We start from the raw sequence: 113,076 nt of genomic DNA, 5'->3' as shown, positions 1-113,076 counted from the left end.
TCGCCACCGGGGCGGTAACAGGGGCCGCGGAGGCCGAACTCCCGCATCCCCATTTGCAGGCAGCCAAATCGCGCTCCGATCACCCCTCGGTAAGCTGACGGCATGACAGGACAAGTACGAACCGTCGACGGCAGAGTGGCCGGCCGCCGCGGACAGGCGACGCGGCAAAAGCTTCTCGACTGCCTCAGTGAAATGCTCAGTTCGTCCCCCTACCGGGACGTCAAGGTCATCGATGTGGCCCGAAAAGCGGGGACTTCGCCCGCTACGTTCTATCAGTACTTCCCGGACGTCGAAGGTGCCGTCCTTGAAATCGCCGAGGAGATGGCCAAAGAAGGCGCCACTCTGACCGATCTTGTCGCCGGACGCTCCTGGGTGGGCAAGTCCGGCTGGCAGGCGGCGGAGGAGCTGGTCGACGGCTTCCTCTCCTTCTGGCGCAAGAACGATGCGATTCTGCGCGTCGTCGACCTGGGTGCCGCCGAGGGCGACAAGCGGTTCTACAAGATCCGCATGAAGATCCTCAACGCCGTCACCAACTCGCTCACCGACTCCATCCAGGAGCTCCAGAGCAAGAACAAGGTCGACAAGGACGTCAGCCCGGCAGCCATGGCCGGTTCGATCGTCGCGATGCTCGCGGCGGTCGCCAGTCACCAGAAGGGCTTCCAGAGCTGGGGCGTGAAGCAGGCCGAGCTCAAGCCCAATTTGGCGCTGCTGGTGCATTTCGGCATCACCGGCAAGAAGCCGACCAGGTGAGCCACGCACGCCATACGAACCAGTAAGCCCGGCCGGTAAGCCGCACGAGTAGGCCACTGAGCCGGAAGACCGGGACCCGGCAATCGCCAGCCCTGTGAGGAAGCGGCCCGAGAAGCGCCGCGCCTCCAAGACCCGTTGCATCCGGGCCCGTTCCGCCGTCGGTCCTGTATCCGTCCTGCCATAGCTGTACCGCACACACAGCGGGTGCCGGCCACCCCCTCCCCGGGGCACCGAGGCACCCGCTGTGTGCATGTGGACGCGGAACGCGCACCCTCCGGCCGGGCACACGCCCCCGCACCGGTCAGCGCCGCTCCAGCCGGAACAGCCGGATCTCCCGCTCCACCCGCGCCTGATAGGCGGCGTACGGCGGCCAGAAGGCCAGCGCCGCCCGCCACGCCTGCGCCCGCTCCGCACCACTCAGCAGCCGGGCCCGCACGGCGATCTCCTCGCCGCGCCAACTGACCGTTGCCTCGGGGCACTTGAGGAGGTTGCCGGTCCAGGCCGGGTGACCCGGACGTCCGAAGTTGCTGCCGATCAGCAGCCAGCCGCCGTCCTCCTCGGGCAGGCAGGCCAGCGGCGTCCGTCGCGGCTGCCCGCTCCGGGCACCGGTCGCCGTCAGGACCAGCCCGGGCAGCATCCGGGTGCTGAGCAGCACCTTGCCCCCGGTCAGCCGGTGCACCGCACGGTCCAGGGCCGGGACGACGTGCGGGGCGACCCGGGCGAACGTCCGGGTCGCGGAGACCCGCTGCACCAGCCGCCGCATCGGCCGCCCCTCCCCCGCCGGCGAGGGGGCGACGCCGCTCCCCGGCATCAGGCGTCGACCGCCGTCAGCAGACCCGCCGCACGGCCCGCACCGGGCCCCGCCGCGAACAGCCCCGCCTCCTCGGCCGCCCGGGCCCGCAGCCGGTGCGCCGGGCCCAGCAGCAGCTCGTCGCCGGCCGCCCGCTTGACGTACAGATGCGCCGCGCGCTCCCAGGTGAAGCCGGTCCCGCCGTGCAGCTGGACCGCCTCGGCCGCCACCGCGCGCAGCGCCTCCAGCGCCTGCGCGAGCGCCAGCGCCGCCACCCCGGGCCCACCGGCCCCGCCGGTGACTCCGGGTTCGCTCCCGTGCGCGACGGAGGACCCGTCCGGGCCGGGGTTCCCACGGCCCGTCGTACAGGCCGCGCAGTACGCCGCCGAGCGGGCCGCCTGCAGCGTCACGTAGAGGTCGGCGAGCCGGTGCCGCACCGCCTGGAAGGACCCGAGGGGCCGGCCGAACCGCTCGCGCTCCCTCACGTACGCGACGGTGCGGGCCAGCGCCGCATCGGCCGCCCCGACCGCCTCGGCGGCCAGCACCGCGGCTGCCGCCACACCGGTCGCGGCCAGCGCCGCGCCGACCGCGGACGCCGCCTCTCCGCCGTCCTCGCCCAGCAACTCGGCCGGTACGTCCCGCAGTTCGAGCCGGGCCTGCGGCCGGGTCTCGTCCACCACGGCCTGCCGGGTCCGCCGCAGCCCGGCCGCACCGTCCGCCCGGACCAGGAAGAGCCGGGTGCTGCTGCGCGCGAACCCGCCGGTGTGCGCGGCCACCACCAGCACCTCGGCGGTGTGCCCGTGCAGCACCTGCCCGGCCTCCCCGTACAGCCGCCAGCCCGTGCCGCCCTCCTCCTTGTGCGCCTGGATCCCGCCGGCCCGGCCGCCACCCGCCCAGTCGCCGTCGTTCGGTCCGGTCAGGGCCAGCGCGACGGGGAGCCGGCCGCCCGGCACGGCCAGCGTGCCGGTCAGCTCGCCGGCTGCGAGGGCCGGCAGCAGTCCGGCGCGCTGCCGCTCACTGCCCAGCGCGAGGATCAACGGGGCGGCCAGCGCGGCGGTCGCGATCAGCGGCGAGGGCAGGACCGTGCGGCCGGTCTCCGCGCAGGCCAGGGCGAGTTCGGTGGGCCCGCGACCGGCCCCGCCGTACGCGGTGGGCAGCGCCAGACCGGGCAGTCCGAGCCGGCCGGCGAGCTCCCCCCACAGCTCCTCGTCGTAGCCGGGCGGGGTGCGCACCGCCGCCTTGACCTCGTCCGGGCCGCAGCGTTTGTCCAGCAGTGCGCGCAGCGTGCGGCGGATTGCGTGCTGCTCCTCGGTGAACGCGGCATCCATCGGCGGGCTCCTCCCGGCCGTGCGACCACGCCCGCCGGGTCCGGCAGGCGCGCGCCAACGCGATCTGACGGCCCGTCATAGTAGGGAGCGACGACGCAGTTTCCCAGAGCCGGGCGGCGCGATTCCCGGGGCGGGCGGCACACCCCCGAGAGACGGACGGGTCCAGCCGGACCTGCCGGAAGCCTGGTGGGACGCCCCCTGCCCCAGCCCTCATATCTGATGTACCGTCAGATTCATGCCTTCACCAGCTTCCGGCCCCCGGTCCAGGAACCGCAAGGTGGCCGTCGCCGGGGTCGCCCTGTCCGACTGCGGCCGGGTGGACGAGGCCACCCCGTACGCACTGCACGCCCAGGCCGCCCGCCGGGCGCTCGCCGACAGCGGCCTGGACCGGTCGGTGATCGACGGCTTCGCCTCGGCCGGCCTCGGCACCCTCGCGCCCGTCGAGGTCGCCGAGTACCTGGGACTGCGCCCCACCTGGGTGGACTCGACCTCGGTCGGCGGCGCCACCTGGGAGGTGATGGCCGCGCACGCCGCCGACGCGATCGCCGCGGGCCACGCCGACGCGGTCCTCCTCGTCTACGGCTCCACCGCCCGCGCCGACATCAAGGCCCGGCGCCGCACCGCCAACCTCTCGTTCGGCGCCCGGGGCCCGCTGCAGTTCGAGGTCCCCTACGGGCACACCCTGATCGCCAAGTACGCCATGGCCGCCCGCCGCCACATGCACCAGTACGGCACGACGCCGGAACAACTGGCCCAGATAGCCGTGCAGGCGCGGGCCAACGCGGCGGCCAACCCGGACGCGCTGTACCGCGACCCGATCACCGTCGACGACGTGCTGGCCGGCCCGATGATCGCCGACCCGTTCACCAAACTGCACTGCTGCATCCGCTCCGACGGCGGCTGCGCGGTCCTGCTGGTCGCCGAGGACCGCGTCCCCGACCTGGCCAAACCGCCGGTGTGGGTGCTCGGTTCCGGCACCGCGGTCTCGCACACCACCATGTCCGAATGGGACGACTTCACGGTCTCGCCGGCGGCGGTCTCGGGGCGGCTGGCCTTCGAACGGGCGGGCGTGCGGCCGTCCGAGATCGACCTCGCGCAGATCTATGACGCCTTCACGTACATGACCCTGGTGACGCTGGAGGACCTGGGCTTCTGCGCCAAGGGGGAGGGCGGCGCGTTCGTCGAGAAGGGGCGGCTGCTGCGGGACGGGGCGCTGCCGGTGAACACCGACGGCGGCGGCCTGGCCGCCTGCCACCCCGGGATGCGCGGGCTGTTCCTGCTGGTCGAGGCGGTGCGCCAGCTCCGTGGCGAGGCCGGCCCGGACCGCCAGGTCCACCGCGCCGACGGCACCCTCCCGCACCTCGCGGTCGCCTCCGGCACCGGCGGCTGGTTCTGCTCGTCGGGGACGGTGGTGCTGGGGCGGGAGTAGCGGGCGCGGCGGCGGTGCCGGGACAGGAGTGGCGGAGGGGGGCGGTGGTGCTGGGGCGGGGGTGGCCGCCGGGGCCACCCCCGCCCCGCCGCGTCAGAGCGCCAGCCGCTCCTCGATCAGGTCGGCGGCCCGGCGGGTGCCGCCCTCCGCACGGGACTCCGCCCGCAGCGCGGCCGAGCGGGCCGCCACCCGCGGATCGGCGGTCAGGGCCAGCAGGGCCGTACGCAGCGCCTCCGGGGTGGCGTCCGCGGTGTCGATCCGGCGGGCCACGCCCAGCTCGACCAGCCGGTCGGCGTTGCCGAACTGCTCGGCACCCTGCGGCACCGCGATCATCGGCACACCCGCATACAGCCCCTCGCCGCTGCCGCCCATCCCGGCGTGCGTGACGAACGCGTCCGCCTGCTCCAGGATCGCCAACTGCGGTACCCAGGAACGTACTTCGATGTTCCCCGGCACGTCCGGGCCCAGCTCCGCCGGATCGACGTACTTGCCGATCTGCAGCACCACGTGCCAGCCGGGCAGATCCCCGAAGGCCGCCACGCAGCGCCGGTAGAACTCCGGCTGCCGGGTGAACGCCGAGCCCAGCGACACCAGCAGCACCTTCTCCGCGCCGGCCGGCCGGACCCAGCCGCCCTGCTCGGCACGGGAGCCGAGGCACGGCCCCACGAAGGTCACCGCGGCGTCGTCCACCCGGTCCGCGTGCGGCTGCATCGCCCGCGGGATCGTCGCCAGCGCCCGGCGCGGCCGGCCGGAGAACTCCGCCACGTCCGTGGTGACCGCCCCGCACCGCGCCAGCCAGGCGGCGAACCGGTCCTGGTACGCCCTGGCCCCCGGCAGGCTCATGAACGCCGCCCCGATCTCCTCCTGGGCGCCCTCCCAGCCGACGTACGTCGGTGACAGCTGGACAACGTCACGCCGCTGGGCCTCGGCCAGCGCACGCGCGGCGTACGCCCCGACGTCGTAGAGGTAGAGGTCGGCGGGATCGTCGTCGTAGACGGCGCGCAGCTGCGGCAGCACCGCGATCGCGTCGTCGAGGAAGAGCGAGGCCGCGGCGACCGGATCGTCGGGCCAGACGTTGTCGGCGACCGGCAGGGTGGAGGCGTAGCGGACGAGCGTGGCGCCCGTGGGGGCGATCAGCTCGGCGGCGTGGTCGGTGTTGGCGTACGTGACGCGATGACCGCGGGACACCAGCTCACGGATGATCTCCAGGCTGGGCAGGACATGACTGACCATGGGCGTGCCGACCATGGCGATATGGGCAGTGCGCGACATACCGGACTTCCTTCTTCACAGAGCTACGGCAGCAGGGCCGAAAGGCCGCAGGGCCGCAAGAGGGCAGGGAGAAGCCGTGGGACGGGGAAACCGTCCGACGTCGCGTCAGCCGTAGATCTGGTGGAAGTGCATGCGAGGAGCGTAACGGCCGCCCGTCGCACCGGTCGAAGCATTTTCCGGGCCGCCGATGCATCGACACCGCACGTCGACACCGCACGTCGATACCTCGCATCGACACCTCCGCGTATCGACACCTCCACCCCCATGCCTCCCGCCTCCACATCTCCACATCTCCGAATCTATACATCCGTCATAGACAAGCGTTTAAGACGCTCGTATAGTCGAGGCGTCGGGTCGTCACCGATCCGCCCGTCCACCCCCAACGCACCGCTCCTGAAGGGAATCCCGTCATGCCCGGAACCGTCCTGATCTCCGGCGCGAGCGTCGCCGGCCCGGCGCTCGCCCACTGGCTGCACCGCTACGGCTTCTCCGTGACCGTCGTCGAGCGCGCGCCCGCGCTGCGGACCGGCGGCTACAAGGTCGACATCCGCGGCGCGGCGGTCGAGGTCGCCGACCGGATGGGGATCCTGGAGGACATCCAGCGCGCCAGTACGGACATGCGGAACGGCGCCTACGTGAAGGACGACGGCACCCGCGTCGCCACCCTGCCCGCCGCGATCTTCGGCGCCCGGACCGGCCGGGACGACGAGATCATGCGCGGTGACCTGGCCCGCATCCTGTACGAACGCACCCGCACGGACGTCGAGTACGTCTTCGGCGACTCGATCGCCTCGCTCACCCCGACCGCCGACGGCAGCGGGGTCGAGGTGACCTTCGAGCGGGGCGCGCCCCGCCGCTTCGATCTCGTCGTCGGCGCCGACGGGCTGCACTCGACCGTCCGGCGGCTGGCCTTCGGCCCGGAGGAGCAGTTCCTGCGGCACCTCGGCACGTATCTCTCGGCGTTCTCGATGCCGAACGAACTCGGCCTGGACCGCGAGGAGTTGTACTACGCGGAGCCCGGCCGGCTGGTCTGCGCGTACAGCTCGGCCGGAGACCCGGCGGCCAAGGGCCTGCTCGCCTTCCGCTCGCCCCGGCTGAGCTACGACCACCGGGACCGGGCACAGCAACTGGCCCTGCTGGAAACCGCCTTCGCCGGCGCGGGCTGGCGGACCGCGCGGATGCTGGAAGCGGCCCGCTCGGCCCCGGACCTCTACTTCGACGGGCTGCACCTGGTCGAGATGGACCGCTGGTCCCGCGGACGGGTGGTGCTCCTCGGCGACGCCGCACACTGCGCCTCACCGGCGTCGGGGCAGGGCACCGGGATGGCACTGGTCGGCGCGTACGTCCTGGCCGGCGAGCTCGCGGCGGCGGGCGGCGCGCCGGAGGTGGCGTTCGCCCGCTACGAGGAGGAGATGCGCGGCTATGTCGCGGTCAACCATGAGCTGGCGCGCAAGTTCGCGCGGGAGATGACCGTGGACAGCCGGTGGGGGATCCGGCTCCGGCACCTGATGCTGCGGATGCTGCCGCACATGCCCTGGAAGAACGCCGTCGCGAAGAAGATCGCGGAGGACGTCCAGCGGGGCGCCCGGGCGATCACGCTCAAGGACTACGGCCGTCCGGTGGCGGCAACGGCAGTGCGGACCCCGCACGCCGCCTGAGTACGCTGCCCGGCATGAGCGATCAACCGGCCGGTTCCCCGCAGCAGGACAACGCCACCTCCGGCGCCGACGGGGGCGCGCACGGCGCCGGCACCGTGGACGCCGTCGGCACCGGGGACGCCGCGGGCACCACGGACGCCGCGGGCACCGCCGACGCCGCGGGCCACGCGTTCCGGCAGCTGCTGCGCGGACTGCGGGTCTGGGACGTCGAGCTGCCGTCGTTCGATCCGGAGGCGGCGCCGGCCGAACCGCTGCCGCTGTTCCGGCAGTGGCTGCGGGAGGCCGCCGAGGCCGGCCAGCCGGAGCCGCACACCATGGCGCTGGCCACGGCGGACGCGTCCGGCAACCCCTCCGTACGGACCGTGATGCTGCACGACGCCGACGAGCGGGGCTGGCACTTCGGCTCGCACCGCGGCAGCCGGAAGGGCCGCGAACTGGCCGCGCGGCCGCGGGCGGCCCTCGATTTCTACTGGCCGGTGGTGGGCCGCCAGGTACGGGTCGGCGGGGCGGTGACCGAGGCGGGCCCGGAGGAGAGCGCGGCCGATCTGCACCGCCGCTCGACGGGGGCGCTGGCCGCGGCGCTGGTCGGCCGGCAGAGCGAGGTGCTGGGGTCGGTCGAGGAGCTGGCGCGCGCCTCCGAGGCCGCGTGGGAGCGCGCCCGGCGCGAGCCGGAGGCCTCGGTGCCCAGCTGGACGCTGTACGTGCTGGAGCCCGACGAGGTCGAGTTCTTCCAGGGAGACGCACGGCGCCGCCACGTACGCCTCAACTACCGGCGCCGCGGGGGGCTCGGGAAAAGCGCGAGTGGCGCGGGCAGCGCGGGTAGCGGCGACAGCGGGTGGGAGCGGGAGCTGCTCTGGCCGTAGCCGTGGCGCCGCGCCGCAGGACGTCACGCAGCGGGGGCGTTGGCCGGCTAGAACTGCTGGTACATGATGTGCAGCCCCACGTACCCCTTGGTGGGGTGGTGGAAGCCCTCCGGCAGCGTCGTCATGACCGTGAAGCCCAGGGACCGCCAGAGGGCGACGGCACGGGTGTTGGTCTCCACCACGGCGTTGAACTGCATGGCGCGGTAGCCCTCGGCACGGGCCCAGGCCAGGACGTGTTCGCCCAGGGCCCGCCCGACGCCGCGGCCCGCGCACTGCGGGTCGACCATGAAGCTGGCACTGGCGATGTGCGCGGCGGCGCCCATGTGGTTGGGGTTCATCTTCGCGGTGCCGAGCACCGTCCCGGCGTCGTCCACGGCGACGACCGTACGGCCGGGTGGCGCCAGCAGCCACATCTCGCGCCCGGTCGCCTCGTCGAGGTCGCGCGGATAGGTGTACGTCTCGCCGGCGGCGACGATGGTGTGGAAGAACGGCCAGATGGCGGGCCAGTCGGCCGCGGTCGCCTCACGGATCAGCACCGCGCCAGCATGGCAACCGGCCGCCTCACCCCGCCACCGAATTCCCGGCGGGCCGGAACACGGGAACGACGCATCCGGCACGACCCGGCACGGTATCGCCCGGCCCGGCATCCCTCGACCTCGGGCCGCCCGGCCCCGCACCGCCCGGCCCGGCATCCCCCGGCCCGGTATCGGCCAGCCCGGCATCCCCCGGCCCGGCGTCGCCCGGCCCGGCATCGCCGTCCCCGCGGAAGTCGACGACCAGCGGCATGCCGATCCGCAGGTCAGCCTCCGGGCAGCCGACGATCTCGGTCATCATCCGGGGCCCCTCGGCGAGATCGACCACCGCCGCGACGTACGGGACCCGGTCCCCGAACGGCGGGAGGTCGTTGCGGTGCACGACGGACCAGGTGTAGAGCGTGCCGCGGCCGGCGGCCGGCTCCCAGTCGACGTCCTCGCTCCAGCAGTACGGGCAGAACTCGCGCGGGTAGTGGTGCGCCCGCCCGCACCCCTCGGCCCGGCAACGGCGCAGCAGCAACCGCCCCTGGGCCGCCGCCTCCCAGTACGGCCGGGTGAAGGCATCCACCTCCGGCACGTCCGACCGCGCCGTACTCCTTGCGGCGCCCCGCACCGCCCCCTTCCCTCCTCCTGCCGCCCCCCGGTCCGCACCTACCGCCGCTTGCCCCGCCGCTCTGTCGTCGGTCACCGGACCACCCCCACCAGCTCCGTCAGCTCCACCAGCTCCACCCGGCGGGCCTTCGGCCGACCCGCCGCATCAACCCGCCCACTTCTGACGCTACGTCAGTTCAACTCAAGCGCGACGACCGGCGCAAGAGGGCGCGGCGCCACTCCGGGGACCCCGCCCCGCCGCACCCCGCACCGAACACCCTCCACCCACTTCTCACGCCTGCCCCATTCCTGACATGACGTCAGTTCAAGTAATCTGACTATGCGTCAGCTAACGCAGCCAATGAGAGCCGTCACACAGGAGCGGGCGACTGCGATGCTTGGATCGACTCACGGCACCCTCACCACGCACTCCCGGCCGGCCCGCGTCGTGGCCTGTGGGGAGCACCCACCACACACCGTCCACGGCACGACCGCACCGCACCACGGCGGCGACGGACCCAACGGCCAGGACAGCCACGACGGCCAGGGCCCCGACGAGGCGGTCGCGCGAGACGTCAGCGGCCGCCCGCTGTACGCCCCGGTGCCCGACCTCGACCGGTTCTTCCGGCCGGAGTCGGTGGCCGTGATCGGCGCCTCGGACAGCGAGGGCCGTCCCAACACCGGCATCACCCGCCAGCTGATCGCCTGGGCCGAGCGCGTCGGCGCCCGGCTGCACCCCGTGAACCCCGGCCGCACCCGGGTCTTCGGACTGCCCTGCCACGCCACCGTCGCCGACCTCCCCGAGACCGTCGACCTCGCCGTACTGCTCGTCAGCGACCCCCTTCCGGTCATCGAGCAACTGGCCGCGGTGAAGGTGAAGTTCGCGGTGGCGTTCGCCTCCGGCTTCGCCGAGACGGGGGAGGAGGGCGCGGCCGCCCAGGCCCGGCTGGCCGAGGCCGTGGCGCGCTCCGGGCTGCGGCTGCTCGGCCCCAACACCAACCTCAACGCCTTCGAGAAGTTCCGTGACGACCTCGACGGCCCGGCCATCGCCCTGATCACGCAGTCAGGCCACCAGGGCCGGCCCGTCTTCACCCTCCAGGAACTCGGCATCCGCCTTTCCCACTGGGCCCCGACCGGCAACGAGGCCGATCTGGAGACCGCCGATTTCCTCTCCTACTTCGCCACCCGCCCGAGGTCGGGGCCATCGCGGCGTATGTGGAAGGGCTCAAGGACGGCCGCAGCTTCCTGCTCGCGGCCGACCGCGCGGCCCGCCACCAGGTCCCCGTCGTCGCCGTCAAGGTGGGCCGCACCGAGACCGGCGCCCGGACGGCCGCCTCGCACACCGGCAAGCTCACCGGCGCGGACGAGGTCGTGGACGCCGCGATGCGCCAGTTCGGGGTGATCCGGGTGAACGGGCTCGACGAGCTGCAGGACACCGCGACGCTGCTGGCCCGCGCCAGGAAGCCCACCGCCGAGGGCGTCGCGGTCTATTCGATCTCCGGTGGCACCGGCGCCCACTTCGCCGATCTGGCGACCGCGGCCGGGCTGCGGCTGCCCACCCTGGACACCGCCAAGCAGGCCGAACTGCACCAGTGGATACCGGACTACCTCTCCGTCGCCAACCCGATCGACAACGGCGGGCACCCGGTCGGCGACTGGCGCGGCCGCAAGATCATCGACGCGATCCTCGCCGACCCCGCCGTCGGCGTGCTGATCTGCCCGATCACCGGCCCCTTCCCGCCGATGAGCGACAAGCTCGCCCAGGACCTGGTGGACGCGGCGGAGCAGACCGACAAGCTGGTGTGCGTGGTGTGGGGCTCGCCGGTCGGCACGGAGGACGCCTATCGCAGCACGCTGCTCGGCTCCTCGCGCGTGGCGACCTTCCGCACCTTCGGCAACTGCATCACGGCCGTACGCGCCTACCTCGACCACCACCGCTTCACGGCCGGCTACCGCTCGCCCTTCGAGGACGCCCCCCGCGTGCCGTCCCCGTCCGCCCGCAAGGCGCAGGCGCTGCTGCGCCCGGGCCAGCAGCTCAGCGAGCACGCGGCGAAGCAACTGCTGCGCGCCTACGGCATCCGGGTACCGCGCGAGCAGCTGGTGACCAGCGCGGCGGCGGCCGTACGGGCGGCGAGCCTGGTCGGCTATCCCGTGGTCATGAAGGCGTCCGGGGCCCAGCTGGCGCACAAGACCGAGCTCGGGCTGGTCAAGGTCGGGCTGACCTCGGCCAGCCAGGTCAGGGACGCCTACCGCGAGCTCACCGACATCGCCCGCTACGAGGACGTCCCGCTGGACGGCGTGCTCGTCTGCCAGATGATCGAGCGGGGCGTCGAGATGGTCGTCGGGGTCACCCCCGACGGCCTCTTCGGGCCGACCGTGACCGTGGGGCTGGGCGGGGTGCTCGTCGAGGTCCTGCGGGACGTCGCGGTGGGCGTGCCCCCATTCGGCGAGGACCAGGCGCGCGCGATGCTCGCCCAACTCCGCGGCCGCGCCCTCCTGGAGGGCGTACGCGGCGGGCCGCCCGCGGACGTCGATGCGCTGGTCGAGGTCGTCCTCCGGGTCCAGCGGATGGCCCTGGAACTGGACGGCGCACTCGCCGAGCTGGACATCAATCCGCTGGTGGTCCTGGAGCGCGGGCAGGGCGCGGTGGCCCTCGACGCGCTCGCCGTCTGCCACTGATCCCGACCGCCGCCTCCGCCGCCGGATCCACAGCCGTAACCGCCGGCACAGTCGCGACCGCACCCTCTGGAGCCGTTCCCCCATGACACCCTCCGAGCCTTCCCCGTTCTCCCCGCCGTCCTCGCCCGGCCGTTCCGCCGGTGCCGTCGACTCCGCCGCCGGTGCACCCCCCGTCGACGCGCTTGATTCATTGGTACTGCACGCCACTGACAACGGCGTCTCGTGGATCACCCTCAACCGCCCCGACGCACTGAACGCCGTCACCTGGGACCAGCGCGAACGCCTCATCGGCCTGCTCGCGGACGCATCGGCCGACCCCGGCGTACGGGCCGTGGTCATCACCGCGACCGGCAAGGGCTTCTGCGCCGGCGCCGACCTGCGCGGCGGCCCGAGCTCCGGCGAACGGACCGGTGAACGGGTGGCCGGCGATGTGGCGCGGATGATCCGGCGCGGCGCCCAGCGGTTCATCGCCGCCGTGCTGGACTGCGAGAAGCCGGTGATCGCCGCGGTCAACGGCACCGCCGCCGGGATCGGCGCCCATCTCGCGTTCGCCTGCGATCTCGTACTGGCCGCCGAATCGGCCCGCTTCATCGAGGTGTTCGCCCGCCGCGGCCTCGTACCGGACGGCGGCGGCGCCTACCTCCTGCCCCGGCTGATCGGCCCGCAGCGGGCGAAGGAGCTGATGTTCTTCGGCGACGCGGTCCCGGCCGCGGAGGCCGAGCGGCTCGGGCTGGTCAACCGGGTCGTCCCCGACGGCGAACTGGCGAAGACCGCCCGGGAGTGGGCGGAACGGCTGGCCGCCGGCCCGACCCGCGCACTGGCGCTGACCAAGCAGCTGGTGAACGCGTCGTTCGAGAGCGACCGGGCCGCGGCCTTCGCCGCCGAGGCCACCGCCCAGGAGATCACCATGTCGACGGCCGACGCCCAGGAAGGCGTCGCCGCCTTCGTGGAGCGCCGCAGCCCGACCTACCGGGGCCGCTGACGAGGCCCCGCCGGCCGGCCCGCCACCCCTTTGCGTCCGTCCGCTACTTCACGCCCTCCGGGCACACCGGCACCTCATGGGTGTTGCGCGTCCGCACCCCGGGCAGCCATCCGCGCGCCCCCTGCCCGGTCGTCACCAGGTACCAGCGGGTGGAGGTGATGCCCGCCTCGTCGCGGACCATCTGCCCGTCGGTGACGACGCAGCGCGCGGCCAGCCCGTCGCCGTGCCAGACCCGGCCCGCGGAGTTGTCGCGCGCGGCGTACGCGGCGTAGGGGTCCTTGGCGAGCCGCAGCGCGCACTCCAGTGAGCGGCCCGTCCGGCAGGCGCGCTCGCTGTTGTAGACCGTGATCTTCACCGTCGCCGGAGGCCCGGCCGGCTGCGGCGTGACGTCCCCGGGCCGCACCAGCCACCACACCCCCAGCGCCACGGCGGCCACCGCCGCGGCCATCGCGCAGGCGATCGCGTACGGCCGCCTCCGGGGCAGCACGGCGGCGGACGGCCACCTGCGTGGTGAACGCGCCTCGGGCCCCTGCTCGTTGCCCGCCGGGCGGATCCGGTCCCACAGCCCGGGCGGTGTCTCGATCCGCTCGTCGGCGAGCCGCAGCCGGGCGCGCAGCAGCGCCTCGACGTCGTCGCCGGAGGCGTCGCCCCGGCCCCCGCCGCCGAACGGCCGGCCGCCGCCCGCACCACCGGTGCCGCCGCCGCCGACCTCGCCGTCGTGGCGTCGCCCCGCGTCCACCGTGCCGCTCACCTCCCGGCCTGCCCGTGCTCCGATTCAACGAGGTACGCGCGCAGCCTGTCCAGCGCGCGGGCCCGGTGGCGGGCGGCCGTACCGCGATGCACCTTCATGATCTTGGCGGCCTGATCGAGGGTGTAGCCGTCGAGGTCGACGAGGATGACGATGCCGGCCTGCCGGTGCGACAGCCTCCCCAGCAGGCGCACCGCTTCGATCTCGGCGTGCCGCCGCTCCACCCCGCCGTCCCAGCCGCCCGGTCCGCCGCCGGGGCCCGCCCCCGCGCCGCCGCCCGCACCGGCCTCCTCGACGCCCTCCAGACCGTCCACCAGGACCTGGCGGCGGTCCTTGCGGTAGGTGTCGCGGGCGACGTTGAGGACGGTGGTGAAGGCGTAGGCGTACGGCTCCGGGTGGGTCAGGAAGCGCTGCGGACGGGCCGCGAGCTTGAGGTACGCCTCGTGCACCACATCCTCCGCGGACTGTCTCGAACCGGCCAGCATCACCGCCCTGCGGTACAGGCGGGGCAGCAGGCCGCAGAAGACCTCGTCGAAGGTGGGCGACGCGGCGGACGACGCCGATGACGGTGGTGACGGTGTTGCCTCGGCCATGTACCGGAACTCTCCCCCGTGTTCGGCTACGGACGCGGCCGACGTGGACGCTACCCGCGCGGGCGGCACACAATCAGGAATCCCTCCGCCAATCTCCCCCCAATCCGAGGGAGATCGCCGCGTACACCGCCAAACCACACGTGCGGGTGGCCGCCGGCCCGCATGGCTTCACATCTGACGGGGCATCAGATTCAATGAAGCCGGCCGGACGGAAGACAGGACAGAGACAGGACGGGACGGACGCCATGACGGGACGGACGGGGCCCATGGGACCGACGGGGCCGAAGCGATGATGGGGCACGCGGGGATGGCGGCCACGGCCGTGCGGTACCTCCGCTCGGTCGGCGCACCGACCACGGCCGCCGCACCCGCCACTCCTGCCGCACCGCTCCCGCGGCCCGCCCTGCGCGCCGTACGCGAGGGCGAGCGCGCCCCCCTGGACCCCGCCGCCTTCCGTTCCGTCCTGGGCCACTTCGCCAGCGGCGTCACCGTCATCACGGCACCGGGCGAACCGGGCCCGGCCGGCTTCGCCTGCCAGTCCTTCGCGTCCCTCTCCCTCGACCCGCCGCTGGTGACGTTCATGGTGGCGCGTACGTCGACGACCTGGCCGCGGATCGCCCGTGCCGGGGTGTTCTGCGTGAACGTCCTCGGGGCGGAACAGGGCGGGTTGTGCCGGGGATTCGCGGTCAGTGGTGGCGACAAGTTCGCCGGCGTCACCTACGGGCCGGCGCCGGCCACCGGCTCACCGCGGCTGGCCGACGTCCCCGCCTGGATCGACTGCACCATCCAGGCCGTGCACACCGGAGGCGACCACCTCATCGTCGTCGGCCGCGTCGAGGCCCTCGGCACGGACCCGGCGGCCGCCGAAGCCGGCCCCCTCCTGTTCCACCGGGGCGGCTTCGGCCACTTCAGCCCCTGAGCCGGTGCGGCCGGGCGGCATACCGCCGGACGGTGCCGCCGCTCAGGACCGGCCGCCCTGCCGGGTCAGTACGTGGCGGTGCCACTCGTCCGGGTCGCCCAGGAAGTAGTAGAGGGTGGGGCGCTTCTCCGTACCGCCCATGAACCACTGCCCCCGGCAGTCGCCGTCCACCTCCACCTCCAACCGCTCGTCCGCGGTGAAGCGGTCCAGCGCCCAGCTGCCGACGCCGCCGCAGTGGTCGCCCGGCCTGCTCAGCCCCCGGGCCGCCGCCGTGCCGTCGGCGCGCAGCTCCAGAGTGCCGCCGCTGCCGTCCCGCCAGACCCCCACGAGCCGGGCCCGGTCCAGCTTCGGGGGCTCGTACGCCGGCAACAGCCCGGTGGCGAGCGCGCCCACGCCCAGGACACCCATCGCGAGGGCGGCCAGCAAGCCGCCGCTCGCGACCGTGACGGTCATCCGCACGGTGCGCCGGGTCCCGGTGCCCCGGGCGGCGACCGCGGCCAGCAGGGCGGCCGGTACGACGGCCACGGTGAGCGCCGGCCAGCACACCAGGTAGACCAGGGACGGACCCACGGAGCCGGTGAGGAGCGCGCTGCACGCCCCGTAGACGAGCATCGCACCCGCTGCCGCGAAGGGGGCGGCAGCCGCCGTGCACCACCCCGTCGCCCGTCCCTGCCACCCGCCCCAACGGGCGGCCAGGCGCCCCAGCACCAACGTGGGCAGCACCAGGGTGACCGTCAGCACCAGGCCGGGCAGCGCGCCGAGCACCAGCGCGACCGGGAGCACGAAGGCGGCCAGGAACACATTGCCGACCGGCCCCTCCTGGGTGAAGCCGTACAGCACCACCCCGACCGTCACGCACATCGCCTCGGCCAGCAGCGCCGCCATCGACACCAGAACGGCCCGCCCGGTCCAGACGTCGCGGACCTGCCCGACGGCCGACCCGGTCCCGGCTTCCGCTGTCATCCCCGTCCCCCGTCGCTCGTCTCACGGGGATCATGCACCGGCCGGCCGGGCGCCCCGCCACCGGGGGCGGCTCACGCGGGCGCCGGCTGACCCTGGGCCGCCCCCGTGCGCCGCTCGCGGATGACCAGGGCCATCAGGGCCGCCAGTGCGCACAGCGCGCCCGAGGCGTACCAGACCGGGTTGTACGTGCCGAGGGCGTCGCGGGCCAGGCCGCCCAGGAAGGCGATCAGGGCGGCGCCCACCTGGTGGGCGGCGAGCACCCAGCCGAAGACGATCGCGCCGTCCTCGCCGTAGTGCTCACGGCACAGCGCGATGGTCGGCGGGACCGTCGCCACCCAGTCCAGGCCGTAGAAGACGATGAAGAAGACCATCGGCGGGTGGACGGTGTCGGAGAGCAGCAGCGGCAGGAACATCAGCGACAGACCGCGCAGACCGTAGTAGACGGCCAGCAGCCGGCGGGTGTTGAAGCGGTCGGTGAACCAGCCGGAGGCGATCGTTCCGGCGATGTCGAAGACGCCGATCACCGCGAGCAGTGAGGCGGCCGCCGTCATCGGCATGCCGTGGTCGTGCGCCGCGGGCACGAAGTGCGTCTTGACCAGGCCGTTGGTCGTGGCGCCGCAGATCGCGAAGGTACCCGCCAGCAGCCAGAACGGCCCGGTCCGGGCCGCCGAGACCAGCGCCCGTACCGCGCGCCGGGCCGCACCCCGCTGCGGCGGTGGCTTGGGCACGAACGCGTCCGCGCCGTAGGGCGCCAGGCCCACGTCCGCCGGGTGGTCGCGCAGCAGCAGCCACACCAGCGGGACCACGGCGAGCGCCGCCAGGGCGACGGTCACCGCGGCCGGCCGCCAGTCGTGCCGGTCGACGATCCAGGACAGCACGGGAAGGAAGACCAGCTGGCCGGAGGCGCCGGCCGCGGTGAGGATGCCGGTGACCAGCCCGCGCCGGGCGGTGAACCAGCGGCCGGTGACCGTGGCCGCGAAGGCCAGCGCCATCGAGCCGCTGCCCAGCCCCACCAACACGCCCCAGAAGAGCACCAGTTGCCAGGCGGTCGTCATGAAGACGGTCAGTCCGGCGCCGACCGCGATGACCGTCAGGGCGACCGCGACCACCCGCCGGATGCCGAACCGGTCCATCAGGGCGGCGGCGAACGGCGCGGTGAGCCCGTAGAGCGCGAGGTTCACCGACACCGCGAACCCGATGGTGCCGCGGGACCAGTGGAACTCGGCGTGCAGCGGATCGATGAGCAGGCCGGGGAGGGACGCGAAACCGGCCGCGCCGATGATCGTGAGGAAGGTGACGGCGGCGACCGACCAGGCCCGGTGCGGGCGCCGCCTCGGCACGGCCTCGGCGGCGACGGGCGCGGATGAACGGTCCTCCGCCGCGGGCGGGCGGAGCTCGGGTGTCTGGGGCGTCTGGGGCACCCCAGAAGCTTCGTCCACGCCCCGTTACGGAACGAGTGGCCGGGAGGCCATGGTTCATCAGGATCGGGCCACCGACCCGGCTACCCGAAGGTCAGCACCGCCCGTGCCACCCGCCCGTGGTGCGCGTCGTCCGCCGCCTTCGCGAAGTCCTCCACCGGGTACGTCCGGGTCACCAACTCGTCCAGCAGCAGCCGCCCTTCGCGGTACAGCCGGGCGTACAGCGCGATGTCCCGCTGCGGGCGGGACGATCCGTAGCGGCAGCCGAGGATCGACTTGTCCAGGTACATCGACGACACCGGGAACGCCGCCTCCGCGCCGGCCGGCGGCACCCCGAGCAGCACCGCCTGACCGTGCCGGTCCAGCAGGTCGATCGCCTGCCGGATCAGCCGCGTACTGCCCACGCACTCGAAGGCGTGGTCGGCACCGGTCGGCAGGATCCCCTTCACCGCCTTGACGGCGTCCGGCACGGCCGAGGCGTCGACGAAGTGGGTGGCCCCGAACTGCCGCGCCACGGTCTCCTTCGCCGGATTGGCGTCCACCGCCACGATCACCGACGCGCCCGCGAGCCGCGCCCCCTGGAGCACGTTGAGCCCGATCCCGCCCGTCCCGATCACCACGACCGAGTCCCCGCGGTCGACCTTCGCGCGGTTGAGCACCGCGCCCACCCCGGTCAGCACCCCGCACCCGATCAACGCGGCCGACGACAGCGGAAGGTCCGCGTCGATCTTCACCGCCTGCACCGCCTTGACGACGGTGCGCTCCGCGAACGCCGAGTTCGACGCGAACTGGAACAACTCCGCCCCGCCCCGCCGGAACGGCCTCCCGGGCATCCCGATCGCCTTGCGGCACATCGTCGGCCGCCCCCGGTCGCACTCCGCGCACACCCCGCAGTTGGCCAGTGTCGACAGCGCGACGTGGTCACCGGGCACCACATGGCCGACGCCCGTGCCCACCGCCTCCACCACGCCCGCGCCCTCGTGGCCCAGCACCACCGGCACCGGAAACGGAATCGTGCCGTCGATCACCGACAGATCGCTGTGGCACAGCCCCGCCGCCCGGATCCCGACCAGCACCTCCCCCGGCCCCGGCTCCCGCACCACCAAATCGTCCACGACCCGGGGCTGCTCCCCGTCGTATATGACCCCTCGCATAGTCATTCCCTCCCACGTTCCGCTGCGCTTTGCGGTGCCTCCCACGTACCTGGCTGTCCCGCCGTCGTTGTTGCTCGCCGTTGCGCTTTGCGGCGCCCCGTGCGTACCTCGCCGTCCCGCCGCGGGTGTTGTTCGCCGTTGCTCCCCCAGCTAACGCTGGGAGGTGCCCCCAGCGGCGGGCGTTTGTGTTTTGGGTGCGGTGCCGGCCCTCCAGACTTCGTCCTCCGGTCCAGCCCCTCCCGTAGGTGGGAGTTCTTAGCTGGTTGGGGGCGAGCCTGGTCTGTTGCCTGCGCGCACGTGGACGTCACGTGCACCCCCACCGTCCTTCCCTTCCCCTCTCACGGGAGGGGACGGGCCGGAGGGGCCGGTTGTGTGGACGTAAAGCGTCAGCAGTCCACACAACCGGCCCCGGAGGCCCGTCACCGCACCCACCACAACCCAGCCCGCCGCAGGCGCAACGGCGAACAACAACCGCGGCGGGACAGACAGGTACGTGGGAGGCGCCGCAAAGCGCGCAACGGCGAACAACAACCGCGGCGGGACAGACAGGTACGTGGGAATCAGCCCCGCGCCCGCGCCGCGGCCGCGGCCATCGCGGACACCTGCGCCAGCAACGGCATCGGGTCGACGCCGACCGCATCCGGCACCACCTCCGCCACCCGTTCCGGCGTCCAGCCGCCCTCGTCGGCGTGTACGGAGCGCAGCTCCACCGGTTGGGCCCAGACCGCGATCTTGGGGCCGGCCACCGTGTAGACCTGGCCGGTCACCTCGCGGGCGCGCTCGCTCAGGAGGTAGACGACGAAGGCGGCCACGTCCTCCGGTTCGCCGATCTCCGTGAGTTCCATGGGGACGTTCGCCGACATCCGGGTGCGGGCGACGGGGGCGACCGCGTTGGCGGTCACGCCGTATTTGTGCAGGCCCAGGGCCGCGCTGCGGACGAGCGAGATGATTCCGCCCTTCGCGGCGGAGTAGTTGGCCTGGGAGACCGAGCCCTGGTGGTTGCCGCTGGTGAAGCCCACCAGCGTGCCGGAGCCCTGGCGGCGCATCACCGCGGCCGCGGCCCGGAAGACCGTGAAAGTGCCCTTGAGGTGGGTGGCGACCACCGGGTCCCACTCCTCCTCGGACATGTTGAAGAGCATCCGCTCCCGCAGGATGCCGGCCACACAGACGACGCCGTCGATCCGCCCGTACTGCGCCAGCGCGGTGTCGACGATCCGCTGGCCGCCGGCCATCGTGGACACGTCGTCGGCGACCGCGGTCGCGGTGCCGCCGGCCGCCTCGATCTCCTTCACCACCGCCTCGGCGACCTCGCTGCTCGGCTCGGCGCCGTCGATGGCGACCCCGTAGTCGTTGACCACGACCTTGGCGCCCTCCTGTGCGCAGGCCAGCGCCACCGCCCGCCCGATGCCGCGCCCGGCCCCGGTGACGGCGACCACCTTGCCGGCCAAGAAGTTCCCCATGCCGCGCCCCTTCCCGCAGTTTCTGACGGACCGTTAGATTTTTGGGCAGGCGCGAGCCGAACACAAGACCCCGGAGGGCCCCATGCCGCTGCCGCAGGAGTTCCACGAGATCGCCCGACGCGTCAACAACTGGGGGCGCTGGGGCCCGGACGACGAGATCGGCACGCTCAACCTGATCACCGAGCAGGTGGTGCGGGAGGCCGCCGGCTGCGTCCGCAGCGGGCGCCGCGTGCCGCTCGCGCTGCCGCTGCGGCAGGACGGGGTGCAGACCGGGATGATCCCGGGCCGGGTCAATCCGCTGCACACGATGGTCGCGATCAACCAGGAGATCTTCGGGCCGGGCACGGTCGCCACCTCCGACGACGCGGTCACCATGGGCCTCCAGGCGGCGACCCACTGGGACGGCCTCACCCACGTCTCGCACTCAGGGCGGCTCTACAACGACCGCCCCGCCGCCTCCGTCACCGCCCACGGCGGCGCCACCGTCCTCGGCATCGAGAAGGCCACCCCGATCACCTCCCGGGGCGTGCTGCTGGACGTGGCCCGGGCGCACGGCACCGACCGGCTGCCCGGCGGGCACGCGGTCACGCCGGAGGACCTGGACGCCGCCGAGGAACTGGCCGGGACGAGGGTCCGGGCCGGGGACGTCGTCCTCGTACGGACCGGGCAGCTGCAGCACTACCTCGCCGGCGACCGGCAGGGCTACGCCTTCCCGTCACCGGGGCTGTCGGTGCGCACCCCGGAGTGGTTCCGGGCCCGCGATGTCGCGGCGGTCGCCAACGACACCCTGACGTTCGAGATCTTCCCCCCGGAGATCGAGGGGCTGTGGCTGCCGGTGCACGCGCTCCACCTGGTGGAGATGGGCATGCTGCAGGGGCAGAACTGGAATCTGGAGGAGCTGTCGGCGGCCTGCGCGGAGGCGGGCCGCTATGCGTTCTTCCTGTCCGCGATGGCCGAACCGTTCGTCGGCGGCGCGGGCACCCCGGTCGCGCCGGTGGCGGTCCTCTGACCCGCTCCGTGTCCGCGACGGGCCGGCCGGGTGGCGGTGCGCTCCTGCGCGCCCCGAGCACGGCACCGCGGACCGCCACCCCGGCCCCCACCGGGCCGCGATCCGCACTCGTCGAGGCCGGGACCGGGTGCGCAGACCCGGCCACTTCCCGCCCTCGGCGTCCCCTCACGGCGCATCGCTCATCCCAGCGTGATCAAACGGGCACGTTACGTCAACACCTGGCCCGGACTTGATGGTGCGCTGCGCACCGTCCGGCTCACATCCGGCGCGATACGGCGCACTGGGCTTCGTAGGCCCCCAGGTCGGACCCGGTCGACACCAGCAGCGGCCGGCCGCGGTCGACCTCGCACCAGATCCGCTTGCCGGCGCCTTCCGGCTGCCAGCCCCAGCGGTCGGCGAGGCCGTCGACCAGTTCCAGGCCGCGGCCGTTGGTGTCGTCACCGTCGGCGTGCCGCTGGCGCGGCGGACGGGCGCTGGCGTCCGTCACCTCGACCCGGACGGTGCCCACGACGGCGCCGGACCCGGAGAAGCACATCCGCAGCGAGGCCGCGGTGCCGGTGTGCACCACGGCGTTGGTCACGAGCTCGGAGATCAGCAGGATCAGCGTCTCCGCGAGCGGCTCGTCCGCCCCTATACCGGACCCCAGGAGCCGCGACCTGGCCCATCGCCGGGCCCGCCCCACCTCCGCGGGGTCGGGCCGTACGTCCAACTGCACCTGAAGCACCTGCACCGCTCACACCATCCGAACCGGCGGAAACATCGCCTCGCGCCTCCATGGAGTCACAGTGCGTGACCCCAGCGAGGCACAGCATGGTTGACGTTCAGTCACCCCAACAAGCGCTTCGGGCATATTCCAGCGCAAGGGAGTATGCGTACCGCATACTGTGCGACGCACTTTGCGGGGAGTCGAACAAGGGGGTTGGCCGGCCCTCGGCCAAGGCGGGCGGCGCGCAGTCCGTACGCCGGAGCCGTCATTCCGACGGCACCGGGCTCGTTGCGCCACAGAACCACTCGCACCCAACGGAGCGTACCCGAGCGGGGCGCCGACTCCCCCCTGTGACGAGTCACGCCTAGGACACAACCCGATATCGACCCTCCGTGACCACTTCTGTGTGGTGAGTCCGACATTTCGCACACGAGTTGCCAGAGTCTGACATCACCCCGCACCGCTCACCGCCTCCGCATTCCGGGCCCGCCCGCCCTCAGCCGACCAGCCGCGCCGCCAGCAGCTCCTCCGCCTCGCCCGCCGTACCCCAGGAGCCGGACCGCAACCAGGCCCGCTTGAGGTGCAGATGGACGTCGGCTTCCCAGGTGAAGCCGGTGCCGCCATGGATCTGCAGGCAGTCCCGGGCGTTGCGCACCGCGGCCTCGTCGGCGAGCAGTTTCGCGCCCGCCACCTCGGCGGCCTCGCCCGTCACTGATGCGGCATATACGGCACTTCTGGCGATTTCCGCCCGTACGAGCATCTGTGCGCACAGATGCTTGACCACCTGGAAGGAGCCGATGGGCGCGCCGAACTGGGTGCGCACGCGGGCGTGACCGACCGCCATCTCGACGGTACGGAGCGCACTGCCCAGTTGCTGGGCGGCGGTCAGCAGGGCCGCCTCGCGGCGCAGCCGGACCACGTCCGGGCCGTTGAGCGGAGCCGTCCGCGGGTGGTCGGTGACGCGGGCGAGCGGGGTGAGGGGGTCGACGGAGGCGAAGGGGGCGCGGGACACCCTGCCGGCAACGCTCCGGTATGCGCCGGCCGTGCACTCCTGCGCGCCCCCGGGCCCGTACGCGAGGGCCGGAGCGCCACCCTCCAGCAAGATCAACTCGTCGCAGGCGCCGGGGTGTTCCCACAGCACGGGCTCCCGGTCCCCGTCGCACAGCCCGGCGATCCGCTCGCCGTCCGCGACGCCGTCCACCGCCCCGGCGAGCAGCTGGCAGGCCACCAGCGGCCCCGGCAGCAGCGCCCGGCCGGCCTCCTCGAAGACCAGGACCGCCTCCGGCAGCCCCAGCCCGACGCCGCCGGCCTCCTCCGGCAGCCGCAGCGCGAAGAACCCGGCCGCGCCCAGCTCCCGCCACAGCGCCCGGTCCGGGGCCGGGTCATCGACCGCCGCCCGCAGCCGGTCCCGGTCGAACCGGGCCGCCAGCAGCTCCCGCGTCGCGCTCTTCAACGCCCTTTGCTCGTCGGTGAGTTGGAAGCGCACCGGGCCGGTCACCGCCCCTTCGGCAGGCCGAGGATCCGCTCGGCGATGATGTTCTGCTGCACCTGCGACGTACCGGCCGCGATGGTGTACGAGAGGGACGAGAGCCGGTCGGCGGTCCACTCCTCGTCCGCGTCCCAGGCGCCGGCCCCCAGCACTTCGGCCGCCGCGTCGTACAGCTCCTGACGGGCGTGCGAGTAGCGGAGCTTGAAGACCGAGCCGCCGGCCCCGGGCCCGCCGCCCCGTAGTTGCGCCTCGCTGACGTTCCACTGGGTCAGCCGCCACAGTGCGGCGAACTCCGCGTTCAGCCGGCCCAGCCTGCGGCGCAGCACGGCGTCGTCCCAGCGGCCGTTCGCCCGGGCCCGGCGGGCCACCTCCGCCAGCACCCGCCGGCAGGCCACCACCTCGCCGACGAAGGCGGTGCCGCGCTCGAACGACAGCGTCACCATCGTCACCCGCCAGCCGTCGTTCTCCGCGCCGACCCGGCAGTCCACCGGCACCCGCACCTCGTCGAGGAACATCTCGGCGAACTCCGCGGACCCGGCGAGGGTGCGCAGTGGCCGGACGGTGATGCCGGGGGCGTCCATGGGCATCGCGAGCCAGGTGATGCCCCGGTGCCGGGGGGCGGCGGGGTCGGTGCGGACGAGCAGTTCGCACCAGTCGGCGACCTCGGCGTGCGAGGTCCAGATCTTGGTCCCGGTCACCACGTACGCGTCCCCGTCGCGCACCGCGCGGGTCCGCAGCGACGCCAGGTCCGAGCCGGCCTCCGGTTCACTGAAGCCCTGGCACCAGATCTCCTCACCGCGCAGCACCGGCGGCAGCCAGCGCCGCTGCTGCGCCTCGGTGCCCTCGGCCGCGATGGTCGGCCCGGCGTGCAGCAGCCCGACGAAGTTCGCGCCCACGTAGGGCGCCCCGGCGCGTTCGGTCTCCTCCAGGAAGATCAGCCGCAGGGTGGGGGCGGCCGCCCAGTGGACGTCGGCGTATCCCGCGTCGTACAGCCTCCGCTGCCAGGCGGTGTCGTAGGCGCGGCGCCCCGGCCAGTCGAGCGGGTCGGGGCGCGCGGGCAGGGTGGGGAGGACGCCCGCGAGCCAGCCGCGCAGCCGGGCGCGGAAGTCCTCTTCCTCCTCGGTGTACGCGAGGTCCATCGTGTCCCCTCACCTCGGGCCCGCCGCACTTGTCTGACGGTTCGTCAGATTCCGTTGCCAGGCTAGACCCGGACCCCTGGACCGGCAAGGCATCCGTCCCTAACCTCGGTGCATTGACTGACGGAGCGTCAGGTTTGTGCGACGGGAGGGAACATGTCCGGTGGCACCCTCTGGGACCTGGTCGGATGGCGGGCCGCCCGCAGTCCGGATGCCGCCGCCCTCATCCAGGGGGCGGAGTCGGCCCGGGACGAGCGGCGGATCAGCTTCGGCGGGCTGCGGCGGCGGGCCGAGCGGGTCGCGGCCGGACTGTACGCGCGCGGCGTACGGCCCGGCTGCACGGTCGTCTGGCAGCTGCCGACCCGCATCGAAACGGTCCTGGTCAGCCTGGCGCTGGCCCGGCTCGGCGCGGTGCAGAGCCCGGTCGTCCCGGGCTACGGCGACCACGAGGTGGGGCAGGTGCTGCGCCGCACCGGCGCCGCCTTCTTCCTCGTGCCCGGGCCGGCCCGGCACGACCACGCGGACTGCGCGGCCACCGTCATCGAGGCGTACGACCGGGCCGGCGGCGGACTGCCGGACGGCGACCCGGCACTCCTGCCGCCGCCGCCCGCCGACGCCCACGAGGTCCGCTGGATCTACTGGACCTCCGGCACCAGCGCCGGCCCCAAGGGCGTCCGGCACACCGACCACTCCCTGCGCACGGCCGGCCGCTGCCTGGCCGGGGCGCTCCGGCCCCGCCCGTCCGACGTCGGCTCGATGGCCTTCCCGTACGCCCATGTCGCGGGCCCCGACTACACCGTCATGCTCCTGCTGTGCGGTATCCCGGCGCTCCTGCTGGAGCGCTTCGCGCTGCCCGGGTCGCTCGCCGCCTACCGCCGGCACGGCGTGACCCTCGCCGGCGGCTCCACCGCCTTCTACACCCTCTTCCTCGCCGAACAGCGCCGGCTGCCACCGGGCCGGAAACTGCTGCCCGCGCTGCGGCTGCTGGCCGGCGGCGGCGCGCCCAAACCACCCGCGCTGTACCACGAGGTCGTCGCCGAACTGGGCTGCCAGCTCACCCACGGCTACGCGCTGACCGAGGCCCCCATGGTCACCATGGGCGACCCGTACGACAGCCCGGAGAACCTCGCGACCACCGACGGCCGGCCGCCCGCCGGCATGGAGATCCGGATCGCGCCCGGCACCGGGGAGATACGGCTGCACGGCCCGGCGGTGTGCCGGGGCTATCTCGGCGAGCCCGATCCGTTCGACGCGGACGGGTTCCTGCCCACCGGTGACCTCGGGCGCCTCACGCCCACCGGGCACCTCGTCGTCACCGGCCGCCTCAAGGACATCATCATCCGCAAGGGCGAGAACATCTCCGCCCAGGAGATCGAGGAGCTGCTGTACCGGCACCCGGACGTGGCGGACGTCGCCGTCATCGGACTGCCGGACGACCGGCGCGGCGAACGGGTCTGCGCGGTCGTCGAACAGCCGCCTGGTGCACGGGAGTTGACGCTCGACGCGGTCCGCGCGCACCTCCTCGGCCTGGGACTGGCCCGGTACAAGCTCCCGGAACAGCTGGCGGTGGTGGCCGCACTGCCGCGCGGGGCGACGCTGCGCAAGGTGCGCAAGCAGGAGCTGCGGGAGCGGTTCGGGGGTGCGGCGGCGGCACGTTCCGGCCCGTGAGGGCCTGCGAGCGCCCACGAGGTGCGCGGGCCCGAGAGTGAGTGAGTCCGCGAGTCAGTCAGTCAGTCCGTGAGTCCGTGAGTTCGTGAGTCCGTGAGTTCGTGAGTCCGTGAGTTCGTGAAGGAGGACGCGGCTTGTCCGCGACCTCCCGTACGGTCGCCCCATGAGTCACTCCCGACCCCGTATCGACACCGCCGGTCGCCGGGCCCGCCTCGGACGGCGGCAGCTGCTCGCCCCCGCGTGCCGCGCCGCCCGTCCCGAGGAGGTCGCCGACGCGCTCGTCGCGCTGCACGCCACCGACGCGGCGACCGTGCACCTGGCGGCCTGCGCCCGGCTCGCCGTGCCGGACCCCGCCGAGGTCGAGCGTGCGCTCTACGACGACCACACCCTGGTCCGGCTGCTGGCCATGCGGCGCACCCTGTTCGCGGTCGGCGCCGACCTCGCGCCGGTCGTGTCCTCCTCCACCGGCCGGGCGATCGCCGCCAAGGAGCGCGCCGGCCTGGTCGGGTGGCTCGCCACGGGCGTCGGCTGGGACGAGCGGCGGCTGGCCGAGGTGGAGGCGAAGACGCTGGCCGCGCTGGCCGCCCGGGGCACCGCGACCGCGGCCGAACTCACCGAGGACGTACCCGCACTGCGCGAGAGCGTCGTGGTCTCGCCGGGCAAACCGTACGAGGCCACCGTCGCGGTCTCCAGCCGGCTGCTGCGGGCGCTGGCCGCCGAGGGCCGGATCCGGCGCGGCCGTCCGCGCGGCGGCTGGACCAGCAGTTCCTTCCGCTGGACGCCCGGCACCGCGTTCGCCGAGCTGGCCGCGCCACCGGCCGTCGAGGCCCGCGCCGCGCTCGCCCGCCGCTGGCTCGCCGCCTACGGGCCGGCGACCGTCGAAGACCTCAAGTGGTGGACCGGCTGGACGCTCACCGACACCCGCCGGGCGGTGGCCGCCACCGACGCCGTCGAGGTGACGCTCGACGACGGCACGACCGGACTGGCCCTCCCCGACGACCTCGGCCCGGCCCCCGAACCCGAGCCCTGGGCCGCCCTGCTGCCCGCCCTCGACCCCACCGCCATGGGCTGGAAGGCCCGGGACTGGTACCTCGACCCGGACCACGTACCGCACCTCTTCGACCGCAGCGGCAACATCGGTCCGACGGTGTGGTGGAACGGGAGGATCATCGGCGGCTGGGCCCAGCGCCCGGACGGCGAGGTCGTCTGGCGGCTGCTGAGCGGGGACGGCGGCGGCGAGGCGGTCGCCGCCGTGACGGCCGAGGCGGAGCGGCTCGCGGCCTGGGTCGGCCCGGTCCGGATCACGCCCCGCTTCCGGACCCCGCTGGAACGGGAGCTGTCCGGGCGGCGCTGAACCGGACCGGCCTCACCGGGGCCGGTACGAGCTGGTCGCCTGTTCGTAGAGCCGGTCGACCTCGCGGCGCCCGGAGCCGTCCGGGCCGATGACCAGGACCAGGTGGTAGCGGCCGTTGTGGATCATGGCGAGGTTGCGGACGTAGACCTCCCGGCCGCTGCCGTCGCGCCAGGTGAACGTGCCCTCGGCCATCGCCGTCTTGCCCACGTCGATCCGCCGCAGCCCGGCCGCGGTCGCCCAGCTGGAGCCGCGGTACGGAGCCAGCTCGGGCTCCTTGTTCTGCAGGTAGGCCATCGGGTCCGCGCCGTACCGGGCCGTGGTGTCCCGGCCGGGCACGACGAGCAGTTCGTAGTCGCCGCCGAGATAGCGCACCTGGCCCTGGGCGTTGGCGCCGCGCCGCTGCCAGCCGTCGCGGACCGCGATCCGGAAGCCCCGCGGGTCGGTGCGCAGCGCGAAGCCGGGGGCGACGTCGGCGGGCGCGGTGGGCTGCGACCCACCCGGGTCCGGCGAACCGCCGTCCTCGCCACCGGAGGGGGTGGGGGCGGGGCTGCCGGCCGGCGGCGCACCGGAGGTGGCGGTCCGCTCCGCGCCGCGCCGCCCGCCCTTGGCGTCCTCGCCCGCCTTCGGCAGGAACGCCATGGCGTAGGCGACCGCGCCGACGAGGAGCAACAGGATCGCACCGAGCAGCAGCCGGCCGAGATGGCGCGGCGCACCGCGGCGGGGCCGGTCCGGCCGCGGCCCGGAGGCCAGCAGGTCCGGCTCGTACGCGTCCCGGTGCGGGGCGGCGGGCTGCCGCGGCGGCTTGGCGGGCCGGGCCGCGCGGGACGGCTTCGGCTGCCGGAGCGGCTTGGGCTGCTTCGGCGGGCGGGGCAGCCGGGCCGGCGGCGATGGGGGTCCCCCCTGCTCCCTTGAGCTCGGGAGGGGGACGCCGTGCTCCTCGGCCGGCGGCATCCGGCGCGGGTGCGGAGGGCGCGCGGCGGGCGGTGCCGGGGCCGGCTGCCCGGGGTGTCCGGCCGGCCGGCCCTTCTTGTGCCGCCCCTTGCGGACGAGTTCGCCGCGCCGCCGCACGATCGGCAGCCACCGCGGGGCACCGCCCTGCTCCAGCGCCGGCATCGTCACCAGCCGGCGCTCGGCCTCCGGCTCCGGGGCCGTACGGATCAGCGCGCGGAGCGCGTGGCGCACCTCGTCGAGGTCCGGGCGCTCGGCGGGGTCCCGGTGCAGCAGGGCCTCGACGAGCGGGCGCAGCGGCCCGCACCCGGCCGCGTCCACGGGCGGCCCGGACCGTACCAGCCGGGCGAGTTCGGCGGTGCTGTCCTCGGGGAACGGCGAATGGCCCTGCACACTCCGGAACAACAGCGCGCCGACCGCCCACAGGTCGGTGGCCGGGCCCGGACGGGAGAACGGCGCGTCCTCGCCCACCGGCGCGGCCTGCTCGGGCGCCCAGCGCTCGGTGACCGGGCCGACGACGGTCAGCCGGGCCTGCCGCGCCCGTTCGGCGGCGAGCCCGGTGAGGGGCCGGGCCCCGTCGGTCTCGTCAGCGGCGGGCGCATCGTCTCCGCACAGCGCTTCCTGGGCCGCGCCCGCCGCCAGCCCGGTGAGGATGGCCCGGCCGTCGTCGCAGACCAGGACCGTGCGGGCGGTGATGTTGCGGTGCGGTCGGCCGTCCGTGTGCAGCATCCGCAGCGCGGTGAGCAGGTCGGCGCCGATCTCCGCGGCGCGGTGCGGGGTCAGCGGCCGCTCGGCGAGCAGCGCGGACAGCGGGCGGGCGGTGAGGAGTTCGCCGACGATCCACAGGCTGCCGTCCTGCGCGAAGACGTCGAAGACCTGCTCCAGCCGGGGGTGGTCGGGCAATTGCGCCACGGTCGTGGCGGCCTGCAGCGCGCGGCGTACGGCGGGATCGCGGGGGCTGCGGTCGGCCACCCCCGTGGCCCGGAAGCCGCCGAAGCGGCCGCCGCCGCTCCACTCGCCGGAACCGGCCGGGCCCGCGCCCACCGCCTCCGCTTCGAGGACCTCGGCCTCCACGACCTCGGGCAGCGGCACCTGACGGACCAGCACCTCCTGCCCGCTGAACGTGTCGAACGCCCGGGACTCGGTGAAGTCGTCGTCGCCGAAGGGGCGCACGGGCAGGCGGTAGCGCTCGGCGAGCACTCGCCCTGCGTACTCGTCCACGACGCCTCCCCGCAGCGCGTGCTGTGTTACCGCTCCGCCTCCGCCGTCCTCCGGCACGGGTGCCGTCGGTCACTTCCGGTCGCGTTCCCACCGAATGCGGATGCGTACGGTCTTCGATGTCTCACGATACGTGCCCGGGCCGGACGGTGCGCCCGCCCGGCCCGTTGATGCGTCCGTCCGCGCCCCGCAACGGCCCGGGTCCGCTCAGTCCTTCACCGCGAAGGTCTTGAACGCGGTGGCGATGACCTGCTGGCACTCCTTGCCCGACCAGCTGTCCGCCTTGCAGGTGATCATGATGGCGTAGCCGTGGTCGTCGTCGGCCCGGAAGCCGCGGTTGAGGACCCGCACCTTCTCGCCGTTCTGGGTGCGGGTGAACGACCAGTCGGCGACGGTCGGATAGCCCCGCCACTTCACCGTCTTGATGCCGATGAGGTGGTAGTCGTCGCTGGAACCGCGCACGCTCGGCTCCAGGCTGCGCCAGGCGGCCGCGGCGTCCTCGCCGGGCTTGGCGTTGTAGTCGACCTGGACGCGCGGGAATCCGTCGTCGGAGGCGCTGTATATGGCGCCGGAGCCCTGCCCGGCGGTACCGGTCTGCCGGAAGCCCTTGGGCATGGCCATCCGGAAGTGGAACGTGCCGTTGGTCTTCTGGGCGTAGCCGTCCGGCAGCTTCGCGCCGCCCTTTCCGGCGCCGCCGTCACCGCCGTTGCCGTCCGCGCCGCCCTTGTCGCCGGCCTGGTCGGCGCTCGGCGCCGGGCCCGGCTGGCCGGAGCCGCCGCTGCTCGCGTCGTCGCCGTTCGCATCGTCACCGTTCGCGTCCGCCGCGTCGGTCGAGGGCTTGGTGCGGCCCGCGGAGGACCCCTTGCCGCCCTTGCCCGACGAACCGCCGCTCTTCGCGCCGGTGTCGTCGCCGCCGAGGGAGAGCGCCAGGACCGTGCCCAGCACCGCGAGGACGACGACCACGGCAACGGTGATCAGGGTGCGGCGCGGGACGACATCGGTCAGCGACGCACGCGCATTGGACGGGCGGTCCCCGTCACCGGGTCTGGACTCCGCCCGGGCCGCGGCCGCCGCGGCGGCGTTGCGCACGGACTTCAGGGCGGCGCGCACCCGCTCCTTGGCGGCCTCGCCGTCGAAGCCGGGGCGGGCACCGGACGGACGGTCCGCCGTGGGGCTACCGGCGGCCGGCCGCTCGGCCGCGGGCGCGGCGGGCTTCCGCTCCGGCCGGGCCGGGGCCTCCGCGGAAGCACCGGCAGACGCACCGGCGGACCCAGCGGCCCCGGACGCCGCGGCGGACGCGGTGTCCGGCTTCTTCTCCTTCGGCTTGCGCGCCGGCCGCGCCGGGGCGCCGCTCTTGGCCGCCTTCGGCTTCGGGGCCGCCTTCGGCTTGGGCGTGTCCTTCGGCTTGGCGGGCGTGCGCTCGCCGGGCACGGTCGGCAGCGCCATCGCCCGGGTCGCGTCCATCGGCGGCTCGGTCTTCTCCGGCGCGTGGATGACGTCCAGCAGCATCGACCGCGCACCGGCGTCGTCCAGCCGGGCCTCCGGGTCCTTCACCAGCAGCCCGAAGATGACCTCTTCCAGCGCGCCGGCGCTCTTCGGCGGCTCGACCGGCTCGGTCATCACCGCGGTGAGCGTGGCGATCGCCGAACCCTTGTCGTACGGCGGCACGCCCTCGACGCAGGCGTACAGCAGGCCGCCCAGCGACCACAGGTCGGCCGGCGGGCCCGGCTTCTGGCCGCGGGCGCGCTCCGGGGAGATGTACGAGGGGGCGCCGACGAGCATGCCGGTCGAGGTCACCGAGGGGTCGCCCTCGACCTGGGCGATACCGAAGTCGGTCAGCACCACCCGGCCGTCGTCGGACATCAGGACGTTGGACGGCTTCACATCGCGGTGCAGGATGCCGGCGTCGTGCGCGGCACGCAGCACGTCGAGCACGGCGAGGCCGACCTCGGCGGCGCGGCGCGGGGTCAGCGGGCCGTCGTCCCGTACGACCTCGGCGAGCGAGCGGCCCTCGACCAGCTCCATCACGATCCACGGCCGGTCGTCCTCGTCGACCACGTCGTAGACCGTCACCGCGCCGTTGTTCCGGATCCGGGCGATCGCCTTGGCCTCGCGCAGCGTGCGGGTGATCAGCCGGCGCTTCTCGTCCTCCTCGACCCCGCCCGGAAGCGCAGTTCCTTGACTGCGACCGTACGGCCCAGGACCTCGTCGCGTGCCCGCCAGACGGTGCCCATGCCACCCCGGCCGAGAACATCGGCGAGCCGGTACCGGCCGGCGAGCAGCCTGCCCTCCTTGCCGTCCATCTCGACCTCGTCGCCCACTGAATCCCCTCGGCAATCCAGCCGAGTTGGCAGCCTTGACATCGCATCGATCGCCAAACTGACCCAACTCGGACAACCCACCCTGGCACAGCCTTCATTCTCTCTCATCCGCGGCCGTGCGGAAGGCCCGGGTCGGTGCCGGACGGCACCGCGTACCCGTCATGATGGCCCCGACGAACGGGAGTCCCGATGACGATGCGTCCGCCCCGGCCGGCCGTGGCGGCCGCGCTGGCCGCAGCGGCCGCACTGGCCCTGCCGGCCTGCGCGGGCCGGCCGGCCGCCACCCGAGTGCCGCCGGCGGGAGCCCTCGCGCGGCCTCCGGCCACCACGGTGCCCGCCCTGCGCCGACTGGTCGCGGACGGCGCGCCGGGTGCGGCTTCGCTCATCACCCGCGCCGGCCGGTTCCGCGCCCCGCGCTTCTCCACGGCCGGCTACGCCGATCTGCGCAGCCGGCACCGGATGACCGCGGCGGACCACTTCCGGGCCGGCAGCCTCACCAAGCCCCTGGTGGCGACGGTGATCCTGCAGCTCGTCGCCGAGCGGCGGCTGCGCCTGAGCGATCCGGCGGCCGCCCATCTCCCGCCGGGCACACCGGTCACGGGCCGGCACGGCGGCACCGATCTGCGGAAGGTGACGGTCCACCAACTGCTCGACCACACGAGCGGGCTGTTCAACTACACCCAGGACCCGCGGCTCGCCCGCCAGCTCCACGGCCCCGGCTTCCGCCCCCACCGCTACGACAGCCACACCCCGGACACCCTCCTGAGGATCGCCCTCCGCCACCCGCCGGTGGCCGCACCCGGCGCCCGCCCCCATGGCCCTGAAGGCACAGGAGGTGCCCCCTTCGCCTACTCCAACACCAACTACCTGGTGCTCGGCCTGATCATCCGGGCGGTCACCGGCCACCCGTACGCCACCGAGATCCGCCGTCGCATCCTCCGTCCGGCCGGGCTCGACCAGACCTCGTTCCCCGGTACCGACCCGGTGCTGCCGGCACCGCACGGCCGCGCGTACTCCCGGATCGGCGACCGGCGGGTGGACGCCACCTCGCTGGACCCCAGCCGGGCCGGCGCGGCCGGCGAGATGGTCACCACCCTGGGCGACCTCAACCGGTTCTTCGCCGCGCTGCTCGGCGGGAAGTTCCTGCCACCGCGCCAGATGGCCGCCATACGCAGCGAGAAGAACACCGGCGGCAGCTACGGCCTCGGCCTCTACGCGACCCGGCTGCCCTGCGGGGTCACGGTCTGGGGCCACAACGGCGACATCAACGGGTCCTTCGCCCAGGCCGCGGGCACCGTCGGCGGGCGACATGTCGTCAGCTTCCGCGTGAACACGGACGACCGGCCGGATCCGGCCGGCACCACCGCGGTGCTGAGCGCCGAGTTCTGCGCCCGGAGATGAACAACGGGCACGTGCGGGCCCGCGCTGCCTACAGCGGCACGATGTCCGGTGCCCCCAGCCGCGCCGCATCCGCCGTCAGATCGTCCGGCTGGCGCTGCGATTCGCGTTCCGCCTCGACCCGCTTCCGGTAGTGCGTGATCTCCTTCTCGACCTGGTCGCCGTCCCAGCCGAGCGCCGGCGCCATCAGCTCGGCGACCTCGCGGGCGCAGCGGGTCCCGCGGTCGAAGGTCTCGATCGAGATCCGGGTCCGGCGGGTCAGCACGTCGTCGAGGTGGCGCGCCCCCTCGTGCGTGCAGGCGTAGACCGCCTCGGCGCGCAGATAGTCGTCCGCGCCGGTCAGCGGTTCGCCCAGGGAAGGATCGCCCACCACGAGCTCCAGCAGTTCCTCGGTGAGCGCGCCGTAGCGGTTCAGCAGGTGCTCGATCCGCGCCACGTGCAGCCCGGTGCGGGCCGCGATCCGGGCCCGGGCGTTCCACAGGGCCTTGTAGCCCTCGGCCCCGACCAGCGGCACCTCCTCGGTCACGCACTCCGCGACCCGCTGGTCCAGCCCGTGCACCGCCTCGTCGACGGCGTCCTTCGCCATCACCCGGTACGTCGTGTACTTGCCGCCGGCGACCACCACCAGACCCGGCACCGGATGCGCGACCGTGTGCTCCCGCGACAGCTTGCTGGTGGCGTCCGACTCCCCCGCCAGCAGCGGCCGCAGCCCGGCATAGACGCCCTCGACGTCGTCCCTGGTCAGCGGGGTGGCGAGGACCTCGTTCACATGCTCCAGCAGATAGTCGATGTCCGCGCTGGACGCCGCCGGATGCGCCTTGTCCAGGTCCCAGTCGGTGTCCGTGGTCCCCACGATCCAGTGCCGCCCCCAGGGGATGACGAACAGCACGCTCTTCTCGGTCCGCAGGATCAGCCCGGTCGTCGAGTGGATGCGGTCCTTGGGAACGACCAGGTGGATCCCCTTCGAGGCCCGCACGTGGAACTGCCCGCGCTCCCCGATCAGCGCCTGGGTGTCGTCCGTCCACACGCCCGTGGCGTTCACGATCTGCCGCGCCCGGACCTCGTACTCCCGGCCGCCCTCGACGTCCTGCACCCGCGCACCGACCACCCGCTCGCCCTCACGCAGGAAGCCCACCACCCGCGCCCGGTTGGCGGCGTGCGCGCCGTACGCCGCGGCGGTCCGCACCAGGGTCGCCACGTAACGGGCGTCGTCCATCTGCGCGTCGTAGTACTGGAGCGCACCGACCAGCGCGTCCTTCTTCAGGCACGGCGCGACCCGCAGCGCCTTCTTGTGCGACAGGTGCCGGTGCACCGGCAGCCCGCGGCCGTGCCCCGACGACACCGACATCCCGTCGTAGAGCGCCACACCGGAGCCCGCGTACCAGCGCTCCCAGAACTTGTGCTGCAGCGGATAGAGGAACGGCACCGGCTTGACCAGATGCGGCGCCAACCGCTCCAGCAGCAGCCCGCGCTCCTTCAGCGCCTCCCGGACCAGCGCGAAGTCCAGCATCTCCAGATACCGCAGACCGCCGTGGATCAGCTTGCTCGACCGGCTGGACGTACCGGAGGCCCAGTCGCGGGACTCGACCAGCCCGGTGTCCAGTCCGCGGGTCGCCGCGTCGAGCGCGGTGCCCGCGCCGACGACCCCGCCCCCGACCACGAGAACGTCGAGCTCCCGCTCCGCCATTCGGGCGAGCGCCTCGGCCCGCTGTGCCGGTCCCAGTATCGCTGTCCTCACCGCTGCCTCCCGCTGTGGTCGGGGCCACCGTGACCGGGGCCCTGCCCCGTCCGTCGATTCTGACCGCGCTCCTTGCCGCTATCCCCCCTCACCCGCACGGCAACACCCCGGCCACCTTGATCCATCAATCCCCATTCTGGGCCAAATATCCGCTTAGTCTACTTATGCACTCTTCGCATACGTCATGCACTTCCCGCCCCGCACACCACCCGCCACCCCTCCGCCCGGGAAGGACGGTCGCAGCATGCCCGCAGATCTCGCCGTCATCGGACTCGGTCACCTCGGCCTCCCCCTCGCCCAGGCCGCCACCACCGCCGGCATCGGCACCCTCGGCTACGACCCCGACCCGCACGCCGCCACCGACGGGCCGCTGACCGCCACCGAACTCCGCCGGCTGCTCGCCGCCGGCTTCCGCACCACCGCCGACCCCACCGCCCTCGGCCGGGTCCGCACCGCGGTCATCTGCGCCCCCACGCCGCTCGGCGAGGACCGCACCCTGGACCTCTCCGCGGTCGCCGGTGCCGCCCGGACCCTGGCCGCACAACTACGGCCGCACACCACGGTGATCCTGGAATCCAGCGCGTACCCGGGCACCACCGAGGAATTCCTCCGCCCCCTGCTCGAAGCGGGCTCCGGCCTCACCGCCGGCCGCGACTTCCACCTCGCGTACTCACCCGGCCGCCACGACCCCGGCAACCGCACCCACCGCTACGCCAACACGCCCAAGGTCATCGGCGGCCTCACCCCCGCCTGCACGGAGGCCGCCGCCGCCTTCTACGGCCGCCTCACCGACAAGGTCGTCCGCGCCCGCGGCCCCGCGAGGCGGAGACCGCCAAGCTCCTCGAAACGAACTACCGCCACGTCAACATCGCCCTGATGAACGAGATGGCGGTCTTCTGCCACGACATCGGCGTCGACCTGTGGGACGTCATCCGCTGCGCCGAGACCAAACCGTTCGGCTTCCAGTCCTTCCGCCCCGGCCCGGGCGTGGGCGGCCACGCCCCCGCGGTGGACCCCAACTCCCTTGGCGGGGGCGCCCATTCCTCCCCCTCCGGATGGTCGAACTCGCCCAGGAGGTCAACGGCCGGATGCCGCACTACGTCATCCAGCGCTGCGCCACCCTCCTCAACGAACACGGCAAGTCCGCGCGCGGCGCCCGCATCCTCCTGCTCGGTGTCACCTACAAACCGGACGTCGCCGACCAGACCGGCTCCCCCGCCTGGGAAATCGCCGCCCGCCTCCGCGAACTCGGTGCCCACGTCACCTACCACGACCCGCACGTCCCGCACTGGACCGTCCACGGCCGCCCCGTCCCCCGCGCCGACTCCCTCTACGACGCCGCCTCCGCCGCCGACCTGACCCTCCTCCTCCAGCACCACCGCACCTACGACCTCCAGGGCCTGTCGGTAAAGGCCCAGCTGCTGCTGGACACGAGGGGCGCCACACCCACGGGGGCGGCGCATCGGCTGTGAAAGGGGCGCGCGGGACGGCCCGGACTCCGGAGCCGGTGGCACCGGGCGCGCAGCACGGGTACCTTACGGAATCAGGTGGAGCCCACCGCAGCGGGTACTGCGGCAGGCTCCTGGAAGTGATCGGAGTGTCCACCCCTAGTTCTCGTAGGGGTGGCCGCTCACCGTCACCGCAATGAGGTGGAGCCCACCGCAGTGGGTGCTGCAGCGGGCTCCTAGCCGGTTTACGGGTGTCCGCCCCTAGTCTTTGTGGGGGCGGCCGCTCACCGGCCGTACATCCGCAAGAGCCACCTCCTCCGGAACTTCACCAGCCGAAGCCGAATCTGATCCCAGCGGGTGGGCTTGCGGTGACGGCCCACGGGCACGCCCCCTTCCATGACGCCGCCCATCAACCCGGTTTGGACGGTCCACTGGAGCTGCGGGCCGGGCCCCGCGGCCGCGGGTCCGGTACGTGCTCCTTGGAAGGGGGCGCCCCAGAGACAGCGGGTCGCCGAACACAGACACTAACGCCCTGCTACACCCGTTCAGCCCACACTCGCCCTGAACGCAACCACGCGCCCCTCCCCTCTCAAAACACGCCCCCATCAGCGCAGTTGGGCATGCGAAAGGGCCGGTCACCCACCAGGATGACCGGCCCCTACGTATGCGTACGTGCCCTACGGACTACCGCCGCGGCGCGACCGTGACCTCGACGCGCTGGAATTCCTTCAGCTCCGAGTAGCCGGTGGTCGCCATCGCCCGGCGCAGCGCGCCGAAGAAGTTCATCGAACCGTCCGGGGTGTGGGAGGGGCCGAGGAGGATCTCCTCGGTCGTGCCGACCGCACCCAGGTCCATCCGCTTGCCGCGCGGCACGTCCTCGTGGACCGCCTCCATGCCCCAGTGGTGGCCGCGGCCCGGCGCGTCGGTCGCGCGGGCGAGCGGCGAGCCCATCATCACCGCGTCCGCGCCGCAGGCGATCGCCTTGGGCAGGTCGCCGGACCAGCCCACGCCGCCGTCGGCGATGACGTGGACGTAGCGGCCGCCGGACTCGTCCATGTAGTCCCGGCGGGCGGCCGCGACATCGGCGACCGCGGTCGCCATCGGGACCTGGATGCCCAGGACGTTACGGGTGGTGTGCGCGGCGCCGCCGCCGAAGCCGACCAGCACACCCGCCGCGCCGGTGCGCATCAGGTGCAGGGCCGCGGTGTACGTGGCGCAGCCGCCGACGATCACCGGGACGTCCAGCTCGTAGATGAACTGCTTGAGGTTCAGCGGCTCGGCGGCGCTGGACACGTGCTCGGCCGACACCGTCGTGCCGCGGATGACGAAGATGTCCACGCCGGCGTCCACGACGGCCTTGGAGAACTGCGCGGTGCGCTGCGGCGACAGCGCCGCGGCGGTGACCACGCCGGCGTCGCGCACCTCCTTGATCCGCTGGCCGATCAGCTCTTCCTTGATCGGGGCCGCGTAGATCTCCTGGAGCCGGCGGGTCGCGTCGGCCTCGTCCAGCTCGGCGATCTCGGCGAGCAGCGGCTCCGGGTCCTCGTAGCGGGTCCACAGCCCTTCGAGGTTGAGGACGCCCAGGCCGCCCAGCTCACCGATGCGGATCGCGGTCTGCGGGGAGACCACCGAGTCCATGGGGGCCGCCAGGAACGGCAGCTCGAAGCGGTAGGCGTCGATCTGCCAGGCGATCGAGACCTCCTTCGGGTCGCGGGTGCGGCGACTGGGTACGACGGCGATGTCGTCGAATGCGTATGCCCGGCGGCCGCGCTTGCCGCGCCCGATCTCGATCTCAGTCACGTGTGTGGCCTTTCCTTCTACGTCTGCGTCTCCAGTATCCCCGACGCACCGGAGCCCGCGGCCGGGGTGCGGCAGCGGGCTCACGGTAGGGGCCTACGGGGCCCGGGGCTACCTGGGGGGGCGTCAGCGCCGGGCGTAGTTCGGCGCCTCGGTGATCATCTGGACGTCGTGCGGGTGGCTCTCCTTCAGGCCCGCGGCGGTGATCCGGACGAACCGGCCCTTCTCCTTGAGCTCGGGGATGTCGGCGGAGCCGACGTAGCCCATGGAGGCGCGCAGACCGCCGACGAGCTGGTGGGCGACCGAGGCGAGCGGGCCGCGGTAGGGGACCTGGCCCTCGATGCCCTCGGGCACCAGCTTGTCCTCGGAGAGGACGTTGTCCTGGAAGTAGCGGTCCTTGGAGAAGGAGCGGGCCTGGCCGCGGGACTGCATCGCGCCCAGCGAGCCCATGCCGCGGTACGACTTGAACTGCTTGCCGTTGATGAAGACCATCTCGCCCGGCGACTCCTCGCAGCCGGCCAGCAGCGAGCCCAGCATGACGGTGTCCGCACCGGCCGCGATGGCCTTGGCGATGTCGCCGGAGAACTGCAGGCCGCCGTCGCCGATCAGCGGGACGCCCGCGGCGTTCGCGGCCTGCGCCGCCTCGTAGATCGCGGTGACCTGCGGCACGCCGACACCGGCGACGACCCGGGTCGTGCAGATGGAGCCGGGGCCGACGCCGACCTTGATGCCGTCCGCGCCGGCGTCGATGAGGGCCTGGGCGCCGTCACGGGTGGCGACGTTGCCGCCGACCACGTCGACGCTGATGTTGGACTTGATCTTGGCGATCATGTCGAGGATGCCGCGGCTGTGGCCGTGCGCGCTGTCCACGACGAGGAAGTCGGCACCGGCCTCGACCAGCGCCTGCGCCCGCTCGTAGGCCGCGTCGCCGACGCCGACCGCGGCACCGACGACCAGCCGGCCCTCGGCGTCCTTGGCGGCGTTCGGGTACTTCTCCGCCTTGACGAAGTCCTTGACCGTGATCAGGCCCTTGAGCACGCCCTCGTCGTCGACCAGCGGCAGCTTCTCGATCTTGTGGCGGCGCAGCAGCTCGATGGCGTCGTCACCGGAGATCCCGACCTTGCCGGTGACCAGCGGCATCGGGGTCATGACCTCGCGGACCTGCCGGCGGCGGTCCATCTCGAAGGCCATGTCGCGGTTGGTCACGATGCCCAGCAGCTTGCCCGCGGCGTCGGTGACCGGCACACCGCTGATCCGGAACTTGGCGCACAGCGCGTCGGCCTCGGCGAGGTCGGCGTCCGGCCGGACCGTGATCGGGTCGGTGACCATGCCGGACTCGGAGCGCTTGACCAGGTCGACCTGGTTCGCCTGGTCCTCGATGGAGAGATTGCGGTGGAGCACGCCCGCGCCGCCCTGCCGCGCCATGGCGATGGCCATCCGCGCCTCGGTGACCTTGTCCATCGCGGCGGAGAGCAGCGGGATGTTCACCGTGACGTTGCGCGAGACCCGGGACGCGGTGCTCACCGCGTTGGGCAGGACCTCCGACGCGCCGGGCAACAGCAGCACGTCGTCGTATGTCAGCCCGAGCATGGCGAATTTGGCGGGCATACCGTCGACGTTGTCACTCATGACACCTTCCCCAATGCTCTTGCCTCAGCGCGGACTCCCATGCTAACGGCCTACGGGGGTGGCCCATTCCACGAGCGATGAGGGCCTCGTCACTTGTACTTTCCTACGGCGACTTCGCGTCACCCGAGGGCTACTGCTCGGCGAGCGCCCGCAGCCGGCTCAGCGCGCGGTGCTGGGCGACCCGTACGGCACCGGGCGACATCCCCAGCATCTGCCCGGTCTCCTCGGCCGTCAGCCCGACCGCGACCCGCAGCAGCACCAGCTCGCGCTGGTTCTCCGGAAGGTTCGCCAGCAGCTTCTTGGCCCACTCGGCATCACTGCTCAGCAGCGCCCGCTCCTCGGGACCGAGGGAGTCGTCGGGCTGCTCGGGCATCTCGTCGGACGGCACGGCCGTGCTGCCCGGGTGGCGCATCGCGGCCCGCTGCAGATCGGCGACCTTGTGGCCGGCGATGGCGAAGACGAACGCCTCGAAGGGCTTGCCGGTGTCGCGGTAGCGCGGCAGCGCGCAGAGCACCGCGACACACACCTCCTGCGCGAGGTCCTCGACGAAGTGCCGGGCGTCACCGGGCAGCCGGGACAGCCGGGTGCGGCAGTAGCGCAGGGCGAGGGGGTGCACATGGGCCAGGAGGTCATGAGTGGCCCGCTGATCCCCCTCGACGGCGCGTGCGACGAGATCGCCGATCTCCTGCTTCCCGTCGTCGCGCATCGGTCCATGGTGCCTTGGCGCCGCACGGTCCGCGGCACCAGGTCCGTAGTTGTGCACTGAAGCGTTATGAGCGGCAGGTGCGCCGGCTGTCATCTCCCGCGCCCTCCCCTCGTGCCCGAGCGGCCCGTCCCCGAGGAACTCCATACCTCAAGGATGCGGCACCGCGCGGCGAATCGGACCGCCGTCGCCGATCGGGACATGCGGGGCACCATGCCACCCCGCCCGCCACAGGGCGGGCGGGGATCTTCACTCCCCCGCATCGCTGCACGTCACGACGCCTTAGCGGACCAGTCCCCAGCGGAAGCCGAGCGCCACCGCATGGGCCCGGTCGGAGGCGCCCAGTTTCTTGAACAGCCGCCGGGCGTGGGTCTTGACCGTGTCTTCCGACAGGAAGAGCTCGCGGCCGATCTCGGCGTTCGAACGGCCGTGACTCATGCCCTCCAGCACCTGGATCTCACGCGCGGTGAGCGTCGGTGCGGCACCCATCTCGGCGGACCGCAGCCGGCGCGGGGCGAGCCGCCACGTCGGGTCGGCGAGCGCCTGGGTCACCGTCGCCCGCAGCTCGGCGCGCGAGGCGTCCTTGTGCAGATAGCCGCGGGCACCGGCGGCGACCGCGAGCGCGACGCCGTCGAGGTCCTCGGCCACCGTGAGCATGATGATCCGGGCGCCCGGGTCCGCGGACAGCAGCCGGCGCACGGTCTCGACACCGCCGAGCCCGGGCATCCGTACGTCCATCAGAATCAGGTCCGAGCGATCGGCACCCCAGCGGCGGAGGACTTCCTCGCCGTTGGCCGCGGTCGTCACACGCTCGACGCCGGGCACGGTCGCAACCGCCCGACGGAGCGCCTCTCGGGCAAGCGGGGAGTCGTCGCAGACGAGGACGGATGTCATGACCGCCCTCCGCAGCTGATGCGCGTCACCTTGAGCCTCCAGGCTGGTACGTATCGTCACCTGTGCGATTGACGGCCGCCTCGGACACCTGCCCGAGGGCTACCTCTGCCAATCGCCTCCGCACACTCAACGACGGTCACCCGAAAGAGTTACGGCTTCGGCGACCGAGTTCAGCACGCTCCGTGAGGAGCCGGATACGCAGACGACTCATCGGGCGACCGGCATCCGCGCGTGCACCCTATGCCCTATTTGGCTCCCTTTCTTCCATTTTCGCGTTGACTATGACTAGATTCGCAATGAGTCATATTTACATCTACTTCGACAGTAGATGTACGGTCGTGAGCACCGAGCCCGAATCCGCATCGCTTCGAGGGGACAAGCAATGGCAGATTTCTCCCGCCTCCCGGGCCCGAACGCAGATCTTTGGGACTGGCAGTTGCTGGCCGCCTGCCGCGGCGTGGACAGCTCACTCTTCTTCCACCCCGAGGGCGAGCGTGGAGCGGCCCGCAGCGCGCGTGAGACATCGGCGAAAGAGGTGTGTATGCGCTGCCCCGTGCGGGCCGAGTGCGCGGCGCATGCGCTGGCCGTCCGTGAGCCCTACGGGGTGTGGGCGGCCTGACCGAGGACGAGCGCGAGGAACTGATGGGCCGGGCCCGTCACCGCCTCGTCCCGCGAGTTCGATGACGGGCCGGCCGGGGGCGCCCGGCCACTGAGGAAGAAGGACGCGGAGCTCGGGAAGAAACGTTCCTGCAAGGGCTGCAAGGGACGGCAAGGGTCGTTCGTGCGGCGATGGGACCGTGCCCGCGATGCGGCGGGCGGTCGGGAACGGGGTCGGGGTGGCGGTGCGGGGAGGGGGCGGGAGGGGTTTTTGTGCGCGGGGACGCGGAAGGCGGCCCGCGCTTTTGGCGTGCGTGGAGCGTTCCGCACGTAGAGCGTGCCGTGCGTAGAGCGCGGCGTGCGTAGAGCGCGGCGTGCGTAGAGCGCGGCGTGCGTAGAGCGCGGCGTGCGTAGAGCGCGGCGTGCGTAGAACGTGCCGGGCGTAAACGTGCGCGCGTAGAGGCGTACGTAGAGCGTTCGGTGGAGCGTTTGGGATGCCGACGGTTTGGCGTGCTCGCCCGGGGATTCGGCGGGGGTGGCCGCCTGCCGGTGTCCGTCCGCTTTCGTGCTGCCGTGGTCAGCGGGCCGCGGCGTCCACCAGCTGGTCGAGCGTGGCCCCGACGGCCGGGACCTGCGCCAGGTCCGGCAGCGTGAGCGCGACGATCTCCCGGTGCACGGCGGGATCCATCCTGATCGCGGTGGCTCCCTTGGGGCGTACCGACGCCAGTGTCAGCTCGGGCAGCGCGGCGACCCCCAGCCCCGCCCCGACCAGACCGATCACGGCCGGGTAGTCGTCCGTCGCGAAATCGATGCGCGGCGTGAAGCCCGCGCTCTCGCAGACCTCCACCAGATGACGGCGGCAGCGCGGGCAGCCCGCGATCCACGGCTCGTCGGCCAGATCCGTGAAGCGCGCACGGCCGGCCCTCGCCAGCCGGTGGCCGTCCGGGACCAGGCCGATCAGCCGGTCCGCCAGGATCGGCCGCACCACGAGGTCGTCCCACTCCGCACCGGCCGCCGGGTCCGCCCCGCGCACCTCCGGATAACGGAACGCCAGCGCGATCTCGCAGTCGCCGTTGCGCAGCATCTCGATCGAGCGCGGCGGCTCGGCCTCCACCAGCGAGACCCGGGTGCCGGGGTGGGCGGCGCGCATCTTCGCCAGGGCGGTCGGCACCAGCGTCGAACTGCCCGAGGGGAACGACACCAGCCGCACCCGCCCGGCCCGGAGGCCGGCGATGGCCGCGACCTCCTCCTCGGCGGCGGTCAGCCCGGCCAGGATGCCGACCGCATGCCGTACGAGCGCCTCGCCGGCCTGCGTCAGCCGCATCTCGCGGCCCGCCCGGACCAGCAGTGGGGTCCCGGCGGACTGTTCCAGCGCCTTCATCTGCTGGCTGATGGCCGGCTGGGTGCAGCCCAGCTCCCGCGCCGCACCGGAGAACGAGCCGGTCCTGGCGACGGCGCGCAGCACGCGGAGATGACGGGCCTCGATCATGTTTCGAGCATAAGCGCGTCTTGGGTCGATCAGAAAAAACCGGTTGGCTGCTTTGAGGCACCGGGCGCACGCGCGGAGGCACGGGGCGGGCTCGTCCCGCACTCCGCGCGCCCCGAGCTTCCGGCGCCCTCCTCCGTACGCCGTCCTGAGGGGCGTGCCGGGGCGTAGAGCGGTCACCCTGATGTGTGGGGGGCCGCATCTGCCGCCGCGACCGGGCATCGGAGCTCCGCATGAAGCTACTGACCGTGAACTTGGGACACCGCACCCCGTCCGCGCACGCCGCCGTCGAGGCCGGCACGGGCATCTTCAAACGGCCCGTGGACGGCCCGGTGACGGTCCGCTCCCCCGGGCCCAGGGGCGTCGGGGGCAGTGGGCTGACCGGTGACGCGGTGGTCGACCGGCGCCACCACGGCGGTGACGACAAGGCCGTCTACGCGTACGCCCGCGAGGACCTGGACGCCTGGCAGCACGAGCTGGGCCGCGCGCTTCCCAACGGAACCTTCGGTGAGAACCTCACCACCTGGGGCGTCGAGGTCACCCACGCGCGCATCGGCGAACGCTGGCGGATCGGCCGGCACGTCCTGCTGGAGGTGTCCGCGCCGCGAGTGCCCTGCCGTACGTTCCAGGGGCGGATGGGGGAGCCCGGCTGGATGAAGCGGTTCATCGGGGCCGCGGTGCCCGGCGCGTACCTGCGGGTGATCGAGCCGGGCCGGATCCGCGCCGGGGACCCCGTCCGGCGGGAGCACCGCCCGGACCACGAGGTGACCGTCCGGATGGTGTTCCAGGCGCTGACCGGCCGGCGGGAACTGATGCCGCGACTGCTGGACGCGGGCGAGACGCTCCCGGAGGAGACCCGGCGGCAGGTGGCGAAGTATCTGGAGCACGCATGAGCCCCGCGGGCCGGCCCGGGGCGACGGGACCTGTCGCGGGCGGGGGTTGGGGCTCCGGTGGTGCGCTCCGGGCGGATAGCGTGCCGGTATGACGACTGCATTGATCACGGGAGCGACGGCGGGCATCGGCGCGGCCTTCGCCCGGCGGCTGGCGAGCGACGGCCACAGCGTGGTGCTGGTGGCCCGCGACGAGAAGCGACTGCGCGAGCAGGCCACCGAGTTGCACGACCGGCACGGCATCGAGGCGGAGGTGCTCAGCGCCGACCTGTCGACGGACGACGGCATCGCGGCGGTCGAGGCGCGGCTCTCGGACGCCAAACACCCGGTGGATCTGCTGGTGAACAACGCCGGGTTCGGCAACAAGGGCGAGTACCTCGAAGTCCCGATGGCCGACGAGCTGACGATGCTGAAGGTGCACTGTGAGGCGGTGCTGCGGCTCACCACCGCCGGGGTGCGCGGGATGCGGGACCGGCGGCGCGGCGCGGTGGTCAATGTGGCGTCGGTGGCCGCGTTCGTGCCGCGCGGCACGTACGGCGCGAGCAAGGCGTGGGTGGTCCAGTTCACGCAGGGCGCGGCGCGCGACCTGGCGGGCAGCGGGGTGCGCCTGATGGCGCTGTGCCCCGGCTTCGTACGGACCGAGTTCCACCAGCGGGCCGGCATGGGCACGGACAACATCCCCGGCTGGATGTGGCTGGACGCCGACAAGCTGGTCGACGCCGCGATGAAGGACCTCATGCGCGGCAAGTCCCTGTCCATCCCCGACCCGCGCTACAAGGCCCTGATGGGCGCGGTGAAGCTGGCGCCGCGGGGGGTGCTGGGCGGACTCACTTCACGGACGGGCCGCAAGTACGGGCCTCGCTGACGCTTGGTTTTTTCCCCCACGTACCCGTCTCTCCCGCCGCGGGGCGCTGCGCTTTGCGGTGCCTCCCACGTACTTGGCCGTCCCGCCGCGGGTGTTGTTCGCCGTTGCGCCTGCGGCGGGCTGGGTGGTTGTCGGGTGCGGTGACGGGCCTCCGGGGCCGGTTGTGTGGACTGCTGACGCTTTACGTCCACACAACCGGCCCCTCCGGCCCGTCCCTCCCGTGAGGGGGAAGGGAAGGACGGTGGGGGTGCACGTGACGTCCACGGGCCCGCAGGCAACAGACCAGGCCCGCCCCCAACCAGCTTGGAAACTCCCCCCAACGGGAGGGGCTGGACCGGAGGACGAAGTCTGGAGGGCCGGCACCGCACCCGACACACAAACGCCCGCCGCCAGGCGCAACGGCGAGACGCCCCGCGGCGGGAGAGACGGGTACGTACGGGGCACCGCAAAGCGCAGCGCCCCGCGGCGGGACAGCCAGGTACGTGGGGAGTTAAAGCGAGAGCGCCGACTCCGTGCCGTCGTGCCACGTGACGTGAAGGGTGTCGCCGACGAGGCGGGTCGTGGCCAAAGTGCTCGGTGGGGCGGGGGTCGGGTCGCTGGTCAGGGAGGCGAGGGCGGCGAAGAGGGTGCCCTCGGGGCGTGCGGTGATGGTGCCCTCCAGGGCGGAGGTGTGGGTGTGGGGGCCCATCAGGGTGCTGCCCGTAGGGGTGCGGTGCGCGGGGTCGTCGTAACCGTGCAGCGGGTGGAGTTGGGCGGTGGGGCCGTCGGGGGTGGTGGCCCAGCCGGTCTGGCGGACGCGGGTGCCGGGGGCGGCGCCGGTGACGAGGTGGGCGCGGAGTTCGGCGCGGCCGTGCACGAGGGTCGTGGAGAGGACCCTGATGCCGGTGAGGGGTGTGCCGTCGGCGTGCCGCGGGGTGTGGGTGGAGGACGCCCAGTCCGGGCCGGTGGCGTGGGGATGCGCGGGGCCCCGGGTGGTGGGGCGGCCGTCGAGGAGCAGCGCGAAGTGGTTGTCGCCGTCGGCGGTCGGGCCGGTACGGGTGGAGTAGGCGAAGCGGGCGTAGTAGGGGTCGTCGGGGGTGGCGTTGCTGCCGTGGTTGTGGATGCGGACCAAGCCGTCGGAGGCGGTGGAGTGCAGGAGTAGACCCGTGCGGCCGAGGGGGCGGATGGTGTCCGTGGTTTCGGCGGGCAGGGGTTCCTCGCGGGCGGTCCAGGCGGGGTGGGTGGCGGGGAGCAGCAGGCCGAGGAAACCCTTGGCCGCCCAGTAGGGGGAGCCCGGGCCGGAGTAGCTCTGGAGCATCGGCTCGTACGGCCCGTACCAGCCGAGCGGCAGCAGGCCGTCCGTGGTGACCGCGCCGCGGTCGAGGAAGTGCCGGAGGGTTCCGGAGGCGAGGCGGCGGGTGGCGCCCGGGGTGAGCGGGGTGTGGCCGGTGAGGGCGCCGAGCCAGGGGGCGGCGGTGGCGGCGAAGCGGTAGGTGAGTGAGCGGCCGAACGGGAGCGGGGCGCCGTTGGTGTCGAAGAGGCGGGTGTAGTCGTCCAGTTGGGCGTGCAGACGCGCGCCGTAGTGGGCGAGCAGGGGGTGGTCGCCACTGAGGTGGGCGTGCAGGACCGGGTAGAAGTGCAGCGCCCAGGCGTTGTAGTGGTCAAAGGCGCGGTTGTCGCCGTCGGAGTACCAGCCGTCGCCGCGGTACCAGTCCTCGATGCGGGTGAGCGCGCGGTCGATGGCCGTCTGTGCGCGTGCCGTCTCGATGCCGGCGTCGCGGAGGAAGCCGCCGACGGTGAGGCCGAAGAGCCACCAGTTGTTGTCGACGGGGGACGGGCCGAGGGCGGGCAGCAGCCAGTCGGCGAGGCGGGTGCGTACCGCGTCGTCGAGGGTGTCCCAGAGCCAGGGACGGGTCAGACGCAGGCCGAGGGCGAGTGAGGCGGCTTCGACGCGGGCCTGGCGGGTGGTGTCGATGGGGGGCCAGGAGTCGGGGTCCGTTGCGGTCAATTCGGGTGTGGTGGTGGTGTGTTGGGGACCTGCGGTCAGGCCTTCGGCGTAGCGGGTGAGGGGGCGTGGGGGGCGTGGCCGTTGTTGCCGGCGACACGGAGGGCGGCGAGCAGGAAGGTGCGGGCGAAGCCTTCGAGGCCGTCCGAGCGGGGGCCGGAGGAGCTGGGGCGGGGGCCCGGGAGGGAGATCAGGGCGTGGTGCGGCGAGGCGTGGCGGGCGGCGGCGTGCAGCAGGCCGTCGGCCGCCGCCTCCCAGTGGGCGCGGGTCCAGCCGGTGTACGGGCTGCGGGCGCGGTCCTCGGGCGGGAGGGGGAAGGGGCACGGGCGGCGGTCGGCGGGCGCGCGGGCGGGCTCGGGCATGGCGTCCCCTGGGGCGAGGTGGCGGGCGGCGGCCGGGCGAGCGGAATCCTTCTGCGCTGACTGATCGCTCGTCAAGGGAACACGAAAGGGAAGGGATCGAACGATCGGTTTATCTTGCGATCGATCACTTGAGGCTGGCTGGCCGTCGACCCGCTCATTTAGGCTCGGCCGCCTTCGGGTCGCCGGGCCGTCCTACGCGAGGGGAATGCCGCCGTGCGCGTAAGTGCGAGGCAACGCCATGAACGCCTGCTGCCCTTGGTGCGGGAGCACGGCACGGCCCGGGTCACCGACCTCGCCGAACGGCTCGGGGTGTCCCCGGTGACCGTACGGCCGGACGTCGAGACGCTGACCCGCAAGGGACTGGTCGACCGGGCGCACGGCTCGGTGTCCTGGCCCCGGCGGCGCACCGGTGAGGCGGGGGCCACCGGTGCGGACAGCGCTCCCGTGCTCGGCCTGCTGGCGCCGTCCGCCACGTACTACTTCGCCGAGGTCATCCACGGTGCGCACGAGGCGGCGGCGCGGGCCGGAGCCCGGCTGATCCTGCGGATCTCCGACTACCGGCCCGAGGAGGACCGGGCCCGGGCCGAGGGACTGCTGGCGGCCGGCGCCGAGGAGCTGCTGATCGCCCCCGGCTGGCGCGGCCGCCGCGACCCGGCCGAGCACGGCGGCTGGATGGGTGAACTCCCGGTGCCCGCCGTGCTGTTGGAGCGCGAGGCGGAGCTCGTCAGCCCGCTGGCCGCCCTGGACCGGGAGGCCGCCCGTATGGACGGTGCGGGCGAACTCCGGATCTTCTGGTCCATCGGCCTGCGCATGGTCATGCCGGGCCTGGTGGCCATCTTCCTCTTCCAGTTCACCGCCATCTGGAACAACTTCTTCCTCCCCCTGGTGATGCCGTCCGACCAGCGCCTCTTCCCGCTGAGCCTCGGCCTGTACGCGTGGAACGGCAACACCCACGCCGAGCCGTCCTACTACCCCTCGTCGTCACCGGTTCGCTCCTCGCCGTCCTCCCGCTGATCGTCGCCTTCAGCGCCCGCCAGCGACACTGGAAGGCCGGTCTCACCGCCGGCGGCGGCAAGTGACGGGCCACGACGGGCGACCGCGAAGGAGCACCGTTCATCACTATGCACCCCACCACTGACAATCCAGCCGGACCTGCGGAAATGCCGTCCGCCCGGCCCGCGTTGCTGCTGTCGATGGGCCCCGGCATCGCCGACCGGCTGCTCGACGCCCGCCACCGCACCCGCCTCGCGGCACTCGCCCGTACCGACCCCCGCCTCATCGCCCACGAACTGGCCGACCCGTCCCCGCGGTCGCCGCCGCCCTCGCCGACGCCGAGGTCCTGCTCACCTGCTGGGGCGCGCCGCCGCTCACCGCGCGCGTGCTGGACACCGCGCCCCGCCTGCGCGCGGTCATCCACGCCGCCGGCTCGGTCAAACACCACCTCACCGACGCCTGCTGGGAACGCGGCCTCGCGGTCACCTCGGCCGCCGCCGCCAACGCACTGCCGGTCGCCGAGTACACGCTCGCCGCGATCCTGCTCGCCAACAAGCGCGTCCTGCACTCCGCGCACCGTTACCGCGCCCTGCGCGCCCCGCACGACTGGCAGCAGGAACTCGCCGGCGCCGGCAACTACCACCGCACCGTCGGCGTCATCGGCGCCTCCCGCATCGGGCGCCGCGTCATCGAACTGCTGCGCCCCTTCGACCTACGGGTGCTGCTGCACGACCCGTACGTCGACGCCGCCGAGGCCGCCCGTATGGGCGCCCGGTCCGTACCGCTGGGCACGTTGTGCGCGGACAGCGACATCGTCACCGTGCACGCCCCGCAGCTGCCCGCGACCCGCCATATGCTCGGCGCCCGGGAACTGGCCCTGATGCCCGACGGGGCGACCCTGATCAACACCGCCGCGGCTCCCTCGTCGACGAGACGGCCCTGCTGCCCGAGCTGCTCACCGGCCGCCTCAACGCGGTCCTGGACGTCACCGAGCCCGAACTCCCGGCCCCGGCTCGCCCTTGTACGACCTGCCGAACGTGCTGCTCACCCCGCATGTCGCCGGCTCCCTCGGCACCGAGCTCCACCGGCTGGCCGACCACGCCCTCGACGCCCTCGAACGCTACGCCCGCGGCCTCCCGTTCACCGACCCGGTCCACCCGGAGCACCTGCACCACTCGGCGTGAGCCGGCCCGACCACTCGCCCTGTTCCGCCCTGACCACTCGGCCTGTCCCCTCGACCTGCCCCGGCCCGCCCCCCTGACCTGCCCCTCGGCCCGAGCCGGGCGGTCGCCGGCCCGGCCCCTGCTCTCCCCGGGCGGGTGCCCCGCTCCCCCGCCCGCGGGTCCCCACCTGACCCGCCCACCCCCGAAGGGGGGTGGGCGGCGGGGAAACAAGAACACAGGTAGGCGACGGGAAAACCACAGCGCGAAAACCCAGAACCCGGCCCCGCCGAAGCGGGACCGGGTTCGTCGGGTCAGCGAGGGGCGGCCTCAGAGCACCGCCCCCGGCCCGTAGGACGCGTCAGTGCGCGTGGCCGTGGCCGTGGCCGGCCTCGGCGGCCTCCTCCTCGGCGGGCTTCTCGACGACCAGGGTCTCGGTCGTCAGGAGCAGCGAGGCGATGGAGGCGGCGTTCTCCAGGGCGGAGCGGGTGACCTTCACCGGGTCGATGACGCCGGCCTTGACCAGGTCGCCGTACTCGCCGGTGGCGGCGTTGAAGCCCTGGCCCTTGTCCTGCTCGGCGACCTTGGCGGTGATGACGTAGCCCTCGAGGCCGGCGTTCTCCGCGATCCAGCGCAGCGGCTCGACGACGGCGCGGCGGACGACGGCGACACCGGTGGCCTCGTCGCCCTCCTTGCCGAGGGAGCCGTCCAGCACCTTGGCGGCGTGGACCAGGGCGGAGCCACCACCGGAGACGATGCCCTCCTCGACCGCGGCGCGGGTCGCGGAGATGGCGTCCTCCAGACGGTGCTTCTTCTCCTTGAGCTCGACCTCGGTGGCCGCGCCCACACGGATGACGCACACGCCGCCGGCGAGCTTGGCGAGGCGCTCCTGGAGCTTCTCGCGGTCCCAGTCGGAGTCGGTGGTCTCGATCTCGGCCTTGATCTGGGCGACCCGGCCGGCGACGTCCTCGGCCTTGCCACCACCGTCGACGATGGTGGTGTCGTCCTTGGTGACGGTCACGCGGCGGGCGGTGCCCAGCACGTCCAGACCGGCCTGGTCGAGCTTGAGGCCGACCTCCTCGGCGATGACGGTGGCACCGGTGAGGGTGGCCATGTCGCCGAGCATCGCCTTGCGGCGGTCGCCGAAGCCGGGGGCCTTGACGGCCACCGCGTTGAAGGTGCCGCGGATCTTGTTGACGACCAGGGTCGACAGGGCCTCGCCCTCGACGTCCTCGGCGATGATCAGCAGCGGCTTGGAGCCACCCGCCTGGATGACCTTCTCCAGCAGCGGCAGCAGATCCTGGATCGAGGCGATCTTGCCCTGGTGGATCAGGATGTACGGGTCCTCGAGGACGGCCTCCATACGCTCCTGGTCGGTGACCATGTACGGCGAGAGGTAGCCCTTGTCGAAGGCCATGCCCTCGGTGAAGTCGAGCTCCAGGCCGAAGGTGTTGGACTCCTCGACGGTGATCACACCGTCCTTGCCGACCTTGTCCATCGCCTCGGCGATGAGCTCGCCGACCTGCTTGTCCTGGGCGGACAGGCCGGCCACGGCGGCGATGTCGGTCTTGTCGTCGATCGGCCGGGCGGTCGCGAGGAGCTCCTCGGACACGGCCTTGACGGCGGCGTCGATGCCCTTCTTCAGGGCGGCCGGGGAAGCACCCGCGGCGACGTTGCGGAGGCCCTCACGGACCAGCGCCTGGGCCAGCACGGTGGCGGTGGTGGTGCCGTCACCCGCGATGTCGTTGGTCTTGGTCGCCACCTCCTTGACGAGCTGGGCGCCCAGGTTCTCGTACGGGTCGTCGACCTCGACCTCACGGGCGATGGTGACACCGTCGTTGGTGATGGTCGGGGCGCCGAACTTCTTGTCGATGACGACGTTGCGGCCCTTGGGGCCGATCGTCACCTTGACCGTGTCGGCAAGCTTGTTGACGCCGCGCTCAAGGGCGCGACGAGCGTCCTCGTCGAACTTCAGGATCTTCGCCATGGGTTGCTTCAAGTCCTCTCATTGCGATCCTCGGCACGCAGTGGGGACCGCTGTCTCAAACGGAACTGCGCCCCTGCCCCGGGTTGTTTAGACGCGGGAACCAGGGGCGCAGAACACGGCAAATCTGGGTGACTTACTTCTCGACGATCGCGAGAACGTCGCGAGCCGAGAGAACGAGGTAGTCCTCGTTGTTGTACTTCACCTCGGTGCCGCCGTACTTGCTGTAAAGCACGACGTCGCCAACGGTGACGTCGAGCTCGACGCGCTTGCCGTCCTCGAAGCGGCCCGGGCCCACGGCCAGGACGACGCCCTCCTGGGGCTTCTCCTTGGCGGTGTCCGGAATGACCAGGCCCGAAGCCGTGGTCTGCTCGGCGTCGAGCGGCTGGACCACAATGCGGTCCTCGAGCGGCTTGATGGCAACCTTGGAGCTGGCGGTCGTCACGATCCGACCTCCCCCTTCGGAGATCTCACGGGGTTAACTGTCTGAGGTGGCGACCAGGTGGATCCGTCGTCGCGGGTGCCGGACCTGCCCGTCGCTGTGTGTCTGGCACTCCCCCTCGGAGAGTGCCAACGCCGAGACTATGACGCGGTTAGCACTCGGTCAAGCGGAGTGCCAGCGCGCCGGGGGTGCATCGTGCGGCGCGGGTTGACCACCAGCCCCGCACCAGGAGGACGGGCGGCGTGGATCCCTGCCAAATCGGACACACCTTCCCTTCCCTCGCAACCACGCCACCGGCTGCTTCGTCTACCTCCCCGACTGCCGAGCCGGTGAACCGTGCGCGACGCGGGCGACGTATGCGACATGTACGACGCGCGCGATGCGTACGACGACCGAGCGCACAGCGGGTGCGACGTGTGCGACCCGGTTCCGGCCGGCGGCACTGACCATCGATGGCGGAGGAACCCGTGCGTGGACTGACCAGCGCTTCCCGGGCGGCCGGGGAGCCGGAGAGCGACGCCGAACGCACCATGACGTTCGCGGCGCTCGCCCAGGCACCGAACCGCCGGAGGACCGAGGCCCGGCTGCTCGCCTTCGTCGTCGCGATCGCCGTCTTCGGCTACGCGTACACCGGCCTGTCGATGACCGGCCGGCTGCCCGGCGGACTGCCCGGCTTCTCGGTCAGCATGGTCTTCGTGGCGCTGGTCCCGCACCTGGTTCTGCGCCGCTTCGCCCCGCGCGCCGATCCGCTGATCCTGCCGCTGGCCACGCTGCTGACCGGGATCGGCCTGGTCCTGCTGCACCGCCTGGACCTCACGTACGCCCAGACCCGCCATCCGAAGATCGCCGAGGCGGCCAGCGGGCAGCTGGTGTGGACGGTGATCGGGGTGGCGGTCTGCATCGTCATCCTGCTGGTGCTGCGCGACCACCGCATCCTGCAGCGCTACATCTACCTGATGATGGCGGTGGCGCTGGTGCTCCTGATGGCACCGGCCTTCTTCGGCGCGGACATGTACGGCGCGAAGCGGTGGATCCTGCTCGGGCCGCTGTCGCTCCAGCCCGGCGAGTTCGTGAAGATCATGATCTCGGTGTTCTTCGCCGGCTACCTCACGGTCAACCGCGACGCGCTGGCGCTGGCCGGCCGCCGCGTCATGGGCGTCCAGCTGCCCCCGGGGCGGCAGCTCGGCCCGATCTTCACGATCTGGGTGATCAGCCTGCTGGTCCTCATCTTCGAACGGGACCTGGGCACCTCGCTGATCTTCTTCGGCGTCTTCGTGATCATGCTCTACATGGCCACCGGCCGCACCAGTTGGGTGGTGTGCGGTCTGCTGATGGCCGTCGTCGGCGCGGCCGTCGTCGGCTCCCTGGAACCGCATGTGCACGGCCGGGTCACCGCCTGGCTGGACCCGATGCGCGCGTTCACCAAACAGGGCAGGGCGGAGCTCATGTCCGACCAGCTCGCCCAGGCACTGTTCAGCTTCGGCAGCGGCGGCATCAGCGGCACCGGGCTGGGCCAGGGCCACCCCGAACTGATCGGCTTCGCCGGCAACAGCGACTTCATCCTCACCACCGTCGGCGAGGAACTGGGCCTCGCCGGCGTGATGGCCGTCCTGATGCTCTACGTCCTGCTCGCCCAGCGCGGCCTGCGGGTGGGGCTGACCGCCCGCGACCCGTTCAGCAAACTCCTCGCGGTCGGCCTCGCCGGCGCGCTGCTGCTCCAGGTCTTCGTCGTCTCCGGCGGCGTCACCGGCCTCATCCCCCTCACGGGCAAGGCCCTCCCCTTCCTCGCCAAGGGAGGCTCGTCGCTGGTCGCCAACTGGGTGATGGTGGCGGTCCTCCTGCGCATCAGCGACCACGCACAACGGCGGCGCGAGCCGGTTCGCTAGCGCTTGGCTGACATCCCACGTACCTGGCCGTCCCGCCGCGGGGCTCGCTCGCCGTTGCGCTTTGCGGCGCCCCGCACGTACCTCGCCGTCCCGCCGCGGGGCGTGTTCGCCGTTGCGCCTGGCGGCGGGCGTTGTGTGTCGGGTGCGGTGCCGGCCCTCCAGACTTCGTCCTCCGGTCCAGCCCCTCCCGTGGTGGGGAGTTTCTCAGCTGGTCGGGGGCGGGCCTGATCTGTTGCCTGCGGGCACGTGGGCATTACGTGCACCCCCACCGTCCTTCACTTTCCCCTCACGGGAGGGGACGGGCCGGAGGGGCCGGTTGTGTGGACGTAAAGCGTCAGCAGTCCACACAACCGGCCCCGGAGGCCCGTCACCGCACCCACCACAACCCAGCCCGCCGCAGGCGCAACGGCAAACAACAACCGCGGCGGGACAGACGGGTACGTGCGGGGCGCCGCAAAGCGCGCAACGGCGAGCAAGACCCGCGGCGGGACGGCCAAGTACGTGGGAGCGACAATGACTCCGTGAATGATCTCGACACCTTCGTCGCCCTCCTCGGCCCGGAGGGCCAAGCGCTGCTTCGGGAGTTGCGGGACCACGACCCCGCCGACGAGCTGGCGGCAGCCACCCGGCTGCGGCGGGACCACGCCGCACCGCTCGTATCCGCCGCGCTCACCCAGGCGCGGCTCCGGCAGCGGGCGGCCGCGAAGTTCGGGGCCGACGCGCAGCGGATGTACTTCACGCCGAACGGGGTCGAGCAGTCCACCCGCGCCTCGGTCGCCGCGCACCGCGCGGCACGGCTGGCCGGGCTCGGCGTGCGGACGCTGGCGGATCTGTGCTGCGGGATCGGCGGTGACGCGCTGGCCCTGGGGCGGGCCGGGATCCGGGTGCTGGCCGTCGACCGGGACCCGCTGGCCTGCGCGGCGGCGCGGGCGAACGCCGAGGCGCTGGGGCTCGCGGAGCTGATCGAGGTGCGCTGCGCGGACGTGACGGAGGTGGACACCGCCGGGTACGACGCGGTGTTCGTGGACCCGGCGCGCCGCACCAAGGCGCGCGGGGGCCGGATCTTCGATCCGGAGGCGTACTCACCGCCGTTGTCGTGGGCCGTCGAGGCGGCCCGTACCGCCCCGTTCGCGGCGCTGAAGATCGCGCCGGGGGTGCCGCACGAGGCGCTGCCCGAGGACGCCGAGACGGAGTGGATCTCCTACGGGGGCGAGGTGAAGGAGGCGGTGGTGTGGTTCGGCGGGGGCGACGGGCCGGTGGCCGGCGGGCGCCGGGCCACGCTGCTGCCCGGTGGGGACTCGCTGCTCGGCGCCGGTCTGCCGGATCCGGAGCCCGGTCCGGTGGGCCCCTACCTGTACGAGCCGGACGGCGCGGTCATCCGCGCCCACCTCGTCGCGGAGGTCGCCCAGCAGGTCGGCGGGCGGCTGATCGACCCGACGATCGCGTACGTCACTGCCGACGCACTGCGCCCGACCCCCTTCGCCACCGCCTACGCGATCACCGATGTGCTGCCGTTCCACGTCAAGCGGCTCAAGGCGCTGCTGCGGGAGCGCGGGGTCGGCGTCGCGGTGATCAAGAAGCGCGGGTCCGCGGTGGAGCCGGAGGAGCTGCGCAAGAAGCTGAAGCTGGCCGGCGGCGGCAATTCCTGCACGATCTTCCTCACCCGGGTCGCGGGGGCGCCGACGATGCTGCTGGGGCACCCGGCGGACGAGGTCTGACCGGCGGTCAGGCGAGGTCGGTGAGGTCCTCGGCGTAGATCTGGGAGAGCGGCTGCGGGCCGACGTACTGCTGGCAGGTGCACTGGCCGGCCTCGTACTGGACGGGCTTGTGGTCGGCGTCCCAGGCGACCGGGATCTCCACTCGCTCATGACATTTGCCCTTTTTGTCATGCTTGGCGAGGTGGTGGGTGCAGCCGCACACCGGCTCCGGCGGCTTCTGGGCGGCCTCCAGCGCCTGCCGTTCGTGACGGGCGGACTCCAGCCGCTCCATCTTGCGCTCGTGGCGGGTGCGCAGTGCCGTACGGGCGGTGTCCGCGACCTTCGCGAAGCCGCCCGCCATGAAGAAGATGAACACCCACCAGAACCAGTCCACAGCCTGCCGCCTCCCCACACGCCCGGTGCTGCACCAGGGTAAGACCTCGCGGCAGCCGCGGAGTCCGGGGAGGCGGCGGTTGTCACCGATCCTCAGATGTCGCCGGTCCGGAGGCCGACATTCCGGACCGGCGCCCCTTACGGGGAGGCCCCTTACGAGGAGGGGTGGCGGGCGGGGATCACTGGTAGAGGTTCTGCTTGCTCAGCTCGTGGACGTGGTCGTGACTGTGACCGTGACCGTGGTGGCCGTCGTCCTCGGCCAGTTCCGCCGGGACGTGCGGTTCGGTGACCGGGAGCGAGGAGTCCGCGGACAGGTCCCAGGCGGAGGCCGCGCGGCCGCGCGCCACCATCTCGGCGCCGAGGGCCGCGACCATCGCGCCGTTGTCGGTGCACAGCTTGGGCCGCGGCACCCGCAGCGTGATCCCGGCGTCCTCGCAGCGGCGCTGGGCCATCGCCCGCAGCCGGGAGTTGGCCGCGACGCCGCCGCCGATCATCAGGTGGTCGACGCCGTTGTCCTTGCAGGCGCGTACGGCCTTGCGGGTCAGCACGTCCACCACGGCCTCCTGGAAGGACGCCGAGACGTCCGCCACCGGCACCTCCTCGCCGGCCGCCCGCTTGGCCTCGATCCAGCGGGCCACCGCCGTCTTCAGACCGGAGAAGGAGAAGTCGTAGGCGGGGTCGCGGGGACCGGTCAGGCCGCGCGGGAAGCGGATCGCGTCCGGGTCGCCCTCGCGCGCGTAGCGGTCGATGACCGGGCCGCCGGGGAAGCCGAGGTTCAGCACCCGGGCGATCTTGTCGAAGGCCTCGCCGGCCGCGTCGTCGATGGTCGAGCCCAGCGGGCGCACGTCGGAGGTGATGTCCGGGGCCAGCAGCAGCGAGGAGTGGCCGCCGGAGACCAGCAGGGCCATCGTCGGCTCCGGCAGCGGGCCGTGTTCGAGCTGGTCGACGCAGATGTGCGAGGCGAGGTGGTTGACGCCGTAGAGCGGCTTGCCGAGCGCGTAGGCGTACGCCTTGGCGGCCGAGACGCCGACCAGGAGGGCGCCGGCCAGGCCCGGGCCCGCGGTGACCGCGATGCCGTCCAGGTCGCTCGCCGCGACGCCGGCGTCCTTCAGGGCGCGCTGGATGGTGGGGACCATCGCCTCCAGATGGGCGCGGGAGGCCACCTCCGGCACCACGCCGCCGAAACGGGCGTGTTCGTCGACGCTGGAGGCGACCGCGTCGGCGAGGAGGGTGTGGCCGCGGACGATGCCGACACCGGTCTCGTCGCAGGAGGTCTCGATACCGAGGACGAGCGGTCCGCCGCGTGAGTCAGCCATGGTTGTCAGGTTCCTTGTACGGAGGGTGCTTCGGAGGAGGTCTGGGTGGTGCGGCGCATCACCAGGGCGTCGACGTTGCCGGGCTGGTAGTAGCCGCGCCGGAAGCCGATCGGCTCGAAGCCGAAGCGTTCGTAGAGGCGCTGCGCGCGGAGGTTGTCGACCCGCACCTCCAGCAGCACCTCGTGGCATTCGAAGTCCGTTGCGGCGCCGAGGAGTTCGGTCAGCAGTCGGGCGCCGAGTCCGGTGCCCCACTGGTCGCGGGCGGCGGCGATGGTCTGGACGTCGCCGGTGCCGTCGACGGCGGCCAGTCCGGCGTAGCCGACCAGCCGGCCGGCGAGTTCGGCGACCAGGTAGCGGCGGGTGGCGCGCGGGCCGCGGGCGTGCGCCAGCTCGGACCAGAACATGCCGTGCGACCAGGCGTCCTCGGGGAACAGCCGGTGCTCCAGCTCCAGCACCGGGGCTATGTCCCACCAGCGCATCTCGCGCAGCTCGGCGGAATGGGGGGTGCCGCCGCGCAGCGGTGCCGTCGAGGGGCGGTGGTCGGGCGACGGGCGGGACGTCACTTGGGGGTGACCACCTTGTAGTTGGCGGGCACCTGGGCGTCCGGGCGGCGCAGGTACAACGGCTGCGGCGGCAGCAGCTCCTCGCCCGCGGCCAGCTTGGCGGCGGCCAGTTCGGCGAGCGCGCCGGCGGACTGGTGCTCCGGGGCGTCCCGCCGCACGCCGGTGAAGACGGAGTCGTAGAGCAGCGCGCCCGCGCCCACGGCCGGGACGCCGGCCACCTGCTCGGCGATGTCGGCGGGACGGTCCACGGCGGGCTCGGTCAGCCGCGTACGGGAGTCCGCGAAGCGGGCCCAGTAGACCTCTTTGCGGCGGGCGTCGGTGGCGACCACGAACGGCTCGGTCAGGCCGGAGGCGTGGGCCAGACCGTCGAGCGTGCACAGGCCGTGGACGGGGACGTCGAGCGCCGCGCCGAACGTGGCGGCGGTCACCAGACCGACCCGCAGTCCGGTGTACGGGCCCGGGCCCACGCCGGCCACGATGGCGCTGACCTCGTCGAGCTTGCGTCCGGCCTCGGCCAGCACCCGGTCGACGGCGGGCAGCAGCAGCTCGCCGTGCCGGCGCGCGTCCACCTGGCGGGACTCGGCGAGGACCCGCTCGCCGTCGTGGAGCGCGACGGTGACGGCGGGGGTGGCGGTGTCAAGAGCTAGCAGCAGCACGTCTCAAGACTACGGCGCGGCCGGTGGTGCCCGTCGCGGTGCTACCGTCGGCCCGTGGTCAAGGCCCGTACGGAAAGGTGGCACAGCGGTGCCCGCTAAGAGCAGCACGATCGTCACCGCGCTGACCACGGCCGCCGTGGTCGTGGTCGGGGTGCTCGGCTACCAGGCCGCGGCCTCCGCCCCGGACTCCCTCGCCCCGGCCCGCAAGGGTCATCACGGCACCGCCAAGGGCCATGAGGACGGCTCCGGCAAGAAGCACCGCGCGCCCGCTCCGGCGCCGGTCCCGGCGGCGTCCGGCAGCGGCAAGCGGGTGGTGTACTCGCTCGCCGCCAAGCGGGTCTGGCTGGTCGGCGCGAACGGCAAGGCGCTGCGGACGTTCCAGGTCACGCCCAGCACGGTGAGCCCGCCGCCCGGCGCGTACGCGGTGACCTCGCGGTCGGTGAGCATCACCGGCTCGGACGGGGTCGCGATCGAGCACGTGGTGCTGTTCGGCGGCGTCGGTGGCGTCCCGATCGGCTTCAGCGCGGCCGTCGACGGCTCGCGGCCCGACCCCGCCGCCAAGAAGAAGACCGGCGGCATCCGGGAGTCCCGCGCCGACGGCAAGGCGATGTGGGATTTCGCACTCCAGGGCACCAAGGTCGTGGTGGTGTCCTAGGGGGCGCGCCCTGGCCCGGCACGGAGAGTTCTTAGCCCGTACGGACTACGCCGCGGTGCGGCCCGGAGTGGACGCCGGTGTGTCCCCGCCGTCCGCCGGCGACTCCTCCGCGGCGGCCGCTGGCCGGTCCTTGCGGGGTTCCGGGCGGTCCTTGCGGGATTCCTCGGGGGCGTCGGGGGGCGTGGAAACGGCGCTGGCCGCGGCGCACGCCGCCAGCAGTTCGTTCATCGTCGGCGTCTCGCGCGCGTCGTGCTGGTGGGCCGGCATGGACGCCTCCCGGGGCTCCTGGGGCAAGCGACAGAAGCTAGGCCGCCTCCGAGCTCGGCGAGCTCGTTACTTAGGCTGACCTAACTGGGGTCACATCCCATGTGACCACGCGCGGCACCGGGTACGCAACATCTTGCCGACGGCTTGTCGGAAACTACGGGACCCGCGGCCGGATATCCGCCCGCCTACGGGGCACACCGGCCCGACCGGGTCGGCCGGTTCGTCGGCCGAGTCGTGTCCCGGTCAGATCCCCAGGTCGGCCAGGCCGGCGTCCGCCCAGCGCGCGCCGAACCCGCTGACCGTCACCTCACGGACGTCGTCCACGTCGTCCTCCGGGTGCCCGTCCAGGCCCCCCGGAGCGTCGGCACCCACGGCCCGCCCGATGACGACGTGCAGCCGGTCCTCGGAGAGCTCCTCGACCTTGCCCTCGCCCCACTCGACGACCACCACCGACTCGGGCAGCGAGACGTCGAGGTCGAGGTCCTCCATCTCGTCCAGCCCGCCGCCGAGCCGGTAGGCGTCGACGTGCACCAGCGCGGGGCCGCCGGTCAGGGACGGGTGCACCCGGGCGATGACGAACGTGGGCGAGGTCACGGCACCGCGCACGCCCAGGCCCTCGCCCAGCCCGCGGGTCAGCGTGGTCTTGCCGGCGCCCAGCTCACCGGTGAGCAGCACCAGGTCGCCGGGGCGCAGCAGCGGAGCCAGTCTGCGGCCCAACTCCTGCATCTGGTCGGGGGACTTGACAGTGACATGCGCAACAGGGGCGGTGGTGCTCATGCCGCAAATGGTACGGCCTGCCCCTCATCCGACCACCACCCCCGAGCGATGCCCTCACGCCCGTGCGTGCCCCGAGCTGCGGGCCGCCGCGGCCGCGCGTTCCACCAGGGCCACCAGATGCTCATTGACCAGCTCGGGCCGCTCCAGCATCACCAGATGGCCGGCGCCGGGCACGCACACCAGCTCCGCGTCCGGCAGCACCTCCGCGATCGTCCGGCTGTGGTCGGCGGGGGTGATCAGATCGTTCTCACCGGCGAGCACCAGCGCGGGCACCGCGTCGTACGCCACCAGCGCCTCGGTCTTGTCGTGCACCGCGAACGCCGGGAAGAACTCGGCGACCACATCGATCGGGGTGCCCTCGATCAGCCGCTCGCCGAACCGCGCGATGCCCGGATCCACGTCCTCCGGCGTGCCGAACGAGTACCGCTTGACCAGGCCGGCGAACAGATCCGCGGTCGCCCGCCGGCCGCGTTCGACCAGATCGGGCTGCCAGCCCAGCGCCTTGAGCACGTTCGGCGCGAGCCAGTGGAACGCCTTCATGCCCATCGACGGCAGCCCGTAGGTGACCTCGCTGAGCCGGCCCGCGGACGTGCCGATCAGGGCGACGCCGATCACCCGCTCCGCGACGTACTCGGGGAACTGGTCGGCCAGCGCCATCACCGTCATCCCGCCCATGGAGTGGCCGACCAGCACGATCGGCCCCTCGGGCACCGCGGCGTCCAGCACCGCCTTCAGGTCCCGGCCGAGCAGGTCGATGGTGACGTTCTCGGTGCCGTCGATCTGGCCGTGGCCGCGGGCCGAGCGGCCGTGGCTGCGCTGGTCCCAGTGGACGGTGCGCACGGTGCCGCGCAGCGCGGCCCGCTGGAAGTGCCAGGAGTCCTGGTGCAGGCAGTAACCGTGGCTGAAGACGACCGTCGGGGCGGCCGCCGGGCGGCGGCCCAGCGCCGCCGTCAGCCGCTTGCGCAGCCCGCCCTGCGCCTCCTGGGCGGCACGGGCCTGCTTGCCGCGGACCGGCCTCGCCGACGGGTCGTTGCGGCCGTGTTTGCCGCCGCGGCGGTCGCCCTTCTCCAGGCGGGCGGGCTCCGCGCCCACCTCGTCGATCTCGAAGTACAGCTCCGTGCCGTCCTCGGAGATCGCCGCGCCGGGCGTGCCGCGCAGCGTGCCGTACGGGCCGGCCGCGTCCAGGGCGAGCCGGGCCCGGCGGCGCATCCCGCGGCCGACCGTCAGCCGCTCTATGGCCACGCCGGCCGCCGCCCCGGCCGCGACCACGCCGATCGCGGCACCGGCGATGCCGGCGTGGCGGCCCGCCTTGGCCCAGTTGTTCGCGGCCTCGGCCGCCACCTCGGCGGCCGTCTCGACCGCCTGCGCGGCGGCTTCAGTGCCGTCGGTCATGCCGTACCCCCCGTGAGCGCGGTGTCTCCCTCGGCCGTTCCGGCTGTCGCGGTGCCGGTTGCGTGGGGCGTCGCGCTGGTCGTTGCGGTGGTCGTTGCGTTGATCGTGGCGGTGCTGGTTGCGCTGTTCGCTGCGGTGTCCGGTGCGCTGTTCGCTGCGATGTCCGTTCCGGCTTCCGTTCCGGTCGCTTCGTGTGCCTCGTGTTCCTCTTCTGTCCCGTCTGCCCCGGCTACCCCGCTGTCCATGCCGCTGTCCACATAGACGCGCGGAACGCGGGTTCCGATCCGGGTGACGATTTCGTACCCGATGGTTCCGGCCGCCCGGGCCCAGTCCTCCGCGATCGGCTCGCCGCGGTCGCCGGGGCCGAACAGCACCGCGAGATCGCCCTCCTCGGCGCTGTCGCCGCCCAGGTCGACGACGAACTGGTCCATCGCGATCCGCCCGGCGACCGTCCGCCACTTCCCGGCGATCAGCACCGGGCCGGTGCCGGAGGCGTGCCGCGGGATGCCGTCGGCGTAACCGAGCGGGACCAGCGCGAGCGTCGTCTCACCGGGGGTGGTGTACCGGTGCCCGTACGACACGCCGTGGCCGCCCGGCACCCGCTTCACCGAGGCGAGCGCGGCCTCCAGGGTCATCGCGGCCCGCAGCCCGAAGTCCTGGGGGGTGCCGAGTTCGGCGCTGGGCGAGACGCCGTAGATGCCGATACCCGCACGGACCAGGTCGAAATGGGATTCGGGGAGGGTGAGCGCCGCCGCGGTGTTGGCGATGTGCCGCACCTCGGGGCGCAGCCCGGCCGACTCCGCCGTCCGCAGCGCCTGGTGGAAGACGTCGAGCTGGGCGGCGATGGAGGGGTGGCCGGGCTCGTCGGCACAGGCGAAGTGCGACCAGACGCCGGTGACCCGCAGCGCGCCCGCGGCCTCGGCGGCACGGGCCGCGGCGGTCAGCTCCGGCCAGTCGGCGGGCTGGCAGCCGTTGCGGCCGAGCCCGGTGTCGACCTTGAGCTGGACGCGGGCGGTACGGCCGGCGGCCTGCGCCGCCGCCGTCACCTCGCGCAGCGCCCAGAGGCCGCTCACCGAGACATCGATGTCCTGCTCCACCGCTCGCCGCCAGGGCCCGCCCGGCGTCCACAGCCAGCACATCAGCCGCCCGGTGTCGCCGGCCGCGCGCAGGGCCAACGCCTCCTCGGGGAGCGCGGTGCCCAGCCAGCTCGCGCCGGCCGCCCGGGCCGCCCGGGCACACGGCACCGCGCCGTGTCCGTAGCCGTCGGACTTGACCACGGCCATCAGCTCTGCCCCGGGGGCGCGGTCCCGCAGGACACGGACGTTCGCCCGCACGGCGGCGAGGTCGACCACGGCACGGGCGCGCTTCGCTGTCTCGTTCATCCCCCTCAGTGTCGCAGGCGATCCCGCGGCGCCCCGGGGGACCGGCACGAAAACCGTGCTCACCCGCTGGGTTTCCGCCCCCAGACGTACACGAGGTCGTGCTTCTTGAGCAGGTACCAGAGGTTGCGCGCGTCCGACCAGGTCAGATTGATGCACCCGTGCGAGCCGAGGCCCTCGTAGATGTCGTCGTCGACGCCGTGGAACGCCTCCCCGCGGTCGAAGAACTGCGCGAACGGCATCGGCGTGTGGTACAGGTTCGAAATGTGGTACCTGCGCCGCAGATAGATCCGGTACGTCCCGGTCCGGGTCTCCATCGTCGGCTGGCCGGAACGGATCGGCACCGGATCGAAGATCACCCGTCCGGCCTGCTGCACCCACATCACCTGTCGGTCCAGGTCGACGCACGCGGTCCGCTCCTGGCGGACCGGGCAGTGACCGGCCCGGTTGGGGTCCTTCCTGGCCCGCAGCAGCCGCACCACGGCGCCGGTGACCGGCCCCGCGTAACCGGTCGCCGGGGCGATCCGGTGCCTCTGCTGGAACCGCCGGATCGCCCGGCAGTCCCCCGCGCTCTGCCGCCCGTCCGCCCTCCGCCGCAGATAGCGCTCGGCCTGCCGCTGGAACGGCCCGGCGGAGCGGATGCAGCGCCCGGCCCGGGAGCCCGCCTCGGACCGGGGGACGTACTCGATGTGCAGCTGCCGGCCACCGGGCGCCGGGCGCCGGGCGCTGCGCGGGATTCCGGGGACGAGGTCGAGGGCCGCGTTGCGGGCGGCGGGCGCGTACCCGGCGGAGGCCGCGGGCCGGGCGGCTGACGGGGCGACGGCCACCGCGGGCGGTCCGGCGAGCGGGAACAGCGAGGCGCCGGCCAGCAGCGCCACAAGCGTGCGTTTCATGCCCTCACGCATGCCGTGGCCGGACCGCCCTGCCGCCCGACCGAGCACGAGGTTCGCCCTGCTGCCCGCGGCATTCCCCCGCGGGGCGTAACCACGGCCCCGGCCGCACCAGAAGCTGTTACCCCGTCACATCCCGCCAAGCCGCTCCCAGATGGTCCGCCACCTCCGTGGCGAGGATGGGCGCGCCCTCGGGGCCGGCGGCCCGGCGGGCCGCCAGGCCGTGGAGGTACGCGCCGACGGATGCCGCGTCGCGGGCGGGCAGGCCGGCGGCGAGCAGCGAGCCGGTGACGCCCGACAGGACGTCACCGCTGCCGGCCGTGGCCAGCCAGCCGGTGCCCGTGGGGTTCACCCGCACCGGGCCGCGCTCCTGCGCGACCAGCGTCGTCGAGCCCTTCAGCAGCACCGTCGCGGCATAGCGCGCCGCCAGCTCCCGTACGGACGCGAGCCGTTCCGCCTCGACCTCGTCGCGGGCCCGGCCCAGCAGCGCCGCCGCCTCCCCGGCGTGCGGCGTCAGCAGGGTCTCGGCGGTGCGCGCCCGGACCCGTTCCGGCGTCAGGAAGCGCAGCCCGTCGGCGTCCACCAGGACCGGTACGTCGGAGGCCAGCACGTCCTCCAGGGCGCCCGATTCGTCGCCGAGGCCGGGACCGATCACCCAGGACTGCACCCGGCCGGCCTTGTGCGGCGGCCCGGCGTGCACCAGCGTCTCGGGGAAGGCGGCCAGCACCGCGTCCGCGGCCGGCCCGACGTACCGGACCGCCCCCGCGCCGCCGCGCAGCGCACCGGCCACCGCCAGCACCGCCGCCCCCGGATAGCGCGCCGAACCGGCGACCACGCCGACCACGCCCCGCCGGTACTTGTCGCTCTCCGCCGCCGGGCACGGCAGCAGTTCCGCCACGTCCACGTGCTGCAGCGCCTCGCACTCGGCCTCTCCGGGCAGCGTCAGGCCGATGTCCACCAGGCGCAGCGCGCCCGCCCGCTCCCGGGCCGGGTCGATCAGCAGGCCCGGCTTGTACGCCCCGAACGTCACCGTCACATCGGCCCGGACCGCCTCGCCGCTTACCTCGCCGCTGTCCGCGTCCACCCCGCTGGGCAGGTCGACCGCCACGACGGGCGCCGACTCCCAGGCCGCGCGGGCGAGTTCGGCGGCCTCCGGCCGCAGTCCGCCGCGGCCGCCGATGCCCACGATCCCGTCCACGACCAGATCGCACCGGGCGAGGTCCCGCAGCGCGTCGTCCGACACCCGGCCGCCGGCCGCCCGCAGCGCGCCGAGGCCGCCCTGGTGGGCCCGCTCCGGCGAGAGCAGGACGGCCACCACGCCGGCCCCGCGCCGGGCCAGCCGGGCCCCGGCGTACAGCGCGTCCCCGCCGTTGTCCCCGCTGCCCACCAGCAGCACGACCCGGCTGCCGTAGACCCGGCCCAGCAACTCCCGGCAGGCGGCGGCCAGTCCTGCCGCCGCCCGCTGCATCAGGGCCCCTTCCGGCAGACGGGCCATCAGGTCCCGTTCGGCGGCCCGCACGGTCGACACGCTGTAGGCAGTCCTCATGGCCCCAGTGTCACCCCTCGGCGATCACCACGGCCGAAGCGACCCCCGCGTCATGGCTCAGCGAGAGGTGCCACGACCGCACGCCCAGCCGGGCCGCGCACGCCTCGACCGTGCCGCGCACCCGCAGCCGCGGCTGGCCGCTGTCCTCGACGTACACCTCCGCGTCCGTCCAGTGCAGCCCGCCCGGCGCGCCCAGTGCCTTGGCCACCGCCTCCTTGGCGGCGAACCGGGCCGCGAGCGACGCCGTGCCCCGCCGCTCCCCGCTCGGCAGCAGCAGTTCCGACGCGACGAACAGCCGGCCGGCCAGCTCGGGCGTGCGGTCCAGCGCCGCGGCGAACCGGTCGATCTCGGCGACGTCGATCCCCACCCCGATGATCACTCCACCGTCACCGACTTGGCGAGGTTGCGCGGCTGGTCGACCTCGTTGCCGCGGGCGGTGGCGAGCTCGCAGGCGAAGACCTGCAGCGGGACGGTGGACACCAGCGGCTGCAGCAGCACCGGTGTGTGCGGGATGCGCACGAGGTGGTCGGCGTACGGCACCACGTCCTCGTCGCCCTCCTCGGCGATCACGATCGTGCGGGCGCCGCGGGCCCGGATCTCCTGGATGTTGGAGACGATCTTGTCGTGCAGCACGGACCGGCCGCGCGGCGACGGGACCACGACGACGACCGGCAGATCGTCCTCGATCAGCGCGATCGGGCCGTGCTTGAGCTCACCGGCCGCGAACCCCTCGGCGTGCATGTACGCCAGCTCCTTGAGCTTGAGCGCGCCCTCCAGTGCCACCGGGTAGCCCACGTGCCGGCCGAGGAACAGCACGGTGTTCTTGTCGGCGAGGCTGCGGGCCAGCTCCCGGACCGGCTCCATCGTGCCGAGCACCTGCTCGACCTGGGTGCCGATGGCGGCCAGTTCGCGCACCACCGCCCGGATCTCGTCGCCCCACTTCGTGCCCCGCACCTGCGCGACGTACAACGCGACCAGGTAGCAGGCGACCAGCTGGGTCAGGAACGCCTTCGTGGACGCCACCGCGACCTCGGGGCCGGCGTGCGTGTAGAGCACCGCGTCCGACTCGCGGGGGATCGTCGAGCCGTTGGTGTTGCAGATGGCCAGCACCTTCGCGCCCTGTTCACGGGCGTGCCGGAGGGCCATCAGGGTGTCCATGGTCTCGCCGGACTGGCTGATCGCGATCACCAGCGTGCGCCGGTCCAGGATCGGGTCGCGGTAGCGGAACTCGCTGGCCAGCTCGGTCTCGCAGGGGATGCGGGTCCAGTGCTCGATCGCGTACTTGGCGATCATGCCGGCGTGGTACGCCGTCCCGCACGCGACGATGACGACCTTGTCGACCTCGCGCAGCACCTCCGGCGGGATCCGCACCTCGTCCAGGGACAGCACCCCCGAGGCGTCGATCCGGCCCAGCAGGGTGTCCGCGACGGCCTTGGGCTGCTCGGCGATCTCCTTGAGCATGAAGTAGTCGTAGCCGCCCTTCTCGGCGGCCGAGGCGTCCCAGTCGACGTGGTACTCGCGGACGTCCGCCGGCGCACCGTCGAAGTCGGTGACCGTCACCCCGTCCCGGCGGGCCTCGACGACCTGGTCCTGGCCCAGCTCGATCGCCTCGCGGGTGTGCGCGATGAACGCCGCGACGTCCGAGGCGAGGAAGGCCTCGCCGTCGCCGACGCCCACCACCAGCGGGGAGTTGCGGCGCGCCCCGACGACCACGTCGGGCTCGTCGGCGTGCACCGCGACCAGCGTGAACGCGCCCTCCAGCCGCCGGCACACCTGCCGCATCGCCTCGGCCAGCTCACCGCACGAGGAGTAGGACTCGGCGAGCAGATGCGCCACGACCTCGGTGTCCGTCTCGGACGCCAAGGTGTGGCCGCGCTCGGCGAGTTCGGTGCGCAGCGCGGCGAAGTTCTCGATGATGCCGTTGTGCACCACCGAGACCCGCCCGGCGTTGTCCAGGTGCGGGTGGGCGTTCTCGTCGGTGGGCCCGCCGTGGGTGGCCCACCGGGTGTGCCCGATGGCGGTGGCGCCGGCCGGCAGCGGACGGTCCGCCAGCTCCTTCTCCAGGTTGGCGAGTTTGCCGGCCTTCTTGGCCGCGGCCAGCCCGCCGTCGGCCAGCACGGCGACGCCCGCCGAGTCGTAGCCGCGGTACTCCAGCCGCTTCAGCCCGGCCAGGACGACGTCCAGGGCGCTCTGCCCGCCCACATAACCCACGATTCCGCACATGGAGGCAGCCTACGACGCGGCCTGCTCAATACCCGCGCGCTATCCGGTGGTGCGCCTCCCGCACCGTCTCCAGGAACTCCTCGTCGGCCTCCGCGTCGGCGCCGGGCCCGCCGGCCGGCTCGTACCGCTCCAGGAAGTCGGCGAGGTCCTCGCCCAGATCCTCGTCCGGCAACTCCTCGGCGAGTTCGGCGTGCACCCGGGCGACGAAGAGGTCCGTCGCCGTGCCGTCCGTTCCGTTCTTCCTGCGCCGGTACCGCAGTCCCGGCAGTGCTGGCTTGCGCGTGCGCACAGCCACCCCCCTGTGTCTTCTTCGCGGCCCGGATCGCGGGCCGCCCCCGTGCCGACCGTACCGGGCCACATGCGTCCGGTACAGGCCTGCAGGTGGCGAAGGCCACACCCCGGGCCGGGTGGCGTAGGACACCCCGGCATGAACGGCGTGTGACGGCTGCGCACAATGGGCGCGTGGCCCTGACGACCGATCCGCCCGCGCGCCGCCGCGCCGACAGCTCCCCCTACGTCGATCTGACGCGCGCCCAGTGGAGCGCCCTCAGGGAGAAGACCCCGCTGCCCCTGACCGCCGAAGAGGTGGAACGGCTGCGCGGCCTGGGCGACGTCATCGACCTGGACGAGGTCCGCGACGTCTACCTCCCGCTGTCCCGGCTGCTGAACCTCTACGTCGGCGCGACCAGCAACCTGCGCGGCGCGCTGAACACCTTCCTGGGCGACGCCGGCGACGGCCACGGCTCCCAGCCCGGCACCCCGTTCGTCATAGGGGTCGCCGGCAGCGTCGCGGTCGGCAAGTCGACCACCGCGCGGCTGTTGCAGGCGCTGCTCGCCCGCTGGCCGGAGCATCCGCGGGTCGAACTGGTCACCACCGACGGGTTCCTGTTCCCCAACGCCGAGCTGCACCGGCGCGGCCTGATGTCCCGCAAGGGATTCCCGGAGTCCTACGACCGCCGCGCGCTGACCCGATTCGTCGCCGACGTGAAGTCCGGCAAGGCGGAGGTCACCGCACCGGTCTACTCGCACCTGATCTACGACATCGTGCCCGGCGAGCGGCTCACCGTGCACCGCCCGGACATCCTCATCGTCGAGGGCCTCAACGTCCTGCAGCCGGCGCTGCCCGGCAAGGACGGGCGCACCCGCCTCGGTCTGGCCGACTTCTTCGACTTCTCCGTGTACGTCGACGCCCGTACCGAGGACATCGAGCAGTGGTACCTCGGCCGGTTCCGCAAACTGCGCGAGACCGCCTTCCAGAACCCGTTCTCGTACTTCCGCAAGTACACCCAGGTCTCGGAGGCGGAGGCCCTCGACTACGCCCGCATGATGTGGCGCACCATCAACAAGCCCAACCTGCAGCAGAACGTGGCCCCCACCCGCGGCCGCGCCAGCCTGGTCCTGCGCAAGGGCCCGGACCACAAGGTGCAGCGGCTGTCGCTGCGCAAGCTGTAGGAAGGTGCGCGGACCGTGCTGCATCTGCGAATGATCGTCCCGGCGGACCGTACGGACGCGGCCCTGGAGCTGCTGGAGGCGACGGTCGGAACGGCCCATGTGGCGGTGCTGGCCGGGGCCGCCCGGGACCCGCGGGGCGATGTGGTGCTGTGCGACGTCGCCCGGGAGGCCGCCGACGGACTGCTGGCCGAACTGCGGGCGCTGGGCCTGCACAAGGACGGCTCGATCGCGATCGAGAACATCGACCTGTCGCTGTCCGTACGGGCCGAACGGGCCGAGGAGGAGGCGCCCGGCGAGGGTGCCGACGCGGTGCTGTGGGAGTCGCTGACCGATGCCACCCACGAGGAGTCCACGCTCTCCGCCACCTACCTGGCGTTCCTGACGGTCGCCACGATGATCGCGGCCTGCGGTGTGGTCCTCGACAACGCGATCCTGATCGTCGGCGCGATGGCGGTGGGCCCGGAGTTCGGCCCGCTGGCCGGTATCTGCACCGCGCTGGTGCAGCGGGCGCCGCGGCTGGCCTGGCGCTCGGTGACGGCGCTGGTCGTCGGCTTCGCCGCGGCCATGGTCCTGACGGTGGGCTTCAGCCTCTTCATGGACGCGATGGGCCTGTTCCACGCCGGGGCGCTGGCGGCGGAGCGGCCCAACACGAACTTCATCTACCGGCCGGACTGGTTCTCGTTCGTCGTCGCCGTGCTGGCCGGGATAGCCGGGGTGCTCTCCCTGACGTCCGCGAAATCGGGCGCCCTGGTAGGAGTGGCGATCTCCGTGACGACCGTCCCGGCCGCCGCCAACGCCGCGGTCGCACTCGCCTACGGGGCGTACGGCCAGGCCTGGCACTCCATGGAGCAGCTGCTGCTGAACCTGGCGGGCATCATCGTGGCCGGCACCCTGACCCTGGTCGCCCAGAAACTGCTGTGGGCCCGGCACGGCACGGGCCCCGCCCGCCGGCCGCGCCACTGACGGCGCGCCCGGCGGGCGGGGCCCAAAAGGCTTATCCCAGCGCGGACTTGACCGCGTCCGCGAGCCGGCCGGCCACCGCCCGCGCCTGCTCCTCGTCCGCGGCCTCCACCATCACCCGGACCAGCGGCTCGGTGCCGGACGGCCGCAGCAGCACCCGCCCGGTGGCGCCCAGCTCCCGCTCGGCCTCGGCGACCGCCTGGGTCAGCTCGGGCGAGGAGGCCACCCGCGACCTGTCCACGTCGGGAACGTTGACCAGGACCTGCGGCAGCCGCTCCATGACGCCCGCCAGCTCCCCGAGCGTACGGCCGGTCGCCGCGACCCGGGCCGCCAGCATCAGCCCGGTCAGCGTGCCGTCGCCGGTGGTGGCGTGGTCCAGCACGATGACGTGCCCGGACTGCTCGCCGCCCAGCGCGAAGCCGTGGGCCTTCATCTCCTCCAGGACGTACCGGTCGCCGACCGCGGTCTGCACGAGGTCGATGCCCTCGCGCTCCATGGCCAGCTTGAAGCCCAGGTTGGACATGACGGTGGCGACCACGGTGTTCTTCCGCAGCGCCCCGGCCTCCCGCATGCCGAGCGCCAGCACGGACAGGATCTGGTCCCCGTCGACCTCGTTGCCCTCGCGGTCCACGGCCAGGCAGCGGTCCGCGTCCCCGTCGTGGGCGACACCGAGATCGGCGCCGTGCTCGACGACGGCCGCGCGCAGCTGCGCGAGGTGGGTGGAGCCGCAGCCGTCGTTGATGTTCAGGCCGTCGGGGTCGGTGCCGAGGGTGACGACCTCGGCGCCGGCCCGGGCGAACGCCTCGGGCGAGACCCGCGCCGCCGCGCCGTGCGCACCGTCGATGACGACCTTCAGCCCGTCCAGCCGGTTCGGCAGGACGCCGACCAGGTGCGCAACGTAGTTGTCGAAGCCCGCGTCGTAGACGGTGACCCGGCCCACGCCGCCGCCGGTCGGCCGCTCCCACGGCTCACCGGAGCTGTGCGCGCGGTAGGTCTCCTCGATCCGGTCCTCCAGCTCGTCGGCGAGCTTGTGGCCGCCACGGGCGAAGAACTTGATGCCGTTGTCGGGCATCGGGTTGTGGCTGGCGGAGAGCATCACGCCCAGGTCCGCGCCCAGCGAGCCGGTCAGGTACGCCACCGCCGGGGTCGGCAGCACGCCCACCCGCAGCACGTCCACCCCGGCGCTGGCCAGCCCGGCCACCACCGCCGCCTCCAGGAACTCCCCCGACGCCCGCGGATCCCGCCCGACCACGGCCACCGGCCGGTGACCCTCGAATGTGCCCGCTTCCGCAAGCACATGCGCCGCAGCGACCGACAGACCGAGCGCCAGCTCCGCCGTCAGGTCCGCATTGGCGACGCCGCGCACACCGTCCGTGCCGAAGAGTCGTCCCACTGGTGTCCTCCGAGTTTCTGAGCTTGGACCAGAGCGTCACGTCCAGGTATACGCCCCTGGACGGGGATCTACGCCGCCCGGTCCCGGATAGCCGAACGCCCCGGCAGCACGGGAAGTGCCACCGGGGCGTACGCCACGAGCTGCATGATGCAGCGCGTGATTAGCGCTTGCTGTACTGCGGCGCCTTGCGGGCCTTCTTCAGACCGGCCTTCTTGCGCTCGACCGCACGGTCGTCACGCTTGAGGAACCCGGCCTTCTTCAGCGCGGGGCGGTTGTTCTCGATGTCCGCCTCGTTCAGCGCACGGGCCACGCCCAGGCGCAGCGCACCGGCCTGGCCGGAGATGCCGCCGCCGGAGATGCGGGCGATGACGTCGTAGCGGTTGTCGAGCTCGAGCACCTTGAAGGGCTCGTTGACTTCCTGCTGGTGCACCTTGTTCGGGAAGTAGCCCTCAAGGGTGCGGCCGTTGATCTTCCACTGGCCGGAGCCCGGAACGATCCGGACGCGGGCGATGGCGTTCTTGCGACGGCCCAGGCCGGCGGCCGGCTGCGGGTCGCCGAAGCGGGACGCGAGGGACTCGGAGGTGTACTCCGACTCCACGACCTCGGTCTCGGTGGTGTACTCCTCGACCTCGTCCAGCGGGGTCTCGGGGGTGGTCTCAGCCACGATGCTCCTTAAGAATTCTCTGTCGTCTTAGGGGGTGGCCGGACTTACTGCGCGACCTGGGTGATCTCGAACGGCACCGGCTGCTGCGCAGCGTGCGGGTGCTCGGCGCCCGCGTAGACCTTCAGCTTCGAGAGCATCTGACGGCCGAGGGTGTTCTTGGGGAGCATGCCCTTGATGGCCTTCTCGACGGCCTTCTCGGGGTTCTTGGCGAGCAGCTCGTCGTAACGGACGGAGCGCAGACCACCCGGGAAGCCGGAGTGACGGTAGGCCATCTTCTGGGTCTTCTTGTTGCCGGACAGGTGCACCTTGTCGGCGTTGATGATGATGACGAAGTCACCGGTGTCAACGTGCGGTGCATACACCGGCTTGTGCTTACCCCGCAGGAGGGACGCGGCCTGGCTGGCCAGACGGCCCAGGACAACGTCCTGCGCGTCAATGATGTGCCACTGGCGCTGGACATCGCCGGGCTTGGGGCTGAACGTACGCACGGTCGTAGCCTTCGCTTCTTCAGTGATGGGACCCCCGGGCCGTGAGGACTCGGGGGTGGGTCCTGTACTGGTCACCACGATCGATCACGCAGCAGGGCGGCACTACGGGTGACGCAACCCGTTCGTCCGCCGCTGGTGATCGGTCCGGTGGACCGGCGTAAGGGCCCCTCACGTGAGATAGAGCAAGCCAATACGCATAACGAACCAGCAGAATACCGGGCCGTCCCCAGCGCGGTCAAAACGCCCCCCGCACCGGCCCGCGGGCCCGCTCTCCCGCGGCCGGTGCGGCCCCTCCTACCGCTTCCGCTCGACCCTCCGCTCGTCCCACACCGGCTCCGCCGTCTCCCGCACCACTCCGTCCGACCCGAACACCAGGAACCGGTCGAAGGAACGCGCGAACCAGCGATCATGGGTGACCGCCAGAACCGTCCCCTCGTACGACTCCAGGCCCTCCTGCAGCGCCTCCGCCGATTCCAGGTCCAGGTTGTCGGTCGGCTCGTCCAGGAGCAGGGCCGTGGTGCCCGACAGCTCCAGGAGCAGGATCTGGAAGCGGGCCTGCTGGCCGCCGGAGAGGCGGTCGAAGGGCTGCTCGGCCTGCTTCTCCAGCTCGTAGCGACGCAGGGCGGACATCGCCTGGCCCTTGTCCCTGGCGTGCTCGGTCCAGAGGATGTCGAGCAGGGTGCGGCCCCGCAGCTCGGGGTGGGCGTGGGTCTGGGCGAAGTGGCCGGGGACGACCCGGGCGCCCAGCTTCCAGACGCCCGTGTGGGCCACCGGATCATCGGCATCTCCGGCCAGCAGGCGCAGGAAGTGCGACTTGCCGGAGCCGTTGGAGCCCAGCACCGCGACCCGCTCGCCGTAGAAGACCTCCAGCGAGAACGGCTTCATCAGACCGGTCAGCTCCAGATCCGCGCAGGTCACCGCCCGGACGCCGGTGCGGCCGCCGCGCAGCCGCATCGTGATGTCCTGCTCCCGCGGCGGCTCCGGCGGCGGGCCGGCCTCCTCGAACTTCCGCAGCCGGGTCTGCGCCGCCGCGTAGCGCGAGGCCATCTCATGGCTCACCGCGGCCGCCTGCCGCAGATTGACCACCAGCTTCTTCAGCTGGGCGTGCTTCTCGTCCCAGCGCCGCCGCAGCTCCTCGAAGCGCGCGAAACGCTCCCGGCGCGCCTCGTGGTACGTACCGAAGCCGCCGCCGTGCACCCACACGTCCGAGCCCGCCGGGCCCGGCTCGACGCTGACGATCTTCTCCGCGGAGCGGGCCAGCAGCTCCCGGTCGTGCGAGACGAACAGCACCGTCTTGCGGGTCTGCCGCAGCTGCTCCTCCAGCCAGCGCTTGCCCGGCACGTCCAGATAGTTGTCCGGCTCGTCCAGCAGCAGCACCTCGTCCGTGCCGCGCAGCAGCGACTCCAGCACCAGCCGCTTCTGCTCCCCCGCTCAGCGTGCGCACCTGGCGCCACTGCGCCTTCTCGTACGGGACGCCGAGCGCGGCCGTCGTGCACATGTCCCAGACCGTCTCGGCCTCGTAACCCCGCGCCTCGGCCCAGTCACTCAGTGCCTGCGCGTACGCCATCTGCGCGGCCTCGTCGTCCTCGGTCATGAGCGCCAGCTCCGCGGCGTCCACCGCCGCGGCCGCCTCCCGGATCCGCGGCTGGGCAACCGACACCAGCAGGTCCCGCACCGTCCGGTCGTCCCGCACCGAGCCGACGAACTGCGGCATCACGCCCAGTCCGCCGCTGACCGTCACCGATCCGCCGTGCGGCGCCAGCTCCCCCGCGAGCAGCCGCAGCAGCGTCGTCTTGCCCGCGCCGTTGGCCCCGACCAGCGCGACCGTCGCGCCCTCCGCCACCCGGAAGGACACGTCCCCCAGCAGGACCCTCCCGTCCGGCAGGTAGTACTCCAGGTGCCCTGCTTCCAGATGTCCCATGGTCCGGATTGTGACCGGCCTATAAGCGTTCCACCAACCCCATTAGGATGCGCGCCATGAGTTTTGGGCAAGGCGGGCCCTTCGACGGCCCCGGGGGATCTTTCTCGTCCACGCCGGACTGGGACGCGCTCGCCGAGGAGAGCGAGGCGCAGTCCCGCCGCAAACGGTGGATGTGGATCGGCGGCGGAGCACTGGCGACCGTCGCGGTGGCCGGCATCGTCGCCGCCGCGGTGATGGCCGGCGGCGACTCGCCCGGCGGCAAGGCGACCGCCGCGCCCACCTCCTCCGGCCAGGCCGCGGTCCCGGACGACAAGCCGTCCTTCCCGGACGTCTCCGTCCCGCCGCCGCCCAACCCGCAGGACTACATCTCCGACCCCAAGAAGGACACCGCGCCGCTCACCCCGGCCACGCTCTTCCCGCAGAAGACCATGGTCATCGGCGAGCACAGCTACCCGCGCACCAGCACCGCCTCGACCAAGGACTGCACCGCCGGCGCCCAGGGCGCGCTGGTCTCCTCGCTGTCCCACAACGGCTGCAAGCAGCTGCTGCGCGCCACCTACGCCAAGGGCGGGGTGGCGGTCACCATCGGCATCGCGGTCTTCGACTCGCCCGCCAAGGCGACCAAGGTCATGAACGAGAACCGGACCAACCTCATGCCGCTGCCCGGCGGAGGCGTCCCCTCGGACTTCTGCCAGGGCCACAAGTGCCGGATGGCCACCAACGCCACCGGCCGCTACGCCTACTTCACCATCGCCGGCTACCTCAACGGCAAGGACGTCACCGCCTCGGAGACCAAGGCCCGGCAGATCGCCCGGGACGGCGGCTCCTACGCGTTCACCCAGATCACCCAGCGCGGCAAGGACCAGGCCGCCAAGGCCGCCGAACGCCAGCTGAAGGAAGCCCAGAAGAAGGCCGGCCAGTCCTCCTGACCGGCCGGCTCCCCGGCGGGCGGCTCAGCAGCAGCCGCCCGCCGGCAGCGCCCGCTTGTTCCGGGCCTCCTTGTTGCGGGCCGCGAGCAGCTCGTCCGCCGGATACCCGACCTCTTCGAGCGTCAGCCCGTGCGGCCGGACCACGTGCACGGCCGAGTCGCGTATGCCGGCCGCGAGTACCTTCCCCGGCCAGTCCGCCGGCCGGTGCCCGTCCCCACGAACAGCAGCGCCCCGATCAGCGAGCGCACCATGTTGTGGCAGAAGGCGTCGGCCCGCACCGTGGCGGTGATGATCCCGTCGTCGCCCCGCACCAGGCTCAGGTCCTGCAGCGTACGGATGGTCGTCGCGCCCTCGCGCTTCTTGCAGTACGCCGCGAAGTCGTGCTCCCCGAGCAGCCGCCGGGCCGCCTCGTTCATGGCGTCCACGTCGAGCGGCCAGTCGTGCCACAGGACGTGCCCGCGCAGCAGCGGGTCGACGCCGCCGGGGTTGTCGGTGACGCGGTAGGCGTAGCGCCGCCAGACCGCCGAGAAGCGCGCGTTGAAGCCCTCGGGGGCCTCGGTGACGCGCCAGATCCGTACGTCCTTGGGAAGTCGCCCGGCGAGCCGCTTCAGCAGCTTCTCCCGGTGCTCCGCCCACAGCTCCCCGGGCAGGTCGACGTGCGCCACCTGGCCCGCGCGTGCACCCCGGCGTCCGTCCGGCCGGCCACCGTCAGCTCGTACGTCGTGTCCCCGGACCGCGTCACGGTGCGCAGGGCGTCCTCGATCTCGGCCTGCACGGTGCGCCGGCCGCCGGCCTGCTTGGCCCAGCCGTGGAAGGCGGACCCGTCGTAGGACAGGTCGAGGCGGATGCGGACGTGTCCGGGCCGTACTTCGTCACTCACGGGGAGATCCTCTCAGGGCAGATCCCTTGGGAAAGACGCGAAAGCGGGCCCGCCCTCTCGGACGGACCCGCTTCACGCGAGGTCAACCTCAGGCGTCCTTGGACTCCTCGGCGGGCGCCTCGGCCGGAGCCTCGGTCGCCGCGGCCTCATCGGCTTCCTTCACCGCGCGCTTGGTCGCGGCCTCGGCCTCGGCGACGGTCGCCTTCTTGGCGATCTCGCCCTCGACCAGCTCGATGACGGCCATCGGGGCGTTGTCGCCACGACGGTTGCCGATCTTGGTGATACGGGTGTAGCCACCCGGACGCTCCGCGAACCGCGGCGCGATCTCCGTGAAGAGCGTGTGCACGACGCTCTTGTCCGAGATCAGCTGCATGACCTGACGGCGGTTGTGAAGGTCGCCCTTCTTCGCCTTGGTCACCAGACGCTCCGCGTACGGACGCAGACGGCGGGCCTTGGCCTCGGTCGTCGTGATGCGGCCGTGCTCGAAGAGGTTGGTGGCCAGGTTGCGCAGCATGGCACGCTCGTGCGCAGCGCTGCCGCCCAGACGGGCACCCTTGGCGGGCTTCGGCATGGTGTATCTCCTTCATTGCTGCACCGGCCGTATCAGGTACCGGTGTCAGTTCCCACGAGGCGGCCGCCCCGTGGAAGATGCACACGGCAAGGGCCCGGGAAAGGCTCCCGGACCCCTGCCGGTCGAACTCAGTACTGCTCGGTCTCCACGAACCCGGCGTCCGCGTCGTCGTCGGCGCCGAAGGCGTCGGCAGCGGCGGTCGGGTCGAATCCGGGCGGGCTGTCCTTGAGGGCCAGGCCCATGCCGGCCAGCTTCGCCTTGACCTCGTCGATGGACTTCGCACCGAAGTTGCGGATGTCCAGCAGGTCCGCCTCGGAGCGGGCGACGAGCTCACCCACGGAGTGGATGCCCTCGCGCTTGAGGCAGTTGTAGGAGCGGACGGTGAGCTCCAGCTCCTCGATCGGCAGCGCCAGGTCGGCGGCCAGGGCGGCGTCCGTGGGGGACGGGCCCATGTCGATGCCCTCGGCGTCGATGTTCAGCTCGCGGGCGAGACCGAACAGCTCGACCAGGGTCTTACCGGCGGAGGCCATGGCGTCACGGGGACGCATCGCCTGCTTGGTCTCGACGTCGACGATCAGCTTGTCGAAGTCGGTGCGCTGCTCGACACGGGTCGCCTCGACCTTGTACGTGACCTTGAGCACCGGGCTGTAGATGGAGTCGACCGGGATGCGGCCGATCTCCTGGCCCACCTGCTTGTTCTGCACGGCGGAGACGTAGCCGCGACCGCGCTCGACGGTCAGCTCCATCTCCAGCTTGCCCTTGCCGTTGAGCGTGGCGAGGACCAGGTCGGGGTTGTGCACCTCGACACCGGCCGGCGGCGCGATGTCCGCGGCGGTCACGAGGCCCGGGCCCTGCTTGCGCAGGTACATCACGACCGGCTCGTCGTGCTCGGAGGAGACGACCAGCTGCTTGATGTTGAGGATGAGGTCGGTGACGTCCTCCTTGACGCCCGGCACGGTGGTGAACTCGTGCAGAACGCCGTCGATGCGGATGGACGTGACCGCCGCACCCGGGATCGAGGAGAGGAGCGTACGACGCAGGGAGTTGCCGAGGGTGTAGCCGAAGCCCGGCTCCAGCGGCTCGATCACGAACCGGGAGCGGTATTCGTCGACGACCTCTTCGGTCAGGGAGGGACGCTGAGCGATCAGCATGTTTTTGGTCCTTCAGTCGTGGGCGCCCGCTATTTGACGCCCGCTGTACTGACAAGGGTACGGGCGGTACGACGCACAAGGCCCCGTACCGCCCACACCCACCGGCCCCCGACGTGACGGGGGCCGACGAGCCTTACTTCGAGTAGAGCTCGACGATCAGCTGCTCCTGCACCTGGGTGTCGATCACCTGGCGCTCGGGCAGGCTGTGCACGAGGATCCGCAGCTGCGAGGGGATCGCCTCCAGCCACGCCGGAACGGTCTTCTCGCCGGCCTCGGCCTTGGCCACCTCGAAGGGGGTCAGGTTCCGAGAGCCCTCGCGGACCTCGATGATGTCGTTCACGGCGACGCGGGCCGACGGGATGTCGGTCTTGCGGCCGTTGACGACGATGTGTCCGTGACGGACCAGCTGACGGGCGTGGTCGCGGGACTTGGCGAAGCCGGCCCGGTAGACCACGTTGTCGAGGCGGGTCTCAAGGATGCGCAGAAGGTTCTCACCGGTCTTGCCGGTCTTCTGGTTCGCTTCCTTGTAGTAGTTCACGAACTGCTTCTCAAGGACACCGTAGATGCGGCTGCACTTCTGCTTCTCACGAAGCTGGAGCAGGTACTCGCTGTCCTTGGTGCGCCCGCGACCGTGCTCACCCGGGGGGTAAGGACGGATCTCGATCGGGCACTTCGCGCTCTCGCACTTGCTCCCCTTGAGGAAGAGCTTCTGCTTCTCCCGACGGCAACGCTTGCAGTCGGCCCCGGTGTAACGCGCCATTGTCTAGTTGTCTCCTACTTCAGTGGGTCAGACGCGGCGACGCTTGGGCGGGCGGCATCCGTTGTGCGGGGTGGGGGTGACGTCCTGGATCGAGCCGACCTCCAGGCCGGTGGCCTGGAGCGAGCGGATCGCGGTCTCACGGCCGGAGCCGGGACCCTTGACGAAGACGTCAACCTTGCGCATGCCGTGCTCCTGCGCGCGGCGGGCGGCCGACTCGGCGGCCATCTGCGCGGCGAAGGGGGTGGACTTGCGCGAGCCCTTGAAGCCGACGTGGCCGGCAGAGGCCCAAGAGATCACGTTCCCGGTCGGGTCGGTGATCGAAACGATCGTGTTGTTGAACGTGCTCTTGATGTGAGCGTGCCCGTGGGCGACGTTCTTCTTCTCCTTGCGGCGCACCTTCTTGGCGCCGGCCGTACGGCCCTTCGGAGGCATTCAAATCTCCCGTGGAGGTGGTCGGTCCTACAGCGAAGACCGCTGGTAAGCGTCCTGCTGAGGACTACTTCTTGCCCGGCTTCTTCTTGCCGGCGATCGCGCGACGCGGACCCTTGCGGGTACGGGCGTTCGTGCTGGTGCGCTGGCCGTGCACCGGCAGACCGCGACGGTGACGCAGACCCTGGTAGCAGCCGATCTCGACCTTGCGGCGGATGTCGGCCTGGATCTCGCGACGGAGGTCACCCTCGGTCTTGAGGTTGTTGTCGACGTACTCGCGGATCTTGACGAGGTCTTCCTCGGCCAGGTCGCGGACCCGGGTGTTCGGGTTCACGCCGGTGGCGGCGAGGGTCTGCTGCGAGAGCGTCCGCCCGATACCGAAGACGTAGGTGAGGGCGACCTCCACACGCTTTTCGCGCGGGAGATCAACGCCTGCGAGGCGTGCCATTGATGTGGCTCCTGATGGCTATTCGGAGGTCTTCCGCAGCACCGTTCCCGTAAGACTCTGCAGAATTACGAGCCGGGTCCCCGGCCTCCGAGCCGGGGGTGTCGTCCCCACGCCGCTGGTGCGGGGGGTCGGGTGACTGCGTATGAACGTGTGGTGCTTGCGTCGCGCGAACTGCGAAATTGCAGGTGGTCGGCGTGCGTCAGCCCTGGCGCTGCTTGTGGCGCAGGTTGTCGCAGATGACCATGACCCGGCCGTGGCGGCGGATCACCTTGCACTTGTCGCAGATCTTCTTGACGCTCGGCTTGACCTTCATGGGATGTGAGGTTCTCCGGGTCAGTGCCGTCACCCCACGGGAGCGGGGTGCCGACAAGATCTACTTGTAGCGGTAGACGATCCGGCCACGCGTCAGGTCGTAGGGAGAGAGCTCCACGACGACCCGGTCATCCGGAAGGATACGGATGTAGTGCATCCGCATCTTGCCGCTGATGTGCGCGAGGACCTTGTGACCGTTCTGAAGCTCCACCTTGAACATCGCGTTCGGGAGGGACTCGATCACGGTGCCCTCGATTTCGATGGCACCTTGCTTCTTGGCCACGCTTCGCCCTTCGAATCGGCTACCTTTTGGCGGCTGTCATTCGCAGGTGAAACACCTGCGATGCGTCCACACCCCGTTACGGGCATACGGATGCACGAGAGCCGACGCGTCAGTCTACGTCAGGGCCCGGGAAAAGACGAATCCAGGATTATTGCCCATGCCGGGTGATCCTTACGCCAGCGGGTCCGGCGCGGCGGTGATCCCGAGCTCCGCGAGCCTGGCCTTGCCGCCGTCGGGCGCGGTCAGCACGAGCGGGCCCTGCTCGGTCAGCGCGACCGAGTGCTCCCAGTGCGAGGACCAGCTGCCGTCGTTCGACTTCACGGTCCAGTCGTCTTCAAGGACGTGGGTCTTCGGGGTGCCGAGGTTCACCATCGGCTCGATCGCGATGCAGAAACCGGGCACCAGCTTGGGGCCGCGGCCGCGCTTGCGGTCGACGTAGTTCAGCAGGTGCGGGTCCATGTGCATCTGCGAGCCGATGCCGTGGCCGCCGTAGTCCTCGACGATGCCGTACTTGCCGCCGGCCGGGCGGGGCTGGCGGCGGATGTAGCCCTCGATCGCCTTGGAGATGTCGACCAGCCGGTTGCCCTTGGCGACCGCGGCGATGCCCGCCCACATCGAGCCCTCGGTGACCCGGCTGAGCTCGATCAGCTCCGCGGAGTGACCGGAGCCGACGAACGCGGTGTACGCGGCGTCACCGTGCCAGCCGTCGACGATCGCGCCGCAGTCGATGGAGATGATGTCGCCGTTCGCGAGGACGGTGTCGGTGTCCGGGATGCCGTGGACCACGACGTCGTTCACCGAGGTGCAGATCGTCGCCGGGAAGCCGCCGTAGCCGAGGAAGTTCGACTTCGCGCCGTGCTCCGCGAGCACCTTGCGCGCCGCGTCGTCCAGGTCCTTGGTCGTGGCGCCCGGCACCGCGACCTCCCGGGTCGCGGCGTGGATGGCGGCGACCACCAGCCCCGCCTCGCGCATCTTCGCGATCTGCTCGGGGGTCTTGATCTCCACCATCGCGGCTTACGCCCTTCCGTCCGTGCTGTGTCCGTCGTACCCGACCAACAGTACGGCCGCGGTGCCCGTGCTGGACACCGCGGCCGTACGAAGCTGTCGGCTACTTGCCGCCCTGGAGCGCGGCCATCGCGCGCTCCGTGACCTCTTCGACCTTCCCGAGTGCCGGGATGGTCACGACCAGGTCCTGGGCCTTGTAGTAGTCGATGATCGGCTCGGTCTGCGTGTGGTAGACCTCCAGCCGCTTGCGGACGGTCGCCTCGCTGTCGTCGTCGCGCTGGTACAGCTCGCCGCCGCAGACGTCGCAGACGCCTTCCTGCTTCGGCGCGCTGTAGGACACGTGGAAGACGTGGCTGGAGTCGTTGCGGCAGATGCGGCGGCCGGCGATGCGCTTGACCACCTCTTCCTCCGGGACCTCCAGGTCCAGGACCGCGTCGAGCGTGACGCCGTCCTCCTTGAGGGCCTCGTCGAGCGCCTCGGCCTGCGAGACGTTGCGGGGGAAGCCGTCCAGCAGGAAGCCGCCGGTGGCGTCCGGCTGGTTCATCCGGTCGCGGGCCATGCCGATGGTGACCTCGTCGGGGACGAGTTCACCGGCGTCCATGAACGCCTTGGCCTTCTTGCCGAGGTCGGTGCCCTGGCTGATGTTGGCCCGGAACAGGTCCCCCGTGGAGATGTGCGGGATCGCGAGGTTCTTGGCAAGGTACGCAGCCTGCGTACCCTTGCCGGCCCCCGGGGGCCCGACGAGGACGATTCGCATCAGCGGAGGAACCCTTCGTAGTTGCGCTGCTGAAGCTGGCTCTCAATCTGCTTCACGGTCTCCAGGCCCACACCCACGATGATGAGGATGCTCGTCCCGCCGAACGGGAAGTTCTGGTTCGCGTTGAACAGCACCAACGCCACTGTTGGTACGAGCGCGATCAGCCCCAGGTACAGCGAGCCCGGCCACGTGATCCGATTGAGCACGTAGCTGAGGTACTCGGCCGTCGGGCGACCAGCCCGGATACCCGGGATGAAGCCACCATACTTCTTCATGTTGTCGGCAACTTCTTCGGGGTTGAAGCTGATGGCGACGTAGAAGAACGCGAAGAAGACGATCAGCAGGAAGTACGTAACGATGTAAACTGGGTGATTTCCCTTGGTGAAGTTGGTGGCGATCCAGGTCGCCCATCCCGCCTTCGACCCGCTGAACTGTGCAACCAGGGCTGGAATGTAGAGCAGCGACGACGCGAAGATGACGGGAATCACACCCGCCTGATTCACCTTGAGCGGGATGTACGTGGACGTACCGCCATAGGACCGGCGGCCGATCATCCGCTTCGCGTACTGCACCGGGATGCGCCGCTGGGCCTGCTCGACGAAGACCACCAGCGCGACCATCGCCAGGCCCACCGCGATCACCGAGAAGAACTCGATCCAGCCGTCCGCGAGCTTGCCGGTGAGCTTGATCTGCCACAGGGCGCCCGGGAAGCCGGCGGCGATCGAGATGAACATCAGGATGGACATGCCGTTGCCGATGCCGCGGTCGGTGACGAGCTCACCGAGCCACATGATCAGGCAGGTGCCGGCGGTCATGCAGATGACCATCGTGATGGTGGTGAAGATCGAGTCGCTGGGCACGATCTCGCTGGCGACCGGGCAGCTCTGGAAGAGCGCGCCGCTGCGGGCGGTGGCCACCAGGCCGGTGCCCTGCAGGACCGCGAGCGCCACGGTCAGGTAGCGGGTGTACTGGGTGATCTTCCCCTGGCCCGACTGCCCCTCTTTCTTGAGGGCCTCCAGCCTGGGGATGACCACGGTCAGCAGCTGGAGGATGATGCTCGCCGTGATGTACGGCATGATCCCCAGCGCGAAGATCGTGATCTGCAGCAGCGCACCACCGCTGAACATGTTCACCAGGGCGAACAACCCGCTGTTGCCGCCGGCCTGCTTCATGCAGGTCTCGACGTTCGCGTAGTTCACCCCAGGGACCGGGACGTGCGCTCCGATCCGGTAGAGCACGATGATGCCCAACGTGAACAGCAGCTTCTTGCGCAGGTCGGGCGTCTTGAACGCTCGGGCGAACGCGGTGAGCACGGTGCCTCCTGCGCCCCCCGCCCCGCGGGCGGGAGGTAACGGTCTTGAGGATCGATGAATTCGTAACGGCCGGAAACCGCGCGGGCGCGGCCCACGCGGCGGGGGCCCGGGGCATTGGCCCCGGAAAACAACAGTGCATGCCACCTTACCGGCGACCGTACCCCCGTGGAACGACCAACCGGGGATGCCCCAATCGATGGGCATCCCCGGTCAGTTGAACCAACGAACTCAGATGAGCTCGGTGACGGTGCCGCCGGCGGCGGCGATCTTCTCCTTGGCGGAGCCGGAGACGGCGTCAACCGAAACCTGCAGCGCCACGGAGACCTCGCCCTGGCCCAGGACCTTGACGAGCTCGTTCTTGCGCACCGCGCCCTTGGCGACCAGGTCGGCCACCGTGACCTCGCCACCCTGCGGGTACAGCGCGGCCAGCTTGTCCAGGTTCACGACCTGGAACTGCTTGTGGGCGGGGTTCTTGAAGCCCTTCAGCTTCGGGAGGCGCATGTGGAGGGGCATCTGCCCACCCTCGAAGCGCTCCGGAACCTGGTAACGGGCCTTGGTGCCCTTGGTACCACGACCGGCGGTCTTACCCTTGGACGCCTCACCACGACCGACACGGGTCTTGGCGGTCTTGGCGCCCGGGCGGGCCGGAGGTTGTGGACCTTCAGCGGGTTCTGCTCCGCCATGTCAGTCGACCTCCTTGACCGACACGAGGTGGCGGACGGTGTGCACCATGCCGCGGAACTCGGGACGGTCCTCCTTGACAACCACGTCACCCAGCCGCTTCAGGCCGAGCGAACGCAGCGTGTCGCGGTGGTTCTGCTTGCTGCCGATGTAGGACTTGGTCTGCGTGATCTCCAGGCGAGCCATTACGCGCTCACCCCTGCACGCGCCCGCAGCAGAGCGGCGGGAGCCACGTCCTCCAGCGGCAGGCCACGACGGGCCGCGATCTCCTCGGGGCGCTGCAGGCCCTGAAGCGCGGTCACCGTGGCGTGCACGATGTTGATCGGGTTCGACGAACCGAGCGACTTGCTCAGCACGTCGTGGATGCCCGCGCACTCCAGGACGGCGCGCACGGGGCCACCGGCGATCACACCGGTACCGGGGGAAGCCGGCTTGAGCAGGACGACGCCCGCGGCCTTCTCGCCCTGGATGGGGTGCGGGATGGTGCCCTGGATACGGGGAACCTTGAAGAAGTTCTTCTTGGCCTCTTCCACGCCCTTGGCGATGGCAGCCGGAACTTCCTTGGCCTTGCCGTAACCGACACCCACGGTGCCGTCACCGTCGCCCACCACGACCAGCGCAGTGAAGCTGAAGCGACGACCACCCTTGACAACCTTGGCGACGCGGTTGATCGCGACTACGCGCTCAACGTACGCGGTCTTCTCGGCGGCAGCGCCACCGTCGCGACCCTTCCGGTCCCGCCGCTCGCCGCCACCGGCACCGCTGCCGCGGCGCTGGGGTCCAGCCATTGGATTTACCTCTCTCTGTTACGTCCGCTAGCTCCGGAACCGGGGCTTTAGAACTTCAGCCCGGCTTCGCGGGCGGCGTCGGCCAGAGCGGCAATCCGCCCGGCGTACTGCTTGCCACCACGGTCGAACACGACGGCCTCGACACCGGCGGCCTTGGCACGCTCGGCAACCAGGGCGCCGACCTTCTGGGCCTGGGCGCTCTTGTCGCCCTCGCCACCACGGATGGACGCGTCCAGGCTCGACGCCGACGCCAGGGTGTGACCCTGGATGTCGTCGATGACCTGAGCGGTGATGCCGCGGTTGGACCGCGTCACGACCAGACGCGGACGCTCCGGGGTACCCGAAATCCGCTTACGGATGCGGATGTGGCGACGCTTGGCGGCGGCGCGCTTGTACGCGTTGCCCTTAGCGATCTTCACACCGTATGCCATGGCTTACTTACCAGCCTTTCCGACCTTGCGGCGGATGACCTCGCCGGCGTACTTGACGCCCTTGGCCTTGTACGGGTCAGGCTTGCGCAGCTTGCGGATGTTCGCCGCCACCTCGCCGACCTTCTGCTTGTCGATGCCCTCGACGCTGAGCTTGGTCGGGGACTCGACCTTGAACGAGATGCCCTCGGGGGCCTCGATCAGGATCGGGTGGCTGTAGCCCAGGGAGAACTCCAGGTTGGAGCCCTTCGCCTGGACGCGGTAACCGACACCGCTGATCTCGAGCGCCTTGCTGTACCCCTGGGTCACGCCGGTGATCATGTTCGCCACCAGCGTGCGGGACAGGCCGTGCAGGGCCTTGTTCTGACGCTCGTCGTTCGGGCGGGTGACGTTGATGACGCCGTCCTCACCCTTGGCGACCTCGATGGGAGCCGCGACGGTGTGCGAAAGGGAACCCTTGGGACCCTTCACGTTGACCGTGCGGCCCTCGATGGTGACGTCCACGCCAGCGGGAACCTGGATGGGCAGCTTGCCAATGCGCGACATTAGCTCTTCCTCCGTTCCCGGGTTACCAGACGTAGGCGAGGACTTCCCCACCCACGCCCTTCTTGCTGGCCTGCTGACCGGTCAGGAGACCGTGGGACGTGGAGATGATCGCCACGCCCAGGCCGCCGAGGACCTTCGGCAGGTTGGTGGACTTTGCGTAGACCCGGAGGCCCGGCTTCGAGATCCGCTTGATGCCGGCGATCGAGCGCTCGCGGTTCGGGCCGAACTTCAGCTCGAGGACGAGGTTCTTGCCAACCTCGGCGTCCTCGACGCGCCAGCCGGTGATGTAACCCTCCTGCTGGAGGATCTCCGCGATGTGCGACTTGATCTTGCTGTGCGGCATCACGACGGTGTCGTGGTACGCCGAGTTCGCGTTCCGCAGACGGGTCAGCATGTCTGCGATGGGGTCAGTCATGGTCATGAATTGGCCTTCGGCCTCTCTCGCCGGGGTTTCCTATGTGCGCCATCCCTCTCCCCGATCAAGGTCGGGACGGGTGCGGCGCGGGGACCTACGGCGTAGTAAGCGACGTTATGCGGGCTCGGCCCGCGGTCGGTCTCGGGCGGCGGGACACCCAAACCCCTCTACCCTACGGGAAAAGGGGGCAGGTGCCCGCCGACCGACTGCTTACCGAGAGTCTCCGGGGAATCCCAACTGGGGGATTACCAGGAGCTCTTGGTCACGCCCGGCAGCTCGCCACGGTGAGCCATCTCACGAAGGCACACGCGGCACAGGCCGAACTTGCGGTACACGGAGTGCGGACGGCCGCAGCGCTGGCAGCGGGTGTACGCGCGCACACCGAACTTCGGCTTGCGAGCAGCCTTGGCAATCAGAGCCTTCTTCGCCATCTCGCTCACGCCTCCTTGAACGGGAAGCCGAGGTGACGAAGGAGAGCGCGGCCCTCATCGTCGTTGGTCGCCGTGGTGACCACGGTGATGTCCATACCCCGGGTACGGTCGATCTTGTCCTGGTCGATCTCGTGGAACATGACCTGCTCCGTGAGACCGAAGGTGTAGTTGCCCCGACCGTCGAACTGCTTCGGGGACAGACCACGGAAGTCGCGGATGCGCGGGAGCGCGAGCGACAGCAGACGGTCCAGGAACTCCCACATGCGGTCACCGCGGAGGGTGACGTGGGCACCGATCGGCTGGCCCTCACGCAGCTTGAACTGCGCGATGGACTTACGGGCCTTGGTGACGGCCGGCTTCTGGCCGGTGATCGTGGTGAGGTCGCGGATGGCGCCCTCGATCAGCTTGGAGTCGCGGGCGGCGTCGCCCACACCCATGTTGACCACGATCTTGGTCAGACCGGGGATCTGCATGACGTTCTCGAAGGAGAACTCGTCCTTCAGCTTCCCGGCGATCTCTTCGCGGTAGCGCGTCTTGAGACGCGGCGCGTTGGTGGTGGCAGTCATCAGATGTCCTCACCGGTCCGCTTGGCAACGCGGATCTTGTTGCCCTCGTCGTCGAAGCGGTACCCGACGCGGGTGACGACCTTGTTGCCGTCCTTCTCCACCACGAGCTGAACGTTGCTCACGTGGATCGGGGCCTCGGTGGTCACGATGCCGCCGGTCTTCGAACCACGAGCGGTCTGTCCGGCCTTGGTGTGCTTCTTGACCCGGTTGACACCCTCGACCAGAACACGGTCCTCGCGGGGGAAGGCCTGGATGACCTTGCCCTGCTTGCCCTTGTCCTTACCGGTGATGACCTGGACCAGGTCGCCCTTCTTGATCTTCATCGGTTACAGCACCTCCGGCGCGAGCGAGATGATCTTCATGAACTTCTTCTCGCGCAGTTCCCGGCCCACGGGGCCGAAGATGCGGGTGCCGCGGGGGTCGCCATCGTTCTTGAGGATGACGGCCGCGTTCTCGTCGAAGCGGATGTACGAGCCGTCCGGACGGCGGCGCTCCTTGACGGTGCGAACGATGACCGCCTTGACGACGTCACCCTTCTTCACGTTGCCACCGGGGATCGCATCCTTGACGGTGGCGACGATGACGTCACCGATGCCCGCGTAGCGGCGACCGGAACCACCGAGAACACGGATGCAAAGGATCTCCTTCGCACCAGTGTTGTCGGCGACACGCAGTCGCGACTCCTGCTGGATCACGTCTATCTCCTGAATGTCTGCCGGTTCCCGGCGAGAAGCGCGAGTACTTCGCGCCTCTCGCCGAGCCTGGCGGAACTGTTCCTAGGGGGTCCCCCTAGGAGGGATTACTTGGCCTTCTCGAGGATCTCGACGATGCGCCAGCGCTTGGTGGCGGACAGCGGCCGGGTCTCCATCAGGAGGACGCGGTCGCCGACACCGGCAGCGTTCTGCTCGTCGTGCGCCTTGAGCTTGTTGGTACGGCGGATGACCTTGCCGTACAGCGCGTGCTTGACACGGTCCTCGACGGCGACGACGACGGTCTTGTCCATCTTGTCGCTGACGACGAGACCCTCACGGGTCTTGCGGAAACCGCGCTCGTTCGTCTCAGTCACATTCTTCTCGCTCATCAGGCGCTCTCCACCGTCTCGATGCCCAGCTCGCGCTCACGCATCAGGGTGTAGATCCGGGCGATGTCCTTGCGGACGGCCTTCAGCCGGCCGTGGTTCTCGAGCTGTCCGGTCGCCGCCTGGAAGCGGAGGTTGAACAGCTCTTCCTTGGCCTCACGGAGCTTCGCAACGAGGTCCTCGTTGTTCAGCTCGCGCAGCTCGGACGCCTTGGTAACGGCCGACATCACGATTCACCTGCCTCGCGCCGAACGATGCGGCACTTCATCGGAAGCTTGTGGGCGGCGCGGGTCAGCGCCTCCTTAGCAACCTTCTCGTTCGGGAAGGACAGCTCGAACATCACCCGACCGGGCTTGACGTTCGCGACCCACCACTCCGGGGAACCCTTACCGGAACCCATGCGGGTCTCGGCAGGCTTCTTCGTGAGCGGGCGGTCCGGGTAGATGTTGATCCAGACCTTGCCGCCACGCTTGATGTGACGGGTCATCGCGATACGAGCGGACTCGATCTGACGGTTCGTCACGTAGGCCGGGGTGACGGCCTGGATTCCGTACTCACCGAAGGCCAGCTCGGTGCCACCCTTGGCCATGCCGTTGCGCTTCGGGTGGTGCTGCTTGCGGTGCTTGACCCTGCGAGGGATCAGCATGTCGGTCAGGCCTCCGTTCCGGGGGTCTCCGCCGGAGCAGCGGCAGCGGCCTCGGCCTTGGGGGCCTCGGCAGCGGCGCTCTGCTGCTGCGGCTTGCGGCCGCCGCGGCCGCCACGCTCGCCACCGCGACGCGGGCGGTCGTTGCCGCCACCGCGAGCCGGGCGGTTGCCCGCACGGGCGGCGGCGTTCTCGGCGCGCACCTCGGCGATGTTCTTGACGTCGCCCTTGTAGATCCAGACCTTCACGCCGATGCGGCCGAAGGTGGTCTTGGCCTCGAAGAAGCCGTAGTCGACGTTCGCACGGAGGGTGTGCAGGGGCACACGGCCCTCGCGGTAGAACTCCGAGCGGGACATCTCGGCGCCGCCGAGACGGCCACCGCACTGGATCTTGATGCCCTTGGCGCCGGCCTTCATCGTCGACTGCATGCTCTTGCGCATGGCGCGACGGAAGGAGACGCGGGAGGACAGCTGCTCGGCGACGGCCTGGGCCACCAGCTGAGCATCGGTCTCGGGGTTCTTGACCTCGAGGATGTTCAGCTGGACCTGCTTGCCGGTCAGCTTCTCGAGCTCACCGCGGATGCGGTCGGCCTCGGCGCCGCGGCGGCCGATGACGATGCCCGGGCGAGCGGTGTGGATGTCAACGCGGACGCGCTCACGGGTGCGCTCGATCTCCACCTTGGAGATACCGGCGCGCTCCATGCCCTTCGTCATCATGCGACGAATGGCGACGTCTTCCTTGACGTAGTCCTTGTACAGCTTGTCGGCGTACCAGCGGGACTTGAAGTCCGTCGTGACGCCGAGCCGGAACCCGTGCGGGTTTACCTTCTGGCCCATTACCGGGTTCCTTCCTTGCTGCTGACGACCACGGTGATGTGGCTGGTCCGCTTGCGGATCCGGTAGGCACGGCCCTGAGCACGCGGACGGAACCGCTTCAGGGTCGGGCCCTCGTCGACGTACGCCTCGCTGATAACCAGCGTGGAGGCGTCCGTGTGGTCGTAGTTGTGCGCGGCGTTGGCAATGGCGCTGTCCAGCACCTTGCCCACCGGCACGCTCGCGGCCTGCGGGGCGAAACGCAGGACCGCCTGAGCCTCCGTGGCATCCATGCCACGGATAAGGTCCACCACGCGGCGGGCCTTCATGGGCGTGACGCGGATGTACCGCGCCTGGGCCCTGGCTTCCATGGTTGTCCCTTCGGTGTCAGTCATAGTCTTCGCACTCCGGTCGATCAGCGACGACGCGACTTGCGGTCGTCCTTCTCGTGGCCGCGGAAGGTGCGGGTCGGCGCAAACTCGCCGAGCTTGTGGCCGACCATCGACTCGGTGACGAACACCGGGACGTGCTTGCGGCCGTCGTGCACCGCGATCGTGTGGCCGAGCATGGCCGGGACGATCATGGAGCGGCGGGACCAGGTCTTGATGACGTTCTTGGTGCCAGCATCGTTCTGACCATCCACCTTCTTGGCGAGGTGGTCGTCGACGAAGGGCCCCTTCTTGAGACTGCGCGGCATCTAAACCCGCTCCTAGCGCTTCTTGTTCGTCTTGCGGCGGCGGACGATGTACTTGTTGCTGGCCTTCTTCGGCGAGCGAGTACGACCCTCCTTCTGGCCCCAGGGCGAGACCGGGTGGCGACCACCGGAGGTCTTGCCCTCACCACCACCGTGCGGGTGGTCGACCGGGTTCATCACGACACCACGCACGGTCGGGCGGACGCCCTTCCAGCGCATACGGCCGGCCTTGCCCCAGTTGATGTTCGACTGCTCGGCGTTGCCGACCTCGCCGACGGTGGCGCGGCAGCGCACGTCGACCAGGCGGATCTCACCGGACGGCATACGAAGGTGGGCCATCGCGCCCTCCTTCGCCAGCAGCTGCACGGAGGCACCGGCCGAGCGGGCGAACTTCGCACCGCCGCCCGGACGCAGCTCGATCGCGTGGATCGTCGTACCCACGGGGATGTGGCGCAGCGGCAGGTTGTTGCCCGGCTTGATGTCGGCGCCAGGGCCGTTCTCAATCCGAGCACCCTGGGCCAGGCCACGGGGCGCGATGATGTAGCGCTTCTCGCCGTCTGCGTAGTGCAGCAGCGCGATGCGCGCGGTGCGGTTCGGGTCGTACTCGATGTGCGCGACCTTGGCCGGCACGCCGTCCTTGTCGTGACGACGGAAGTCGATCACGCGGTAGGCGCGCTTGTGGCCACCGCCCTGGTGGCGAACGGTCACACGACCGGCGTTGTTACGGCCGCCCTTGCTGTGCAGCGGGCGGACCAGCGACTTCTCCGGCGTGGACCGCGTGATCTCGACAAAGTCGGCGACGCTGGAGCCACGACGGCCCGGGGTCGTCGGCTTGTACTTGCGGATACCCATTTCTCAGTCCTCGTCCGATTCCGGACGACTCGGACTCCGTTAGGAGACCGGGCCGCCGAAGATGTCGATACGGTCGCCCTCGGCGAGGGTCACGATGGCGCGCTTGGTGTTGGCGCGCTTGCCGTAACCGGTGCGGGTGCGCTTGCGCTTGCCCTGCCGGTTGATCGTGTTGACCCCGGTGACCTTGACCGAGAAGACCGCCTCGACGGCCTGCTTGATCTGGGTCTTGTTCGCACGCGGGTCGACGACGAACGTGTACTTGTTCTCGTCCAGCAGCGCGTAGCTCTTCTCGGAAACCACCGGCTTGACGAGAATGTCACGCGGGTCCGTGAAGGTCTTGCTGGTGACGACGGCCTCAGTCATCAGGCGTCGCTCCCTTCGGTCTCAACGTTGGCCTTGGGGCCGGACACGAAGGACTCGAAGGCGGCCTTGGTGAAGACCACGTCGTCGGAGACGAGCACGTCGTACGTGTTCAGCTGGCCCGGCTCCAGGATGTGAACCTGGGGCAGGTTGCGGGCGGACAGCCACGCGGCCTCGTCGCTGCGCTCGGCGACCAGGAGCACGTTCTTGCGCTCGCTGACCTTGCCGAGAAGAGCCTTGGCGGCCTTGGTGGAAACCGCGCCCTCGACCACGCCGGAAACGACGTGGATGCGGCTGTTGCGGGCCCGGTCGGTGAGGGCACCGCGCAGGGCGGCGGCCTTCATCTTCTTCGGGGTCCGCTGGCTGTAGTCACGCGGCACGGGGCCGTGGACGACGCCACCGCCGGCGAACTGCGGCGCACGGGTCGAACCCTGGCGCGCGCGGCCGGTGCCCTTCTGGCGGTACGGCTTCTTGCCACCGCCGCGGACCTCGCCGCGAGTCTTGGTCTTGTGCGTGCCCTGACGGGCCGCGGCCAGCTGCGCAACAACGACCTGGTGGATCAGCGGAACGCTGACCTTGGCGTCGAAGATCTCCGCGGGGAGCTCGACGGACCCGGCCTTGTCGCCAGCAGGCGAAAGGATGTCAATGGTGCTCATCGGTTACCTCAGGCCCCCTTGGCCGCGGTACGGACCAGGACGAGGCCGCCGTTCGGACCAGGAACTGCGCCCTTGATGAGCAGCAGACCCTTCTCCGCGTCAACGGCGTGGACGGTCAGGTTCTGGGTGGTGACCCGCTCATTGCCCATACGGCCGGCCATCCGCATGCCCTTGAACACGCGGCCCGGGGTGGCGCAGCCACCGATGGAGCCCGGCTTGCGGTGCACGCGGTGGGCACCGTGCGAGGCCTTGCCGCCGCCGAAGCCGTGACGCTTCATGACACCGGCGAAGCCCTTGCCCTTGCTCTTGCCGGTCACGTCCACCTTGACGCCGGACTCGAAGGTCTCAGCGGTCAGCTCCTGGCCGAGGGTGTACTCACCGGCGTCGGGAGTACGGACCTCGACGAGGTGACGGCGGGGGGTGACGTCGGCCTTCGCGAAGTGGCCCTTGAGGGGCTTGTTCACCTTGCGCGGGTCGATCTCGCCGAAGGCGATCTGGACGGAGTCGTAACCGTCCTGGTCATTGGTGCGCACCTGGGTAACGACACAGGGCCCGGCCTTGACGACGGTGACCGGAACAACACGGTTGTTCTCGTCCCACACCTGCGTCATACCGAGCTTCTCGCCCAGGATGCCCTTGATCTGCTTAGCCATCTCTCAGATCACCGACCCTCAGAGCTTGATCTCGATGTCGACACCGGCCGGGAGGTCGAGTCGCATCAGGGAGTCAACGGTCTTCGGCGTCGGGTCGAGGATGTCGATCAGGCGCTTGTGCGTGCGCATCTCGAAGTGCTCGCGCGAGTCCTTGTACTTGTGCGGCGACTTGATGACGCAGTACACGTTCTTTTCAGTGGGCAGCGGCACCGGGCCCGCGACCGACGCACCAGTGCGGGTCACCGTCTCGACGATCTTCTTCGCCGAGGAGTCGATGACCTCGTGGTCGTAGGCCTTGAGCCGGATGCGGATCTTCTGTCCCGCCATGGCTACTTCGTAGTCCTGTCTCTCGTAACGCTCTGGGACCCGGCAGGTTCGCGTCCTTCTCCGACCCACGCGGTCGGGCGTGTCGCACCCCTTCTCGTAAATCTCCGCACGGAAGATCCCTCAAGAAGGAGGAGGCGGGGGAAGGACACCCACCGGGCGCCTGGCCGAGGCACCCCGCTGGCGCTTCCCGGAAGATTCCCGTACTTCCGCCCCTGAAAAGGGACGACGAATACCTGGGACTCGCTTCCGGTCCTCCCGGCGGGAGGCGCGCAGCATCGGCACTCAACCGAGCAACCTGGACAGTGTGCCATACGCCCGGCACCCAAGGCCAATCGACCCCCAACTGTCAAGGAGCCCCGCCCACCTTGCGGTGAGCGGGGCTCCTTGGAGTGCTCCGGAGAGCTACCAGGTCGTGCGGACCGTCTTACTTGACGATCTTGGTGACCTGGCCGGCGCCGACGGTCCGGCCACCCTCACGGATGGCGAACTTCAGGCCCTCCTCCATGGCGACCGGCTGGATCAGGCTGACCGACATCTCGGTGTTGTCGCCCGGCATGACCATCTCGGTGCCCTCGGGGAGGGTCACAACGCCCGTCACGTCCGTGGTACGGAAGTAGAACTGCGGACGGTAGTTGTTGAAGAACGGCGTGTGGCGGCCACCCTCGTCCTTGGACAGGATGTAGGCCTGCGCCTCGAACTCGGTGTGCGGGGTGACCGAGCCCGGCTTGATGATGACCTGGCCGCGCTCGACGTCCTCGCGCTTGATGCCACGGAGCAGCAGACCGACGTTCTCACCGGCCTGGCCCTCGTCGAGCAGCTTGCGGAACATCTCGATGCCGGTGACCGTGGTGGTGGTCTTCTCGGTCTTGATGCCGATGATGTCGACGGTCTCGTTGACCTTGAGGACACCACGCTCGATACGACCGGTGACAACGGTGCCACGGCCGGTGATCGTGAAGACGTCCTCGATCGGCATCAGGAACGGCTTGTCGACGTCGCGCTCGGGCTGCGGGATCGACTCGTCGACGGCCTTCATCAGCTCGAGGACGGAGTTGCCCCACTCCTTGTCGCCCTCGAGCGCCTTGAGCGCCGAGACCTTGACGACGGGAACGTCGTCGCCGGGGAACTCGTACTCGGAGAGGAGCTCACGGACCTCGAGCTCGACGAGCTCCAGGATCTCCTCGTCGTCGACCATGTCGGCCTTGTTCAGGGCGACAACGATGTACGGAACGCCGACCTGGCGGGCCAGGAGCACGTGCTCCTTGGTCTGCGGCATCGGGCCGTCGGTCGCGGCGACCACGAGGATGGCGCCGTCCATCTGCGCCGCACCGGTGATCATGTTCTTGATGTAGTCCGCGTGACCGGGGCAGTCGACGTGCGCGTAGTGACGCGACTCGGTCTGGTACTCGACGTGCGCGATGGAGATGGTGATACCGCGCTGGCGCTCCTCAGGAGCCTTGTCGATCTGGTCGAAGGCCGAGGCCTCGTTCAGGTCCGGGTACGCGTCGTGCAGCACCTTGGTAATGGCGGCCGTGAGGGTCGTCTTACCGTGGTCAATGTGACCGATGGTGCCGATGTTGACGTGCGGCTTAGTCCGCTCGAACTTCGCCTTCGCCACTGGGGTCCTCCTGTGGAGTGGTTCTGTACGCCTTACTCATCGGCGCCAGGTGATCTTTGCTGGGGTGCCGGCTGACGGGGGCAATCCTCACGGTTTGCGGGGATTACCCCCCTCAGACGGTGTCAAGCCTAAAGCGTGTTGCGCTCCGGTTCTTACGGGACCGGAGTTACTCGCCCTTGGCCTTCGCGATGATCTCCTCGGCGACGTTCCGGGGAACCTCGGCGTAGGAGTCGAACTGCATCGAGTAGCTCGCGCGACCCGACGTCTTGCTGCGGAGGTCTCCGACGTAGCCGAACATCTCCGAGAGCGGAACCAGGCCCGTGACGAGCTTGGCGCCGCTGCGGTCCTCCATGGACTGGATCTGACCACGGCGGGAGTTGATGTCGCCGATCACGTCGCCCATGTAGTCCTCGGGCGTGGTGACCTCGACCTTCATCATCGGCTCGAGCAGGGCCGGGGAGGCCTTGCGGGCGGCCTCCTTGAAGGCCATCGAACCGGCGATCTTGAAGGCCATCTCGGACGAGTCGACCTCGTGGAACGCGCCGTCGAGCAGCGTGACCTTGACGCCGGTCAGCGGGTAGCCGGCGAGAACACCGAACTCCATGGCCTCCTGGCAGCCCGCGTCCACGGACGGGATGTACTCCCGCGGGATACGGCCACCGGTGACCTTGTTCTCGAACTCGTACCCGTCGCCCTCGAGGGGCTCCAGAGCGATCTGGACCTTCGCGAACTGACCGGAACCACCGGTCTGCTTCTTGTGCGTGTAGTCCAGGCGCTCGACCGCCTTGCGCAGGGTCTCGCGGTAGGCGACCTGCGGCTTGCCGACGTTGGCCTCGACCCGGAACTCACGCTTCATACGGTCGACCAGCACGTCGAGGTGCAGCTCGCCCATACCCGCGATGATGGTCTGGCCGGTCTCCTCGTCGGTGTGCACCTGGAACGAGGGGTCCTCTTCGGCGAGGCGCTGGATGGCGACACCCAGCTTCTCCTGGTCGCCCTTGGACTTGGGCTCGATGGCGACCTGGATGACCGGGGCCGGGAACTCCATCGACTCCAGGATGACCTGGTTGGCGGAGTCACAGAGGGTCTCACCGGTGGTGGTCTGCTTCAGACCCATGACGGCGACGATGTCACCGGCACCCACCGAGTCGATCTCCTCACGCTTGTTCGCGTGCATCCGGTAGATCTTGCCGATGCGCTCCTTCTTGCCCTTCACCGAGTTCTGCACCTGCGAGCCGGCCTCAAGGCGACCCGAGTACACGCGGATGAAGGTGAGCTTGCCCAGGTGGGGGTCGCTCGCAATCTTGAACGCGAGGGCGGACAGCGGCTCGTCCTCGGACGGCTTGCGCTTGACGATCTCCTCCGGGTCGTTGACGGCGTGGCCCTCGATGGCCTCGACGTCAAGCGGGGAGGGGAGGTAGCGCACGACCGCGTCGAGCAGGGGCTGGACGCCCTTGTTCTTGAACGCGGTACCGCAGAACACCGGGGTGACCGTGGTGTTCTCGGCCTTGCCGGAGGCGATGGTGATCCGGCGGATCGCCGCGTAGAGCTGCTCCTCGGTGGGCTCCTGGCCCTCCAGGTACAGCTCCATGACCTCTTCGTCGTTCTCGGCGACGACCTCGAGGAGCTTGCCGCGCCATTCGTCGGCGGCCTCGATGTGCGTGTCCGGGATGTCGACGGTGTCGTACATCTCGCCCTTGGCGGCCTCGGCCGACCAGACGAGAGCCTTCATCTTGACGAGGTCGACGACGCCCTTGAAGTCCATCTCGGTACCGATGGGCAGCTGCATCACGATCGGGGTCGCGCCGAGGCGGTCCGTGATCATGTCGACGCAGCGGTGGAACTCGGCACCCGTACGGTCGAGCTTGTTGACGAAGCAGATGCGCGGCACGCCGTAGCGGTCCGCCTGACGCCAAACGGTCTCGGACTGGGGCTCCACACCGGCAACACCGTCGAACACCGTCACCGCACCGTCGAGCACGCGCAGCGAGCGCTCCACCTCGACGGTGAAGTCGACGTGGCCCGGGGTGTCGATGATGTTGATGGTGTTGTCGACGTTGTCCAGCGGCCAGTGGCAGGTCGTCGCGGCAGACGTGATCGTGATGCCGCGCTCCTGCTCCTGCTCCATCCAGTCCATCGTGGCAGCGCCGTCGTGGACCTCACCGATCTTGTACGAGACACCGGTGTAGAACAGGATCCGCTCGGTGGTGGTCGTCTTGCCCGCGTCGATGTGGGCCATGATCCCGATGTTGCGGACCTTGGCCAGGTCAAGCGAAGTGGTAGCCATAGTGGCTCAATCTTCTCTCGGTCTCGATGTGGGTTGCGACTACCAGCGGTAGTGCGCGAAGGCCTTGTTGGACTCGGCCATCTTGTGCGTGTCCTCACGCTTCTTGACCGAAGCGCCGAGGCCGTTGGAGGCGTCCAGCAGTTCGTTCATGAGGCGCTCGGTCATGGTCTTCTCGCGACGGGCGCGCGAGTAGCCCACGAGCCAGCGGAGCGAGAGGGTGGCGGCACGGCCGGGCTTGACCTCGACCGGGACCTGGTAGGTCGCGCCACCGACGCGGCGGGACTTGACCTCGAGGGTCGGCTTGATGTTCTCGAGCGCGCGCTTGAGGGTGATGACCGGGTCGTTGCCGGTCTTCTCGCGCAGCCCCTCCATGGCGCCGTAAACGATGCGCTCAGCGGTGGAGCGCTTTCCGTTCAGCAGCACCTTGTTGATGAGGGAGGTCACCAGAGGAGAACCGTAGACCGGGTCGATGATGACCGGGCGCTTCGGGGCGGGGCCCTTACGAGGCATTCTTACTTCTCCTTCTTGGCGCCGTAGCGGCTGCGAGCCTGCTTGCGGTTCTTGACGCCCTGCGTGTCGAGGGAGCCGCGGATGATCTTGTACCGAACACCCGGCAGGTCCTTCACACGGCCGCCACGCACGAGCACGATCGAGTGCTCCTGGAGGTTGTGGCCCTCACCCGGAATGTAAGCGGTGACCTCGATCCCGCTGGTCAGACGCACACGCGCGACCTTACGCAGGGCCGAGTTCGGCTTCTTCGGGGTGGTGGTGAAAACACGCGTGCAGACGCCGCGGCGCTGGGGGGAACCCTCGAGTGCGGGCGTCTTGTTCTTCTCGACCTTGTCCTGCCGGCCCTTGCGGACCAGCTGCTGGATCGTAGGCACCGTTTCTCCGGTTTCTGTGTGCCAGTCTCGGTAAAGCTAACCTGGAACGCTCCCGACCCACGCGGTCGGGTGTGTCGAATACTGCAGTCCGATTCCCGCTGGAACGGGAAGGCGGCAGATTGCGGTGTCGAGACCCGGCTTCCGTGCTGGTGGCCTCCCGGCCGGTGGCGTGGGAGATTGCGCGCACGGCAGCCCAGGGACACCCCAGGCACAAGGTCAGAGCGTACCTACCGCATTGGCTGCGGTCAAAACAAATGCACACGCGAAGGACACGCCGGACTCGTCACGGCGCTGCCGCCACCGTAGTGCGCGAGCGGCCCGTACGGAAGAAGGCGCAACGCCGCCGCAACACGGGTCAGAGGTTGACCGCCGCGAGCAGGATCCACACCAGGAACATCAGCGTCCAGCCCCCGATCGCCAGCCAGCCCAGCACCAGGCCCGTGAGGGCCTGCCCGTCCCCGCGCTCTCCGGTGCGGCGGATCTCGGCGCGCGCCTTGTGGCCCAGGATCACCGCCGGGATCGCGGTCAGTCCCCAGGTCACCGGCGTCATGAGGCCGCAGACCAACGCGCCCGTCGCCGAGCTGTTCGTTGTCACCGGCGGCGGCATCTGCATCGGCAGGAACGTCGCCGGCACCGGCCGCTGCGGGACGAACTGCGCCTGCGGCACCGGCCCCATCGGCAGGTCCGAGACCAGCATCTGCAGCTCGGTGTGGGTCTGCGCCTGGTAGGCGCGGGTCAGCCGCTGCTCGTACTCGTTCTGCGACAACCGCCCCTCGGCGAACCCCGCCTTGAGCACATCGACCGCCCGCTCACGATCGGCGTGCGAGGCACGCATGGCAGGCACCTGATTCCACGGCTGCGCGGGCTGTCCACCCTGCCACGGCTGGAATGCCACGTCGCGACCCTCCCCCCGCTCGACAGTTCTCCCCATCTTCTCATCACAGACGCAGGGATGGGAGGACAAGTTCCCCGCACGGCCCCCAATGCCGCAGGGCGGCCACCCCGGAGGGTGGCCGCCCTGTGGACGGTGTACGGACCAGGATTACTGGTTGTACGGGCCGTAGTCGTAGTCCTCCAGCGGGACCGCCTGGCCGGAGCCGGTGCCGAAGGGCGAGTAGTCGATGTCGTCGTAACCGACGGCCGAGTACATCGCGGCCTTGGCCTCCTCGGTGGGCTCGACCCGGATGTTGCGGTAGCGGGACAGGCCCGTACCGGCCGGGATGAGCTTACCGATGATGACGTTCTCCTTGAGGCCGATGAGGCTGTCGGACTTGGCGTTGATCGCCGCGTCCGTCAGGACTCGGGTCGTCTCCTGGAAGGAGGCGGCCGACAGCCAGGATTCCGTCGCCAGCGAAGCCTTGGTGATACCCATCAGCTGCGGACGGCCGGAGGCCGGGTGGCCGCCTTCCGCCACGACGCGACGGTTCTCGCTCTCGAACTTCGTGCGCTCCACCAGCTCGCCCGGCAGCAGCTCCGCGTCGCCGGACTCGATGATCGTCACGCGGCGCAGCATCTGCCGGATGATGATCTCGATGTGCTTGTCGTGGATCGCCACGCCCTGGCTGTTGTAGACCTTCTGGACCTCGCCGACCAGGTGGACCTGGACGGCGCGCTGGCCGAGGATCCGCAGCACGTCGTGCGGGTTGATCGCACCCACGGTCAGCGGCTGGCCGACCTGGACGTGGTCGCCCTCGCCCACCAGCAGACGGGCGCGCTTGGAGACGCCGTAGGCCGTCTCGTCGCTGCCGTCGTCCGGCGTGACGATGACCTTCTTGGTCTTCTCGGTCTCCTCGATCCGGACGCGGCCGGCCGCCTCGGAGATCGGGGCGACACCCTTGGGCGTACGGGCCTCGAAGAGCTCGACGACACGCGGCAGACCCAGGGTGATGTCGTCACCGGCCACACCACCGGTGTGGAAGGTACGCATCGTCAGCTGGGTGCCGGGCTCACCGATGGACTGGGCGGCGATGATGCCGACCGCCTCACCGATGTCGACCAGCTTGCCGGTGGCCAGCGAACGGCCGTAGCAGAAGGCACAGGTGCCGACCGCGGACTCACAGGTCAGGACCGAGCGGGTCTTGACCTCCTCGACGCCGGCGTTGACCAGCGCGTCGATGAGCACGTCACCGAGGTCGACGTTCGCCGGCGCGACGACCTTGCCGTCGACGACGACGTCCTCGGCCAGCATGCGGGCGTAGACGCTGGACTCGACGTCGTCCGCCTTGCGCAGGACACCGGCGGCGTCCTTCGAGGCGATCCGCAGCTTGAGGCCGCGCTCGGTGCCGCAGTCCTCCTCGCGAATGATGACGTCCTGGGAGACGTCGACCAGACGACGGGTGAGGTAACCGGAGTCGGCGGTACGAAGGGCGGTGTCCGCCAGACCCTTACGGGCACCGTGCGTGGAGATGAAGTACTCCAGCACGGACAGACCCTCGCGGAACGACGCCTTGATCGGACGCGGGATGGTCTCGTTCTTCGCGTTCGACACCAGACCACGCATACCGGCGATCTGCCGCATCTGCATCATGTTTCCTCGGGCACCCGAGTCAACCATCATGAAGATGGGGTTCGTCTTGGGGAAGTTCTCGTTCATCGCCTCGGCGACCTCGTTGGTCGCCTTGGTCCAGATGTTGATCAGTTCCTGAGTGCGCTCGTCCTTGGTGATCAGACCGCGCTCGTACTGCTTCTGGACCTTCTCGTCCTGGGCCTCGTAGCCCGCGACGATGGCCTTCTTGGCCTCCGGCACGACGATGTCCGAAACGGCGACGGTGACGCCGGAACGGGTCGCCCAGTGGAAGCCGGCCGCCTTCAGGTTGTCGAGCGTCGCCGCCACGATGACCTTGGGGTAGCGCTCGGCCAGGTCGTTGACGATCGCGGAGAGCTGCTTCTTGCCCACCGAGTAGTCGACGAACGGGTAGTCCTCGGGCAGCAGCTCGTTGAAGAGCGCACGGCCCAGGGTCGTCCGCAGCCGGAAGCTGTCACCCTGCTGCCACTCGGGCTCGCCCTCCTCCGGAACCGGCGGGGTCCAGCCGCGGGGCGGAACCGTACCGATCGGGAAGCGGATGTCGACCTTCGCCTGCAGCGAGAGCTCACGGGCGTCGAAGGCCATGATCGCCTCGGCGACCGAACCGAAGGCCCGGCCCTCGCCCTTGACCTCGCGCTCCTCTTCATCCGTGGTGAGGAAGAAGAGGCCGAGCACCATGTCCTGGGTCGGCATGGTGACCGGACGGCCGTCGGCCGGCTTGAGGATGTTGTTCGAGGACAGCATCAGGATGCGGGCCTCGGCCTGCGCCTCCGCGGACAGCGGGAGGTGGACGGCCATCTGGTCACCGTCGAAGTCCGCGTTGAACGCGGTGCAGACGAGCGGGTGGATCTGAATGGCCTTGCCCTCGACCAGCTGCGGCTCGAAGGCCTGGATGCCGAGGCGGTGCAGGGTGGGCGCACGGTTCAGCAGCACCGGGTGCTCGGCGATGACCTCTTCGAGGACGTCGTACACGACGGTGCGGCCGCGCTCGACCATGCGCTTGGCCGACTTGATGTTCTGCGCGTGGTTCAGGTCCACCAGGCGCTTCATCACGAACGGCTTGAAGAGCTCCAGCGCCATGGCCTTGGGCAGACCGCACTGGTGCAGCTTCAGCTGCGGGCCGACGACGATGACGGAACGCGCCGAGTAGTCGACTCGCTTACCGAGCAGGTTCTGACGGAAGCGGCCCTGCTTGCCCTTGAGCATGTCGGACAGCGACTTCAGCGGACGGTTGCCGGGGCCCGTGACCGGGCGACCACGACGGCCGTTGTCGAAGAGCGCGTCGACGGCCTCCTGGAGCATGCGCTTCTCGTTGTTCACGATGATCTCGGGCGCGCCGAGGTCGAGAAGCCGCTTCAGGCGGTTGTTGCGGTTGATCACGCGGCGGTACAGGTCGTTCAGGTCGGAGGTCGCGAAGCGGCCACCGTCCAGCTGCACCATCGGACGCAGGTCCGGCGGGATCACCGGGATGCAGTCCAGCACCATGCCCTTGGGGCTGTTGCGGGTCTGCAGGAAGGCGGAGACGACCTTCAGGCGCTTGAGCGCACGGGTCTTCTTCTGGCCCTTGCCGGTCCGGATGATCTCGCGGAGGCGCTCGGCCTCCTCCTCCAGGTCGAAGGTCTCCAGGCGCTTCTGCAGCGCCGCGGCACCCATCGAACCGTCGAAGTACGTGCCGAAGCGGTCACGCAGCTCGCGGTAGAGCAGCTCGTCGCCCTCCAGGTCCTGGACCTTGAGGTTCTTGAAGCGGTTCCAGACCTCGTCGAGGCGGTCGATCTCGCGCTGCGCACGGTCGCGCAGCTGCTTCATCTCACGCTCGGCACCCTCGCGCACCTTGCGGCGCACGTCGGCCTTGGCGCCCTCGGCCTCCAGCTCGGCCAGGTCGGTCTCGAGCTTCTTGGCGCGGGCCTCCAGGTCGGAGTCGCGGCGCTGCTCGATCTGCTGGCGCTCGACGGAGACGTGGGCCTCCAGCGAGGGCAGGTCGCGGGTGCGGCGCTCCTCGTCCACGAACGTGATCATGTACGCGGCGAAGTAGATGACCTTCTCGAGGTCCTTGGGGGCGAGGTCCAGCAGGTAGCCCAGCCGGCTCGGGACGCCCTTGAAGTACCAGATGTGGGTGACGGGAGCGGCCAGCTCGATGTGGCCCATCCGCTCACGGCGCACCTTGGCGCGAGTGACCTCGACGCCGCACCGCTCGCAGATGATGCCCTTGAAGCGGACGCGCTTGTACTTACCGCAGTAGCACTCCCAGTCCCGGGTGGGGCCGAAGATCTTCTCGCAGAAGAGTCCGTCCTTTTCGGGCTTGAGGGTGCGGTAGTTGATGGTCTCCGGCTTCTTGACCTCACCGTGGGACCACTGACGGATGTCGTCAGCGGTGGCGAGGCCGATCCGCAGCTCGTCGAAGAAGTTGACGTCGAGCACTATGCGTCAATCCCTCTCAGGGTCGTATCTAGATGGTCTGTACGGGGTCCGGGGCGGGGCCGGGAACTTCTTGGGCAGAAGCTCCCGGCCAGACCCGTCAGACCTCTTCGACGCTGCTCGGCTCGCGCCGGGACAGGTCGATGCCGAGCTCCTCCGCAGCGCGGAAGACGTCCTCGTCGGTGTCGCGCATCTCGATGGACATGCCGTCCGAGGACAGCACCTCCACGTTGAGGCACAGGGACTGCATCTCCTTGATGAGCACCTTGAAGGACTCGGGGATGCCGGGCTCCGGGATGTTCTCGCCCTTGACGATGGCCTCGTAGACCTTCACGCGGCCGGTGACGTCGTCGGACTTGATCGTCAGCAGCTCCTGGAGGGCGTATGCGGCGCCGTAAGCCTCCAGCGCCCACACCTCCATCTCACCGAAGCGCTGGCCACCGAACTGGGCCTTACCACCCAGCGGCTGCTGGGTGATCATCGAGTACGGGCCGGTCGAACGGGCGTGCAGCTTGTCGTCGACCAGGTGGTGGAGCTTGAGGATGTACATGTACCCGACCGAGATCGGGTCCGGGAACGGCTCACCGGAGCGGCCGTCGAAGAGCTGGGCCTTGCCGGAGCTCTTGACCATCCGCTCGCCGTCGCGGTTGGGGAGCGTCGACTCGAAGAGACCGGCGAGCTCGTCCTCGCGCGCACCGTCGAAGACCGGGGTCGCGACGTTGGTGCGGGGCGCGACGTCGTCGGCGCCGATCGCCTGGAGCCGCTGCTGCCAGTCCTCGGACCCCTCGACCTTCCAGCCCTGGCTGGCGAGCCAGCCGAGGTGGATCTCCAGGACCTGTCCCGGGTTCATTCGGGACGGGACACCCAGCGGGTTGAGGATGATGTCGACCGGGGTGCCGTCCTCCAGGAACGGCATGTCCTCGACCGGCAGGATCTTCGAGATGACGCCCTTGTTGCCGTGGCGGCGGCGAGCTTGTCACCGTCGGTGATCTTGCGCTTCTGCGCGACGTAGACGCGGACCAGCTGGTTCACGCCCGGGGGCAGCTCGTCGCCCTCTTCGCGGTCGAAGACGCGGACGCCGATGACCTTGCCGATCTCACCGTGCGGCACCTTCAGCGAGGTGTCGCGCACCTCGCGCGCCTTCTCACCGAAGATCGCGCGGAGCAGGCGCTCCTCGGGGTCAGCTCGGTCTCACCCTTGGGCGTGACCTTGCCGACGAGGATGTCGCCGGCGACGACCTCGGCACCGATCCGGATGATGCCGCGCTCGTCGAGGTCGGAAAGGACCTCCTCGGAGACGTTCGGGATGTCCCGGGTGATCTCCTCGGGGCCGAGCTTGGTGTCACGGGCGTCGACCTCGTGCTCCTCGATGTGGATCGAGGAGAGGACGTCGTCCTGCACGAGGCGCTGCGACAGGATGATCGCGTCCTCGTAGTTGTGGCCCTCCCACGGCATGAACGCGACGAGCAGGTTCTTGCCGAGCGCCATCTCGCCTTCGTCCGTGGACGGACCGTCGGCGAGGACCTGGCCCTCGATGACCCGCGCGCCCTCGTCCACGACGACCTTCTGGTTGAAGGAGGTGCCCTGGTTGGAGCGGGTGAACTTGGCGACGCGGTACGTGGTGTACGTGCCGTCGTCGTTGGCGACGGTGATGTAGTCCGCGGAGACCTCCTGGACCACACCGTCCTTCTCGGCCTTGATGACGTCGCCGGCGTCGACCGCGCAGCGGTACTCCATGCGGTGCCGACCAGCGGCGACTCCGCCTTGATCAGCGGAACGGCCTGGCGCATCATGTTCGATCCCATGAGCGCGCGGTTGGCGTCGTCGTGCTCGAGGAACGGGATCATGGCGGTCGCGGCCGACACCATCTGGCGCGGCGAGACGTCCATGAAGTCCACCTCGTCGGCGGGGACGAGGTCGACCTCGCCGCCGCGGCGGCGGACCAGCACACGCTGCTCGGCGAACCGCATGTCGTCGGAGAGCTTCGCGTTGGCCTGCGCGATCAGGAAGCGGTCCTCCTCATCTGCGGTGAGGTAGTCCACCTCCTCGGTGACCTGGCCGTCGACGACCTTGCGGTACGGCGTCTCGATGAAGCCGAAGACGTTGACCCGGCCGTAGGAGGCCAGCGAGCCGATCAGACCGATGTTGGGACCTTCAGGGGTCTCGATCGGGCACATACGGCCGTAGTGCGAGGGGTGCACGTCACGGACGTCCAGGCCGGCCCGCTCACGGGAGAGACCACCCGGGCCCAGCGCCGACAGGCGGCGCTTGTGGGTCAGACCCGACAGCGGGTTGGTCTGGTCCATGAACTGCGACAGCTGGCTGGTGCCGAAGAACTCCTTGATGGAGGCGACGACCGGCCGGATGTTGATCAGGGTCTGCGGCGTGATCGCCTCGACGTCCTGGGTGGTCATGCGCTCGCGCACGACGCGCTCCATACGGGCCAGACCCGTGCGGACCTGGTTCTGGATGAGCTCGCCGACGTTGCGCAGACGGCGGTTGCCGAAGTGGTCGATGTCGTCGGTCTCGACGACGATCGTCCGGCCCGACTCCCCATCGTCTCGGTCTCCCCGGCGTGCAGCTTCACCAGGTACTTGATCGTGGCGATGACGTCGTCGGTGGTGAGCACACCGGCGTCGAGCGGCTCGTCGCCACCGAGCTTCTTGTTGACCTTGTAGCGGCCGACCTTGGCGAGGTCGTAGCGCTTCGGGTTGAAGTAGAGGTTCTCGAGCAGCGTCTGCGCGGCCTCGCGGGTCGGCGGCTCGCCCGGACGCAGCTTGCGGTAGATGTCCAGCAGCGCGTCGTCCTGGCCCTGGGTGTGGTCCTTCTCCAGGGTGGCGCGCATGGACTCGTAGTCGCCGAACTCCTCGAGGATCTGCTCGGTGGTCCAGCCGAGCGCCTTGAGCAGGACGGTGACGGACTGCTTGCGCTTGCGGTCGATGCGGACACCGACCATGTCGCGCTTGTCGATCTCCATCTCCAGCCAGGCACCCCGGGACGGGATGATCTTGGCGGAGAAGATGTCCTTGTCGGACGTCTTGTCGATGGAGCTGTCGAAGTACACGCCCGGCGAGCGGACCAGCTGCGACACCACGACACGCTCGGTGCCGTTGATGACGAAGGTGCCCTTGTTCGTCATGAGCGGGAAGTCGCCCATGAAGACCGTCTGGGACTTGATCTCACCGGTCTCGTTGTTGGTGAACTCCGCCGTGACGAAGAGCGGCGCGGCGTACGTGAAGTCGCGCTCCTTGCACTCGTCGATGGAGTTCTTCGGGGGCTCGAAGCGGTGGTCGCGGAACGTCAGCGACATCGACCCGGAGAAGTCCTCGATCGGGGAGATCTCTTCGAAGATCTCTTCAAGACCGGACTTGGTGGGAACTTCCTGCCCACTCTCCAGCGCAGCCTCGACGCGACCCTTCCATGCGGCATTGCCGAGCAGCCAGTCGAAGCTTTCGGTCTGCAGCGCAAGGAGGTTCGGAACCCCGAGGGGCTCCTTGATCTTCGCAAAAGAGATGCGCAGCGGGGCGGTGCTGTCGCCGTTGTTCGTATTGGCAGTCGAGGCGTTGCGCGAGGCGGCCAAGAGGGGGTCCTTCCGAGGGCTCGGACTCACTACGCGCGTACCGGTCCCGAATCGAGCAGACTGAGGGAAAGCCCAGGTCAGGGCGGATCATCCAGCTTTGCTCGGGCTCGGATATGCCCCTGGTGACGGGCAGGGAGCAGCTAACAGGCAGCGCAAAGGGTCAGTGTAGCCACAAGGCCCACTGATGTCCAGGGCGAGTTTCCGGAGACCGGTACAGCACCGTGATACCGATCTTCTCCCTCCGGGAAGTCGCGTCCTCCGTCGCGCCGGAGGATCCCCTCGTTTGTTCTTCTCAATGCCCTGCGCCTGCCGAAAGCCCTGCGCCAGTGGCGCACACCGATGCTTCCCTCTTCGTCGGCGATCCATGCCTCGAACCTGGATCGCTTCTGCGTCGCGTCCCGAGAATTGCGCGCCGCGTCCGGTTCGTCAAGGCCCCCCACCTCTGCGAGATCGTCACATGGGAGCACGTCCGGGCAACGAAGATCACCATACTCGCACTCCGGCCGGAGACAACGCAGCCCGGGCGAGCACGCCGAAGGGCGACCACCCGTATGGGTGATCGCCCTTGGCTGGGTGTCCGTTACACCTCAGGTGCCACGGACGTGAGTCGGAGACTCAGTGGGTCACTTGACCTCGACGGAGGCACCGGCGCCCTTGAGGGCCTCGGCAGCCTTCTCGGCGGCGTCCTTGGCGACCTTCTCGAGGACCGGCTTCGGGGTGCCGTCCACGAGGTCCTTGGCCTCCTTCAGGCCCAGGGAGGTCAGCTCACGCACGACCTTGATGACCTGGATCTTCTTGTCGCCGGCACCGGTGAGGATGACGTCGAACTCGTCCTTCTCCTCCTCGGCGGCGGCGGCCGGGGCACCCGGGACACCGGCGGCGACGACGGCGGCCGGGGCGGCAGCGGTGACGTCGAACTTCTCCTCGAACGCCTTCACGAACTCGGAGAGCTCGATGAGGGTCATCTCCTCGAACTGCGCGAGCAGGTCTTCCTGGCTGAGCTTCGCCATGATGGGCGGTCCTTCCACTAATTCGGCTGGTGCCGGATGTACATGTGAGGCGGGCGTACGTTCGGGCCCGCTGTGGCCTCCCGGCCTAGGCGTTCACCTGGGCGCGGGGTGCCAATGTGCGAGCCGAATTACTCGGCACCGCCCTGCTCGGCCTGCTTGGCGCGAAGCGCTTCCGCGGTGCGGACGAACTTCGACGGCAGCGCCTGGAAGAGCGCGGCAGCCTGCGACTGCTTGCCCTTCATGGCCCCGGCCAGCTTGCTGAGCAGAACCTCGCGGGACTCGAGGTCCGCAAGCTTCTTGATCTCGTCGGCGGACAGCGCCTTGCCTTCAAGGACACCGCCCTTGATGACGAGAGCGGGGTTGTCCTTGGCGAAGTCACGAAGACCCTTCGCCGCCTCGACCGGGTCACCGGTCACAAAGGCGACAGCCGTCGAGCCACTGAGGTGCTCGTCCAGCTGAATCCCGGCCTCATTGGCCGCGATCTTGGTCAGCGTGTTCTTCACCACACGGTACTGAGCGTTCTCGCCGAGAGAACGACGCAGCTCCTTGAGCTGCGCCACAGTCAGTCCGGTGTAAGAAGTCACAACAGCTGCGTTGGAGTCACGCAGCTTCTGCGTGATCTCCTCAACGGCTGCGATCTTGTCAGACGTCGCCATGAGCCTCGGCCTCCTTCCGGGTGATGAGGACCGCGCAGAAGGGGCTGGGCAAAACAAACGCCCCGGCGCAGGCGCACGGGGCGAGAACTCGACCAGGCTAACGCCCGGGAGCTTTCTTCCTCAGTCACCTGCGCAGGTCGTCCGCAGCTAGCGGATCCTTCGGCCTCCACACGCCCGGGTTCGGACGCGCAGCGACAACCAGCGGTCTTTGGCTTCCCGCATACGGTACGGGAGCGACCCGCGTCAGGCAAATCGGCCGACAGGGGGCGCCGGCCGCGCCCCCTGCCCGCCGTTCAACGACTCAATTACGGCTTGCCGACCTTGTCGAAGTCCACCGTGTCACCGGCCGACGGCGTCTGGTCGGTGACCTTGGTGCCGTAGTGCGAGTAGAAGACCGTCGAGTCGTACGGAACCTTGCCGCCGACCAGCTGCTCGCGCTTCTTGACCAGCAGGTTGTCCGGACCGATCCACAGGTCGATGGACTCCTGGCCCGCACCGGACGTCTTGAGCTGCTGCTCCAGCGCCTTCATGTCCGTCTCGCTGACGTTCTTCGACTGCATGCGGGTCAGCTCGGAGATCGAGAGGGTGCCGGTGTAGTGGGTGGCCTGGACGCCCCGGACGTCCTCCTTGCCGGCCGCCTTGACCTTGCCGGAGGCGATCAGCAGCTCCATCGCCCGGGTCGGGTTGTTGTTGTTCATCTGGTCCTTGATGAGGGCGCCTGCCGGGCCCATCTTCTTGGCCAGGGCGTCGTAGTCGTACTTGATCCAGGACTTGCCGCCCACCGGCGTGCCCATGTTCATGTACATCGCGTCCGACGTGTACACCGCCTTCGTGGGCCGGCCGGCCATCATCCCCGCGGACTGCTTGATGTCGAGGTTCATCCGCATGCCCTGGGACCAGTCCATCGCACCCTTCATCGACTGGGTGGAGGTGGCGTTCTTGAGCGTGCCGTCGACCTCGGCGGACTTCTTGCCGTCCGTCTGCTGCGCGGCCGTCTTCAGCGACGCCAGCGCGACCTGGAGCGGGGACTGGCCGGAGCCGGATCCGCCGCCGCTGCCGCCGGCGTCGTCGCTCTTGCTGCCGTTACAGGCGGTCAGACCGGCCATCATGACAACTCCCGCCACCACGGCGGTCATACGCGTGCTGCGCACTGGGCTCCCCCTTGAGATATCCCTTACTGGGCGTCGGGAGGACTTTAGACCAGAGGGGTGACACCGCATGCGTCAGGCCCCGCTCTCCGTGCGGGAGAGCGGGGCCTGAGGCGTAACGCGCGCTACGAGGCGTCGATCAGGGAGATCAGACGGCCTCGTCCTCGGCGAGGAGGTTGCGGGTGCGGTTGCTGTCCACCGGGATGCCGGGGCCCATCGTGGTGGTGATGGTGGTCTTCTTGATGTACCGGCCCTTGGCGGCGGACGGCTTGAGGCGGGTGATCTCCTCAAGGGCCGCGGCGTAGTTCTCCACCAGCTTGGTCTCGTCGAAGGAGACCTTGCCGATGATGAAGTGGAGGTTCGCGTGCTTGTCCACGCGGAACTCGATCTTGCCGCCCTTGATGTCGGTGACGGCCTTCGCGACGTCCGGGGTGACCGTGCCGGTCTTCGGGTTCGGCATCAGACCACGGGGACCGAGCACGCGGCCGAGGCGGCCGACCTTGCCCATCAGGTCCGGGGTGGCGACGACGGCGTCGAAGTCCAGACGGCCCTTGGAGACCTCGTCGATCAGTTCGTCCGAGCCGACGATGTCGGCGCCGGCGGCTTCCGCGGCCGCAGCACGGTCACCGGTCGCGAAGACCAGGACCCGGGCGGTCTTACCGGTGCCGTGCGGGAGGTTCACGGTGCCACGGACCATCTGGTCGGCCTTGCGCGGGTCAACGCCCAGACGCATGGCGACCTCGACGGTCGCGTCGAACTTGACGGACGTGGTGTCCTTGGCGAGACGGACGGCCTCGAGCGGGGCGTACAGACGCTCCCGGTCGATCTTCGCGTCCGCGTTGCGAAGAGTCTTGCTGCGCTTCACTTCTGCTCCTGATGCAGTGGGATGGAGTCGTGGTCCGGACCAGCGCCTGGTCCTGCCACGGGGTGCCAAGAGGGGGCTGGGATCAGCCCTCGACCGTGATGCCCATGGAACGGGCGGTGCCGGCGATGATCTTCTCGGCGGCGTCCAGGTCGTTGGCGTTCAGGTCGGGCATCTTGGTGGTGGCGATGTCACGGACCTGGTCGCGGGTGATCTTGGCGACCTTGGTCTTGTGCGGCTCGCCGGAGCCCTTCTCCACGCCCGCGGCCTTCAGGATGAGCTTGGCGGCCGGGGGGGTCTTGGTGACGAAGGTGAAGGAACGGTCCTCGTAGACCGTGATCTCCACCGGCACGACCATGCCACGCTGCGACTCGGTCGCGGCGTTGTAGGCCTTGCAGAACTCCATGATGTTGACGCCGTGCTGACCCAGCGCGGGGCCGACCGGCGGGGCCGGGTTTGCGGCGCCGGCGCTGATCTGGAGCTTGATGAGCCCCGTGACCTTCTTCTTCTTGGGAGGCATGCTCTCTCCGGGTCCTAGTGAGAGGTGTTTCGCCAATCCATCCGGTCATCCGGATGGAGGCATACCGCACAACGATAACGGGTATGGTCGCGCGGCCAAAAACCGACAGGTCAGACAGGCTGCGCCCGTCTGACCTGGCCGGTGGCTGGTGGTCCGGAAAGGCCGTACGGCCCTCCCGGATCAGGGGAACTCGATCAGTTCTTCTGGATCTGGTCGAAGGACAGCTCGACCGGGGTCTCCCGGCCGAAGATCTCGACCAGGCCCTTGACCTTCTTCGAGTCGGCGTTGATCTCGTTGATCGTCGCCTGGAGGGTCGCGAACGGGCCGTCGGTGACCGTGACGGAGTCGCCCACCTCGAAGTCCAGGACCTGGACCTCGACCTTGCGGGACGGCGCCGGCTTGCCCTCGGCCGCGGCGGCCTCCTTGGCGGCCTTCTCCTCGGCCTCCGGGGCGAGCATCTTGACGATCTCGTCCAGCGTCAGCGGGTAGGGGTCGTAGGCGTTGCCGACGAAGCCGGTGACGCCGGGGGTGTTGCGGACCACGCCCCAGGACTCGTTCGTCAGGTCCATGCGCACGAGCACGTAGCCCGGGAGCTTGTTCTGGCGGACGGTACGGCGGTCGCCGTTCTTGATCTGGACGACCTCTTCCTGCGGCACCTCGGCCTGGAAGATGTAGTCCTCGACGTTCAGCGAGACGGCGCGCTGCTCGAGGTTGGTCTTCACGCGGTTCTCGTAGCCCGCGTAGGTGTGGATGACGTACCACTCACCGGGCAGACCGCGCAGTTCGTCGCGGAGGGCGGCCACCGGGTCGACCGGCTCCTGCTCCTCGGCCAGCTCGTCCTCGGCGACCTCGGCGGTGGCCTCGGCGTCCTCCTCGACGTGCACCGCGGCCTCTTCGGCGGGCTCGCCGGCGGCGGCGTCCTCGGCGTCGAGCTCGTCGACGGTGTCGGCGCCCTCGACGATCTCCTGCGCGGTGTCTTCGCCCTCGACCTCGGCCGAGGCGGCCGCGTCAACGTCGGCCGCTGCCGTCTCGGCGGATTCGGCGGCGTCGTTCAGGTTCGGGTCAGACACGGTGGCTGCTTCTTCCTGGCTTCAAGGGGTTGAACATGCGAAATGGCGCCCGCGCAGGCGCCCTCCGCGGGATCAGCCGAAGACGTACCCGACGACTCGGTTGATTCCCAAGTCAATCACGGTTACGAGACCGATGATGATGACAACGAAGACGATCACCACACTGGTGTACGTCGACAGCTGGCTGCGCGTGGGCCAGACGACCTTGCGGAGCTCCGCGATGACCTGGCGGTAGAAAAGCGCAAGACGCGCGAAGGGACCCTTCTTGCCGCGCTTGCCGCCGCGCCGGGGCTTCTTCTGGGACTCGGCGGCCTCGTCCTCGGAGCGACCGCGCTCAGGCATGTCGATGGAGCCCAGGGCGTCCGTCACTCGTCCTCACCTGAATCCGGTTCGTGGCCGTGCCGCGCCCTGCCCTGCCGCACGGCGGTGCATTTCATACGTACACGTGCACGCACTGCGGTGAGAGTGCGTGTAGCAGGGCCGGAGGGACTTGAACCCCCAACCGCTGGTTTTGGAGACCAGTGCTCTACCAATTGAGCTACGACCCTTTGTGGTTCCCCCAACCTACCGCATACGGGCGACTGCACTAAGTGCGTTCGCCTCGCCTGCCTGTTGAGGGCCAACGGTCAGCGAGTGTACGTGCTTCCGGGCCGGGCGTCGAACACGATCCTTCCGGGTGGTGGCCACAAACCCGCGTACCGGGCCCGGCGGAGGTCTGCAACGATGCATGTATGAGCGCTGCGAACCCTTCCGTTTCGTCCCCCGCCGACCGCCGGGTCTCGGCCCGCGTCGGTTCGATCTCCGAGTCCGCGACCCTCGCCGTCGACGCCAAGGCGAAGGCCCTCAAGGCCGCCGGACGCCCGGTGAT

The 113,076-nt window shown here is 70.9% G+C and carries 101 protein-coding genes, 1 tRNA gene and 11 pseudogenes (1 of these 113 only partly in view); 24 read left to right on the top strand and 89 right to left on the bottom strand.

The features are described from left to right. Positions 1-102 precede the first annotated feature (102 nt). On the top strand, positions 103-750 hold the full coding sequence (locus OJ254_RS11715) for a TetR family transcriptional regulator (RefSeq protein WP_265362275.1): 648 nt from the start codon (positions 103-105) through the stop codon (positions 748-750). A gap of 301 nt (positions 751-1,051) precedes the next feature. On the opposite strand, the gene OJ254_RS11710 is transcribed toward OJ254_RS11715, so the two are convergent. After that, a complete protein-coding gene (locus OJ254_RS11710; RefSeq protein ID WP_265362274.1) occupies positions 1,052-1,513 on the bottom strand; it encodes a nitroreductase family deazaflavin-dependent oxidoreductase in 462 nt (153 codons plus the stop codon). A gap of 47 nt (positions 1,514-1,560) precedes the next feature. Continuing rightward, on the bottom strand, positions 1,561-2,868 hold the full coding sequence (locus OJ254_RS11705) for an acyl-CoA dehydrogenase family protein (RefSeq protein WP_265362273.1): 1,308 nt from the start codon (positions 2,866-2,868) through the stop codon (positions 1,561-1,563). 235 nt (positions 2,869-3,103) lie between these two features. On the opposite strand from OJ254_RS11705, the gene OJ254_RS11700 reads away from it, so the two are divergent. Further along, on the top strand, positions 3,104-4,297 hold the full coding sequence (locus tag OJ254_RS11700; protein ID WP_265362272.1) for a thiolase C-terminal domain-containing protein: 1,194 nt from the start codon (positions 3,104-3,106) through the stop codon (positions 4,295-4,297). Positions 4,298-4,390: 93 nt separating this feature from the next. On the opposite strand, the gene OJ254_RS11695 is transcribed toward OJ254_RS11700, so the two are convergent. After that, positions 4,391-5,569, bottom strand: a complete 1,179-nt coding sequence (locus OJ254_RS11695) for a macrolide family glycosyltransferase (protein WP_265362271.1) — start codon at positions 5,567-5,569, stop codon at positions 4,391-4,393. Positions 5,570-5,979: 410 nt separating this feature from the next. On the opposite strand from OJ254_RS11695, the gene OJ254_RS11690 reads away from it, so the two are divergent. Continuing rightward, entirely contained in the window at positions 5,980-7,227 is a 1,248-nt protein-coding gene (locus tag OJ254_RS11690) for an FAD-dependent monooxygenase (RefSeq protein ID WP_265362270.1), read from the top strand. 14 nt (positions 7,228-7,241) lie between these two features. Further along, positions 7,242-8,090: a pyridoxine/pyridoxamine 5'-phosphate oxidase gene (locus tag OJ254_RS11685; protein ID WP_265362269.1), complete on the top strand. Its 849-nt coding sequence runs from the start codon at positions 7,242-7,244 to the stop codon at positions 8,088-8,090. Between the two features lie 47 nt (positions 8,091-8,137). Here the strand turns inward: OJ254_RS11685 and OJ254_RS11680 are convergent, their stop codons facing one another. After that, positions 8,138-8,626 (bottom strand): GNAT family N-acetyltransferase, encoded by a 489-nt coding sequence (locus OJ254_RS11680; RefSeq protein ID WP_265362268.1) that lies wholly within the window; start codon positions 8,624-8,626, stop codon positions 8,138-8,140. Between the two features lie 25 nt (positions 8,627-8,651). Next, complete coding sequence (locus OJ254_RS11675; RefSeq protein ID WP_265362267.1) at positions 8,652-9,236, bottom strand: Zn-ribbon domain-containing OB-fold protein; 585 nt, start codon at positions 9,234-9,236, stop codon at positions 8,652-8,654. Positions 9,237-9,608: 372 nt separating this feature from the next. Here OJ254_RS11675 and OJ254_RS11670 point away from each other — a divergent pair. Together OJ254_RS11670 and OJ254_RS11665 are read left to right on the top strand one after the other, a co-directional pair. Beyond that, positions 9,609-11,893 (top strand): annotated as a pseudogene (locus tag OJ254_RS11670) (acetate--CoA ligase family protein). Between the two features lie 82 nt (positions 11,894-11,975). After that, a complete protein-coding gene (locus OJ254_RS11665; protein ID WP_265362266.1) occupies positions 11,976-12,875 on the top strand; it encodes an enoyl-CoA hydratase/isomerase family protein in 900 nt (299 codons plus the stop codon). A gap of 43 nt (positions 12,876-12,918) precedes the next feature. Here the strand turns inward: OJ254_RS11665 and OJ254_RS11660 are convergent, their stop codons facing one another. Together OJ254_RS11660 and OJ254_RS11655 are read right to left on the bottom strand one after the other, a co-directional pair. Beyond that, positions 12,919-13,626 carry a hypothetical protein gene (locus OJ254_RS11660; protein ID WP_265362265.1) on the bottom strand — a complete coding sequence of 236 codons (708 nt, stop codon included), beginning with the start codon at positions 13,624-13,626 and terminating at the stop codon, positions 12,919-12,921. Continuing rightward, on the bottom strand, positions 13,623-14,216 hold the full coding sequence (locus OJ254_RS11655; RefSeq protein WP_265362263.1) for an RNA polymerase sigma factor: 594 nt from the start codon (positions 14,214-14,216) through the stop codon (positions 13,623-13,625). The genes OJ254_RS11660 and OJ254_RS11655 overlap by 4 nt, the downstream gene beginning before the upstream one ends. Positions 14,217-14,523: 307 nt before the next feature. On the opposite strand from OJ254_RS11655, the gene OJ254_RS11650 reads away from it, so the two are divergent. Beyond that, positions 14,524-15,135 carry a flavin reductase family protein gene (locus tag OJ254_RS11650; protein ID WP_265362262.1) on the top strand — a complete coding sequence of 204 codons (612 nt, stop codon included), beginning with the start codon at positions 14,524-14,526 and terminating at the stop codon, positions 15,133-15,135. 42 nt (positions 15,136-15,177) lie between these two features. Here the strand turns inward: OJ254_RS11650 and OJ254_RS11645 are convergent, their stop codons facing one another. The 4 genes from OJ254_RS11645 to OJ254_RS11630 all read right to left on the bottom strand — a co-directional run bounded on the left by OJ254_RS11645 (position 15,178) and on the right by OJ254_RS11630 (position 20,130). Further along, positions 15,178-16,098, bottom strand: a complete 921-nt coding sequence (locus tag OJ254_RS11645; protein ID WP_265362261.1) for a hypothetical protein — start codon at positions 16,096-16,098, stop codon at positions 15,178-15,180. 71 nt (positions 16,099-16,169) lie between these two features. After that, the gene (locus tag OJ254_RS11640) at positions 16,170-17,519 is read right to left on the bottom strand and encodes an MFS transporter (protein WP_423835879.1); all 1,350 of its coding nucleotides are present in this window, start codon (positions 17,517-17,519) and stop codon (positions 16,170-16,172) included. Positions 17,520-17,599: 80 nt separating this feature from the next. After that, positions 17,600-18,670, bottom strand: coding sequence for a Zn-dependent alcohol dehydrogenase (locus OJ254_RS11635; protein ID WP_265362260.1), 1,071 nt, complete (start codon positions 18,668-18,670; stop codon positions 17,600-17,602). A 560-nt stretch (positions 18,671-19,230) separates the two neighbouring features. After that, complete coding sequence (locus OJ254_RS11630; RefSeq protein WP_265362259.1) at positions 19,231-20,130, bottom strand: SDR family oxidoreductase; 900 nt, start codon at positions 20,128-20,130, stop codon at positions 19,231-19,233. Positions 20,131-20,212: 82 nt separating this feature from the next. Between OJ254_RS11630 and OJ254_RS11625 the strand changes: the two genes are divergently transcribed. Next, positions 20,213-21,139, top strand: coding sequence for a cyclase family protein (locus tag OJ254_RS11625; protein ID WP_265362258.1), 927 nt, complete (start codon positions 20,213-20,215; stop codon positions 21,137-21,139). Between the two features lie 256 nt (positions 21,140-21,395). Here OJ254_RS11625 and OJ254_RS11620 read toward each other — a convergent pair whose 3' ends face one another. The 3 genes from OJ254_RS11620 to OJ254_RS11610 form a co-directional block, all read right to left on the bottom strand. Beyond that, a complete protein-coding gene (locus OJ254_RS11620; protein WP_265362257.1) occupies positions 21,396-21,869 on the bottom strand; it encodes an ATP-binding protein in 474 nt (157 codons plus the stop codon). A 472-nt stretch (positions 21,870-22,341) separates the two neighbouring features. Then, positions 22,342-23,331 (bottom strand): acyl-CoA dehydrogenase family protein, encoded by a 990-nt coding sequence (locus tag OJ254_RS11615; protein WP_265365124.1) that lies wholly within the window; start codon positions 23,329-23,331, stop codon positions 22,342-22,344. Between the two features lie 8 nt (positions 23,332-23,339). Further along, positions 23,340-24,473, bottom strand: coding sequence for an acyl-CoA dehydrogenase family protein (locus OJ254_RS11610; RefSeq protein ID WP_265362256.1), 1,134 nt, complete (start codon positions 24,471-24,473; stop codon positions 23,340-23,342). Positions 24,474-24,626: 153 nt separating this feature from the next. On the opposite strand from OJ254_RS11610, the gene OJ254_RS11605 reads away from it, so the two are divergent. Both OJ254_RS11605 and OJ254_RS11600 read left to right on the top strand, forming a co-directional pair. Further along, on the top strand, positions 24,627-26,138 hold the full coding sequence (locus OJ254_RS11605) for a class I adenylate-forming enzyme family protein (RefSeq protein ID WP_265362255.1): 1,512 nt from the start codon (positions 24,627-24,629) through the stop codon (positions 26,136-26,138). Positions 26,139-26,301: 163 nt separating this feature from the next. Further along, a complete protein-coding gene (locus OJ254_RS11600) occupies positions 26,302-27,492 on the top strand; it encodes a winged helix DNA-binding domain-containing protein (RefSeq protein WP_265362254.1) in 1,191 nt (396 codons plus the stop codon). Positions 27,493-27,504: 12 nt separating this feature from the next. On the opposite strand, the gene OJ254_RS11595 is transcribed toward OJ254_RS11600, so the two are convergent. Continuing rightward, complete coding sequence (locus tag OJ254_RS11595; RefSeq protein ID WP_265362253.1) at positions 27,505-29,661, bottom strand: protein kinase; 2,157 nt, start codon at positions 29,659-29,661, stop codon at positions 27,505-27,507. A gap of 204 nt (positions 29,662-29,865) precedes the next feature. Beyond that, positions 29,866-31,961 (bottom strand): annotated as a pseudogene (locus OJ254_RS11590) (serine/threonine-protein kinase). 207 nt (positions 31,962-32,168) lie between these two features. Here OJ254_RS11590 and OJ254_RS11585 point away from each other — a divergent pair. Next, a complete protein-coding gene (locus OJ254_RS11585) occupies positions 32,169-33,380 on the top strand; it encodes a serine hydrolase domain-containing protein (RefSeq protein ID WP_265362252.1) in 1,212 nt (403 codons plus the stop codon). Between the two features lie 28 nt (positions 33,381-33,408). Here OJ254_RS11585 and OJ254_RS11580 read toward each other — a convergent pair whose 3' ends face one another. Continuing rightward, the gene (locus OJ254_RS11580) at positions 33,409-35,115 is read right to left on the bottom strand and encodes a glycerol-3-phosphate dehydrogenase/oxidase (RefSeq protein ID WP_265362251.1); all 1,707 of its coding nucleotides are present in this window, start codon (positions 35,113-35,115) and stop codon (positions 33,409-33,411) included. A gap of 244 nt (positions 35,116-35,359) precedes the next feature. Between OJ254_RS11580 and OJ254_RS11575 the strand changes: the two are divergent. Further along, a pseudogene (locus OJ254_RS11575) lies at positions 35,360-36,587 on the top strand (nucleotide sugar dehydrogenase). A gap of 660 nt (positions 36,588-37,247) precedes the next feature. Here the strand turns inward: OJ254_RS11575 and OJ254_RS11570 are convergent. The 4 genes from OJ254_RS11570 to OJ254_RS11555 all read right to left on the bottom strand — a co-directional run bounded on the left by OJ254_RS11570 (position 37,248) and on the right by OJ254_RS11555 (position 41,586). Then, the gene (locus OJ254_RS11570; RefSeq protein WP_030416369.1) at positions 37,248-38,363 is read right to left on the bottom strand and encodes a GuaB3 family IMP dehydrogenase-related protein; all 1,116 of its coding nucleotides are present in this window, start codon (positions 38,361-38,363) and stop codon (positions 37,248-37,250) included. 123 nt (positions 38,364-38,486) lie between these two features. Next, positions 38,487-39,989, bottom strand: coding sequence for an IMP dehydrogenase (guaB, locus tag OJ254_RS11565; RefSeq protein ID WP_261957080.1), 1,503 nt, complete (start codon positions 39,987-39,989; stop codon positions 38,487-38,489). Between the two features lie 130 nt (positions 39,990-40,119). After that, a complete protein-coding gene (locus OJ254_RS11560; RefSeq protein ID WP_018090849.1) occupies positions 40,120-40,695 on the bottom strand; it encodes a sigma-70 family RNA polymerase sigma factor in 576 nt (191 codons plus the stop codon). A 279-nt stretch (positions 40,696-40,974) separates the two neighbouring features. After that, complete coding sequence (locus OJ254_RS11555; RefSeq protein ID WP_003948568.1) at positions 40,975-41,586, bottom strand: response regulator transcription factor; 612 nt, start codon at positions 41,584-41,586, stop codon at positions 40,975-40,977. A 382-nt stretch (positions 41,587-41,968) separates the two neighbouring features. Here OJ254_RS11555 and OJ254_RS11550 point away from each other — a divergent pair. Beyond that, positions 41,969-42,270, top strand: a pseudogene (locus OJ254_RS11550) (WhiB family transcriptional regulator). A gap of 490 nt (positions 42,271-42,760) precedes the next feature. Here the strand turns inward: OJ254_RS11550 and OJ254_RS11545 are convergent. Next, entirely contained in the window at positions 42,761-43,672 is a 912-nt protein-coding gene (locus tag OJ254_RS11545; RefSeq protein WP_265362249.1) for a LysR family transcriptional regulator, read from the bottom strand. A gap of 230 nt (positions 43,673-43,902) precedes the next feature. Here OJ254_RS11545 and OJ254_RS11540 point away from each other — a divergent pair, with 230 nt between their 5' ends. Continuing rightward, entirely contained in the window at positions 43,903-44,562 is a 660-nt protein-coding gene (locus OJ254_RS11540; RefSeq protein WP_265362248.1) for an MOSC domain-containing protein, read from the top strand. An 88-nt stretch (positions 44,563-44,650) separates the two neighbouring features. After that, complete coding sequence (locus OJ254_RS11535; protein ID WP_030417282.1) at positions 44,651-45,424, top strand: SDR family NAD(P)-dependent oxidoreductase; 774 nt, start codon at positions 44,651-44,653, stop codon at positions 45,422-45,424. Positions 45,425-45,914: 490 nt separating this feature from the next. Here OJ254_RS11535 and OJ254_RS11530 read toward each other — a convergent pair. Beyond that, positions 45,915-47,770, bottom strand: a pseudogene (locus OJ254_RS11530) (DUF2264 domain-containing protein). Positions 47,771-47,983: 213 nt separating this feature from the next. On the opposite strand from OJ254_RS11530, the pseudogene OJ254_RS11525 reads away from it, so the two are divergent. Both OJ254_RS11525 and OJ254_RS11520 read left to right on the top strand, forming a co-directional pair. Continuing rightward, positions 47,984-48,849 (top strand): annotated as a pseudogene (locus tag OJ254_RS11525) (carbohydrate ABC transporter permease). Positions 48,850-48,891: 42 nt separating this feature from the next. Further along, positions 48,892-49,947, top strand: a pseudogene (locus OJ254_RS11520) (hydroxyacid dehydrogenase). 337 nt (positions 49,948-50,284) lie between these two features. Here OJ254_RS11520 and groL read toward each other — a convergent pair. Beyond that, the gene (gene groL, locus OJ254_RS11515; protein WP_265362246.1) at positions 50,285-51,910 is read right to left on the bottom strand and encodes a chaperonin GroEL; all 1,626 of its coding nucleotides are present in this window, start codon (positions 51,908-51,910) and stop codon (positions 50,285-50,287) included. Positions 51,911-52,043: 133 nt separating this feature from the next. Then, a complete protein-coding gene (gene groES / locus OJ254_RS11510; protein ID WP_261957073.1) occupies positions 52,044-52,352 on the bottom strand; it encodes a co-chaperone GroES in 309 nt (102 codons plus the stop codon). Between the two features lie 527 nt (positions 52,353-52,879). On the opposite strand from groES, the gene OJ254_RS11505 reads away from it, so the two are divergent. Together OJ254_RS11505 and OJ254_RS11500 are read left to right on the top strand one after the other, a co-directional pair. After that, on the top strand, positions 52,880-54,235 hold the full coding sequence (locus OJ254_RS11505; RefSeq protein WP_265365123.1) for an FtsW/RodA/SpoVE family cell cycle protein: 1,356 nt from the start codon (positions 52,880-52,882) through the stop codon (positions 54,233-54,235). Positions 54,236-54,756: 521 nt separating this feature from the next. Beyond that, positions 54,757-55,953 (top strand): class I SAM-dependent methyltransferase, encoded by a 1,197-nt coding sequence (locus OJ254_RS11500; protein WP_265362245.1) that lies wholly within the window; start codon positions 54,757-54,759, stop codon positions 55,951-55,953. Positions 55,954-55,960: 7 nt separating this feature from the next. Here the strand turns inward: OJ254_RS11500 and OJ254_RS11495 are convergent, their stop codons facing one another. The 4 genes from OJ254_RS11495 to tsaB all read right to left on the bottom strand — a co-directional run bounded on the left by OJ254_RS11495 (position 55,961) and on the right by tsaB (position 58,860). Beyond that, positions 55,961-56,326 carry a hypothetical protein gene (locus OJ254_RS11495; protein ID WP_261957071.1) on the bottom strand — a complete coding sequence of 122 codons (366 nt, stop codon included), beginning with the start codon at positions 56,324-56,326 and terminating at the stop codon, positions 55,961-55,963. A gap of 178 nt (positions 56,327-56,504) precedes the next feature. Continuing rightward, complete coding sequence (gene tsaD, locus OJ254_RS11490) at positions 56,505-57,641, bottom strand: tRNA (adenosine(37)-N6)-threonylcarbamoyltransferase complex transferase subunit TsaD (RefSeq protein WP_265362244.1); 1,137 nt, start codon at positions 57,639-57,641, stop codon at positions 56,505-56,507. Positions 57,642-57,646: 5 nt separating this feature from the next. Further along, a complete protein-coding gene (gene rimI / locus OJ254_RS11485; RefSeq protein WP_265365122.1) occupies positions 57,647-58,120 on the bottom strand; it encodes a ribosomal protein S18-alanine N-acetyltransferase in 474 nt (157 codons plus the stop codon). An 80-nt stretch (positions 58,121-58,200) separates the two neighbouring features. Further along, positions 58,201-58,860, bottom strand: a complete 660-nt coding sequence (gene tsaB / locus OJ254_RS11480; RefSeq protein WP_265362243.1) for a tRNA (adenosine(37)-N6)-threonylcarbamoyltransferase complex dimerization subunit type 1 TsaB — start codon at positions 58,858-58,860, stop codon at positions 58,201-58,203. Between the two features lie 88 nt (positions 58,861-58,948). Between tsaB and OJ254_RS11475 the strand changes: the two genes are divergently transcribed. Beyond that, entirely contained in the window at positions 58,949-59,515 is a 567-nt protein-coding gene (locus OJ254_RS11475) for a hypothetical protein (protein WP_265362242.1), read from the top strand. Positions 59,516-59,560: 45 nt separating this feature from the next. Here OJ254_RS11475 and OJ254_RS11470 read toward each other — a convergent pair whose 3' ends face one another. The 9 genes from OJ254_RS11470 to OJ254_RS11430 all read right to left on the bottom strand — a co-directional run bounded on the left by OJ254_RS11470 (position 59,561) and on the right by OJ254_RS11430 (position 68,284). After that, on the bottom strand, positions 59,561-59,782 hold the full coding sequence (locus tag OJ254_RS11470) for a hypothetical protein (RefSeq protein WP_265362241.1): 222 nt from the start codon (positions 59,780-59,782) through the stop codon (positions 59,561-59,563). A gap of 243 nt (positions 59,783-60,025) precedes the next feature. Further along, positions 60,026-60,559 carry a tRNA (adenosine(37)-N6)-threonylcarbamoyltransferase complex ATPase subunit type 1 TsaE gene (gene tsaE / locus OJ254_RS11465; protein WP_261957066.1) on the bottom strand — a complete coding sequence of 178 codons (534 nt, stop codon included), beginning with the start codon at positions 60,557-60,559 and terminating at the stop codon, positions 60,026-60,028. A 54-nt stretch (positions 60,560-60,613) separates the two neighbouring features. Next, complete coding sequence (locus OJ254_RS11460) at positions 60,614-61,951, bottom strand: alpha/beta fold hydrolase (RefSeq protein WP_265362240.1); 1,338 nt, start codon at positions 61,949-61,951, stop codon at positions 60,614-60,616. Beyond that, complete coding sequence (gene alr / locus OJ254_RS11455) at positions 61,948-63,333, bottom strand: alanine racemase (RefSeq protein ID WP_265362239.1); 1,386 nt, start codon at positions 63,331-63,333, stop codon at positions 61,948-61,950. Before alr ends, OJ254_RS11460 begins: the two co-directional genes overlap by 4 nt. Positions 63,334-63,392: 59 nt before the next feature. Further along, the gene (locus OJ254_RS11450; protein ID WP_265362238.1) at positions 63,393-64,223 is read right to left on the bottom strand and encodes a L,D-transpeptidase family protein; all 831 of its coding nucleotides are present in this window, start codon (positions 64,221-64,223) and stop codon (positions 63,393-63,395) included. 118 nt (positions 64,224-64,341) lie between these two features. Further along, positions 64,342-65,766 carry an NAD(P)H-hydrate dehydratase gene (locus OJ254_RS11445; protein ID WP_265362237.1) on the bottom strand — a complete coding sequence of 475 codons (1,425 nt, stop codon included), beginning with the start codon at positions 65,764-65,766 and terminating at the stop codon, positions 64,342-64,344. Between the two features lie 10 nt (positions 65,767-65,776). Beyond that, positions 65,777-66,145, bottom strand: a complete 369-nt coding sequence (locus OJ254_RS11440; RefSeq protein ID WP_261957062.1) for a holo-ACP synthase — start codon at positions 66,143-66,145, stop codon at positions 65,777-65,779. After that, a complete protein-coding gene (glmS, locus tag OJ254_RS11435) occupies positions 66,142-67,989 on the bottom strand; it encodes a glutamine--fructose-6-phosphate transaminase (isomerizing) (RefSeq protein WP_265362236.1) in 1,848 nt (615 codons plus the stop codon). Before glmS ends, OJ254_RS11440 begins: the two co-directional genes overlap by 4 nt. A 25-nt stretch (positions 67,990-68,014) precedes the next feature. Then, positions 68,015-68,284 (bottom strand): hypothetical protein, encoded by a 270-nt coding sequence (locus OJ254_RS11430; protein WP_265362235.1) that lies wholly within the window; start codon positions 68,282-68,284, stop codon positions 68,015-68,017. Between the two features lie 167 nt (positions 68,285-68,451). On the opposite strand from OJ254_RS11430, the gene coaA reads away from it, so the two are divergent. Together coaA and OJ254_RS11420 are read left to right on the top strand one after the other, a co-directional pair. After that, on the top strand, positions 68,452-69,441 hold the full coding sequence (coaA, locus tag OJ254_RS11425) for a type I pantothenate kinase (RefSeq protein WP_261957059.1): 990 nt from the start codon (positions 68,452-68,454) through the stop codon (positions 69,439-69,441). 15 nt (positions 69,442-69,456) lie between these two features. Further along, positions 69,457-70,404 (top strand): DUF389 domain-containing protein, encoded by a 948-nt coding sequence (locus tag OJ254_RS11420; protein ID WP_265362234.1) that lies wholly within the window; start codon positions 69,457-69,459, stop codon positions 70,402-70,404. 31 nt (positions 70,405-70,435) lie between these two features. Here OJ254_RS11420 and glmM read toward each other — a convergent pair whose 3' ends face one another. From glmM to OJ254_RS11400, 4 genes and pseudogenes are all read right to left on the bottom strand, one after another. Then, positions 70,436-71,794 (bottom strand): phosphoglucosamine mutase, encoded by a 1,359-nt coding sequence (glmM, locus tag OJ254_RS11415; RefSeq protein WP_265362233.1) that lies wholly within the window; start codon positions 71,792-71,794, stop codon positions 70,436-70,438. A gap of 160 nt (positions 71,795-71,954) precedes the next feature. Next, positions 71,955-72,458 (bottom strand): 30S ribosomal protein S9, encoded by a 504-nt coding sequence (gene rpsI / locus OJ254_RS11410; RefSeq protein WP_265362232.1) that lies wholly within the window; start codon positions 72,456-72,458, stop codon positions 71,955-71,957. Positions 72,459-72,502: 44 nt separating this feature from the next. Further along, positions 72,503-72,946, bottom strand: a complete 444-nt coding sequence (rplM, locus tag OJ254_RS11405; protein WP_265362231.1) for a 50S ribosomal protein L13 — start codon at positions 72,944-72,946, stop codon at positions 72,503-72,505. A gap of 294 nt (positions 72,947-73,240) precedes the next feature. After that, positions 73,241-74,867, bottom strand: a pseudogene (locus OJ254_RS11400) (ABC-F family ATP-binding cassette domain-containing protein). Positions 74,868-74,923: 56 nt separating this feature from the next. Between OJ254_RS11400 and OJ254_RS11395 the strand changes: the two are divergent. Beyond that, positions 74,924-75,796: a hypothetical protein gene (locus tag OJ254_RS11395; protein WP_265362230.1), complete on the top strand. Its 873-nt coding sequence runs from the start codon at positions 74,924-74,926 to the stop codon at positions 75,794-75,796. A gap of 24 nt (positions 75,797-75,820) precedes the next feature. Here OJ254_RS11395 and truA read toward each other — a convergent pair. From truA to OJ254_RS11160, 47 genes and pseudogenes are all read right to left on the bottom strand, one after another. After that, positions 75,821-76,676: pseudogene (truA, locus tag OJ254_RS11390) on the bottom strand (tRNA pseudouridine(38-40) synthase TruA). Between the two features lie 88 nt (positions 76,677-76,764). Continuing rightward, the gene (gene rplQ / locus OJ254_RS11385) at positions 76,765-77,247 is read right to left on the bottom strand and encodes a 50S ribosomal protein L17 (protein ID WP_265362229.1); all 483 of its coding nucleotides are present in this window, start codon (positions 77,245-77,247) and stop codon (positions 76,765-76,767) included. Positions 77,248-77,375: 128 nt separating this feature from the next. Further along, entirely contained in the window at positions 77,376-78,398 is a 1,023-nt protein-coding gene (locus tag OJ254_RS11380) for a DNA-directed RNA polymerase subunit alpha (protein ID WP_003956430.1), read from the bottom strand. A gap of 133 nt (positions 78,399-78,531) precedes the next feature. Continuing rightward, entirely contained in the window at positions 78,532-79,158 is a 627-nt protein-coding gene (gene rpsD, locus OJ254_RS11375; RefSeq protein WP_265362228.1) for a 30S ribosomal protein S4, read from the bottom strand. Between the two features lie 27 nt (positions 79,159-79,185). Beyond that, the gene (rpsK, locus tag OJ254_RS11370) at positions 79,186-79,590 is read right to left on the bottom strand and encodes a 30S ribosomal protein S11 (RefSeq protein WP_004571845.1); all 405 of its coding nucleotides are present in this window, start codon (positions 79,588-79,590) and stop codon (positions 79,186-79,188) included. A gap of 64 nt (positions 79,591-79,654) precedes the next feature. Beyond that, complete coding sequence (gene rpsM / locus OJ254_RS11365) at positions 79,655-80,035, bottom strand: 30S ribosomal protein S13 (protein WP_018090888.1); 381 nt, start codon at positions 80,033-80,035, stop codon at positions 79,655-79,657. Positions 80,036-80,234: 199 nt separating this feature from the next. Further along, a complete protein-coding gene (rpmJ, locus tag OJ254_RS11360; RefSeq protein WP_003956441.1) occupies positions 80,235-80,348 on the bottom strand; it encodes a 50S ribosomal protein L36 in 114 nt (37 codons plus the stop codon). A gap of 60 nt (positions 80,349-80,408) precedes the next feature. Then, the gene (gene infA / locus OJ254_RS11355) at positions 80,409-80,630 is read right to left on the bottom strand and encodes a translation initiation factor IF-1 (RefSeq protein WP_003956442.1); all 222 of its coding nucleotides are present in this window, start codon (positions 80,628-80,630) and stop codon (positions 80,409-80,411) included. Between the two features lie 171 nt (positions 80,631-80,801). After that, on the bottom strand, positions 80,802-81,638 hold the full coding sequence (gene map / locus OJ254_RS11350; protein ID WP_265362227.1) for a type I methionyl aminopeptidase: 837 nt from the start codon (positions 81,636-81,638) through the stop codon (positions 80,802-80,804). A 100-nt stretch (positions 81,639-81,738) separates the two neighbouring features. Further along, the gene (locus OJ254_RS11345; protein WP_265362226.1) at positions 81,739-82,392 is read right to left on the bottom strand and encodes an adenylate kinase; all 654 of its coding nucleotides are present in this window, start codon (positions 82,390-82,392) and stop codon (positions 81,739-81,741) included. Continuing rightward, positions 82,392-83,705 carry a preprotein translocase subunit SecY gene (secY, locus tag OJ254_RS11340; RefSeq protein WP_265362225.1) on the bottom strand — a complete coding sequence of 438 codons (1,314 nt, stop codon included), beginning with the start codon at positions 83,703-83,705 and terminating at the stop codon, positions 82,392-82,394. Before secY ends, OJ254_RS11345 begins: the two co-directional genes overlap by 1 nt. 228 nt (positions 83,706-83,933) lie before the next feature. After that, positions 83,934-84,388 (bottom strand): annotated as a pseudogene (gene rplO, locus OJ254_RS11335) (50S ribosomal protein L15). 1 nt (position 84,389) lies between these two features. Continuing rightward, positions 84,390-84,572: a 50S ribosomal protein L30 gene (gene rpmD, locus OJ254_RS11330; protein WP_030413023.1), complete on the bottom strand. Its 183-nt coding sequence runs from the start codon at positions 84,570-84,572 to the stop codon at positions 84,390-84,392. Beyond that, positions 84,572-85,174 (bottom strand): 30S ribosomal protein S5, encoded by a 603-nt coding sequence (gene rpsE / locus OJ254_RS11325; protein WP_030413022.1) that lies wholly within the window; start codon positions 85,172-85,174, stop codon positions 84,572-84,574. The genes rpmD and rpsE overlap by 1 nt, the downstream gene beginning before the upstream one ends. Before the next feature lie 47 nt (positions 85,175-85,221). Further along, the gene (rplR, locus tag OJ254_RS11320) at positions 85,222-85,605 is read right to left on the bottom strand and encodes a 50S ribosomal protein L18 (protein WP_265362224.1); all 384 of its coding nucleotides are present in this window, start codon (positions 85,603-85,605) and stop codon (positions 85,222-85,224) included. Between the two features lie 3 nt (positions 85,606-85,608). Further along, the gene (gene rplF / locus OJ254_RS11315; RefSeq protein ID WP_201803195.1) at positions 85,609-86,148 is read right to left on the bottom strand and encodes a 50S ribosomal protein L6; all 540 of its coding nucleotides are present in this window, start codon (positions 86,146-86,148) and stop codon (positions 85,609-85,611) included. Between the two features lie 22 nt (positions 86,149-86,170). Then, entirely contained in the window at positions 86,171-86,569 is a 399-nt protein-coding gene (rpsH, locus tag OJ254_RS11310) for a 30S ribosomal protein S8 (protein WP_006604885.1), read from the bottom strand. A gap of 239 nt (positions 86,570-86,808) precedes the next feature. Continuing rightward, the gene (locus OJ254_RS11305) at positions 86,809-86,994 is read right to left on the bottom strand and encodes a type Z 30S ribosomal protein S14 (RefSeq protein WP_003956452.1); all 186 of its coding nucleotides are present in this window, start codon (positions 86,992-86,994) and stop codon (positions 86,809-86,811) included. Between the two features lie 5 nt (positions 86,995-86,999). After that, positions 87,000-87,560, bottom strand: a complete 561-nt coding sequence (gene rplE, locus OJ254_RS11300) for a 50S ribosomal protein L5 (protein WP_030413018.1) — start codon at positions 87,558-87,560, stop codon at positions 87,000-87,002. Next, positions 87,560-87,883 (bottom strand): 50S ribosomal protein L24, encoded by a 324-nt coding sequence (gene rplX, locus OJ254_RS11295; RefSeq protein WP_030062892.1) that lies wholly within the window; start codon positions 87,881-87,883, stop codon positions 87,560-87,562. The genes rplE and rplX overlap by 1 nt, the downstream gene beginning before the upstream one ends. Positions 87,884-87,886: 3 nt before the next feature. Continuing rightward, positions 87,887-88,255 (bottom strand): 50S ribosomal protein L14, encoded by a 369-nt coding sequence (gene rplN, locus OJ254_RS11290; RefSeq protein WP_003998823.1) that lies wholly within the window; start codon positions 88,253-88,255, stop codon positions 87,887-87,889. 104 nt (positions 88,256-88,359) lie between these two features. Next, positions 88,360-88,641 (bottom strand): 30S ribosomal protein S17, encoded by a 282-nt coding sequence (gene rpsQ / locus OJ254_RS11285; RefSeq protein ID WP_006604882.1) that lies wholly within the window; start codon positions 88,639-88,641, stop codon positions 88,360-88,362. Then, positions 88,641-88,865, bottom strand: coding sequence for a 50S ribosomal protein L29 (gene rpmC, locus OJ254_RS11280; protein WP_046927445.1), 225 nt, complete (start codon positions 88,863-88,865; stop codon positions 88,641-88,643). The genes rpsQ and rpmC overlap by 1 nt, the downstream gene beginning before the upstream one ends. Then, positions 88,865-89,284 (bottom strand): 50S ribosomal protein L16, encoded by a 420-nt coding sequence (gene rplP, locus OJ254_RS11275; protein WP_004571829.1) that lies wholly within the window; start codon positions 89,282-89,284, stop codon positions 88,865-88,867. The genes rpmC and rplP overlap by 1 nt, the downstream gene beginning before the upstream one ends. A gap of 5 nt (positions 89,285-89,289) precedes the next feature. Further along, positions 89,290-90,117, bottom strand: a complete 828-nt coding sequence (gene rpsC / locus OJ254_RS11270) for a 30S ribosomal protein S3 (RefSeq protein WP_069567069.1) — start codon at positions 90,115-90,117, stop codon at positions 89,290-89,292. Further along, on the bottom strand, positions 90,117-90,464 hold the full coding sequence (gene rplV, locus OJ254_RS11265) for a 50S ribosomal protein L22 (protein WP_009997296.1): 348 nt from the start codon (positions 90,462-90,464) through the stop codon (positions 90,117-90,119). The genes rpsC and rplV overlap by 1 nt, the downstream gene beginning before the upstream one ends. A gap of 44 nt (positions 90,465-90,508) precedes the next feature. Further along, positions 90,509-90,790: a 30S ribosomal protein S19 gene (gene rpsS / locus OJ254_RS11260; protein ID WP_129279480.1), complete on the bottom strand. Its 282-nt coding sequence runs from the start codon at positions 90,788-90,790 to the stop codon at positions 90,509-90,511. A gap of 12 nt (positions 90,791-90,802) precedes the next feature. Beyond that, positions 90,803-91,639 carry a 50S ribosomal protein L2 gene (rplB, locus tag OJ254_RS11255; protein WP_006604876.1) on the bottom strand — a complete coding sequence of 279 codons (837 nt, stop codon included), beginning with the start codon at positions 91,637-91,639 and terminating at the stop codon, positions 90,803-90,805. A 39-nt stretch (positions 91,640-91,678) separates the two neighbouring features. Then, positions 91,679-92,002: a 50S ribosomal protein L23 gene (gene rplW, locus OJ254_RS11250; RefSeq protein WP_030413013.1), complete on the bottom strand. Its 324-nt coding sequence runs from the start codon at positions 92,000-92,002 to the stop codon at positions 91,679-91,681. After that, a complete protein-coding gene (gene rplD / locus OJ254_RS11245; RefSeq protein WP_265362223.1) occupies positions 92,002-92,655 on the bottom strand; it encodes a 50S ribosomal protein L4 in 654 nt (217 codons plus the stop codon). Before rplD ends, rplW begins: the two co-directional genes overlap by 1 nt. An 8-nt stretch (positions 92,656-92,663) precedes the next feature. Beyond that, positions 92,664-93,308 carry a 50S ribosomal protein L3 gene (rplC, locus tag OJ254_RS11240; protein WP_030413011.1) on the bottom strand — a complete coding sequence of 215 codons (645 nt, stop codon included), beginning with the start codon at positions 93,306-93,308 and terminating at the stop codon, positions 92,664-92,666. Between the two features lie 18 nt (positions 93,309-93,326). Next, positions 93,327-93,635, bottom strand: coding sequence for a 30S ribosomal protein S10 (gene rpsJ / locus OJ254_RS11235; RefSeq protein ID WP_003948644.1), 309 nt, complete (start codon positions 93,633-93,635; stop codon positions 93,327-93,329). A 424-nt stretch (positions 93,636-94,059) separates the two neighbouring features. Beyond that, entirely contained in the window at positions 94,060-95,253 is a 1,194-nt protein-coding gene (tuf, locus tag OJ254_RS11230; RefSeq protein WP_265362222.1) for an elongation factor Tu, read from the bottom strand. A 166-nt stretch (positions 95,254-95,419) separates the two neighbouring features. Further along, positions 95,420-97,540, bottom strand: coding sequence for an elongation factor G (fusA, locus tag OJ254_RS11225; protein WP_265362221.1), 2,121 nt, complete (start codon positions 97,538-97,540; stop codon positions 95,420-95,422). Positions 97,541-97,579: 39 nt separating this feature from the next. Further along, a complete protein-coding gene (gene rpsG, locus OJ254_RS11220) occupies positions 97,580-98,050 on the bottom strand; it encodes a 30S ribosomal protein S7 (RefSeq protein ID WP_004571813.1) in 471 nt (156 codons plus the stop codon). A gap of 2 nt (positions 98,051-98,052) precedes the next feature. Then, positions 98,053-98,424: a 30S ribosomal protein S12 gene (gene rpsL, locus OJ254_RS11215; RefSeq protein WP_003948652.1), complete on the bottom strand. Its 372-nt coding sequence runs from the start codon at positions 98,422-98,424 to the stop codon at positions 98,053-98,055. Between the two features lie 355 nt (positions 98,425-98,779). Further along, positions 98,780-99,259 carry a DUF1707 and DUF4190 domain-containing protein gene (locus OJ254_RS11210; RefSeq protein ID WP_265362216.1) on the bottom strand — a complete coding sequence of 160 codons (480 nt, stop codon included), beginning with the start codon at positions 99,257-99,259 and terminating at the stop codon, positions 98,780-98,782. 207 nt (positions 99,260-99,466) lie between these two features. Beyond that, a complete protein-coding gene (locus OJ254_RS11205; protein WP_265362215.1) occupies positions 99,467-103,366 on the bottom strand; it encodes a DNA-directed RNA polymerase subunit beta' in 3,900 nt (1,299 codons plus the stop codon). Positions 103,367-103,463: 97 nt separating this feature from the next. After that, positions 103,464-106,942 (bottom strand): annotated as a pseudogene (gene rpoB, locus OJ254_RS11200) (DNA-directed RNA polymerase subunit beta). Positions 106,943-107,565: 623 nt separating this feature from the next. Beyond that, positions 107,566-107,952: a 50S ribosomal protein L7/L12 gene (gene rplL / locus OJ254_RS11195; RefSeq protein WP_265362214.1), complete on the bottom strand. Its 387-nt coding sequence runs from the start codon at positions 107,950-107,952 to the stop codon at positions 107,566-107,568. A gap of 128 nt (positions 107,953-108,080) precedes the next feature. Next, complete coding sequence (gene rplJ / locus OJ254_RS11190) at positions 108,081-108,608, bottom strand: 50S ribosomal protein L10 (RefSeq protein WP_261957041.1); 528 nt, start codon at positions 108,606-108,608, stop codon at positions 108,081-108,083. Between the two features lie 305 nt (positions 108,609-108,913). Beyond that, complete coding sequence (locus tag OJ254_RS11185; protein ID WP_265362213.1) at positions 108,914-109,759, bottom strand: SCO4651 family lipoprotein; 846 nt, start codon at positions 109,757-109,759, stop codon at positions 108,914-108,916. A gap of 145 nt (positions 109,760-109,904) precedes the next feature. Next, complete coding sequence (rplA, locus tag OJ254_RS11180; protein ID WP_265362212.1) at positions 109,905-110,621, bottom strand: 50S ribosomal protein L1; 717 nt, start codon at positions 110,619-110,621, stop codon at positions 109,905-109,907. A gap of 82 nt (positions 110,622-110,703) precedes the next feature. Continuing rightward, complete coding sequence (gene rplK, locus OJ254_RS11175) at positions 110,704-111,138, bottom strand: 50S ribosomal protein L11 (RefSeq protein WP_030803101.1); 435 nt, start codon at positions 111,136-111,138, stop codon at positions 110,704-110,706. A gap of 194 nt (positions 111,139-111,332) precedes the next feature. Continuing rightward, complete coding sequence (gene nusG / locus OJ254_RS11170; protein ID WP_265362210.1) at positions 111,333-112,208, bottom strand: transcription termination/antitermination protein NusG; 876 nt, start codon at positions 112,206-112,208, stop codon at positions 111,333-111,335. A gap of 72 nt (positions 112,209-112,280) precedes the next feature. Next, the gene (secE, locus tag OJ254_RS11165; RefSeq protein WP_030412997.1) at positions 112,281-112,577 is read right to left on the bottom strand and encodes a preprotein translocase subunit SecE; all 297 of its coding nucleotides are present in this window, start codon (positions 112,575-112,577) and stop codon (positions 112,281-112,283) included. Between the two features lie 106 nt (positions 112,578-112,683). After that, positions 112,684-112,756 (bottom strand) — tRNA-Trp (locus OJ254_RS11160). A 183-nt stretch (positions 112,757-112,939) separates the two neighbouring features. Between OJ254_RS11160 and OJ254_RS11155 the strand changes: the two genes are divergently transcribed. After that, positions 112,940-113,076: the beginning of a pyridoxal phosphate-dependent aminotransferase gene (locus tag OJ254_RS11155; RefSeq protein ID WP_261957039.1), read on the top strand. The gene runs 1,099 nt beyond the window's last position; 137 of the gene's 1,236 nt are visible here — the first part of the coding sequence; its start codon is at positions 112,940-112,942; its stop codon lies off the right edge, out of view.

The organism is Streptomyces endophytica, assembly GCF_026153355.1.
Lineage (GTDB): Bacteria > Actinomycetota > Actinomycetes > Streptomycetales > Streptomycetaceae > Streptomyces > Streptomyces endophytica.
Note: the sequence above shows the minus strand (reverse complement) of the source record. Positions and strands in the feature narration are given on the sequence as shown.

Excerpts from the sequence above, each read along its gene's own strand:
- OJ254_RS11715 (WP_265362275.1), top strand. The coding sequence starts at position 103 with ATGACAGGACAAGTACGAACCGTCGACGGCAGAGTGGCCGGCCGCCGC.
- OJ254_RS11710 (WP_265362274.1), bottom strand. The coding sequence starts at position 1,513 with ATGCGGCGGCTGGTGCAGCGGGTCTCCGCGACCCGGACGTTCGCCCGG.
- OJ254_RS11705 (WP_265362273.1), bottom strand. The coding sequence starts at position 2,868 with ATGGATGCCGCGTTCACCGAGGAGCAGCACGCAATCCGCCGCACGCTG.
- OJ254_RS11700 (WP_265362272.1), top strand. The coding sequence starts at position 3,104 with ATGCCTTCACCAGCTTCCGGCCCCCGGTCCAGGAACCGCAAGGTGGCC.
- OJ254_RS11695 (WP_265362271.1), bottom strand. The coding sequence starts at position 5,569 with ATGTCGCGCACTGCCCATATCGCCATGGTCGGCACGCCCATGGTCAGT.
- OJ254_RS11690 (WP_265362270.1), top strand. The coding sequence starts at position 5,980 with ATGCCCGGAACCGTCCTGATCTCCGGCGCGAGCGTCGCCGGCCCGGCG.
- OJ254_RS11685 (WP_265362269.1), top strand. The coding sequence starts at position 7,242 with ATGAGCGATCAACCGGCCGGTTCCCCGCAGCAGGACAACGCCACCTCC.
- OJ254_RS11665 (WP_265362266.1), top strand. The coding sequence starts at position 11,976 with ATGACACCCTCCGAGCCTTCCCCGTTCTCCCCGCCGTCCTCGCCCGGC.
- OJ254_RS11655 (WP_265362263.1), bottom strand. The coding sequence starts at position 14,216 with ATGGCCGAGGCAACACCGTCACCACCGTCATCGGCGTCGTCCGCCGCG.
- OJ254_RS11650 (WP_265362262.1), top strand. The coding sequence starts at position 14,524 with ATGGCGGCCACGGCCGTGCGGTACCTCCGCTCGGTCGGCGCACCGACC.
- OJ254_RS11645 (WP_265362261.1), bottom strand. The coding sequence starts at position 16,098 with ATGACAGCGGAAGCCGGGACCGGGTCGGCCGTCGGGCAGGTCCGCGAC.
- OJ254_RS11635 (WP_265362260.1), bottom strand. The coding sequence starts at position 18,670 with ATGCGAGGGGTCATATACGACGGGGAGCAGCCCCGGGTCGTGGACGAT.
- OJ254_RS11630 (WP_265362259.1), bottom strand. The coding sequence starts at position 20,130 with ATGGGGAACTTCTTGGCCGGCAAGGTGGTCGCCGTCACCGGGGCCGGG.
- OJ254_RS11625 (WP_265362258.1), top strand. The coding sequence starts at position 20,213 with ATGCCGCTGCCGCAGGAGTTCCACGAGATCGCCCGACGCGTCAACAAC.
- OJ254_RS11610 (WP_265362256.1), bottom strand. The coding sequence starts at position 24,473 with ATGGACCTCGCGTACACCGAGGAGGAAGAGGACTTCCGCGCCCGGCTG.
- OJ254_RS11605 (WP_265362255.1), top strand. The coding sequence starts at position 24,627 with ATGTCCGGTGGCACCCTCTGGGACCTGGTCGGATGGCGGGCCGCCCGC.
- OJ254_RS11600 (WP_265362254.1), top strand. The coding sequence starts at position 26,302 with ATGAGTCACTCCCGACCCCGTATCGACACCGCCGGTCGCCGGGCCCGC.
- OJ254_RS11585 (WP_265362252.1), top strand. The coding sequence starts at position 32,169 with ATGACGATGCGTCCGCCCCGGCCGGCCGTGGCGGCCGCGCTGGCCGCA.
- guaB (WP_261957080.1), bottom strand. The coding sequence starts at position 39,989 with ATGAGTGACAACGTCGACGGTATGCCCGCCAAATTCGCCATGCTCGGG.
- OJ254_RS11560 (WP_018090849.1), bottom strand. The coding sequence starts at position 40,695 with ATGCGCGACGACGGGAAGCAGGAGATCGGCGATCTCGTCGCACGCGCC.
- OJ254_RS11555 (WP_003948568.1), bottom strand. The coding sequence starts at position 41,586 with ATGACATCCGTCCTCGTCTGCGACGACTCCCCGCTTGCCCGAGAGGCG.
- OJ254_RS11545 (WP_265362249.1), bottom strand. The coding sequence starts at position 43,672 with ATGATCGAGGCCCGTCATCTCCGCGTGCTGCGCGCCGTCGCCAGGACC.
- OJ254_RS11540 (WP_265362248.1), top strand. The coding sequence starts at position 43,903 with ATGAAGCTACTGACCGTGAACTTGGGACACCGCACCCCGTCCGCGCAC.
- OJ254_RS11535 (WP_030417282.1), top strand. The coding sequence starts at position 44,651 with ATGACGACTGCATTGATCACGGGAGCGACGGCGGGCATCGGCGCGGCC.
- groL (WP_265362246.1), bottom strand. The coding sequence starts at position 51,910 with ATGGCGAAGATCCTGAAGTTCGACGAGGACGCTCGTCGCGCCCTTGAG.
- OJ254_RS11505 (WP_265365123.1), top strand. The coding sequence starts at position 52,880 with ATGACGTTCGCGGCGCTCGCCCAGGCACCGAACCGCCGGAGGACCGAG.
- tsaD (WP_265362244.1), bottom strand. The coding sequence starts at position 57,641 with ATGGCTGACTCACGCGGCGGACCGCTCGTCCTCGGTATCGAGACCTCC.
- rimI (WP_265365122.1), bottom strand. The coding sequence starts at position 58,120 with ATGCGCTGGTGGGACATAGCCCCGGTGCTGGAGCTGGAGCACCGGCTG.
- OJ254_RS11470 (WP_265362241.1), bottom strand. The coding sequence starts at position 59,782 with ATGCCGGCCCACCAGCACGACGCGCGCGAGACGCCGACGATGAACGAA.
- tsaE (WP_261957066.1), bottom strand. The coding sequence starts at position 60,559 with ATGAGCACCACCGCCCCTGTTGCGCATGTCACTGTCAAGTCCCCCGAC.
- OJ254_RS11460 (WP_265362240.1), bottom strand. The coding sequence starts at position 61,951 with ATGACCGACGGCACTGAAGCCGCCGCGCAGGCGGTCGAGACGGCCGCC.
- alr (WP_265362239.1), bottom strand. The coding sequence starts at position 63,333 with ATGAACGAGACAGCGAAGCGCGCCCGTGCCGTGGTCGACCTCGCCGCC.
- OJ254_RS11450 (WP_265362238.1), bottom strand. The coding sequence starts at position 64,223 with ATGAAACGCACGCTTGTGGCGCTGCTGGCCGGCGCCTCGCTGTTCCCG.
- OJ254_RS11445 (WP_265362237.1), bottom strand. The coding sequence starts at position 65,766 with ATGAGGACTGCCTACAGCGTGTCGACCGTGCGGGCCGCCGAACGGGAC.
- glmS (WP_265362236.1), bottom strand. The coding sequence starts at position 67,989 with ATGTGCGGAATCGTGGGTTATGTGGGCGGGCAGAGCGCCCTGGACGTC.
- OJ254_RS11395 (WP_265362230.1), top strand. The coding sequence starts at position 74,924 with ATGAGTTTTGGGCAAGGCGGGCCCTTCGACGGCCCCGGGGGATCTTTC.
- rplQ (WP_265362229.1), bottom strand. The coding sequence starts at position 77,247 with ATGCCGAAGCCCGCCAAGGGTGCCCGTCTGGGCGGCAGCGCTGCGCAC.
- OJ254_RS11380 (WP_003956430.1), bottom strand. The coding sequence starts at position 78,398 with ATGCTGATCGCTCAGCGTCCCTCCCTGACCGAAGAGGTCGTCGACGAA.
- rpsD (WP_265362228.1), bottom strand. The coding sequence starts at position 79,158 with ATGGCGCGTTACACCGGGGCCGACTGCAAGCGTTGCCGTCGGGAGAAG.
- rpsK (WP_004571845.1), bottom strand. The coding sequence starts at position 79,590 with ATGCCTCCGAAGGGCCGTACGGCCGGCGCCAAGAAGGTGCGCCGCAAG.
- rpsM (WP_018090888.1), bottom strand. The coding sequence starts at position 80,035 with ATGGCACGCCTCGCAGGCGTTGATCTCCCGCGCGAAAAGCGTGTGGAG.
- rpmJ (WP_003956441.1), bottom strand. The coding sequence starts at position 80,348 with ATGAAGGTCAAGCCGAGCGTCAAGAAGATCTGCGACAAGTGCAAGGTG.
- map (WP_265362227.1), bottom strand. The coding sequence starts at position 81,638 with ATGGTGGAGATCAAGACCCCCGAGCAGATCGCGAAGATGCGCGAGGCG.
- OJ254_RS11345 (WP_265362226.1), bottom strand. The coding sequence starts at position 82,392 with ATGCGAATCGTCCTCGTCGGGCCCCCGGGGGCCGGCAAGGGTACGCAG.
- rpmD (WP_030413023.1), bottom strand. The coding sequence starts at position 84,572 with ATGGCTCGCCTGGAGATCACGCAGACCAAGTCCTACATCGGCAGCAAG.
- rpsE (WP_030413022.1), bottom strand. The coding sequence starts at position 85,174 with ATGGCTGGACCCCAGCGCCGCGGCAGCGGTGCCGGTGGCGGCGAGCGG.
- rplR (WP_265362224.1), bottom strand. The coding sequence starts at position 85,605 with ATGGCATACGGTGTGAAGATCGCTAAGGGCAACGCGTACAAGCGCGCC.
- rplF (WP_201803195.1), bottom strand. The coding sequence starts at position 86,148 with ATGTCGCGCATTGGCAAGCTGCCCATCCAGGTTCCCGCTGGCGTGGAC.
- rpsH (WP_006604885.1), bottom strand. The coding sequence starts at position 86,569 with ATGACCATGACTGACCCCATCGCAGACATGCTGACCCGTCTGCGGAAC.
- OJ254_RS11305 (WP_003956452.1), bottom strand. The coding sequence starts at position 86,994 with ATGGCGAAGAAGGCTCTGATTGCCAAGGCTGCTCGCAAGCCGAAGTTC.
- rplE (WP_030413018.1), bottom strand. The coding sequence starts at position 87,560 with ATGACTGCCACCACCAACGCGCCGCGTCTCAAGACGCGCTACCGCGAA.
- rplX (WP_030062892.1), bottom strand. The coding sequence starts at position 87,883 with ATGAAGATCAAGAAGGGCGACCTGGTCCAGGTCATCACCGGTAAGGAC.
- rpsQ (WP_006604882.1), bottom strand. The coding sequence starts at position 88,641 with ATGAGCGAGAAGAATGTGACTGAGACGAACGAGCGCGGTTTCCGCAAG.
- rpmC (WP_046927445.1), bottom strand. The coding sequence starts at position 88,865 with ATGTCGGCCGTTACCAAGGCGTCCGAGCTGCGCGAGCTGAACAACGAG.
- rplP (WP_004571829.1), bottom strand. The coding sequence starts at position 89,284 with ATGCTGATCCCTCGCAGGGTCAAGCACCGCAAGCAGCACCACCCGAAG.
- rpsC (WP_069567069.1), bottom strand. The coding sequence starts at position 90,117 with ATGGGCCAGAAGGTAAACCCGCACGGGTTCCGGCTCGGCGTCACGACG.
- rplV (WP_009997296.1), bottom strand. The coding sequence starts at position 90,464 with ATGGAAGCCAGGGCCCAGGCGCGGTACATCCGCGTCACGCCCATGAAG.
- rpsS (WP_129279480.1), bottom strand. The coding sequence starts at position 90,790 with ATGCCGCGCAGTCTCAAGAAGGGGCCCTTCGTCGACGACCACCTCGCC.
- rplB (WP_006604876.1), bottom strand. The coding sequence starts at position 91,639 with ATGGGTATCCGCAAGTACAAGCCGACGACCCCGGGCCGTCGTGGCTCC.
- rplW (WP_030413013.1), bottom strand. The coding sequence starts at position 92,002 with ATGACTGAGGCCGTCGTCACCAGCAAGACCTTCACGGACCCGCGTGAC.
- rplD (WP_265362223.1), bottom strand. The coding sequence starts at position 92,655 with ATGAGCACCATTGACATCCTTTCGCCTGCTGGCGACAAGGCCGGGTCC.
- rplC (WP_030413011.1), bottom strand. The coding sequence starts at position 93,308 with ATGGCTAAGCAGATCAAGGGCATCCTGGGCGAGAAGCTCGGTATGACG.
- rpsJ (WP_003948644.1), bottom strand. The coding sequence starts at position 93,635 with ATGGCGGGACAGAAGATCCGCATCCGGCTCAAGGCCTACGACCACGAG.
- fusA (WP_265362221.1), bottom strand. The coding sequence starts at position 97,540 with ATGGCTACCACTTCGCTTGACCTGGCCAAGGTCCGCAACATCGGGATC.
- rpsG (WP_004571813.1), bottom strand. The coding sequence starts at position 98,050 with ATGCCTCGTAAGGGCCCCGCCCCGAAGCGCCCGGTCATCATCGACCCG.
- OJ254_RS11210 (WP_265362216.1), bottom strand. The coding sequence starts at position 99,259 with ATGCGTGCCTCGCACGCCGATCGTGAGCGGGCGGTCGATGTGCTCAAG.
- rplL (WP_265362214.1), bottom strand. The coding sequence starts at position 107,952 with ATGGCGAAGCTCAGCCAGGAAGACCTGCTCGCGCAGTTCGAGGAGATG.
- rplJ (WP_261957041.1), bottom strand. The coding sequence starts at position 108,608 with ATGGCGACGTCTGACAAGATCGCAGCCGTTGAGGAGATCACGCAGAAG.
- rplK (WP_030803101.1), bottom strand. The coding sequence starts at position 111,138 with ATGCCTCCCAAGAAGAAGAAGGTCACGGGGCTCATCAAGCTCCAGATC.